This window comes from Streptomyces yamdrokensis, from assembly GCF_053890455.1.
In genome coordinates this window covers 4,493,246-4,605,838 of the sequence record NZ_CM132679.1, presented here as the reverse complement: position 1 = coordinate 4,605,838, position 112,593 = coordinate 4,493,246, and the positions used below count along the sequence as shown (strand labels likewise).

Below are 112,593 nucleotides of genomic sequence, written 5' to 3'. Positions count from 1 at the left end.
CGGTGCCGGTCTTGGGGTTCGGCATGAGACCACGGGGACCGAGCACGCGGCCGAGGCGGCCGACCTTGCCCATGAGGTCCGGGGTGGCGACGACGGCGTCGAAGTCCAGACGGCCCTTCGACACCTCGTCGATCAGTTCGTCGGCGCCGACGATGTCGGCGCCCGCGGCACGCGCGGCCTCGGCACGGTCGCCGGTCGCGAAGACCAGGACCCGGGCGGTCTTGCCGGTGCCGTGCGGGAGGTTCACGGTGCCACGGACCATCTGGTCGGCCTTGCGCGGGTCAACGCCCAGGCGGAAGGCGACCTCGACGGTGCCGTCGAACTTCGAGGTGGAGGTCTCCTTGGCGAGACGGACGGCCTCGAGCGGGGCGTACAGCTTCTCCCGGTCGATCTTGGCGTCCGCAGCGCGGAGAGACTTGCTGCGCTTGCTCACGTATAGCTCCTGTGGGTTCTTAGGAGTCGTGGTCCGGGCCGAGCGGGCCCTTCCACACTTCTGCTTGGCTTACGGGGGTGGAGGTCAGCCCTCGACCGTGATGCCCATGGAACGGGCGGTGCCGGCGATGATCTTCGACGCGGCGTCCAGGTCGTTGGCGTTGAGGTCGGGCATCTTGGTCGTGGCGATCTCACGGACCTGGTCGGCGGTGATCTTCGCGACCTTGGTCTTGTGCGGCTCGCCGGAGCCCTTCTCCACACCCGCGGCCTTGAGGATCATCTTCGCGGCCGGCGGGGTCTTGGTGATGAAGGTGAAGGAACGGTCCTCGTAGACCGTGATCTCCACCGGGATGACCCAGCCACGCTGCGACTCGGTCGCGGCGTTGTAGGCCTTGCAGAACTCCATGATGTTGACGCCGTGCTGACCCAGCGCGGGGCCGACCGGCGGGGCCGGGTTGGCGGCACCGGCCTGGATCTGGAGCTTGATGAGCCCCGTGACCTTCTTCTTCTTGGGAGGCATGGCTCTCCGGGTCCTTTCGATTCGGGTCCTGCCCGCACACCGGGAATCAACCCGGACGCAGGCATACCGCACAACGATAGCGGGTATGGATGTGCGGCCAAAAACCGAGCAGGTCAGGCAGACGCCTGAGCGTTCACCTGACCTGCCCGGAAGCTGCTGTCCAGAATGTTCGAACCGCCCGGAACCGGGTCAGTTCTTCTGGATCTGGTCGAAGGAGAGCTCGACCGGCGTTTCGCGGCCGAAGATCTCCACCAGGCCCTTGACCTTCTTGGAGTCGGGGTTGATCTCGTTGATGGTCGCCTGGAGGGTGGCGAACGGGCCGTCGGTGACGGTGACCGAGTCGCCGACCTCGAAGTCCAGCACCTGGACCTCGACCTTGCGCTGCGGAGCCGGCTTGCCCTCGGCCTCGGCGGCCTCGCGGGCGGCCTTCTCCTCGGCCTCCGGGGCGAGCATCTTGACGATCTCGTCCAGGGTCAGCGGGTACGGGTCGTAGGCGTTGCCCACGAAGCCGGTGACACCGGGGGTGTTGCGGACGACGCCCCAGGACTCGTTCGTCAGGTCCATGCGGACCAGGACGTAACCCGGGAGCTTGTTCTGCTTGATCGTCTTGCGGTCGCCGTTCTTGATCTGGACGACCTCTTCCTGCGGCACCTCGGCCTGGAAGATGAAGTCCTCGACGTTCAGCGAGACGGCACGCTGCTCCAGGTTGGTCTTCACCCGGTTCTCGTACCCCGCGTACGTGTGGATGACGTACCACTCGCCGGGCAGCGTCCGCAGTTCCTCGCGGAGCTTCTCGACCGGGTCGCGATCGTCCTGGGCCTCTTCGGCCTCGGTCTCTTCGGCCTCGGTCTCTTCGGCCTTTTCGGCCTCGGACTCGGCGGCGTCGGCCTCGGGTGCGTCGGCCTCCGCGGCCTCAGGGGTCGGATCGGCCACCGTTGCGGACTCGTCCGCGGCGGCGTCGGCAGCCTCGACCTCGGCGGAGGCCTTGGAGGCCTCGCTGTCCGCGCCCCCGACGGTGTCGAGCTCGTCCTCGACGGACTCGACCGGCTCGATGGCGTCGTTCACGTTCGGGTCAGACACGGTGGCTGCTTCTTCCTGGATACATAGGGGTGGAACACGCGAAAGGAGCGCCGGGTACCTCGGCGCTCTTCGCAGGCGGCTCAGCCGAAGACGTACTTGGCGACGTGGCCGAGCCCGTAGTCGATCAGAGTGATCAGGCCGATCATGACGACCACAAAGATGATCACTGCGGTTGTGTACGACGTCAGCTGGTTCCGGGTCGGCCAGACAACCTTACGAAGCTCCGCCACGATCTGGCGGTAGAAGAGCGCGAGACGCTTCAGGGGGCCCTTCTTGGCCCGCTTGCCGCCCTTGCGGTTCTTCTTGGAGTCCGGCGCCTCGTCCTCGGCATCAGGCATGTCGATGGAGCCCACGGCGTCCGTCACTCGTCCTCACCTGATTCCGGGTCATGGCCGTGCCGCGCCCGGTATGAGCCGCACGGCGGTGCATTGCTGTACGTACATGCGTACACATCCTGGCTAAGGTTGTGTATAGCAGGGCCGGAGGGACTTGAACCCCCAACCGCTGGTTTTGGAGACCAGTGCTCTACCAATTGAGCTACGACCCTTTGTGTGTCCCCCAACGTACCGCATCCGCCCGGATGCCTGGTGTGCACCCGGTGAGCGCGGTCGCAGAAGGCCAACGAGGTGTGAGTGTACGTGTTTCGGGGCCGGGCGTCGAACAGAAAGCGCCGGTGACCGGTCTCCCGGCCGAAGATCGTCCTGGCCGGGGCGGGCTGGCGGGGCGGATCCGGACTGGTGTTCAGAGGTTGGCCAGGACCTGTTCAGTCCGTGAAACCCCCGTGCCGGGCAGGTTTCCGGTCTGGAACGATGGACCCATGAGCTCTGCAACCCCTCCCACCGAGCGCCGGGTCTCCGCCCGGGTCGGTGCGATCTCCGAGTCCGCCACCCTCGCCGTGGACGCCAAGGCCAAGGCCCTCAAGGCCGCCGGGCGACCGGTGATCGGCTTCGGCGCCGGTGAGCCCGACTTCCCGACTCCGGACTACATCGTCGACGCCGCGATCGAGGCGTGCAGGAACCCGAAGTACCACCGCTACACGCCGGCCGGCGGGCTGCCCGAGCTGAAGGCCGCGATCGCCGCGAAGACACTGCGCGACTCCGGCTACGAGGTGGACCCCGCCCAGGTCCTCGTCACCAACGGCGGAAAGCAGGCCATCTACCAGGCCTTCGCCGCGATCCTCGACCCGGGCGACGAGGTCATCGTCCCGGCCCCGTACTGGACGACGTACCCGGAGTCGATCCGGCTGGCCGGCGGTGTCCCGGTCGAGGTCGTCGCCGACGAGACGACCGGCTACCGCGTCAGCGTGGAACAGCTGGAGGCCGCGCGGACGGAGAGGACCAAGGTCGTCCTGTTCGTCTCCCCCTCGAACCCGACCGGCGCGGTCTACAGCGCCGAGGACGCCGAGGCGATCGGCCGCTGGGCGGTCGAGCACGGTCTGTGGGTGCTGACCGACGAGATTTACGAGCACCTGGTCTACGGCGACGCCACCTTCACCTCACTGCCCGCCGTCCTGCCGGAGCTGCGGGACAGGTGCATCGTGGTCAACGGTGTCGCGAAGACGTACGCGATGACCGGCTGGCGGGTCGGGTGGATCATCGGCCCGAAGGACGTCGTGAAGGCCGCCACCAACCTGCAGTCGCACGCCACGTCGAACGTGTCGAACGTCGCCCAGGTGGCGGCGCTGGCCGCGGTCTCCGGCTCCCTGGACGCGGTCGCCACGATGCGTGAGGCCTTCGACCGCCGGCGCAGGACCATCGTGCGGATGCTCAACGAGATCGACGGCGTGGTCTGCCCCGAGCCCGAGGGGGCGTTCTACGCCTACCCGTCCGTGAAGGCCCTGATCGGCAAGGAGATCCGGGGCCGACGGCCGCAGAACTCCGTGGAACTGGCCGCTCTCGTCCTCGAGGAGGTCGAGGTCGCGGTCGTGCCCGGCGAGGCCTTCGGCACTCCGGGATACCTGCGGCTGTCCTACGCACTGGGCGACGAGGACCTGGTGGAGGGCGTGAGCCGGATCCAGAAGCTGCTGGCGGAGGCACAGGACTGAGTCCGGCCCACTCGTACGAGTGAGCCGGATCGGCTGAAACCCACTCGCCCGAGTGGTTTGCGGGCCGTTTCCCTTCGGGGGAAGCGGCCCGCTTCGTTTTCCTCGCCTTTCCTCACCTTTCCTCGTATTTCCTCATACTGACGTGCGAGCAAGGCCACGTTCAGGGAAAGTGCTACCGGGTCCGCCGGGAGGTGCGGCAGGATCCTGGAATGGAACGTGTACGTGACCTCTCCCTGCTGCCGAAGGCCCATCTGCATCTGCACTTCACCGGGTCGATGCGCCCCGCCACCGTGCTGGAACTGGCCGACAAGTACGGCGTACGCCTCCCCGAGGCGCTGACCGACGCGCTGACCAGCGGTGAACCGCCGAGCCTGCGGGCCACGGACGAGCGGGGCTGGTTCCGGTTCCAGCGGCTGTACGACGCGGCGCGCTCGTGCCTGAGGGAGCCGGAGGACATCCAGCGGCTGGTACGGGAGGCCGCGGAGGAGGACCTGAGGGACGGCTCGGGCTGGCTGGAGATCCAGGTCGATCCGACGTCGTACGCGCCGCGGCTGGGCGGGCTGATCCCGGCGCTGGAGGTCATCCTTGACGCGGTGGACTCGGCGCGCCGGGACACCGGGCTCGGAATCCGGGTGCTGGTCGCCGCGAACCGGATGAAGCACCACCTGGACGCGCGCACGCTGGCCCGGCTGGCGGTGCGGTACACGGACCGGGGCGTCATCGGATTCGGACTGTCCAACGACGAGCGGCGTGGCATGGCCCGGGACTTCGACCGGGCGTTCGCCATCGCGCGCGAGGGCGGGCTGCTGTCCGCGCCGCACGGCGGTGAGCTGAACGGGCCCGTGTCCGTGCGGGACTGTCTGGACGACCTGGAGGCCGACCGGATCGGGCACGGGGTGCGGGCGGCGGAGGACCCGCGGCTGGTGCAGCGGCTCGCGGACCGGCAGGTGACGTGCGAGGTGTGCCCGGCGTCGAACGTGGCGCTGGGCGTCTACGAGAAGCCGGGGGACGTACCGTTGCGGAAGCTGTTCGAGGCGGGTGTGCCGTTGGCGCTGGGGGCGGACGATCCGCTGCTGTTCGGCTCCCGGCTGGCGGCCCAGTACGAGATCGCGCGTGAGCATCACGGGTTCACGGACGCCGAGCTGGCGGAACTGGCGCGGCAGTCGGTGCGCGGGTCGGCGGCGCCGGAGGCGGTCAAGGCGGATCTGCTGGCGGGTGTCGACGCGTGGCTCACTGCGCCGATGGGATGAGGGGCGGGCGGGCCGCGGTCCGGTGGGGCGGGGCGGAGCACGGCCCGGTGGGGTGGGGCGGAGCACGGCCCGGTGGGGTGGGGCGGAGCACGGCCCGGTGGGGTGAGCCGGAACCGGTCAGAGGCCGACCCCGACCGTCACCGGCTCGTTGACCAGCGTGATACCGAAGGCTTCGCGCACCCCGGCGACCACCTCCCGGGCGAGTGCCAGCAGGTCCTCGGTGGTCGCCCCGCCGCGGTTGGTAAGGGCGAGGGTGTGCTTGGTGGAGATGCGGGCGGGGCCGGTGCCGTAGCCCTTGGTGAAGCCCGCCCTGTCGATCAGCCAGGCTGCGGAGGTCTTGGTACGCCCCTCCCCGGCGGGGTAGGCGGGAGGCTCGGTGTCGGTGCCGAGGTGTTGCCGTGCCCGGGCCCGGAAGGCCGCAAACTCCTCGTCCGTGAGGATCGGGTTGGTGAAGAAGGAGCCGGCTGACCAGGTGTCGTGGTCCTCGGGGTCCAGGACCATGCCCTTGCCGGCACGAAGCTTCAGGACCGTCTCGCGGGCCGTGGACAGGGGGACGCGCTCGCCCGGTGCGACGCCGAGGACGCGGGCCGTCTCGGCGTACCGGACGGGCCCGGAGAGGCCGTCGGCGTCCTCCAGCACGAAGCGGACGCGCAGGACGACGTACCGCTCGGGGTCGGCCTTGAAGCGGCTGTGACGGTAGGAGAAGGCGCATTCCTCGTTGGTGAGGGTGACCGTCTCGCGTGTCCGGCGGTCGTAGGCGACGACCTCGGTGATGGTGGAGGAGACCTCCTGGCCGTACGCACCGACGTTCTGGATGGGAGTGGCGCCCGCCGAGCCGGGGATGCCGGCCAGGCACTCGACGCCGGCCAGGCCGGCTTCCACGGTGTGGGCGACGGCGTCGGTCCACACCTCCCCGGCCGCGAGTTCGAGGCGGGTGCCGTCCAGGGTGAGGCCCTTGGTGGCGACGACGAGTGCTGTTCCGTCGAAGCCCTTGTCGCCGACGACCAGGTTGGAGCCGCCGCCGATGATCAGCAGGGGCGTACCGGCGGAGTCGGCCTCACGGACGACGGCGACCACTTCCTCGTCGGTCGTCGCGGTGACCAGCCGGGTCGCGGGTCCGCCCAGGCGGAACGTGGTCAGCGGGGCGAGGGGGGCGTCGTGGAGTTCCTGCACGGGCTCAAGACTAGAGCCTGTCCGGCGGATCAAGTCGGGGGCGATCGGCGGTATCCATCCGGAAGTTCTGGTTCCCGCAGCACTTCGGCCCGGCTGCACATCAGCGTTTGGTGTGGTCCAGGATCGCGGTAGCGAGCGGCGTGTGCACCTCACGTGGGAGTGCGTGCCCCATGCCGGGGATTTCGATGATACGTGCGCCTTGAATCGCCTGGGCAAGGTGGTGGGGATGGGGCGGCGGGAAGATTGGTTCGTCGGGAGCGGAGATGACCAGGGTGGGCACTGTGGTCTGGGCGAGTTGCTCGGTGCGATTCAGGTTGGACGCGTCGGCGCGGGCATGCGCGGTGCTGGTGGCGTAGTGCCCGGTGTGCTCGATGACCTTCAACTCCAGGGCGCGGGCGTATTCGGCGTCGAAGGGAAGCTGATTTCCGCCCAGGATCCGCCAGTGCTCGACCCGCCGTTCCAGCTCCGCTTCCAGACCGAGGTCCTCCACGGGACGGGACCACATCTCCAGCAGGCGGGGTGCGATACCGGGGAGTTCCTCGGGCGGGATCCGGGTTCCATCCGGCTGGACGTATGGGACAGCGCTCAGCGCGCTCGTGCCGATCAGCGTCGCGCTGAGCAACCGGTTGGGATGGTCCGCCATAAGGAGTTGGGTGAGCATCCCTCCCAGTGACATGCCCACTATGTGGGCGCGTTCGATGTCGAGGCCGTCCAGCACCGTGAGGGCGTCTTCCGCGAGTTGGCTGAGGGGATAGGGCCGCTGATTGAACGCCCAAGTGGAGCGGCCGGTGTCGCGGTGGTCGTAGCGGATCACACGATGGCGGGAGGTGAGCATGTCCACCAGCTCGTTCGGCCAGCCCAGGCCGGGTGCCTGTGCTCCCATGATCAATAGCAGCGGAGACGCGTCTGTGGCACCCCGGCCTTCCGTCCAGATGCGTACGCCGGGTGCTGCGTCGATGAAGCGTTCCACGGTGTTCCTCCAAGGCGAATCCGAGGCTAGACGAGACGTATCGTATCGCTTTCGAGCGGCCCAGTTACGGGTCCGGGCAGCCTGCTGCCCGGACCCGCACGTTTTCATGGTCGAGATTCAGACCGCCGACGTTGCACTGGGGCCGCGCACAGAACGGCTCGTATCACCATTGAAGGAGTCGGACACCTCTGCTCTGCCCATGGCGGGGCAGCGTCGGATGAGCTCATGCGGCCTACTCGGCAGGCCGGAGGGCTGCCAGACTGGACTTGCGGGTGCGGGCCCTCGGGGAACGCAGCCCGTGCCACCCGGGCCGTCTTCTCAGGAACCCCGTCGATCCTCTTGGCGCGCAACGACACCGACGCACCCTCCCCAAACGCAACGTCGGCCTTCACGACCACAACGGGTCATGAAGGCCGATGTCACGTTCAGCCCCAGGATCCGCCAACAGTGTCGACGGGCCGGCAGGGGGGCGGCGTGTGCGGCCGGACGCACGCGCGGGAATGTTCGTCAGGTGAGGTGGCGCTGCACTTCGGTCCAGTCGACGGGGAGTTCCTCGCTCCTCGCGGTCCAGTCGGCGAACTTGGCGTCGCGCATCTGCGAGGCGAGCCAGCGGGCGGTCGGCGCGTGCGGGCCGGTACGGGCGAAGGCGCCGAGAGCCTTCGGGGACTCCCAGACGGACACGGTCCAGAACGTCCGCCGCAGCGGCTGCGCCTTCAGGGAGGCCCCGTACGCGCCGGGAGCCCTGCTCACCTGTCGCCACACGCCGGGGGTCTTGAGGAGGAACCGCAGGGCTCCCCGGAGGGTGTGGGTCTCGAAGCGGGAGGCGAAGACGTGCACTTCGGTGTGGGGCGGCGGGGTGCTCGGGACGGTCCAGGGAAGCGTGGGCATGACCGGGTCCTTCCGTGGTCGGTGAAGGTGGCGTCAGACGTCTGCCGGGGGTGTGCGCGAGGGTGGTTCGACTCGGTCGTGTGGTGGTCGGTTTCCGTGCTTGCGGTGTCGTGGGCCGTCCGGGTGTACGGGGGCGTGTGATCCGGGGCGCCGGGTACGGCGCCGGTGAGCGGGGCCCCTGCTCCACCGGGGTGATGGTTCAGGGTCTCCCCGTCGCCTCCGGCCGTGCGCATGGGGCCGGGTCGCGCGGGGAACCGGCCTCCCGGGCCCGGACCAGGCACAGGAGGCGCGTCGCCGCCCCGGGGGCGAGTACGCCGGGGACCGGTACGCCCAAGACCGCTCGTGGCGTACACGGCTGGGCGGACTCACCCCTGCTCAGTCGAGAGGAACGGTCCTGTCGGATTCGGGGGCTCGGGATTCCGGCGGGCTCGGGATTCCGGCGGGCTCAGGATTCGGGTGGGCTCAGGAGATCGTTTCCAGTACCGGTTCGGGCGTCGGACCGGCCGGGGGCGTGGTGGGGGCGGTGGGCCGCCTGCGAGCCGGTATGAACAGGGTCGCGACGCCCGCGAGGGCGACCGCCACGGCGCCGGTCACCAGTGCCGGGCGCATACCGTCGACGAACGTCTGACCGGATTCGTAGCCGCCCCGGGACGCGAAGATCGACGCCATGATCGCGATGCCGAGGGCACCGCCCACCTCGCGCAGGGCGTTGTTGGCTCCGGAGGCGATGCCCTGTTCCTTCGGGCTGACACTGGACATCACCAGATTGGAGGCCGGGGCGAAGTACAGCGCCATGCCGATGCCGCTGATGATCAGGGCGGGCAGTTGGGCCGCGTAGGAGGCGTCGGCGGTCGCCACCACGGCCAGGTGACCGAGGCCGAGAGCCTGCAGGAACAGGCCGGTGGCGACGACCGGGCGGCCACCGACGCGGTCGGAGAGGATGCCGGCGATCGGGGCGACGAGCATCGGCATGCCGGTCCAGGGCAGCATCCGCAGGCCCGCCTCGGTGGGCGAGTGGCCGAGCACGCCCTGCATGTACTGGCTGAGCAGGAAGACCGAGCCGAACATACCGAGGAACATCAGCAGACTCGCCGCGTTGATACCGGCGAAGGCACGGGAGCGGAACAGCCGCATCGGCAGCATGGGGTTCTTGGCGCGGATGCTGTGGAGCACGAAGCCCACGAGCAGTGCCGTCCCGGCGGACAGGCCGGTCAGGACGACGGTGGCGGTCCAGCCGTCGACGGGCCCGCGGACCAGGCCGTACACGATGCCGAAGAGTCCGCCGCTGGCGAGCAGGGTGCCGGGCAGGTCGAGCGGGGCTCCGGTGCCGCGGGACTCGGCGAGGCGCAGGCGGGCGAGCGGGATGAGGATCAGACCGAGCGGGACGTTCAGCCAGAAGATCCACTGCCAGGAGATGTGTTCGGTGAGGCTGCCGCCGACCAACGGCCCGGAGGCCACGGCCAGGCCGTTCACGGCGCCCCAGATGCCGTACGCCGCGCCGCGCCGCGCCTCGGGCACGGCCGCGGTGAGCAGGGTCAGGGTGAGGGGCATCATGACCGCGGCGCCGGCGCCCTGCACCGCGCGGGCAGCGATCAGGGAGTCGATGCCGGGGGCCATGGCCGCGGCGGCTGAGGCCGCGGTGAAGACGGTGATGCCGACGATGAAGAGACGGCGGCGGCCGAAGCGGTCACCGAGGGCCGCGCCGAACATCAGCAGGACGGCGAAGGTGAGCGTGTAGGCGCTCACGGTCCATTCCAGGTCGTGCAGGGCTCCGCCCAGGTCCTCGCGGATGGAGGGCAGTGCGGTGGTGACGACGAGGTTGTCGAGGGCCGCCATGAAGCCGGCGACGCTGGTGATGACGAGTGCCCAGACGGCCGAGCCGCCGCGTGCGGTCTGCTGTGACATCGCTCCCCCAGGAGATGATGTTGTTAGTTATTGATGACTAACTTTCGCGCACAGAGAAGAGGGCGGTGTCCGATTCCCGGCTCGCCGGCTAATCGTCGAGCCGCGCCGACGGGTCCACCCCTTCCCAGATCCGGTGACCGGACGGGAACCCCATGGCGGACAGGCAGTTGATGAGCATGCCGTACGCCATGAAGGTCGTCGTCTCCTTGGTGTCGGCCCCCAGGGCGAGGTGGACGGTGTCCCACAGGCGCAGCCAGCCGGCGCGTACGGTCGCGCCGAACTCCTGATCCCCCTCCTCCTCGGCGGCCGCCACCGCGAGGTACATCTGCATCTGCATCATGAGCAGCTCGGGCCGCTCCGCGATGGCCTGCATGTAGGCGTTCGCCATGGCATGTACGGCCTCTTCGCCCTCCACCCCCTCGGACGCCTCCGCGAACATGCGGATGCTGTCCTCCACGCAGCGTTCCGCCGCCGCCAGGAAGATGGCCTTCTTGCCCGGGAAGAGCCGGAAGAGATACGGCTGTGAGACGCCGACCCGCTTGGCGATCACCTCGGTCGACGTGCCGTGATAGCCACCGCGCGCGAACTCGGCACTCGCCGCGCGGACGATGCTCTCGCGCCGCTCCTCTGCGCTCATCCTGACCATGCCCGCAAGTTAGTACTCAATCACTAATCACGTCAAGAGGTGGACCGCCCGCCGGCCTGACATGGCGTAAGGGGCGCTCTTCCTGGAGAACGCCCCTTACGCCGTACGTCGTGCCACACGACCCGGTCCCGGCCCCTCGGTCAGGCGAGTCGTACGACCGCCCGCGACATTCCCAGCACTTTCTGCCCGGCGCTGGTCGCCGTGAGGTCGACGCGGACCGTGTGGTCGTCGAGCTTGGCCGCGACCTTGCCACTGACCTCGATGGTGGCGCCCTGGTCGTCGTTGGGGACGACGACCGGCCTGGTGAAGCGGACGCCGTACTCGACGACCGCTCCCGGGTCGCCCACCCAGTCGGTGACCACGCGGATCGCCTCGGCCATGGTGAACATGCCGTGCGCGATGACGTCCGGCAGGCCGACCTCCTTGGCGAACTTCTCGTTCCAGTGAATGGGATTGAAGTCGCCGGAGGCACCCGCGTACTGGACGAGGGTGGCCCGGGTCACGGAAAACGTCTGCGCGGGCAGTTCGGTGCCGACCTCGACGTCCGCGTAGGAGATCTTCGCCGTCATGATGCCGCTCACGCCCCCTCGTTCTCGCCCGCGCGGGCCACCAGCTTGATCCAGGACGTCACGACGTGCTCGCCGGCCTCGTCGTGCACCTCGCCGCGAATGTCGAGGATGTCGTTGCCCGCCATCGACTTGATCGCCTCGATGGTCGAGGTGACCGTGAGCCGGTCACCGGCGCGCACCGGACGGCGGTAGGAGAACTTCTGGTCGCCGTGCACCACCCGGCTGTAGTCCAGGCCCAGCCGGGGGTCGGTGATGACGTCCCCGGCGGCCTTGAAGGTGACCGCGAACACAAAGGTCGGCGGGGCGATCACATCGGGGTGGCCGAGCGCCTTGGCGGCTTCCGCGTCCGTGTACGCCGGGTTGGCGTCACCCACCGCTTCGGCGAACTCGCGGATCTTCTCCCGGCCCACTTCATAGGGATCGGTGGGCGGGTAGCTCCGCCCTACGAAGGACTGGTCGAGCGCCATGCGCGCGGCACCTCCTGTGTCTCGTGCGGCCGTGGTCGGCCGGCGGGAAGAACGACGCGAGGCCGCCCCCGGCTACGGGGACGGCCTCGCGTACGAGCCTGATTTATCGCGTTTCGCGATGCGCGGTGTGCGCATTGCAACGCGGGCAGTGCTTCTTCATCTCCAGACGATCCGGGTTGTTACGCCGGTTCTTCTTGGTGATGTAGTTCCGCTCCTTGCACTCCACGCAGGCCAGCGTGATCTTCGGGCGGACGTCGGTGGCAGCCACGTGAGTGCTCCTTGACGAACGGGATAGTTGAGACTGAATGAACGCAGAAAGAGTAGCCGATCGAAGGACCGACCCCACAATCGGCTACTGTGTGTAGCGGTGACCGGACTTGAACCGGTGACACAGCGATTATGAGCCGCTTGCTCTACCGACTGAGCTACACCGCTGTGATGCGATCGATTCCCGTCTCGCGACGGGAACCTCACACACCAGAGCCCCAAAACGGAATCGAACCGTTGACCTTCTCCTTACCATGGAGACGCTCTGCCGACTGAGCTATTGGGGCGAGCGAGGAAGACATTACACGCTCCGCCGCCGTTCACCCAAATCCGTTTCGCGGCCCCTGTCCCATCCTGTCGGCCACTCCCTCCGAAGGGCCCCGGACGTCACACCCGACCCTCCACGACGCTCCCACCGCACCGCAGCCGCACTCCGCCCGGACCGCGGGAGAACCCGGCGGAGGACCGGCGGAGGACCCGGCGGTGGACCGCAACCGCACCCCGCCGACCCCCACCGGAGTGCCCTGGACCACACCGGTACGACTATTGCTGACTCCTGCTCTCCTCCCGGCGGGGGTCGAGACGCCACTCTAGGCTCGACTCACTCTGCGTGATCTTCTCTCTGTGTGATCCTGCGACAACCGTGCGCAGTCCGAGCCTCAGGAGCGCGATGCCCGACAGCCGGCCGCAGCCGCCGCCCCCCTCCTCGCCCTCGCCCTTGCCGGGCCCGGCCGACCCGGCGCCGCTCCTGCTGTGCGGCGCGCGGCTCACCGACGGCCGAACCGTGGACGTACGGCTGGGCGGCGAACGCATCGAGGCGGTCGGCACGGCCGGCAGCCTGAGCGCGGACGGCGCTCCCACGGGCAGCACCCGGGTCGACCTGGCCGGCCACCTGCTCCTCCCGGCCCCCGCCGAACCGCACGCCCACGCCGACACCGCCCTCTCCGCCGAGTCCGACGGCCCCGTCTCGTACGACCCCCACGACGTCCGGCGCCGGGCGACGGAGGCCGCGCTGCTCCAGCTCGGGCACGGGGCGACGGCGGTGCGGGCGCACGTGCGGGTGGATGACATGACCGGGCTCGGCGCGCTCACCGCCGTACTGCAGGCGAGGCGTTCGCTGCGCGGGCTGACCGAGCTGGCCACGGTGGCGATGCCGCGCGTACTGACCGGGGTGGCCGGAGCCGACGGGATCGCCATGCTGCGGGACGCGGTGAAGATGGGCGCGTCGGTGGTGGGCGGCTGCCCGGATGTCGACCCCGACCCCACGGGGTACGTGGAAGCGGTCCTGGAGGTCGCCGCCGAGCACGGCTGCCCCGTCGACCTGCACACGGACACCGCCGACCCCGCCCGCGTGGCCCGGCTCGCCGCGATGGCGGGCGGACTGCGGGCGGGAGTGACACTCAGCCCGTGCGGCGGTCTCGGCCGGCTGCCCGTCGAGGCGGCCTCACGGACCGCGGACCAGCTGGCGGCGGCCGGCGTGACCGTGGTGTGCCTGCCCCAGGGCGGCTGCGGGGGTGTCGACCACCGGGGCACGGGCACGACCCCGGTACGGCTGCTGCGCACGGCGGGCGTGCGGGTCTCGGCCGGGAGCGGCGCCCTGCGGGACGTGTCGAACCCGGTCGGCCGCGGCGACCCGCTGGAAGCGGCGTATCTGCTGGCCTCCCGCCACGGGCTGTCGCCCGAGGACGCCTACGAGGCGGTGAGCACATCGGCCCGGGCCGCCCTCGGACTGCCCGAGGTACGGGTGGAGGCGGGCTTCCCCGCCGAACTGCTCGCGGTCCGCGGCGACCGGCTGTCGGCGGCGCTGTCCCTGGCGTACAGCCGGATCGTGGTGCACCGGGGGCGCGTGGTCGCACGGACGAGCGCGGTACGGGAGTACTGCGGCTCCTCGGCCGCGACCACGGAACCGGCATCGGCCCTGCCCCGGCAGGGCCGGAGAGGAACCCTGTAGCCCTTCTGCCGCCCCCCGTTCCTCCTGCTGCCCCTCCTCCCTCTCCTGCCCTTCCTGCCCTTCTTCTCCCGGGCCGGGCCGTGCCGTGCGGCGGATGCGATCGTCGCGGCGTACGGTCGAAGGCATGCGCATTGTCATCGCTGGTGGTCATGGTCAGATCGCGCTGCGGCTCGAGCGGTTGCTCGCCGGGCGCGGGTACGAAGTGGCGGGCATCATCCGCAAACCCGAACAGGCCGATGAGTTGCGGCAATTGGGCACCGAGCCGGTCGTACTCGACCTGGAGTCCGCATCCGTGGAGGAGGTCGCGGAGCGACTCCGGGGTGCGGACGCCGCGGTGTTCGCCGCGGGCGCCGGGCCGGGGAGCGGCGTGGCGCGCAAGGAGACGGTGGACAAGGCCGCGGCGATCCTCTTCGCCGACGCGGCGGTCCGCGCGGGTGTGCGGCGGTTCGTGGTCGTCTCCTCGATGGGCGCGGACCCGGCCCACGAGGGGGACGAGATCTTCGACGTGTACCAACGCGCCAAGGGCGAGGCCGACGCCTACGTCCGCGGCTTGGACACCCTCGACTGGACGATCCTGCGCCCCGGCTCGCTCACCGACGAGGCCGGCACCGGTCTGGTCCGCCTGGAGGCCCGCACCGGCCGCGGCCCGATCCCCCGCGACGACGTGGCCGCCGTCCTGGCCGAGTTGGTGGAGGGCTCCTCGACGGCCGGTCTGACCCTGGAACTGATCAGCGGCCCCTCGCCGATCCCGGTGGCGGTGAAATCGGTGGCGGGCGAGTGAGCGGGGGAAGGAACCCGGGAGGGTCCGGAAGGCTGCGCGAGGGCGGCTAGAACAGCGGCATCTGCCCCGGGAACTCCGGGACGACGTATCCGTCCAGCGACGGCTGTTCGACACCGGCCCGGGCGTACCGGCGGGACCCCGGGCACGAGGTCAGCTCCCCGTGTTCCCGAGCGCCGGGCGGATCATGACGCGCGTACCGCCCGGCCACGACGGCGATCTCACGACGGCACTCGGGACAACGCCTACGACGCGACGACATCCCGCCAGTGTCCCCCGAGCGGCCCGTGCGCCCGACACACACCCCACCGCAAACGCGGAAGACCCCCTCCGGACCGCGTCTCGCGGTCCGGAGGGGGTCTTCCCCTTGTGGCGGCGCCAGGATTCGAACCTGGGAAGGCTGAGCCGGCAGATTTACAGTCTGCTCCCTTTGGCCGCTCGGGCACACCGCCAAGGTTGCTGCCCTCGCACCGCCTTGTGGCGGTGCTCCGTGGCAACGACGTAAACGATACCTGATGGGGAGGGGTGGTTCGCCACCCGATTGATCGCCACCCGGGGATCCCGGGGTGGCTACGCTTGTGCGGATGCGGCCGGGACCGATACCGGGCCCGACGGCCGCCCCGTATGCCGGTAGCCGGTACGCATCCGGCTCTCAGCCCGATACGCACCCCGATACAAGGAGCCACAGGACATGGCCGACTCCAGTTTCGACATCGTCTCGAAGGTCGAGCGGCAGGAGGTCGACAACGCCCTCAACCAGACCGCCAAGGAGATCTCGCAGCGCTACGACTTCAAGGGCGTGGGTGCCTCGATCTCGTGGTCCGGGGAGAAGATCCTTCTGGAGGCGAATTCCGAGGACCGGGTGAAGGCCGTCCTCGACGTCTTCCAGTCCAAGCTGATCAAGCGGGGCATCTCGCTGAAGTCCCTGGACGCCGGTGAGCCGCAGCTCTCCGGCAAGGAGTACAAGATCTTCGCGTCGATCCAGGAGGGCATCTCCCAGGAGAACGCGAAGAAGGTGGCGAAGCTCATCCGGGACGAGGGGCCCAAGGGCGTGAAGGCCCAGGTGCAGGGCGAGGAACTCCGGGTCTCCTCCAAGAGCCGTGACGACCTTCAGGCAGTCATCTCCCTGCTCAAGGGTCAGGACTTCGACTTCGCCCTGCAGTTCGTGAACTACCGCTAGGCCGGGTCGGAGAACGAAGCCGCGTGCGCCTCGGGCGTCGCGTGCACATCTGTCCGCGTGTGTGCGGGAGGGTGGGCACCGCTGGGTGCCCGCCCTTCTCGGCCGCCGACGGCGCCCGGGACAGTCCCGGGACCGGGGCTCAGTCGCGCGAGTGGCCGAAGAGGATGCGGTAGGCGATCAGGAGGACCAGGGAGCCGCCTATCGCTGCGGCCCAGGTGGCGCCGTCGTAGAAGTCCTTGGTGATCGGGTGGTCGAGCCAACGGGCCGATACCCAGCCGCCGATGAACGCTCCGGCGACGCCGATCAGGGTCGTGCCGATGAAGCCGCCCGGGTCGCGGCCCGGCAGCAGGAACTTCGCGATCGCTCCGGCCAGCAGCCCCAGAATGATCCAGCTGATGATCGTCATGCTCTGATCCCTGCCCTTTCGTGCCGCGCCCTCACCTGTCGCGACCTGTGATTCCGGTCCGGTCCCGGTGTTCATCCCGTCCTGGGGTGGAGGACGACGCGGGTACGCGTGACGGTTGCCGCGATCAGTAGGGTGCGGCCTCATGACATCCCCTTCCGGTTTTGGACTGCGCCGCACGCTCGGTGTGGGAGACGCCGTGGTCATCGGTCTCGGCTCCATGGTGGGGGCCGGGATCTTCGCCGCTCTGGCGCCCGCCGCGCACGCGGCCGGCTCCGGGCTGCTCCTCGGGCTCGCGGTCGCCGCCGTGGTCGCCTACTGCAACGCCACGTCGTCGGCGCGCCTCGCCGCGCTGTATCCCGCCTCGGGCGGCACCTACGTCTACGGACGGGCACGCCTCGGCGAGTTCTGGGGATACCTCGCGGGCTGGGCGTTCGTGGTCGGCAAGACCGCCTCCTGCGCGGCGATGGCCCTCACCGTCGGCGCGTACCTCTGGCCGGGGCAGGCCCACGCCGTGGCGGTCGCCGCTGTCGTGGCGCTGACCGCGGTGAACTACGGCGGTGTGCAGAAGTCCGCGTGGCTGACGCGGGTGATCGTGGCCGTGGTCCTCGCTGTCCTCGCTTCCGTGGTGGTCGTGTGCCTGACCTCGGGGCAGGTCGATGCCAGGCGCCTCTCCTTCGCGGCACCGGACGGCGCGGGCGGTGTGCTTCAGGCCGCCGGTCTGCTGTTCTTCGCCTTCGCCGGGTACGCGCGGATCGCGACACTCGGCGAGGAGGTGCGGGATCCCGCGCGCACCATCCCGCGTGCGATCCCGCTGGCTCTGGGCATCGCGCTGGTCGTGTACGTGGCTGTCGCGGTCGCCGTCCTTTCGGTGTTGGGGGCACAGGAACTGGGCGACTCGGGCGCGCCGCTCGCCGACGCGGTGCGGGCGGCCGGGGTTCCGGAACTGACGCCGCTGGTACGGGCGGGAGCGGCCGCGGCCGCGCTGGGATCGCTGCTCGCCCTGATCCTGGGTGTCTCGCGGACGACGCTCGCCATGGCCCGGGACCGGCACCTGCCGGGCTCCCTGGCTGCCGTCCACCCCCGGTTCCAGGTACCGCACCGGGCGGAGCTGGCCGTGGGAGCGGTGGTCGCCGTCCTGGCCGCCACGGTGGACGTACGGGGCGCGATCGGGTTCTCCTCCTTCGGGGTGCTGGCGTACTACGCGGTGGCCAACGCGTCGGCCTGGACGCTTCGTCCGGGGCCGGCGGCGCGGGCACTGCCGGCGGTCGGGCTCGCCGGGTGCCTGGTTCTGGCGTTCTCGCTGCCGGGGAGGTCCGTGGCCGTCGGCGCGGGGGTACTGGCGGTGGGTGCTGCCGCTTACGGGATACGGCGGTGGAGGGCCGCCGGGCAGTAGATCTCCCGGGTTCGGGCGGACGGGGTCCTGCGGGGCCCGGGGCGGCCCACGGGCGGGACGGGGACGAGGGCTTCGGGGTGGGCTCGGCCTTCCGGGCCGCCCGGAACACGGCCGCCACCCGAAGTCGGTGATCGCTCACGCTCGGTCATGGACTCATGATGCATGCCGCCTCCGACAGTCGGGGCGGCCTGTGGACAACCCTCGTCGGCACGCGCTTGCGAGCTGCGGAAAACCGGGTCGGGCTAGCGGGCTGCGAACGGCTGGTCGGTGCGTACGATCTCGCGGCCCATCGGGAGCAACGAGACCGGGATCAGCTTGAAGTTGGCGATGCCGAGCGGGATTCCGATGATCGTCACACACAGGGCGAGGCCGGTGACGATGTGGCCGATGGCCAGCCACCAGCCCGCGAGGACCAGCCACAGCACGTTGCCGACGCAGGAGGCGGCGCCCGCGTCCCCGCGCTCTACCGCGGTGTACCCGAACGGCCACAGGGCGTAGACACCGATCCGGAAGGCCGCGACGCCGAAAGGAATACCGATGATCGTGATGCACAACAGGACGCCGGCGAGCAGGTAGCCGAGGAACAGCCAGAAGCCGCTCAGAACGAGCCATATGACGTTCAGGATGGTCTTCACTGCGTTCGACCTGCCATCTTCTCGAGTCGGGCGATGCGCTCCGTCATGGGCGGGTGGGTCGAGAACATCTTCGCGAACCCCTGGCCCGGACGGAACGGGTTCGCGATCATCATGTGGCTGGCGGTCTCGATGCGGGGCTCGGGAGGCAGGGGAAGCTGCTTGGTGCCCGTTTCCAGCTTGCGCAGGGCGCTTGCCAGGGCCAGGGGGTCGCCGGTCAGCTGGGCGCCGGAGGCATCGGCCTCGTACTCCCGGGAGCGGGTGATGGCCAGCTTGATGAGGGAGGCGGCGAGCGGGCCCAGGATCATGATCAGCAGCATGCCGAGGATGCCGGGGCCGTCGTCGTCGTTGGAACGGCCGACCGGGATCAACCAGGCGAAATTGACCAGGAACATGATCACGGAGGCGAGGGCGCCGGCGACCGAGGAGATCAGGATGTCCCGGTTGTGGACATGGCTGAGCTCGTGGCCTATGACGCCGCGCAGTTCGCGCTCGTCGAGCAGGCGCAGGATTCCTTCGGTGCAGCACACGGCGGCGTTGCGCGGGTTGCGGCCGGTGGCGAAGGCGTTGGGTGCCTCGGTCGGGGAGATGTACAGGCGGGGCATGGGCTGACGGGCCTGCGTGGAGAGCTCACGGACCATGCGGTACAGGCCAGGGGCCTCGAACTCGCTCACGGGGCGGGCCCGCATCGCGCGCAGGGCGAACTTGTCGCTGTTCCAGTACGCGTACGCGTTGGTGCCCAGCGCGATCACGACAGCGACGACGAGGCCCGTGCGGCCGAAGAAGCTGCCGATGACGATGATGAGTGCGGACAGTCCCCCGAGGAGGACCGCGGTTCTGAGCCCGTTGTGCCGGCGGTGCACGGTACGCCCTCCAAATCGTGCGGCGGGGGGACCCTTGTCTGCCGATCTTCCTTCTGACCTGCGACGGCTCCGGGTGTCTTGGCCTCACGTCCAGTGGACCCTCCCGTATTCGTCAACGCCAGGCGAGCGGCACAGGTTCCCCGGGGCGCGCGGTGGCGCGTGTAAACCGTCCGGCGACGGCCGCTCCCGGTGCCGTGCCGCCGCGCCCGTCCGAGGACCGAAAAGCACGGCCGGTGGACGAGGGCAGGAGATGAGGGCAGGGGTGACGGAGGAGACCCGGTAAGCCCGGAGGGCCATGGGCGCCGGGTGCCGGCGGGGCGGCGTGGCCCCGGGAGGCCGGGTCAGAAGAGCCCGGTGTCGGTGAAGCTCAGGATCAGTTGTGGCGCGCCGGACAGGACGATGCCGAGGACGCCGGTCAGAGTGATCGCGGCGGTGAGCGGGACCGGGACGCGGTGCACGGCCGGTGCGCCCTCGGGGGTGTGGAACAGCAGGGCCGTCCAGCGGAGGTAGTAGACCAGCGCGATGACGACGTTGACGGCCATGACGAGGCTGAGCCAGCCGAGTCCGGCGTCGACTGCCGCGGAGAAGACGGTGACCTTGGCGAAGAGGCCGACGACGCCGGGCGGAAGTCCGGCGAGGCACAGCAGGAAGAAGGCCAGGAGCAGGGCGGTGAGCGGGTTGGATGCGTACAGGCCGCGGTAGTCGGAGACCCGGTTGAGGGAGTTCGTACGGCCTACCAGGGCGGCGACGGCGAAGGCGCCGAGGTTCACCGCGCCGTACATGAGGGCGTAGGCGAGGGTGGAGCCGATCGACTTCTCGGCGTCGCCGGAGTACGCGGCGGCGGCGATCGGCACCAGGAGGTAGCCGGCCTGGCCGACGGAGGACCAGGCCAGGAGCCGTACCGCGCTGTACGCGCGCGTGGCCTGCTGCGCGAGGGCGCCGACGTTGCCGACGGTCATGGTGAGGGCGGCGAGCGCGGCGAGGGCCGGGCCCCAGACCTCGGCGTACGACGGGAGTGCGACGACGGTGACGAGGATCAGGCCGGTGAAGCCGACCGCCTTGCCGATGACCGACAGGTAGGCGGCGATCGGCAGGGGGGCGCCGGCGTAGGTGTCGGGCACCCAGAAGTGGAAGGGGACTGCGGCCGTCTTGAAGGCGAAGCCGACGAGGGTGAGGACGACACCGGCCTGGGCGAGGGTGTGGAACTGTCCGTCGACGGTCTGGACGCGTTCGGCCACCAGGGTGAGGTGGAGGGTGCCGGTGGCCGCGTAGACGAAGCTGATGCCGAGGAGGCTGACCGCGGTGGCGGTGACCGAGGACAGGAAGAACTTCAGCGCCGCTTCGGACGACTTCCGGTCGCCGTGCCGGAGGCCGACCAGGGCGAAGGCGGGCAGGGAGGCGACTTCCAGGGCGACGACGAGGGTCGCGAAATCGCGGGAGGCGGGCAGGAGGGCGGCGCCCGCGACGGAGGACAGGAACAGGAACCAGTACTCGCCCTCGGGGAGTCGTTTGTCGGCGTCCTTGAGGGCGGTGACCGACAGAAGGGCGGTCAGGAGCGCGCCGCCGAGCACCAGCAACTGGATGACGAGGGTGAACCGGTCCACGGTGTAGCTGCACACTCCGGGGTCGCCGACCAGGCAGAACGTGCTGCGGTCGGCGTCGAGGAGGGGCAGCAGCATGAGTGTGGCGGCGGCGAGTCCGGTCACCGCGAGGCGGCCGAGGAGTGGTTTCCTGGACTCGTCGAGGAACAGGTCGGCGACGAGGACGGCGAGTCCGACGACGGCCGCGACGGCGGGCGGTGCGACGGCCAGCCAGTCGACGGACTGGACGAGGGAGCTCATCGGGTGCCTCCTGCGAGGAGCTGCTGCACGGCCGGGTCGGTCAGTCCGATCAGGGCTCCGGGCCACAGCCCGGCGACGACGGTGAGGACGACGAGCGGGGTCCAGGCCGCGAACTCGTAGCCGCGCACGTCGGTGAGCGCGGAGGCCTGTTCCTGCGGGGGGCCCATGCAGACCCTGCGGACCACGACGAGCAGGTATGCCGCGGTCAGCAGGGTGCCGAAGGCGCCGATCGACATGAAGACGAGGAAGGCGGGGCGGCTGAGCCCTTCGGCGGGGTCGAACGCGCCGAAGAGGGCCAGCATCTCGCCCCAGAACCCGGCGAGGCCCGGCAGGCCGAGGGAGGCGACGGCGGCGAAGGCGAGCAGTCCGCCGAGGCGCGGTGCCCTGCCGTAGAGGGCGGCGCCGGTCTGCTGGGCCAGGGTGTCGAGGTCGACGGTGCCGGTGCGGTCCTTGAGGGCGCCGACGAGGAAGAAGAGGAGGCCGGTGATGAGGCCGTGGGCGATGTTGGCGAAGAGGGCGCCGTTGACGCCGGTCGGGGTCATGGTGGCGATGCCGAGGAGGACGAAGCCCATGTGGCCGACGGAGGAGTAGGCGATGAGGCGCTTGAGATCGCCCTTGGCGCCCTGCCTCGCGAGGGCGAGGCAGGCGAGGGATCCGTAGATGATGCCGACGACGGCGAAGGCGGCGAGGTAGGGCGCGAAGGTGTGGAAGCCGTCCGGTGCGGCGGGGAGCAGGATCCGCACGAACCCGTACGTGCCCATCTTCAGCAGGACCCCGGCCAGCAGGACGGAACCGACGGTCGGGGCGGCGGTGTGGGCGTCGGGCAGCCAGCTGTGCATCGGCCACATCGGGGTCTTGACCGCGAGCCCGATCCCGATCGCCAGTACGGCGACGACCTGCACGGATACGCTCAGTGACCGGCCGTTGTCAGTGGCGAGTGCCACCATGTCGAATGTGCCCGCCTTGATTCCGATCAGGAGCAGGCCGAGCAGCATGACCACGGAGCCGAGCAGCGTGTAGAGGATGAACTTCCAGGCGGCCTCGGCCCGGCCCTCGCCGCCCCAGCGGGCGATGAGGAAGTACATCGGGATCAGGACCATCTCGAAGGCGAGGAAGAACAGGATCAGGTCGAGGACGGCGAAGGCCGCGAGGGTGCCGGACTCGAGGACGAGCAGCAGGGCGACGAAGGCCTTCGGGGACGGGCCCGCGGGCGGTTTGACGTACGTGTAGAGCGCGCTGAGGAAGGTCAGCAGGGCGGTCAGGACCAGAAGGGGGAGGGAGATGCCGTCGGTGCCGAGGTGGATCCGCACGTCGAGTGCGGGGATCCAGCTGATGTCGGTCGTGGCCTGCATCGTCGCCGGCTGGTCGTGGTCGAAGCCGAGTGCGAGGACGATCGCCGCGACGAGGACGGCGCCGGTGACGGTCACACCGTGTCGGAGCACGGCCTGGTCGGGTGATGTCCCCTTGAGTCCGGGCGGGGCCGGGAGGAGAGCGGCGGCGGCGCCCAGGAGCGGGCCGACGACGAGGAACGCCAGAAGGAACTGCATCACGGACTCGCTGATATCGATCACGTCTGGTCACGCTCCCGTGGCGGCGAGGACGACGGCGACCGCGAGAACGACGGTGCCGGCGAGCAGCGCGCTCACATAGGTCTGCAGATTGCCGGTCTGGGCGCGTCGTACGGCGATGCCGAGCCACCGGGGCAGCGTTCCCGCGCCGCGTACGTAGGTGTCGACGACCTCGCGGTCGAGGAAGCGGACGAGACCGGCCGCCGCCCGGACGGGCCGGACCAAGAAGGTCGTGTACACGGCGTCGAGGTGGAAGCCGGCGGCCGCGTGGCGGTGCAGCGGGCCGAGCAGCAGGCGGCCGGGGTCGGCCGGGTCGGGTGCGTACGCGACGTCTCCGTAGGCGGGCTCGTGGGTGGCGATGGCCTCGGCCTCGACCTGTCCGGCGCCGGCCTCCGGGTGGGCGGCGACGGCACCGAGCGGGGTGCGGGTGGCGTGGGCGGTGGTGTGCCGCCAGGCGGTGTAGGTGATGATGCCGCCGACCAGGGCCACGCCGGTGCCGAGCATCGAGGTCGTCAGGGTCGGGGCGAGGTCGTGGCCGTCGAACCAGTCGGGCAGCACGCGGAAGGCCAGGGCGCCCAGGGCGAGGGAGGGGATCGCGAGCACCCACAGCACGACGGTCATGGTGAGGGGCTGCCTGCCGTGGTCGGGGGCCTCGGTGCCGTGTCCTCGGAAGGCCAGCAGCCACAGGCGTACCGCATAGGCGGCGGTGAGCAGGGCGGTGGCCAGGCCGGCGAGGAGGACGGTCCAGCCCGCGGCGGCGGGGGCCTGCCCGGTGTGACCGGTGACGACGTGTTCGGCGGCTCCGAGAACGGCTTCCTTGGAGAAGAAGCCGCTGAACGGCGGGATCGCGGCGAGCGCGAGGAGTGCCACGGTCATCGTCCAGTAGGCGTCGGGCACGCGGGCGCGCAGGTGGCTCATGCGGGACATGGCGGCCAGCGAGTTGGTGCCGGCGGCGTGGATGAGCACGCCGGCGGCGAGGAACAGGAGCGCCTTGAAGGCGCCGTGGGACAGGAGGTGGAAGACGGCGGCTCCGCGCTCGCCGACGGCGAGGGCGCCTGTCATGTAGCCGAGCTGGCCGATCGTCGAGTAGGCGAGGACGCGTTTGATGTCGTCCTGGGCGAGAGCGGCGAGCGCCGAGCCGGTCATGGTGACGGCGGCCATGACGGCGAGGACGGTCATCGCGGCCTGTGAGGCCTGGAAGAGCGGGAGGAGACGGGCGACGAAGTAGACACCGGCGGCGACCATCGTCGCGGCGTGGATCAGCGCGGAGACGGGGGTCGGGCCCGCCATCGCGTCGGGGAGCCAGGTGTGCAGCGGGAACTGCGCCGACTTGCCCGCCACGCCCGCCAGGAGAAGCAGGGCGATCGGGGTGGGGTGCTCGATGCCGCCGTTCGCGACGGCGTCGAGGACATGCGTGATCCGGAAGGAGCCTGCCTCGCCGGCGAGGGCGAACAGGCCGATGAGGAAGGGGACGTCGCCGAGCTTGGTGACCAGGAAGGCCTTGAGGGAGGCGGCTCGGGCCTCGGGGGTCTCCCAGTAGTGGCCGACGAGGAAGTAGGAGCAGATGCCCATGACTTCCCAGCCGACCAGCAGCACCATCAGGTCGCCGGAGTAGACGACGAGGAACATCGCGGAGGTGAACAGGGAGACGAGGGCCGCGTAGGAGGAGTAGCGCGGGTCGTCGCGGAGGTAGCCCGTCGAGTAGATCTGCACACAGGTGGCGACGGTGCCGACCACCACGGCGGTGAGGGCGGCGAATCCGTCGATGTGCAGGGCGAGTTCGATGGGGACGGAACCGGTGGGGGTGAGCTCGGTTGCGGCGTCGAGGGCCCGGCCGCCGCCCTGGCGCGCGGCGACCACGGCGGCCAGGGCGAGTGCGGTGAGCGTGGGCAGGACGGCGAGCGGACGGATGTAACCGGGGGCAGTGCGCCCCAGGAGCAGTCCGGCGATCGCACCGAGGAACGGAAGGAGGGGGACGAGGACGGCGAGGGTGGTCGTGGTCACGCGGTGGCCTCAGTCTTCGTGACGGCCGCCCGGGTCGTGGGGGCGTCGGCGTCGCTGTCGGAGTCGGGACCGACCGGCCCGCCGGGGCTGCCCGTGCCGTCGGGGTCGTCGGGGTCGTGGCCCTCGGCGGTGTCGCGGAGCTTGTCGAGGTCCGCGGTGCCGCGGTTGCGGTGGACGGCGAGGACGATCGCCAGGCCGATGCCGATCTCGGCGGCGGCGATGGCGATGGTGAACAGGGCGAGGGCCTGACCGGAGTGCAGGGTCTCCTCGGCGGTCTTGCTGAGCCAGACGTCGAAGGCGACCAGGTTCAGATTGACGGCGTTGAGCATCAGCTCGACCGACATCAGCACCAGGATCGCGTTGCGGCGGGCGAGGACTCCGTACAGGCCGGTGCAGAAGAGGAGCGCGGACAGCACGACGGGATAGGCGAGGTGCATCAGCGGTTCCCCTCCGCATCACGGCGGGGGCGGGGGCGGGCGGTGGGCCCGTCGGTGGCTCCGCCGGCCGTTTCCCGCGCCTCGGTTTCCCGTGCCGCGGCGGCCGTCTTCGCTCTGCGGGAGAGGACGATCGCACCGACGAGGGCGGCCAGGAGGAGGACGGAGAGGGCCTCGAAGGGAAGGACCCAGTGCTGGAAGAGGCTGGCGCCGGTCACGTCGGTGGAGCCGGCGGGCACGCCGTCCAGGTCGATCCAGGTCGTACGGAAGGCGTCGACGACGACCCAGACCAGGGCGACGGCCGCGGCGACGGCCACGCCGAGGGCGACCCGGCGGTTGCCGGAGTCGGCGTCCGGGGAGCGGCCGATGGGCGCTCTGGTGAGCATCAGGCCGAACAGAAGGAGGACGACGACCGAACCCACGTAGATGAGGACCTGCACCCAGGCGATGAACTCGGCGGTGAGCAGGAGGTATTCGACGGCGAGTCCGCCGAGGGCCACCACCAGCCACAGGGCGGCGTGCACCAGCTGCCTGGTGGTGACGGTGACGACGGCGGCGCCGAAGGTGACCAGGCCGACGAGGAGGAAGGCGATCTCCACTCCGGTCGGGGAGAGGAAGCCCTGTGCCTCGGTGGCGGCGTCGACGGTGGTGGTCGTGGCGTGCGCGACCGTGCCGGCGGTTGCGGCGAGGGTCACGACTCCTCCCCCTTCGGGCCGGGCCGCGGGTCGGCCTGTGCGGTCGGCGGCGGGCCGGGCTGGGAGGCGGCCAGTTTGTCGGCGGTCTTGCGGGCGGCGGCGACTTCCTTCGGTTCCTCGGCGGCGGGGTCGAGGGCCGGCGGGGCCGGGACCGTCCACATCCACTCGCGGAGCTTGTCGCGTTCGTGGGTGAGTTCGCGGATGTCGGTCTCGGCGTACTCGAACTCGGGTGACCAGAACAGGGCGTCGAAAGGACAGACCTCGATGCAGATACCGCAGTACATGCACAGGGAGAAGTCGATGGCGAACCGGTCGAGGACGTTGCGGCTGCGGTCACGGCCTCCGGGCGTCGCCGCCGGGACGGTCTCCTTGTGGGAGTCGATGTAGATGCACCAGTCGGGGCACTCACGGGCGCACAGCATGCAGACCGTGCAGTTCTCCTCGAACAGGCCGATCACCCCGCGGGTGCGGGGCGGGAGGTCGGGCTGGGTGTCCGGGTACCGGGCGGTGACGGATTTCTTCGTCATCGTCCGCAGGGTGACGGCCAGGCCCTTGGCCAGACCGGAGCCGGGGAAGCCGGGAAGAGGAGCCATGACTAGGAGATCACCACCTTGACGACGCCGGTGAGGGCGATCTGGGCGAGGGCGAGGGGAACGAGGAGGGTCCAGGACAGCTTCTGCAGCTGGTCCTCACGCAGGCGGGGGTAACTGACGCGGAGCCAGATGACGACGAAGGCGAGGACCGCGGTCTTCAGCAGGGTCCAGACCCAGCCGAGGCCGTCGGCGCCCCACGGACCGTGCCAGCCGCCCAGGAAGAGAACGGTGGTCAGGCCGCACAGGACGACGATCCCGGCGTACTCGGCGAGGAGGAAGAACGCGAACCGCAGGCCGGTGTACTCCGTGTACGCACCGAAGATGATCTCCGAGTCGGCGACGGGCATGTCGAAGGGCGGCCGCTGGAGTTCGGCGAGTCCCGCGACGAAGAAGACGATCGCGCCGACGATCTGCCAGGGCAACCACCACCACTCGAAGGCGTCGAGGATGCCGAGGAGCGAGACGGTACCGGCCGCCATCGCCACCGAGGCGGCGGTGAGCAGCATCGGCAGTTCGTAGGCGAGGAGCTGAGCGGCGGTGCGCAGGCCGCCGAGGAGGGAGAACTTGTTGGCGGAGGCCCACCCGGCCATGAGCGAGCCGAGGACGCCTACGCCCATCACCGCGAGCACGAAGAACACGCCCGCGTCCAGTACCTGCCCGACGGCGCCCTCGCCCGGCCCGACCGGGATCGCGAGCAGGACGAGGAGGTACGGCAGGAGGGCGACAGCAGGGGCGAGCTGGAAGACACGGCGGTCGGCACCGGCCGGAACCACGTCCTCCTTCTGCACGAACTTGACGCCGTCGGCGACGAGCTGGGCCCAGCCGTGGAAACCGCCCGCGTACATCGGGCCCAGGCGGCCCTGCATGTGCGCCATCACTTTGTGCTCGGTCTGGCCGACGAGCAGGGGGAGGGTGAGGAAGACGACGAAGACGATCAGGAGTCGCAGGGCGACGTCGAGTACGTCGTTCACCGCGTGCCTCCTGAGGGGGTGTCGGGGGCAGAAGGTCCGGATGGGCTCGAGGGACCCGACTCCGGGTCCGGCTCCGGGTCCGGGTCCGGGTCCGGCTCCGGGTCCGGGTCCGGGTCCGGGTCCGGCTCCGGGTCCGGGTCGGACTCGGGACCCGGGCCAGGACCCGGGGCGGGGCCGGCCTTGCGGGCGGACTCGCGCTCAGTCCGTGCTTCGGACGCGGGTTCCACCTGTGTTTCGGGCTCGGGCTCGGGTTCGGTATAGGCCGGGCGGGCGTGGTGCCAGGGGGCGTCCGGGCTGCGCGACGGGAGGGAAGGCCCGGTGGCCGATGCTCCTGTCCGGTCCGGCGCCTCCTCCGTCTCTTCCGACGCGCCGGTGGTGCCCGGCGTCCCCGTCCCCTCCGGCGCGCTGCGTGACCGGCCGGGACCTCGTGCACCGGCGGGCCCCGTTTCGGCGGGCTTCGGCGGTGACGCCTGGGGACGTTGGCTCGCGGAGCCTCCAGAGGCGCTTCGGGTGCGGCGTCCCGCTGCCGGCGCTTCGGGCGCGTCGGGGCCGGGGCCGACAGCAGGGCCGACCGTGCCCTCCGCGGCTTCTGCAGCTTCCGCGGCTTCCCCGGTTTTCCCGGACGCGGCTGCCGTCGACGGCTCGCGCTGGGAAGCCGAACCCTCGCTCGCGCTCCGGGCACGGCGCGTCCGGGGCGCGGCCGGCGGGGGCGCGGCCGGCGGGGGCGTCCCGGGCTGTGCCGCGGTGCCGGCAGCAGGTGACCCGACCGGTGACGCGGCAGTCGGTGCCTCGGGGGCGGGCGCGGCCTGTTGGCTCGCGGAGCCCTCGGCCGCCGTGCGGTTCCGGCGCGGCGGACGTGCGGGGCGGTCCTCGCCCTCGGTCCCCGCGGGGGCGGCCTGGCTCGCGGAGCCCTCCGCCGCCGTACGGGTTCGGCGTACCGGGCGGTCACCGGGTGCTCGTCCTGCGGCGGGTCCGTCTCCGGCACCGGCGGCCGCCCTGCCCGCGCCCCGGGCCGGACGGGACGGGGCCGGGGGAAGCCGGCCCTTCAGGGGGCCCCACTCATTGGGGTCGGGGACCCCTGGGGGAAGCATCTGGCGACGCTTGGGCCCGCCGTGCTCGGACTCGCCGGGTTCCTTGGCGCCGGGCCAGGCCTTGGCGACGCGGGCGGCGAGGACGAAGTCCTTGCGCAGGGGGTGCCCCTCGAAGGTGTCCGGCAGGAGCAGGTGGTCGAGTGCGGGATGGCCGGTGAAGTCGACGCCGAACATCTCGTACGTCTCGCGCTCGTGCCAGGCGGCCCCCGCGTAGACGCCCACGGCGGAGGGCAGCACCGGCGCCTCGTGCGGGACGGTCGTACGCAGCAGCAGGCGCCGTACCGGGGAGAGGGCCACGACGTGGGCGGTGACGCGGAAGCCCGTGCCGGGCTCGTCGACCGCGCTCAGCCAGTCGAAATACGTGCAGCCGAGCCGGTCGCGCGCACTCTCCAGGGCCGGGAGCCAGGAAGCGGGCGGGACGTCGACGGTGAGGACGTCGTACGACTCCTCGGCCGTGGCGTCCGCACCGAACAGCTCTTCGGCATCGGCGGGGAGCCAGCCGGCCGCGGTCATCGGTCCTCCCCCTGGCCGGACTCCCCCGGCGCCGGCGGCTTCACCAACCCGCTCTGCAGGGCGGCCGCGGAGGCGCCCCGCCCGCCGGACCCGTACCGCTCCCCCAGCGACTCCCTCGCGATCTTCTCCTGGAGTTTCAGGATCCCCTGGAGCAGCGCCTCGGGGCGCGGCGGGCAGCCGGGGACGTAGACGTCGACCGGAATGATCTGGTCGACGCCCTTGGTGACGGAGTAGGAGTCCCAGTACGGGCCGCCGCAGTTGCTGCACGCGCCGAACGAGATGACGTACTTCGGCTCGGGCATCTGCTCGTACAGGCGCTTCACCGCGGGTGCCATCTTGTCCGTGACCGTCCCGGAGACGACCATCAGGTCGGCCTGGCGCGGTCCCGGCGCGAAGGGGATGACACCGAGACGGATGAAGTCGTGGCGGGCCATCGACGCGGCGATGAACTCGATCGCGCAGCAGGCGAGGCCGAAGTTGAAGACCCAGAGCGAGTAGCGGCGACCCCAGTTGAGGATCACCTTCATCGGCTCGGGGGCGAGCCGGGCGAGCGCGCCGAGCTTTCCGCTCCCTTCGGCGGGGAGCACGGCGGGCTCGGGAAGCAGTACCGGCCCCGAAGCCGCGCCGGAGCCCGAGTGCGCGCCCGACGGGGTGGCGGCGCCCGGTGGGTTGGTGGGGGTCACGTCCATGTCAGGACGCCCTTCCTGTATGCGTACAGCAGGCCGACGGCGAGGAAGCCGAGGAAGATGAACATCTCCACGAGTGTGGCCGCGCCGTAGCCGTCGGCGGCGAAGACGGTCGCCCAGGGGAAGAGGAAGATCGAGTCGACAGCGAAGATCACGTAGAGGAAGGCGTAGACGTAGTAGCGGACCTGCGTGTGGGCCCAGCCCTCGCCGACGGGGTCGACTCCGCACTCGTACGTCATGAGCTTCTCGGGCGTGGGCACCACCGGCCGCAGCAGGCGTCCCGCGCCGAAGGCGAAGGCGACGAACAGCACGCCGACGACGGCGAGCAGTCCGACGACCGAGTACGCCTGGAAGTAGTCGGCCGCCGCGACCTGGTTCGAGGCGATCGCGGCAGCAGGATCGCTGCCGGTCGCGCCGATGGAGGTCGGGTCGAAGCCGGTCGTACCGAAGCCGGCCATGTCGCTGGAGGTCGGGTCGAAGCCGGTCGGATCGACGCCGGTCGGTTGCCGCACGTCCGCCCCTCGTTGCTCGACGATCTGTACGCACGGGAGTCTAGGCCCTGTTAAGTGCCCCGTAAGCAGCCCGGCACCCCTGGTATCGGGGGTGGGGATTTCCCCCGTGGATATCAGGGGGCCACCTCATGGCGCGGACCCCCGTGGCCGGGCACGCTATGACACATGACCGAACCCTCCCCTTCTCCCGACGACCGCCCGCCACCGGCGCGTTTCGCCTACGACCGGCACACCTGGAAGGAGATCGCCCACCTCCTGGCGAACCTTCCGGTGTCGCTGGTGGGCTTCACCTACGTCGTGACCGTGCTGCTCCTGGGCCTCGGGCTGACCGTCACCGTGGTCGGGTTCCCGCTGCTCGCGGCCGCTCTGATGGGGACGCGCCTGCTGGGCAGGGGCGAGCGTGCGCGGGCCAGGGCGCTGCTCGGGGTGCGGGTGGAGGAGCCGAGCCGGCTGCCGCTGCACGGTGCCGGAGGGTTCCTGCCGCGGCTGTGGATGGCGCTGAAGGACCCGGTGGGCTGGCGCACGGCGCTGTACGAGGTGATACGCCTGCCGTGGGGCATCGTCACCTTCACCGTCACGCTGGTCTCGCTGTTCGTGCTGTGGCCGGTGCTGCCGTTCATCGCGCGCGGGTTGGCCAACGCGGACCGGGCGATGGTGCGCGGTCTGCTGTCGCCTTCCGACGAACTGGAGCGGCGTATAGCCGAGTTGGAGTCCGACCGGGGTGTCGTGGTCGACACGGCCGCGGCGGATCTGCGACGGATCGAGCGCGATCTGCATGACGGGGCGCAGGCCCGGCTGGTGAACCTGGCCATGGGACTGGGTCTGGCCAAGGAGAAGCTGCTGGAGGATCCCGACGCGGCGGCGTCGATGGTCGAGGAGGCTCACGGCGAGGTGAAGCTGGCGTTGCAGGAGCTGCGGGACCTGGCCCGCGGCATCCACCCCGCGGTCCTGACCGACCGCGGTCTCGACGCGGCCCTGTCGTCGGTCGCCTCACGCTGCACGGTGCCGGTGAGGGTGACGGTGGATCTCACCGGGCGGCCGGCCGCGGCCATCGAGGGCATCGCCTACTTCACCGTCTCGGAGCTGCTGCAGAACGTCAGCAAGCACAGCGCCGCGCGTACGGCCTCGGTCGAGGTGTGGCGTTCGGCCGGCCGTCTGCTCATCCAGGTGGAGGACGACGGTCGTGGCGGTGCGAGCCTGGACGGCGGTACGGGGATGCGGGGGCTCGCCGACCGGCTGGGGGCGGTCGACGGTCTGTTCGTCGTGGAGTCGCCGGAGGGGGGCCCGACGACGGTGACGGCGGAGCTGCCGTGGCGGGACCGCTCCGGCGTCCTCGCCGAGGACACGCGTACACGTACACCCACGCAGAACTCCGTACGGCCGGCCACGTAACCGCGCGCCCCGTGTAACCGCGCCCCGCGTGGCTGTGCGCGCCCCGGTCCGCGCCCGCACAGCCGGCCGCCCGGTCGGAGGTAGGGAAAACCCCCCGTCCAAGACTGCGACGTACTCCATGGTCCGCCGGCCTGCCGCAAAGGAGTCTGGAGATACGACAGCACAGCCGCCGGACGAGGAGAAGGACGACGCCGATGGCCACCGAGTACGGACAGGGCTACGGGCTCTACAACACGCCCACCGGTACCCCCGGGCGCCCCGGGGACACCGGTGGCGCAGGGAGGGCCGGTGAGCGGCGGCACCGGGTGCCGGCGGTACTGCGGGCACCGGTCGAGGGACGGACCTGGCGCGAACTGGTGTACATCCTGCTGAGTCTTCCGGTCAGCGTGCTGCTCTTCACCTACGCGGTCACGATGGTGTCGCTGGGTGCCGGTCTGCTGGTGACGTTCCTCGGCGTGCCGGTGCTGGCCGCCGGGCTCGCCGGATGCCGTGGGTTCGGGGCGCTGGAGCGGATGCGGGCACGGGGGCTGCTGGACCTGGACGTGGCCGAGCCGGAGCCGCTGCGGATGAAGCGCCGGGGGTTCATGGCCTGGGTGGGGGCGGTGCTGAAGAGCGGCGCCTCGTGGCGGTCGCTGCTGTACGCGGTGCTCCATCTGCCGTGGGCGGTGTTCGCCTTCGCCGTCGCGGTGACCGTCTGGTCGATCGGCTGGTCGCTGCTGACGTACCCCCTGTGGTTCTGGGTCTTCCCGATGTACGCCGGTCAGGACGGGATACAGCTGTACGGCGACGGGCGGCACCAGATCTATCTGGACAACCCGTTCGAGATCACGGTGACCGCGCTGATCGGACTGCTGTTCACCGTCGCCGCGCCGTGGATCGTGCGGGCGCTGACCATGGTGGACCGGCTGCTGGTGCACGGGCTGCTCGGGCCGTCCCGGCTGGCGACGCGCGTGGTGGAGCTGGAGTCGGGCCGGGGCACCGTGGTGGACACGGCGGCGGCGGACCTGCGGCGCATCGAGCGCGATCTGCACGACGGGGCACAGGCCCGGTTGGTGGCGCTGGCCATGGATCTGGGGCTGGCGAAGGAGAAGCTGCGGGAGGACCCGCGGGCCGCGGCGCACATGGTGGACGAGGCGCACGGCGAGGTGAAGACGGCTCTGCAGGAGCTGCGGGACCTGGCGCGCGGAATCCACCCGGCCGTGCTGACCGACCGGGGCCTTGACGCGGCTCTCTCGTCGGTGGCCTCCCGGTGCACGGTCCCGGTACGGGTCGACGTGGACCTGACGGAGCGTCCGGCGCCGGCGATCGAGGGCATCGCCTACTTCACCGTCTCGGAACTGCTGCAGAACATCAGCAAGCACGCGCGGGCGACCCGGGCGGGCGTGGAGGTCTGGCGGACGGAGAACCGGCTGATGGTGCAGGTCGAGGACAACGGCGTGGGCGGTGCCGACGTGTCGGAGGGTTCCGGACTGGCCGGTCTTGCGGAGCGGCTGGACGCGGTGGACGGAATCCTGGTGGTCGACTCCCCGTCCGGCGGCCCGACCCGGGTGACGGCGGAGCTGCCCTGGCGGGCGGGTCGGACACGGTGAGCAGGCCGGCGCGTGAGCGCGTGAGCGGCGGCTGAGGACGCGGAAGCGGCCGGCAGGTGTGCGGGTACGGGCGGCGGGCCCGTACCCGCACACACCCCTGCGCCAGGAAGTCGCCCCTGCCCCGTACCAGGACATGCCCCTGCCACCGGTGCGGGCCCCTGCCCGCGAAGACTTCTCTCGCGTCATCCCTCCGCATCACCCACCGGATGCTGGGATGCTGGTCCCGTCAACCGGGCCCGCCGTACGGGCGGGCCCGGATGAGGGCGTGGGGGCCGAGGATTCGTGGAGGACAGAGTGCGTGTGGTCATCGCCGAGGATTCAGTGCTGCTGCGGGAGGGCCTGACCCGGCTGCTGACCGACCGGGGGCACGATGTCGTGGCCGGGGTCGGCGACGGCGACGCGCTGATCAAGACGATCACCGAGCTGAACGACCAGGGGGAGCTGCCGGACGTCGTGGTGGCCGACGTACGGATGCCGCCGACGCACACCGACGAGGGCGTGCGGGCCGCCGTCCAGCTGCGCAGGACGCATCCGGATGTCGGGGTGCTGGTGCTGTCGCAGTACGTGGAGGAGCGCTATGCCACGGAGTTGCTCGCCCATTCCAGCCGGGGCGTCGGCTATCTGCTCAAGGACCGGGTGGCCGAGGTACGGGAGTTCGTGGACGCGGTGGTGCGCGTGGCCGAGGGTGGTACGGCCCTGGACCCCGAGGTCGTCGCGCAGCTGCTCGGCCGCAGCCGCAAGCAGGACGTTCTCGCGGGACTCACCCCGCGTGAGCGGGAGGTTCTGGGGCTGATGGCGGAAGGGCGGACGAACTCGGCGATCGCCCGGCAGCTGGTGGTGAGCGACGGAGCCGTGGAGAAGCACGTCAGCAACATCTTCCTGAAGCTGGGGCTGTCCCCGAGCGACGGCGATCATCGCCGGGTGCTCGCGGTCCTGACCCACCTCAAGTCCTGAACCGGACCCACCCGACCCACTTACGGGTGACGTCGGCGGGCGAGAGCCGACGTCGGTGGCCGACGGCTGAACCGCCGGCGGGTGGGCGGCGTCCTGGAAGGCGGGAGCCGGTGGGTCGGCGACCAGGGGGAATCCGGGCAGGGGACGCGAGACGTCGGCGCTCCGCGCGTCGTGGCGACGCTTCGCGGGGAGGCCGCGGGGGATTTCGAAGTCGTGTCCAAGATGCGAATGACCCCAGGAAGGCGACCCTTACGGACGTAGGGTTGATCCAGGGACGGCCTGCGGGAGGGCCTGTCCCGGACAGCCGCCCTCGAGGAGGTCCAGTTCAGTGACCAGCCAGGTCAGCAGCCCAGCGGAGCAGGCCGACGGAACAGCCCCAGGAGAGCAGCGCAAAGCGGCGGGCGTGAAGGACGTCCGCCGTCTGGACCGGGTGATCATCAGGTTCGCGGGGGACTCGGGTGACGGTATGCAGCTCACCGGTGACCGCTTCACCTCGGAGACGGCTTCCTTCGGCAACGACCTGTCGACCCTGCCGAACTTCCCCGCCGAGATCCGTGCCCCGGCCGGCACCCTGCCGGGTGTCTCGTCCTTCCAGCTCCACTTCGCCGACCACGACATCCTCACCCCCGGTGACGCGCCGAACGTGCTGGTGGCGATGAACCCGGCCGCGCTGAAGGCGAACATCGGGGACCTGCCACGCGGTGCGGAGGTCATCGTCAACACGGACGAGTTCACCAAGCGGGCGATGCAGAAGGTCGGCTACGCGAGCAATCCGCTGGAGGACGGCTCGCTCGACGGCTACAGCCTCCATCCGGTGCCGCTGACGACGCTGACGGTCGAAGCGCTGAAGCAGTTCGACCTCACCCGCAAGGAGGCCGAGCGCAGCAAGAACATGTTCGCGCTCGGCCTGCTGAGCTGGATGTACCACCGGCCCACCGAGGGCACGGAGAGGTTCCTGAACTCGAAGTTCGCCAAGAAGCCGGACATCGCCGCGGCCAACATCGCCGCGTACCGGGCGGGCTGGAACTTCGGGGAGACGACGGAGGACTTCGCCGTCTCCTACGAGGTGGCACCGGCCGCCACGGCGTTTCCACCGGGCGTGTACCGGAACATCTCCGGCAACCTGGCCCTGGCGTACGGCCTGATCGCGGCGTCCCGGCAGGCGGATCTGCCGCTGTTCCTGGGGTCGTACCCGATCACGCCGGCCTCGGACATCCTGCACGAGCTGAGCCGGCACAAGAACTTCGGCGTGCGGACCTTCCAGGCCGAGGACGAGATCGCCGGCATCGGTGCCGCGCTGGGGGCGGCTTTCGGCGGTTCGCTGGCGGTGACGACGACCAGTGGCCCCGGGGTGGCGCTGAAGTCCGAGACGATCGGTCTCGCGGTGTCGCTGGAGCTGCCGCTGCTGATCGTGGACATCCAGCGCGGCGGCCCGTCCACGGGCCTGCCCACCAAGACCGAGCAGGCGGACCTGCTCCAGGCGATGTACGGCCGCAACGGCGAGGCACCGGTCCCGGTGGTCGCGCCGCGTACGCCGGCCGACTGCTTCGACGCGGCGCTCGAGGCGGCCCGGATCGCGCTGACCTACCGGACGCCGGTGTTCCTGCTCTCCGACGGCTATCTGGCCAACGGCAGCGAGCCGTGGCGCGTTCCGGACCCGGAGGAGCTGCCGGACCTGCGAGTGCGGTTCGCGCAGGGCCCCAACCACACGATGGACGACGGCACCGAGGTGTTCTGGCCGTACCAGCGGGACCCGCACACGCTGGCCCGGCCGTGGGCGGTTCCGGGCACACCGGGTCTGGAGCACCGGATCGGCGGCATCGAGAAGCAGGACGGCACGGGCAACATCTCGTACGACCCGGCCAACCACGACTTCATGGTGCGCATCCGGCAGGCGAAGATCGACGGCGTCGACGTCCCCGACCTGGAGGTCGACGACGCGGACGGCGACGCCAGGGTCCTGGTGCTCGGCTGGGGGTCCACCTACGGGCCGATCACCGCGGCCGTACGGCGCATCAGGGGCGCGGGGGGCGCGGTCGCGCAGGCCCATCTGCGCCACGTCAACCCCTTCCCTCGGAATCTGGGGGAGGTCCTGAAGCGTTACGAGAAGGTGGTCGTACCCGAGATGAACCTCGGCCAGCTCGCGACCCTGATCCGGGCGAAGTACCTGGTCGACGCCCACTCCTACAACCAGGTCAACGGCATGCCGTTCAAGGCGGAGCAGCTTGCCGAGGCACTGAAGGAGGCCATCGATGACTGAGACGATGACAGGCGGCCCGTCCCCCCTCGGCGACTCCCCGTTCGGTGAGGCTCTCGCCCTCGTGCCCAAGGCCGAGGGCGAGCAGTCGATGAAGGACTTCAAGTCCGACCAGGAGGTGCGCTGGTGCCCCGGCTGCGGCGACTACGCCGTCCTGGCCGCAGTGCAGGGTTTCATGCCCCAGCTCGGGCTGGCGAAGGAGAACATCGTCTTCGTCTCCGGCATCGGCTGTTCGTCCCGGTTCCCGTACTACATGAACACCTACGGGATGCATTCCATCCACGGCCGCGCCCCCGCGATCGCGACGGGCCTGGCGGCGTCCCGGCGCGACCTGAGCGTGTGGGTCGTCACCGGTGACGGGGACGCGCTGTCCATCGGCGGCAACCATCTGATCCACGCGCTGCGCCGTAACGTCAATCTGAAGATCCTGCTGTTCAACAACCGGATCTACGGCCTGACCAAGGGCCAGTACTCACCGACGTCCGAGATCGGCAAGATCACCAAGTCGACGCCGGTGGGTTCGCTGGACGCGCCCTTCAACCCGGTGTCGCTGGCGATCGGCGCGGAGGCGTCCTTCGTGGCCCGTACGGTCGACTCGGACCGCAAACATCTGACCGAGGTGCTGCGGCAGGCCGCGGCCCATCCGGGCACCGCCCTCGTCGAGATCTACCAGAACTGCAACATCTTCAACGACGGCGCCTTCGAGGTCCTCAAGGACCGGCGGCAGGCCGAGGAGGCGGTGATCCGGCTGGAGCACGGCAGCCCGATCCGCTTCGGCGCGGAAGGCGCGAAGGGCGTCGTCCGCGACCGGACCACCGGTGACCTGAAGGTGGTCGCGGTGACACCGGAGAACGAGGCGGAGATCGTGGTCCACGACGCGCACTCGGCGTCCCCGACCACCGCGTTCGCGCTGTCCCGGCTCGCCGATCCGGACACCCTGCACCACACCCCGATCGGTGTCTTCCGCTCCGTGGACCGCCCGGTCTACGACACGCTGATGGCCGAGCAGCTGGACACCTCCGTCGAGCAGCACGGCAAGGGCGACCTCGGCGCGCTGCTGGCGGGCAACGACACGTGGACGGTCGTCGGCTGAGCGGCGACCCGCTGAAAGCCGAAGCCCCGCACGAGGCCCGGACGCTTCAGGGCGTCCGGGCCTCGTCGTGCGTCCGCCGGGCCTCGTCGTACGCCTGGCGCGCCTCGTCGTACGCCTGGCGGGCGGCCAGTACGTCGTCCATGCGCCGCTCGGTCCACAGGGCCAGCGCACGCACCTGTTCGGCGGCCTCGCGCCCCAGACCGGTGAGGGAGTAGTCGACGCGCGGCGGGATCACCGGTTTGGCGTCACGATGGACGAGGCCGTCGCGCTCCAGCGTCTGGAGGGTCTGGGTGAGCATCTTCTCGCTGACCCTGCCGATCGTCCGGCGCAGCTCGCTGAAGCGGTAGGGCCGCTCCTGGAGCCGGATCAGCACGAGCACCCCCCAGCGGCTCGTCACGTGCTCCAGGACCAGGCGCTGCGGACACATCGCCTCCTGCGCGCTCCACAGCGGCCCGGGAAAAGGCGCCGGCGCGGGCGCCGGGGGCACGGACACACCTTCACTTACCGTCATACCAGTACCTTACTTCAAAGTGGGTACTTACAAAAAGTTAGCGTAGCTCCTAGTGTTGACGGCACCGCACCCCACAAGGAGTTCTGATCATGAGCATCGTCGTCACCGGAGCCACCGGACACCTCGGCCGCCACGTCGTGGAGCAGCTGCTGGAGAAGGTCCCGGCCGAACAGGTCACCGCCGTCGTGCGCAGCCCGGAGAAGGCCGCCGGCCTGGCGGAGCGCGGCGTGCGGCTCGCGGTCGCCGACTACAACGCCCCCGAGACCTTCGACGGCGTGTTCACGGCGGGCGACAAGGTGCTGCTGATCTCGGGCAACGAGTTCGACAAGGGCCGGGTGCGGCAGCACCGGGTGGTCATCGAGGCCGCCGAGGCGGCCGGTGTCGCCCTGCTCGCCTACACCAGCGCCCCCAAAACGCTGACCGCCGCGCTCGCCGACGACCACCGCGGCACCGAGGAGGCCCTGCTGGCCTCCGGCGTGCCGTACGTCCTGCTGCGCAACGGCTGGTACCACGAGGTCTACACCGAGAACCTCGCCCCGGTGCTGGAGCACGACGCGGTGGTCGCCGCCGCCGGTGAGGGCCGCGTCTCCTCCGCCGCGCGCGCCGACTACGCCGCGGCAGCGGTCGCCGTACTGACCGGCGGGGGCCACGAGAACAAGACGTACGAGCTGGGCGGCGACGAGGCGTGGAGCCTCGCCGAGTACGCGGCCGAGCTGAGCCGGCAGACCGGCAGGGAGATCGCCTACAAGCCGGTCACGGTCGAGGAGCTCACCGGCATCCTGACCGGTGCCGGACTGCCCGGGCCGATGGCCGCCGTTTTCGCCGGTGTGGACGCCTCCATCGAGAAGGGTGAGCTGGTCGTCACCAGTGGCGACCTGGCCCGTCTGACCGGCCGCCCGGCCACGCCGCTCGCGGACGCCGTCGCCGCCGCGCTGAAGGGCTGACCTCCACGCGGGCCCGGGGCCCGCACACCCCTGCCTGTCATGACCGTATTCCGATACGGGCATGACAGGCAGGGGTGTGCGGCGTTACCGTCGTCCGGGCGGCCGTCGGCCGCCCGGACGACACGCGTCGGACGCCCCGGACGCGGCAGGTGAGAAGGAGGACCCGTGACCGAGAAGTCGGCCAACGAGCGGCGCAAGGGACTGCTGAACGGCTTCGCGGCATACGGCATGTGGGGACTCGTCCCCCTCTTCTGGCCCCTCCTCAAGCCCGCGGGGGCCGTGGAGATCCTGGCCCACCGGATGGTCTGGTCGCTGTTCTTCGTGGGCGCCGCCCTGCTCGTCATACGCCGCTGGGCCTGGCTCGGAGAGCTGCTGCGGCAGCCTCGCCGGCTGGCCCTGATCACGGTCGCCGCGGCGGTCATCACCGTGAACTGGGGCGTCTACATCTGGTCGGTGAACTCCGGGCACGTCGTCGAGGCCTCCCTCGGCTACTTCATCAACCCGCTGGTCACCATCGCCATCGGCGTACTGCTGCTGAAGGAACGGCTGCGGCCCGTGCAGTGGACAGCGGTCGGGGTCGGCTTCGCCGCGGTGCTCGTCCTCACCATCGGCTACGGCCGTCCGCCGTGGATCTCGCTCTGCCTCGCCTTCTCCTTCGCCGTCTACGGGCTGGTGAAGAAGAAGGTCAACCTCGGCGGCATCGAGTCGCTGGCCGCCGAGACGGCCATCCAGTTCCTGCCCGCGCTCGGCTATCTGCTGTGGCTGGGCAGCCGGGGCGATTCCGCGTTCGGCACCGAGGGTGCGGGACACGCGGCGCTGCTCGCAGCCACCGGGATCGTCACCGCGCTCCCCCTGGTCTGCTTCGGCGCCGCCGCGATCCGTGTGCCGCTGTCCACGATGGGACTGCTCCAGTATCTGGCCCCGGTGTTCCAGTTCCTGCTCGGCATCCTCTACTTCAAGGAGGCCATGCCGCCCGAGCGCTGGGCCGGGTTCGCACTGGTGTGGCTGGCGCTCATGCTGCTGACCTGGGACGCGCTGCGCACCGCCCACCGCTCCGCCCGCGCGCTCACCAGGGAGCGGGCGAGGGTGGCGGCGGCAGCGGCGGCCGCCACGGCCGGTGCGGTCACGACGGCCACGACGGCCGCCGCCGTGACGACGCACCCCGTGGAGCCGGCAGGGGACGCGGCTGATGCGCTGGACACGGTGGATGCGCCGCCAGCCAGGCCTTAGGGGTCCTTGCACCATGAGCGCCCGATGAGGTCGCGTGGTCCGGTGCCGGGGGTACCGCCCACGCCTTTCAGGCAGTGGGGGAGCATCGCAAGGCGCCACAGAGCCCTCGTAGCGGGGCTACCAGGGATTTTCGGCAACGCGGCGTGGTCCGGTGCCGGGCCGCGCGACCCGGGCGGGCACAGTGCAAGGACCCTTAGGACGGCTCGGAGCGCTTGAATGGCTCCATGACGCAGCCACCGGCACCACCCGCTCCCGAGGGCCCCACCGATCCCGCCACTCCCGCCACTCCCGCCACTCCCGCCACTCCCGTCGCTCCTGTGACTCCCGTGCACTGGAAGCTCGTCATCGACACGGCCGACCCGCACGCACAGGCCGACTTCTGGGCCGCCGCCCTCGGGTACACGGTCGAGGACCACAGCGCACTCGTCGAGAAGCTGCTCGGTCTGGGCGCCGTACCGGCCGAGCTGACCACCGAGCAGCACGGCCGCGCCGCCTGGCGTGACCTGGCCGCGGTACGGCACCCCGACGACCCTCACCAGAGGGAGAGCGGCACCGGGCTGGGGCGGCGGCTGCTGTTCCAGCGGGTGCCGGAGCCGAAGACGGCCAAGAACCGGCTCCACCTCGACCTGCACCCCGGCGAGGGGCGCCGCGAGGCGGAGGTGGCACGGCTGGAGCGGCTTGGGGCGGGGGTGCTGCGTCGCGTGGAGGAGCCGTCCGGTTCCTGGACGGTGATGACGGATCCGGAAGGCAACGAGTACTGCGTGCACTGAGGCCTTCGCCGCCCGGACGCGCCCCGCTCGTTCACCCGTGCTGGGCGCGGGCTCGGGCGGTCAGGCGGGCCATGCGGGCGCGGGCGGAATCCAGCTCCTCGACCTCGTCGGCGGCCGGACCGCCCTCGCCGGCGAGTTCGGTCCACCGCTCGATCAGGTCGCGCCCCAGTTCCAGCCCGCGCAGCGGGTCGCGCACCGCTCGCCAGGCGGTGGCCGCGCTGCGGACGTTGCCGTAGGCGGCCTCCGCGTCGCCCGCCCGACGGTGGATACCGGCGAGGTCGAGGGAGAGCCGGAAGGCGTGCAGCGGCTCGTCGCCGAGGTAGGCGACGTACGCGGTCAGCTCGCGCAGCCGGAGTACCTCGGGGTGCTCGGGCCCCAGTGTCCGCGAGGCCTCGGCCACCGTCTCCCGGGCCAGTCGCGCCGCGGTGTCGATCCGGCCCGCCCGGACCGCGTCGTTGATCAGGCCCATGGGCTCGGCCAGATGGGTCTCGCCCGGCACGGCCGGCGGCTCGTCCCCGAGCATCGCCTCCGCCACGGCGTCGAAGCCGCGGGGCGGGGTCGGTTTGGGATCGGGGTCGCTGCCGGTGCCGCTGCCGCTGCCGCACACGTCTTCCGGAAGCGGTTCGGGCATCCGGGAACGGCCGGTCCGCGACGCCGGGCCGGCCGGTGAAGGCAGGGGGCTCGGTATCCGGTCGGCCGGAGGGAGCGGGTATGCCGGGGGCCTCGGGTATGCCGCCGGGGTCCCGGGAGGGCTGTCCGCTTCGGGAGCGGGGTGCGGCCGCGCGTCCATGGGCGGGGGCGGACCGAACTCACCGGTCGGCGGCGCGACCGTTCCCGGGGGTGTCGCTCCCGCCGCCGCCCCGGGCACCGGCCGCAGCCGGAAGGTGGGGGCGGAGTCCCGTACGGGGTCGGGTGCCGGGTCCCGGTCCGGGGCTGATGCCCGTGCCGGGGGCGCGTCCGGTACCGGTACCGGTACCGGACGCAGGATGTGGGTGGGCCGGTCGTGCCCGGGACGCGAGGGCGGAACGGCGACCGGGCCCGGGGCCGCGGAGAAGGGGGCGCCGGCATGCGGCGCGGCCGCTGATCCCTCCTGGGCCACGTCCCGGCCCGGCGCGTGGACCGGCCCCGGCTCCGGCCCGGACCCCGACGCGGACTCCGGCCCCGGCTCCGGTTTCATCGGCGCCGGGGCCCCCGTGAAGCGGCTGGCGCCGTCCGGGTCGACCTGGAGGGGGACCACGTAGCCGATGCGCTCGTCGTGGACGGTGGCCAGGACGGCACACCCCGAGGCGAGGGCGATGCGGTGGAGCCGGTTCAGCACGGCGTGCTGAACCTCCTCACCGGGGCCGGCGACCACCAGTGCCCCGTCGACGGACGCGCTCCGCGTGCCCGCGCCGCCCCCCGCGGCGACGGGTATACGGACGTCGATCGGCACTGCCGCAAGGTGCGCCGCGTGTGCGGCCTGCTGCTGTTCCCGCTTCTTCTCGCGGCTGAGTCGCGCCATCGTCCCCTCATTCGGGTTGTTGACCTGCCGACGAGTCTGTCCGCTGAGCCCCGTTTCTCACGTCACCGCGTTGTCACAGGCTCGTCCCAACGGCCGGCATGAGGACCGGGGTGGCGAGGCAGGAGAACGGGCATGCGTACAGGCATGCGACAGGGACCGGAGATCTGGATCCGAGGACCGGTGGGAGTGCCGGAACCGGACCCGCCGGAGTTCGCCCACACCCGGGCGGTGACCCGGCGCTTCTCCTGGGTCGGTCTTCATGGCGGCGCCGGGGCCTCCACCCTCGCCGCGGTGCACGGTGGCCACGACAGCGGCCGCGCCTGGCCCGGACCGGCCGAGCCGCAGTCGGTGCTGCTCGTCGCCCGGACGCACGCGTCCGGTCTGGAGACCGTCGTCCCGGCCGTGGAGATGTTCCGGCGCGGGGAGGTCCCGTACGGGCTCGCTCTCGATGCCGTCGTCCTGGTGGCGGACGCGCCGGGTCGCCTGCCGCGCTCCCTCGCCCGGCGGATCCGGCACCTCGAGGCGGTGACCGACGTCTACCGCGTGCCATGGGTGCCCGCGTGGCGCTTGGGCGACCTGAGCGGCCGGCTGCCGCGTGAGGCCGAACCACTGGCCCGCCTGACGGGATCGGCGCGCTGAGCGGCGGCCAGGACGCCACTTCGGCTTCGGCTTCGGTGGCGGAGATCGCCTCCGCGGTACGCGCGGGGGCGGTGCGGGCCGTCGATGTGGTCGCGGAGTCGCTGGAGCGGATCGAACGGGCCGATCCGGTGCTGTGCGCGTTCACCGAGGTGTGGGCCGAGGAGGCACTGCGGCGGGCCGGTGAGGTGGACGCCCTGGTCGAGGCGGGCCCTCAGCATCCACCGCGTCCACCGCGTCCGTCCGGCTTGAGCGTGGGTGGGGGCCCCGGGGCTCGCGCGTGGCTGCCGCTGGCCGGGGTGCCCGTCGCCGTCAAGAAGGGGCGGCACGGGCTGCGGGCGGTGGGCCCGCTGCTCGCAGCCGGTGGTGTCGCGGTGGGTGCCACCGCGGTACCCGGGCCCGGCACCTCCTGGCAGACCTGGGGCCTCGGGGCCCGCGGACGGACCCTCAACCCGTGGCGGGCCGACCGTACGCCGGGCGGTTCCTCGGCCGGGGCCGCGGTCGCGGTGGCGGCGGGCCTGGTGCCGCTGGCGACGGGCAGCGACGGCGCGGGGTCGGTACGCATCCCGGCGGCTTGGTGCTCAGTCGTCGGCCTCAAGGTCACCAACGGCCTGCTCCCCTCACCCGACCGCACGGGGCTCGCGGCGCCCGGAGTCCTCGCCCGTACGGCGGCCGACGCGGCGGCCTGGTGGCGGGCGGTGTCACCGACGCCCACCGGCGTCGACGCGCGGCCGCCCCTCCCGTGCACCGCCGTCTGGTCCCCCGGCCTCGGCTTCGCCGGTCCCGATCCGGAGCCCCTCGCGCTGGCACGGGCGGCGGTCGGCCGGCTCGTGGACGCCGGAGTCGTACGGCTCGTACGGCCGTCGGCACCGCCGGTGCTCATGGACCCCGCCCCGGCCTGGCTCGCTCTGCGCAACCCCGGCACGGCCCCCTCCGGCCTCGCCGAAGCCCACCGCGTCCGGGCGGAGAACGACCGGCGCCTGGCCCGCCTCTTCACCGGCGCCGAGCTGCTGCTGACACCCACCGCGCCCACCGCGCCGCACGGCCACGAAGGGCCGGGGGACGTCTACTCCACCGCGCTCACCTGGGCGTTCAACCTGAGCGGGCACCCTGCGCTGAGCCTGCCCGCCGGATTCGGCACCGACAGCTGCCCGGCAGGACTCCAACTGGTGGCACCGCCCGGACGGGAGGCACTGCTGCTCGCTGTGGCAGGGGCCGCGGAGAAGCCGAGCAGCGAAGGAGCTGGGCGGCTGAGGAGCTGAGCGGCTGAGGAGCCGAGGGCCGCCGTCCGAATCCCCTTGGACATTTACTTGCGCATGCATATGATGCACATGCCTGTAATTGACGCACGCCGACCATCCAGGGGATGACCATGACACGCCGTTTCCTCTTCGTCCTGGGGAGCGCCCGACGCGACGGCAACTCCGCGCTGCTGGCCCGCCGGGCCGCCGAACAGCTGCCCGCGGGTACGGAGCAGCGCTGGGTCGACCTCACCGACCGTCCGCTGCCCGAATTCGAGGACCTCCGCCACGACAGCGACCACGTCCGCCCCACGGAGGGCGATGTCGCCCTGCTGCTCGACGCCACCGTCGCGGCGACGGACGTGGTGATCATCTCGCCGCTGTACTGGTACTCGGTGTCCGCGCAGACCAAGCGCTACCTGGACCACTGGTCGGGCTGGCTGCGCACCCCCGGCCTGGACTTCAAGGCGACGATGGCGGGGCGCACGCTCTGGGGCGTCACGGCGCTCTCGGACGACGAGCCGGTGGTCGCCGATCCGCTGATCGGTACGCTCCACCACTCCGCCGCCTACCTGGGCATGCGCTTCGGCGGGGTGCTGCTCGGCAACGGCAGCAAGCCGGGTGACGTACTGAAGGACGACGAGGCGCTGACCCGCGCCAAGACGTTCTTCGCACAGGACGCGCCCCTCGCCCGCTTCCCGTACGAGGCCGGCTGACCCGGCCGCGGCAGCGGTCTCACCAGCCGGGCTGCACCTCTCCCAGGACGTCGCCGCCGATGTGCGCGGCGAGCTTTTGGGCGCGGGAAAGGTCACCGTGCTTGGTCACGTGGACGAAGACGGTGTGCTCCTCGGTCCAGCCGCCGTACTGGGCCTCATCGCCGTGGAACACGACCTGGACCCCGTCGTGGTTCCAGTGCCCGTACGAGTCCGCCTCCGGGTCGTCCGGCCACCGGCCGTTCCATTCGACGGCCGCCGTGCCCTCGCCCAGAGCGGCCAGGAACCGCTCCTCGACCTCCCCGCCTTCGACGTCCTCACGGAAGGACAACGGCAGGTGCGTCCGGAGTTCGGCGTCGTCCAGCGTCGCCACGTCGAGGTCGAAGAGGAGGTAGTGACCCGTCGTCGGGTCCTTGCGGGTCTCCTCGTAGTCGAAGGGCACCCCGGGAACGAGCTCGGCCATGCGCCGCACCTCCCGGGGCGTCCGCATCTCGGCGAAGAGCCGGATCCGGTCGTCGATGTGTTCCAGCAGTGCGCACAGCCGCTTGGCCTGCCGGTACGCCTCAGCCGCGTCGCTGGTCCAAAGGACGGGATACGCTTTCGAGTTGCCCACGGGCCGAACCGTCGCACGCCGGATCCCGACCGCGCCACCGCGTTTTCCCACGCGGTGACGCCCTTCGTCGTGAACCTCGCCCGGGCCGCCGAGCCGGACACCAGCGCGTACAAGGACTGGAGACCGAGGTTCTTCACCGGGTCGTCCCAGTGGACGGGCTCGCGCGCTGCCGGGGAGGAGGCCGTACGGGAAGGGCCCTTCGACGAGGGTCCCGACCCGCGGGAGCACGGCGCGCGTGGAGTGCGACATGGGCCGTCCGAGGACGTGCGCCGTGCCCGAGGTGGGCTCGGTCGGGCCCATCAGCGTGCGGATGGTGGTGGTCTTGCCGGAACCGTTGGGACCGAGGAACCGGAGCCGTTGGGACCGAGGAAGCCGAAGACGCCGCCCGCCGGGACGGTCGGATCGAGGCCGTCGACGGCGAACTGTCCACCGCGGTGGCGCCCGGTGAGGGTACGGGTGACGATGACGCCGTCACCCGTACCCCGTACCCCGTGTGACGGATGCCTCGCCCGTCGGCTCCCCCGTTCCCCGTCGTGCCGCTGCCCGGGTTACTTCGCCTCGTCGGCCGCCTTCACCAGGGCGTCCTTGGTGACGGCGCCCACGTAGACCTTGCCGTCCTCGGTGAACAGGGCGTTGACCAGGCGGGTGCTGAACACGGTGCCCGTGCCGAACTCGCCCTTCACCTGGTCGCCGAGCGAGCCGAGGAAACCGTCGAGGTCCCCGCCTGCGGAGCCGGTCGGCAGACCGCCCCCGGCGCCGGTGTCGAAGGCGGCGACGGAGTTCCAGCCCTCGCCGAGCACCTTCAGTCCGTCGAGGCCCTTGGCCAGGTCCTCCTCGGGCTTCGCGCCCTCCGGCTTCCCGTGCTCCCTTGCCTTCTCGTCACCGCCCTTCTCACCGCCGTGCAGCTCGCCCTCCTCGGTCACCTTGGCGCCCTTGGGCGGGGTGAAGTCGAAGGTCGACGCGGCCGGCCGGTCGAAGCCGACCTTGGTGAAGCCGACGTCCACGACGGCGGCACCGCCGCTCGCCGGGGTCAGCGTGAACTTCAGCGGCGTACCGGTCCTGTGGTCCACCGCAATGCTGATGGCGCCGACCGTGGAGCCGGACTGCCTGGGCTTGACGACCAGCTTGTACGCGTCCCGGCCGGCCACCTGCGCGGTGCCGTCGACGGTGACGGACGTGGTGTCGTCGACCGACTTCAGCACTTCCTCGGCGAAGTCCTTCGGCGTTGCCGGGGGCCGGTGCTCCCGGCCCTCGCCCCCGGCGGACTCGTCGGTGGTGCCGTGGAAGACCTCGTTGGACTCGCTGTCGTAGCCCCAGACGTCCTCGCCGTTGTGGATCAGGCTGTACTCGGACGCGTCCCCGAGCAGCGACACCTTCTGCCGGTCGGGGCCGTCGGCCGCGATGCGCAGGGTGTGCGTGCCGGACGCCAGCTCGGTGAGCTTGGCCGTCGGGTCGGCGGAGGAACCGCCGTCCCCGCCCTGCCCCATGGCGCCGGAGGTCAGGCCGCTCTCCAGGCCGCCGAGGTCCGGCAGCCCGAGGTCGGTGGTGATCTTCACGGTGCCGGACAGCTGCTCGACGTCCGACTGGGCGATCTTCTCGATGAGCTGTGCGGCGGTGATCTTCGGCAGGTCCGGGTCGCCGGAGTCGGCGATCGCGGGGACGAGCCCGATGGTCGCGGCCGCCACTCCCATCACCGTGACCGGGACGACGTACCGCGCGGCCCTGCGCCGGCCCGCGCCCCGCTCGTCGGCCTCGCCGGCCTGCCGAGCGGTCGTCGTGTCGTCGGATTCGTACGGTGCCATGTGTGCCCTACCTCCGTGGTCGGCGGCGGCCTGCGTCTCGTGTCGCTCGCACCAGTCACACCCTGAGCCGCCATTCTCACCCGAATCGGTGAGAAGTGGTGATGTCCGTCGTGTTCCATCTGACCAAACCCGGTGGGCGGATGCGTCAGACCCCGGACTCAACTCCGTGTACTGCTGCGGTATGACACCGGGCGTCGTTTCGGCCCCCGACCAGTAGGGGTCGGGGGCCGGGGTGGCGGACGGGACGGCGGCGGGTCAGCCGGCCCGGTGCACCACCGCGTCGCACAGCTCGACCAGGGCCGTCTTCGACTCGCACTCCGGCAGCGGGGCCAGCGCCGAGCGCGCCTCCTCCGCGTAGCGCACGGTGTCCTGGCGGGCCTGCTCCAGCGCGGGGTGGGCACGCAGCAGCCGCAGCGCCTCGGCGTGCCGGGCGTCGTCGCCGAGGTCGGAGTCGAGCAGCTCGCACAGGGCGACGTCCTCGGCCCGCCCCAGCCGGGCCGCCCGCTCGCGCAGCCGCAGCACGGGCAGCGTCGGGATGCCCTCGCGCAGGTCGGTGCCCGGGGTCTTGCCGGACTCGTGGGAGTCGGAGGCGATGTCCAGTACGTCGTCGGCGAGCTGGAAGGCGACCCCGAGCCGTTCGCCGTACTGGGTCAGCACGTCCACGACCGTGTCGTCCGCGCCGGACATCATGGCGCCGAACCGGCAGGCGACGGCGACCAGCGAGCCGGTCTTGCCACCGAGGACGTCCAGGTAGTGGTCGACCGGGTCGCGGCCCTCCTGCGGTCCCGCGGTCTCCAGGATCTGACCGGTGACCAGCCGCTCGAACGCCTCGGCCTGTACCCGTACGGCCTCCGGGCCGAGGTCGGCCAGGATGTGCGACGCGCGAGCGAAGAGGAAGTCACCGGTGAGGACCGCGACGGAGTTGCCCCAGCGGGTGTTGGCGCTGGGCACCCCGCGCCGTACGGTGGCGTCGTCCATCACGTCGTCGTGGTACAGCGTGGCCAGGTGGGTCAGCTCCACGACCACGGCGGACGGTACGACACCGGGCGCGTAGGGGTCGCCGAACTGGGCGGCGAGCGTCACGAGCAGCGGCCGGAACCGCTTGCCACCGGCCCGCACCAGGTGCTGGGCGGCCTCGGTGATGAAGGGGACCTCACTCTTCGTGGCCTCGAGCAGCCCTTCCTCGACAGCCCTCATTCCGGCCTGGACATCGGCCTCCAGAGCCTGGTCCCGCACGCTCAGCCCGAACGGCCCGACGACGGTCACGAGGGGTCTCCTGTCTGCTGGTGTCCACTGGCGCTTAGACGTCTTGCACAGTTTGTCGATAGGTCGCTGACATCACTCGAGTCAGCGTATCCGGTCATGTTTCGATCACCGTCAGCACCCACATTCCCCGGCCTCACCCGCACACGCGCGGACCGAGGCTCACGGCGCCCTCCGGTATCGGATCACCATCGGATCGTTTCTGACCAGTTGGTAACAAAGGATATTCGCCACCTTTCGGATGCAGCGACCCACTCTCGAGGCGCAACCCCGCACCCGGCCCGGCATGCGACCCGACACCCGGCACGACACGCGGCCCGGCGTACGGCCCGACGTACGGTCCCGCACGCGGGTCGCCCCGCCCACCCCGGAGTCCGATTTGCCGTAATTGCCAAGCGGATTCCCCTTGGTGGCAAATGCGTCCACGCGGTGCGGCCAGTGAAGTGAGTCACGCGCGTCCCGGCACGTCCGCCCCTCGCGCCGACCGGCGCTTCCCCTTGCCACGAACGCGAGTTGACCCTTGGCGCCCGCAAAGGATCAAGTACCCCAAAACCCCCGCAACAAGATCAAGCGGTGCGATCCGTGATGGTCGCACTTGTTTCCGACAAGTGCACTCGCATACGTTCCCGGCTTGTCGGGCGGACGCCGAATCCTGCCGCCGCCCGCGCCACCCATCGACGAACTCACTCACGCACGGCAGGAGCGGGGGACCCAGGCAAGCCGCCGGACCGGTTCGCAGCCGGAACGGCTCGGGGTGAAGCCATGCCCGCACGGGCACGGCCGGGCACTCTCCCGCCCGAACCCGACAGCTCACCTCGCAGGCGTAGGAGAGGAACACAGACATGACCGCATCCGGTCCGCCCCGCCGCTTCGGCCGCTCCCGCCTCGTCCGCTCCTTCGCCGTCGCCGGTGTCGCGGCGGTCGCCCTCCCGCTGTTCGGTGCCACCACCGCCTCAGCCGCGCCCGCCGCTGCCGCGACGTCCACCCCTGCCACCGCCGGCACCGTGACCGCGTACCCGGACAACCTCGACGGCTGGATCCGCGAGTCCCTGTCCGTCATGGCGCAGCACGGCATCCCCGGCAGCTACGACTCCATCCACCGCAACATCCTGCGCGAGTCGTCCGGCAACCCGCAGGCCATCAACCTGTGGGACTCCAACGCCATGGCCGGCACCCCGTCGAAGGGCCTGCTCCAGGTCATCGACCCGACCTTCCAGGCGTACCACGTGCCCGGCACGGCCTTCGACCCGTTCGACCCGGTCGCGAACATCACGGCGGCCTGCAACTACGCGGCGGACCGCTACGGCTCCATCGACAACGTCTTCGGCGCCTACTGAGACACCTGAGACATCCGATACGTCCGGGCCCATCGGAACGCCGGAACACCGGAACGCGGCGGCACCGGCCACACCGGCGGACACCGAGGCCTACCGGGACACGCTCCCGGACCTGGGGCGGGGCAGCACGTGTTGGGGCACGCGCGGCTCCGCTCCGCCGAACAACCGCTCGAGGACGACGGCCACGCCGTCGTCCTCGTTCGACGTGGTGACCTCGTCGGCCACCGCCTTGAGCTCGGGGTGCGCGTTGGCCATGGCGACTCCGTGGGCCGCCCAGTCGAACATCGGGATGTCGTTGGGCATGTCACCGAAGGCGACGGCCCGCTCCGGATCCAGCCCCAGGTGCTCGGCGGCCAGCGCGAGACCCGTCGCCTTGGTGACACCGCACGGCTGGAGTTCCACGGTGCCCGGACCCGACATCGTGACCGTGGCCAGCGAGCCGACCGCCGCACGGGCCGTCGCCGCCAGCTCGTCGTCGGTCAGGTCGGGATGGCGCAGCAGCACCTTGCTGATCGGCCGGGCCCACAGATCGTCCCGCCGTTCGACCCGCACGGCGGGCAGCGTCGGGTGCGGCATCAGATAGCCCGACTCGATCAGGGTGAGCCCGTCCACCCCGTTCTGGTCGACCGCGGCGTACAGCTCCCCGACCTCGGCCTCGATCTTGCCGAGCGCGGTCTCCGCCAGTTCCCGGTCCAGGGTGACCGACCACAGCAGCCGGTCCGTGCCGGCGTCGTACACCTGCGCGCCCTGTGCGCACACCGCGAGCCCCGTGGACCCCAGGTCGTCCAGGAGCGGCCGCACTCCGGGCGCCGGGCGCCCCGTCACCACGAGGTGCCGGACACCGGCCCGCGCCACCATCGCCAGCGCGGCGAGGGAGCGGTCGGAGAGGGTGTCGTCGCCGCGCAGCAGCGTCCCGTCCAGGTCGGTGGCGATGAGCGAGCAATCGGTGGGTGCGGCCATGATCAGAGAATACGGACACCGCGCGCCCCCGACTCACCACGCCCCGGGCACCCGCCCCGCGCACCGATCGCGGCCTCTGCACCACTTGGCGGCAACATGCTCCGCTACCTACCGTTCTCGTGGTCCTGGGCGGTACCTTCCAAGTGTCCAGGGGGGACTTGATCGGGGGGTCAGGTGAGCAGCGGACGCACACGTGTGCTGAGGCTCGACGAGCTCGGCGAGGGGGAGCGGGAGCGATGGCGTGAGCTGCGCGCCGCCTCAAAGGCACCGCGCAGCCCTTTCATGGAACCGGAGTTCGCCGCCGCCGTGTCCGGGGTGCGGCCGCAGGCCCGGGTCGCGGTGCTGTACGAGGGGGCGTCCGCCGAGCCGGCCGGCTTCCTGCCGTACGAGCGGGGCGCGTGGGGGCAGGGCCGGGCGATCGGGCTCGGGGTCTCGGACTGCCAGGGCGCCGTCCTGCGGCCGGGTCTCGCGCTGGAGACCGGTGAACTGCTGCGTGCCTGCTCGGTGTCGAGCTTCGTCTTCGACAACCTGGAGGCGGACCAGGCCCTCTTCGTCCCGCAGGCGGCCCGGGAGCACGCCACCTTCGTCATCGACGTGGAGAAGGGCTACGAGACCTACGAGTCCGTCCTGCGCACCCAGTCGCCGAAGTTCCTGAAGACCACCCTGGCCAAGGAGCGCAGGCTCGGCCGCCAGGCCGGATCCGTGCGGTTCGTGTTCGACGAACGCGACCCGGCCGCGCTGCGCGCCCTCATCGTGTGGAAGTCGGCGCAGTACCGCAGGACCGGGCGCCGCGACCGGTTCGCGCAGGAGTGGATCGCCCGGCTCGTGGGCCGTCTGGCCGAAACCCGGGCTCCGGAGTGCGCGGGCACGCTGTCCGTCCTGTACGCCGGGGGCCGCCCCGTCGCCGCCCACTTCGGCCTGCGCTCGGCCTCGGTGCTGGCCTGCTGGTTCCCGGCCTACGACCCGGAGTTCGCGAAGTTCTCGCCGGGGCTCGTGCTGCATCTGCGGATGGCCGGGGCGGCGGCCGGCGAGGGCATCGGCCTGCTCGACATGGGGCGCGGCCCGGCCGAGTACAAGGACTCGCTGAAGACGGGCGAACGTGCCGTCTACGAAGGCGAGGCGACGCGTCCGGGCCTGGGCGCCGCGCTTCATCTGCTGCGTCGCGAACCCGCGCGCCGTGCGCACGGCTTCGTCGTCGCCCGCCCGCGTCTCGCCTCGCTGGCGTCGCGCACCTTGAAGGGGGTGGCGCGGCTGCGCCGGCCCTGAGTCCGTCGGTTCGTCGGTCCACCAGACCGTCGGTCCGTCAGGGGGTTCCGGTCGTGAGAACGAGAACCGCTCGGGACGGTCACGGCCGCTTGTGACAACCGTTCGTGAGGAGGGGAGGACTCATGTCCCGCACGGCACGTACGCAGAGGGAGATACGGCGGTTCCTGGACATCGGCGCGGTTCAGGTCGCCGAACTGGACCTGATCGGCGAGGAGGGGAAAGCCGTCCTGAGACCCGGTCCGGGCAGCCCGCCGGTGACGCACGGCGAGGTGTTCCTGCTGGTCAGGAGGGACGGGCTGCCGGTGGGCACGCTGCTGGGAAGGGTCCCGGAGGGGGCCGATCCGACGACGGTCCTGGCGGCGCTCGCACGGCAGGCGCACGGGCGGGAGCAGGAGCAGGGACAGGAGCAGGAGCAGGGAAACGACACGGTGGGGGTGGCCGTGGAGGCGGCCGGGCCGCCACCGACACCGTTCGCCTCGGTCGCCGTGGCCACCCGGGAGCGGGCCGGACAGCTCGCCCGCGCCCTCGACTCGCTCCTCGCGCAGGACCATCCGCGCTTCGAGATCGTCGTCGTCGACAACGCGCCCGTGACGGACGAGACGCGTGACCTGGTGCAGCGGAAGTACGGGGAGCGCGTGCGGTACGTGCGCGAGCCGGTCCCCGGACTCGCCACCGCGCACAACACCGGGCTCGCCCACGCCCTGGGCGAGGTGATCGCGTTCACCGACGACGACGTCGTCGCCGACGCCCGCTGGCTCACCGAGCTGACCGCCCCCTTCGCCGCCGACCCGGAACTCGGCTGTGCCACCGGCCTGATCCTGCCCGCCCGGCTGCGCACCCCGGCCCAGGTCCTGCTGGAGAGCCACGGCGGCTTCGCGAAGGGGTTCACGCCGATGACGTACGACCCGCGGGACCCGCCCCGCGACGAACCGCTGTTCCCCTTCACCGCGGGCCGGTTCGGCTCAGGGGCGAACATGGCGTTCCGTGCGGAAGCGCTGCGCGCGGTCGGTGGTTTCGACCCGGCCACCGGCGCCGGGACGCCCGCCCGGGGCGGCGACGACCTGTACGGGTTCGTCCGGGTCCTCGCCCAGGGGCACAGGCTGCGCTACACGCCCCGGGCGCTGGTGTGGCACCACCACCGGGAGACGTGGGCCGATCTGGAGACCCAGGCGTTCGGCTACGGCGCCGGCCTCACCGCCTATCTCACGGCGATCCTGGTCAACCGGCCCGCGCTGCTGCCGGCGTTCCTCGCCCGGCTGCCCCGCGGCCTGTCCCACGCCCGCGGTCTCACCGCCGTACGGGACACCGGCAACGCCGGTGCCGGACCGGCTGCTCCGGGCGATCACGGCACCCGTACGCATCCCTGGCCACGCCGCCTCTCACGGCTGCAGCGCATGGGGATGCTGTACGGTCCGGTCGGCTATCTGCGGGCCCGGCGGGCGACGGGCGGCACGACGGGGAAGGCCTCCGGCGGCCGGGCGGCCGGGGGTGCGCGATGACCGCGTCGTCCTCGCGGGAACCGGAGCCTGTGGCCATACCGGTGTTCCTCTATCACGCCGTGATGGACGAGCCGCCCGACTGGATCGCCGAGTTCACCGTCACGCCGAGGGAGTTCGCGGCGCATCTCGACGCGCTCGAGGACAGCGGCCGCACCCCCGTCACCATCAGCACCCTCGCGGGCCATCTCACCGGGCGGGCGCCCCTGCCGCCCCGGCCGGTGCTCCTCACCTTCGACGACGGCTTCGCGGACCTGCCCGGCCCCACCGCCGGCCTCCTGGCCCGGCGCTCCCTGCCGGCCACCGCGTACCTCACCACCGGCGCCATCACCCCGGGCGGCCGCAGCCTGCTGCCGCCGGCGCCGATGATGACCCTGGACCGGGTGACGGAGCTGGAGGCTTTTGGAATGGAGATCGGCAGCCACACGGTCAGCCACGCCCAGCTGGACACGCTGACCGGGAAGCAGCTGCGCGCCGAACTGGCCGACTCCAAGGCCGTACTGGAGGACGCCCTCGGCCATCCGGTCCCCCACCTCGCCTATCCGCACGGCTACAGCAGTCCCCGGGTGAGGGCCATGGCGTCCCGCGCCGGGTACGAGACGGCGACCGCGGTGCGGCACGCGCTCAGCTCGGACCGGGACGAGCGTTACCGCATCGCCCGGCTCATCGTCCGCCGCAGCCACACCGTCGCCGACGTCCGGGCCTGGCTGGCGGGCGAGGGCGCCCGCCTCGCCCCCTACCGCGACGGCCCGAAGACGATCGCCTGGCGCTGGTACCGGCACACCCGCGCGACACTCCGCGGACCGGAGTTCGCGGGCTGAGCCACGGGACGAGCGGGGGAGACGGCCGGGCGGACACGGCCGTCTCCCCCGTGTTCACTCACTCGGTGGGCTGGTTCAGATGCGGGTCGGCCGCCACCTTCCGCAGGGCCCCCCACGCCGCCTCGTCGGCCACCGCCAGGTCGCAGTGGGGTCCGGGGTCGCGGTAGTTCCACTGGAGCGCGGCCTTGACACCCTCCAGCCCCTTCAGCACGGGCGGCACCTGCGCGTACCACTCCGCCTGCCGGTCCGGCCGGGCGGAGTCGACCGCGCTGCCGAACTCGGAGAGCATCAGCGGCTTGTCGGCGGAGATGTTCTCGCGTATCCACTCGTGCGTGGCCGTCTGGGTCTGCTCGAAGGTCAGCCACTCGGTCTCGTGGCAGCGGTAGTAGTTGTACTGGTTGTATCCGATCCAGTCGACGTACTCGTCCCCCGGATACATCCTCTTGAACAGGTCGCCGTGGTTCAGGTAGCCCGTGACGATCCAGGTCCACACCACGTTGTCCACGCCGAGTTCCCGGAACCGGTCGTGGATGTGCCGGTACGCCTGCACGTACTGGGCCGGTGTGCCGTTGGCCGGGGTGCGCGTGTCCATCTCGAGGTCGAAGGAGAGGAAGACCTTCTTCCCCGTGCGCTGCCCGTACTCCTTGATGCGCTGCGCCTGGACGTCGATCACGGTCGCGTCCAGGTCGCCGGCGGCTATCTCCTCCCACCTCGGCTGCTGCCCCCTCGTACCGCCCCACCACTTGCTCTCCCAGGACAGCAGCAGCATGTGGTCCTCGCCGATCCGTTGCTCCTCCGGGCTCAGCAACTGACCTTCCCTGCGGGTGCCTTCGGGCAGGGACATGTCGTGGTACGTGTAGACGATGTCGAGCTTGCGGCCCACCCGTTCCTCGTAGGCCTCCACCTTCTCCTCCAGGTTGGCCCGTTCGTGCGGCACGAAGGCCCCGAACCAGGCGCCGCACGGCGGTTCGAGCAGTTCCGTGGGCCGGCACTCCTCGTCCGCCCCGGAGGGCTCCGAGGCGTTCCGCAGGGCGAGGACGGCGACCAGCACCGCGGAGACGACCGCGGCCGAGGTGATCACTACCCGACGGCGGCCCGCGGCCGGCCGGCCGGCCTTCTGCTTACGGCGCCGGCCGGTTCCCTCGGGGAACCCGGGGCCGGCAGGAGGATCGGTGGCCGGGCCCGTGGCCGGACGGCCGGTGGCCGGGCCGGCTTCTGGTCGGACACCGCGCAGGGCGGAGGTGATACGGCGGAGCGGGCGAGCGAACCTCACGGGGCGGAACCCTTCCGTGTCCTCGACGGCGGGGAGGCACGCAGCCGCGGGCAGAACGCGGCGAGCGTGGTCAGCAGCGTCAGTGCCAGCAGCACCCGTCGGGCGCTGAAGGTGTGCGTGGCGATCAGTGCCGTCGCGACGATCATCACCGCGGCGACGCTGACGAAGACGGCCAGCATCAGCCGTTCCAGCAGGTCGGAGTGGCGGACGAAGTCGGGGTCGCGCCGTTCGACGGGTGCCCGTGCCGACCGTACGCGCAGCGCGGGACCGCAGAGGCCGACCAGGGCCGCGCCCGGCCCCGCCGACAGGAAGACGACGACGGCCGCGCCGCGCAGCGGCGAACCGCCGGGCAGGGCGAGCGCGGCGAGCGCCAGCCAGCCGGCGAACGGCGGAAGCATCCTGATCACGAGATCCTGTGGTGTCATCGCTCCGCTCCCCCGGCGCCCTCGGTTCCCTCTGCCGCCTTTGCCTGCCTCAGTTCGTAGACCGCCCCCGCGCTGTTCTCCGCCACCAGCCGGAACCGCGGCGACGCGGCGACGGACTCCAGAACGCTGTTCAACCGGGTACCGGTGAGCTGACCGTTCATTTCGGAGTTGGCCAACTGTCCCTGGGTGAAGAGGAAGTAGGCCCGGCTCGGACGGTCCACCCCCGCCATGTCGGTGGCGAGGGTGCCGGCCGGGTCCCGCACGATCTCGTCGACGTGGCTCCGGTCGTCCTCGAGGAACCAGTAGTGGTCGATGCTTCCGTACGAGGCGTGGGCGAGCGGGTAGTTGCGGTTGGCGGCGACGACCAGCGAGCCCTCGGGCGCCTCGTCGAAGAGCTGCCCCACCAGGGCCACCTCCTGCGGCGGGAAGTAGTTGACCCGGTCCTTGCCCGAGTAGCTCGGGACGAACGCCAGGGTCCCGGCGAGCAGCACGAGCAGCGGGCCCCGGACGCGGACACCGGAGCCGGTACGGAACCGGAACCGGTCACCGATGCCGCGGCGGGCGGAAACCCGGGCGTCACCGCGGGTCCTCGCCTCAGCCTCCGCCTCCGTGGCGGCGAGGGTGCGCACCTTGGGCAGCAGGCCGGCTGCGGCGAAGAAGGCGACGCCGGGCAGCATGAACATCAGGACTCGGAAGATCATCTCGCTGCCGTAGCTGCTCGCGACGAACATCGGCAGCGGTGCCGCCGTGACCACCAGCAGCGGCATCGCGCGGTACCGCAGTACCGGCTGGAGCCAGACCCCGGCCGCCGCCAGCAGCAGGACGGAGCCCGAGAGCAGCCGGGCCGCCCACGAGGTCGCGATCGCCCCGGCACCGGTCGGGGTGGCGCCGTAGCCCGTCTCGACGTTGCCGCCGACGTCGCCCACGGCGCGGATCAGGTCCGGCATCGCGGCGGACAGGAAGGGCAGCGCGGCCGTCAGGCACCAGGCCAGGAAGATGACGACCGTCGTGGCCACCGGCACCCAGTCCCGGTGGCGGCGGAGCAGCACCAGCGCGAGCAGCGACACGACCAGCATGGCGGGGGTGAGCTGGTGCGAGACGACGATCGCCGTCACCAGCACGGTGAGCACGACGGTCCAGATCGCCTGCCCCCGCCGTCCACCGCCCCCGCCCCCGCCGGAACGGCCGTACCGGCGCAGCACCACGGCCAGCACGCCGAGGTGCAGCGCGAAGGCGACGGACTGCGGGGAGAAGTAGTCCTGGCCCACCCAGTTGGCGACGTAGAAGAGCCAGACGGCGGTCCAGATCAGCCGTCGGTCCTCGGTGAAGGTGCGGTAGACCAGCAGCAGCGGGAACAGCAGCATCAGGCTGGACGCCAGCGGCCACCACGCCATGTACATCGCCGCCGAGTCCACGCCCAGCAGCCGTACCAGCGCCGCCTGCGCGGCGAAGAAGCCCGGCCACTGGTCGTAGACCGCCATGTCACCGATCCGGTCGGCGGTCTGGAGTCCGCCGGCGGTCAGCAGGTGGTCGACGACACCGTCGTGCTTCCACGCCCAGGCGTACAACGGGGTCGGGTAGAGCACGGCCTGGGTGGCCCGCTCCATCACCAGCAGGCCGAGCACGTACGCCGCCGGCCAGCCGCCGGACCGGTGGCGGTCGCGGACCGTGAACCAGAAGCCGGTGGTGAGGACGACGAGGCCGGCCCAGAAGCCCGGGTGGAGCGCGGTGAGCAGACCGTAGTCGTCGAGCCGCGACACATCGGTGTGCCGTACCGCGTACAGCCACAGGGCGAGCGCCGCGAGCAGCGGCAGGGCGGGCCGGAGCGCGGGGGTGCGGCGCACGGACCAGAAGGGCGGCAGGTCGGAGAGGTCCGTCACGGGCTCATGGGCAGGGGCCGACGACTCCGAGGAGGGGCGGGTCCGCGACTCGGTCCGCGAAGGCGGTTCCGCAGAGGTGTCCGCAGAGGTGTCCGCAGACGTGACGGGCGCCGACGTGCTCTCTGGTGCGGGATCGGGCGCGGATCTCTCGCGTGGAGTGGCTGGCGGACGCACGGTGGTTCCCCCCCTGGCGGTTCGGCTCCAAAAGCTTGGTTCGATCGCTGGTTCAGCCGTTCGGTCGTCTGTGGCCGCCCCGCCGCCCCGCCGTCACGGCACGGCGGGGCGGCAAAAGCCGGAGAAGGAGCAGCAGCAGAAGCAGTGCGGCGAGCAGCGGCGGTGACACGGGCGCGAGCGCGTCCCGCCACACCCAGCCGGCCACGGCGACGAGATACAACGCCCCCCAGCGTCCCGGCCAGGACAGCCGGCCGGCGCCCACCCGCTCGAGCAGCAGCCACAGCGCGACGAGGCACAGCAACTGGCACACCTGCGGCGTCCAGCGCAGCAGCGGCTCCGGCCCGTCGATCCCCACCGCGTCCGCGAGGAATCCGGCTGTCCGGACATGCGGCGCCCCGCCCACCGGCGAGGGTTCCCGGCCGAGCGCGACCGGTGCGGCGTACAGGGCCAGCAGGGCCGAGCCCAGCGCGGTGCCGGGGAGCCAGGGGCCGGGCGCCGTGCACAGCGTCACCGCCGCGACGAAGAGCAGGAGCAGCACTCCGCCCGCCGTGAGCGCCACGAGCGGCAGTCCTTCCAGCAACTGCCGTCCCGTCGGTTCGCCCTGTTGGTCCGGCGACGGCCCGCCGAGCCGGTGCAGGGGGCGCGCCGACGCCCAGAAGGCGACGGTGGCGACTCCGAGCAGCCCCCAGAGGATGTCCCGCAGCCGCCGCTCTGACCGCTCGGACCGCTCGGACCGCTCGGACCGGTCGGATCCGTCACCCCCGGCGGCCTCGAGGTGTTCGTCGTGTCGGGGCGGGGTCTCGTCCCGACGTGGTGCGCGTGTGTTCCGTGGAGTGGGCTCCGCGTGATCGCCGGCCACCCGGCCGCCCGCCACCCCGCGCTCGTGCGCCCCACCCTCGTGCGCCTCGGCGCCCGGGTGCTCCCCCGGCTCGGCGCCCGGACCCGCGCCGGCGTCCGCGTCCCGTTCCGGGTTCCCGTCCGGGTCCGTCTCCGGGGCCACGTCCGGCCCGGGGGCCGCGTCCGGCTGCGGGTCCCCGTCCGTGGGGCGGGGCCGGACGATGAACGCCATCGTGTCCGCCTGGAGGGCCTCCCGTTCGTAACCGGGGGTGCCGATGAACAGCGTGACGGTGTCCGCGTCGCCCTGCTCGCGGTCCTTGTCCTCGTACGCGGCCCGGCGGGCCCAGCCCGTGCCGTACCCGGCGGTGGCGTTCAGCTTCGCCCAGCGCGTGCCGTGGACGGGGCCGGCGGAGGCCTCTCCCGCCCTGCCCGGCCCGCTCGTCGTACCGCCCCTGCCGCCGGCCCCGCCCGGCCTGTCGACGGGCCCGCCGCGCGTATCACGCAGCGCCGAGCGCAGGCCGAACACCGAGACGGCGGCGACCACCGTCATGCCGGTCAGCACCGCCCACCCGGCGCCCGCGATGCCCGCCGGGGTGAACAGCACGGCCGCGCTGCCCAGGACCAGCACGCACATGGCTCCCTGGAGCACGGCGAGCACACCGGTACGCCCCTGTACCCGCAGCACCCCGATGTACAGCTCCACGACCACCCGGGGCAGCGCCCCGAGCGCCAGCAGTCGCAGCACCATCGAACCGTGCTCGGCGTAGTCCGCGCTGAACGGCGTGAGGATCAGCGGCGCGAAGACCACCAGCACCAGCACGACCGGCACCAGGAGCAGCGCCATCCGGCGCAGCGCCCCCCGCACCCCGTCCGCGAGCCGGCGCGGGTCGTGCGAGGCGTGGGCGGTGAGCGACGCGGCCATGTTGATGGCCATGAACTCCATGGTTCCGCCGACGGTGTACGCCACGTAGAAGTAGCCGTTCTCGGCGGCGCTGAAGCGGACCGCGACCATCACCGGCAGGAGATTGATCATCGCCAGGCTGAACAGCGCGCCGAGCGAGTCACCGGCGAGGAAGCGGCCCATGTGGCGGATCCCGGGCGGTTCCCGGTCGCGGTCGGCGGCGGCCTGACGCGGGATGAGCCGGCGGAAGATCAGCCAGCCGAGCGGCAGTGTGGAGAACGCGATCGCGACGGCCCAGGACACGAAGATGCCCAGCACCGGCAGCGCGCTCGCGAAGACGGCCAGCAGGACCAGCTTGCCGGTGGAGAAGACGGCGTTGCCGACGGGCACCCACTCGGTCCTGCGCAGGCCCGTGAGCACCCCGTCCTGCAGGGTGAGCAGCGCCCAGGCCACGCACGCCGCGACGAACAGCGCGCCCGCCAGGGGGGCGCCCAGGGGTTCGTACGAGGCGCCCCACAGGTCGAGCGTGAGCAGGAAGACGCCCGCGGCCAGTGCGACGACCAGCGAACTCGCCCCGTACACGCCCCACACCAGGCGCCCGGTCTCGCGCCCGGCGCGCGGCACGAAGCGGACCACGGCGCCGATCATCGTGGTCGCGGTGATGCTCGCGAGCAGCCGCATCGCGGCGATGGCGGCGGAGCCCTGGCCGACCGCGTCCTCGGAGTAGTAGCGCGCTGCCACGAGCCAGAAGCCCAGCCCGAGGACGGCGGACACGCCGGTGCTGAGCATCAGGAAGTAGGCGTTCTTGAACAGCGAGTCGGAGCCGTCGGCGCCGGGGTTGTCGTCGGCGGGCCCGGGTCCGCCGCCGCCGCCGGTGCGCACCGCGGCGGGCTCGTGCACCTGGATCTCAGCCACGAGACGGCTCCGGCCCTCTCGTCGTGGTCCCCTCCGGGGGCTCCGGCGCGTCCCGCGCGGCCGATGCGTCCCGCGCGTCCGGCTCCTTCGGCGGCTCGGCCGGCCGGGCCCCGGACCGCTCCAGGACCTCTACCGCCTCGCGCGCCCGCAGCGGGTCCACGGGCAGCGCGTGCCGCGCGAACCAGCGGGCGTTGCCGGGGTCGGGTGACGGGTCCGTGAAGGCCGCGCCCGCGTAGTCGTCCAGGGGCGGGTCGTAGAGGTAGCCGACGACGACGCCGTGCCGGGCCAGTGCCGCCGTCGCCGCGTCCCGGTCCGCGACCAGCAGCGGCACCCGGAACAGCGGTTGCACCACGCCGTCCGCCGGCGGCCGGGCCCACGGTGTCGACAGCAGCAGCCGCGTGCCCACCCGCGAGGCCCGCAGGACGTCGTCCAGCCGCTCGAGACCGCGGTGGACGCGGCGCAGGCGCACGGGGCCGGGCTCCAGCCGGTAGTCGTGCATGTCGACCCGCACCCAGGGGTCGTGCGCGGCCAGGTCCGGCGCCGAGCGCACGGCACCGGCCAGCGCGTCCGGACGCAGCGGCATCCGGATCCCCTCGCGCTCCGTCAGCCCCAGCAGGCCCATCGCGGCCCAGGCGGCCCGGCGCAGCCCCAGCCGCCGCACGGCGGCCTCGGCGTAGGGCCGTACCGCGTAGGTGAGTTCGGACGTCATGCGCCGCGGGGCGAGCAGTTCGGCACAGGCCTCGCGCACGGCCGCGCTCCGGTCCGGGTCGGCCAGCGCGAGGATGCCTCCCGTCTGGGCGCCGGCGTGCTTGGAAAGGCTGAAAACGGAGGCGTCACCCCAGGCCCCGACCGGCCGTCCGCCGACCTCGCTGCCGATGGCATGCGCCCCGTCCTCGAACAACGGGATGCCCAACGCGTCGCAGCGGGCCCGCAGTCCGGGTGCCGGATCCGGGTTGCCGTACAGGTTCGTGGTCAGTACGGCGGACAGCGAGCCCCACGTCCCCTCCGGCACGGCGTCGATGTCGATGGACGCGTCGAACGGGTCGAGCGGCGCCTGCACCGGGCGCAGGCCCGCCGCGAGCACCACGAAGAAGATGACGTCGTCGTTGACCGGCGACATCAGCACCCTGCCGCCCGGCGGGCACCAGTGGCGCAGCGCCACGAACAGCCCGAACCTGCACGACGGCACGTACACACACTCCCGGCCGAGCCGGCCGCGCATGACATCTTCCAGCCTCTTCGGCTGCGTGCCGGAGCGCGCCGATCCCGGACCGGCCTCCCCAATGGCCATCCGTCCCCCTGGTGTGCCATCGGAACGCCCCCTCCCCGAGGCCTTCCGGCACCCGTCCAGAGTCACCCCGTTCGCACCGCTCCGTCAAGATTGCGTCGCGCTCTGTGGACACCCGTGGACACCTTCCGGTACGCAAGTGGAAGCGGCGCACGCGTCCTGCCGTCCCGGACGCGTCACACGTCCCACGCCCCGGACCCGCCCTCCGCCTCTGCCTCCGCCTCTGCCCAAGACCACCGCGGCCCCCGTAACGTGTGGCCTGGCCACGGACACGTGGAGCACCTGCGCACACGAGAGCGAGGCAGCACCCGATGCCCCCCTTCGACGTCCCCGAGGGCGATCCCTTCGGCCCGCACAATCTGCCGTACGGCGTGTTCTCGCCCCCCGGTTCCTCGGAGCAGAGGGTGGGCGTCCGGCTCGGCGACCACGTCCTCGACGCCGGCGCGGCCGCACACGCCCTGGGTTCCCCGTACGCCTCCCTGCTCGCCCGCCCGACCCTCAACCCGCTGCTGGCGGCGGGCCGTACGGCCTGGTCGGACGTCCGGCGCGCCCTCACCGCCTGGGTGACCGTCCCGGCGCACCGGGAGACCGTCGAGCCGCTGTTCCACCCGCTGTCGTCGGTGACCCTGCGCCTCCCCTTCGAGGTCGCGGACTACGTCGACTTCTACGCCTCCGAGAACCACGCCCGGAACGTCGGCCGGATCTTCCGCCCGGACGCCGCCGACTCCCTCACCCCGAACTGGAAGCACCTGCCGATCGGTTACCACGGCCGCTCCGGCACGGTGCTGGTGTCCGGCACCGACGTCGTACGTCCCTCGGGGCAGCGCAAGGCTCCCACCGATCCGGCCCCGGTCTTCGGCCCGTCGGTGCGGCTGGACATCGAGGCCGAGGTCGGCTTCGTGGTCGGGGCGCCGTCCGAGCCGGGCCGGCCGGTGCCGCTCGGCGACTTCCGCGACCACGTCTTCGGCCTCTGCCTCCTCAACGACTGGTCCGCACGCGACGTCCAGGCCTGGGAGTACGTCCCCCTCGGCCCGTTCCTCGGAAAGTCCTTCGCCACCTCGGTGTCGGCCTGGATCACCCCCCTGGACGCCCTGGAGGAGGCCCGGGTGGCGCCGCCGGAGCGCACCCACGCGCTGCTGCCGTACCTGGACGACACGGACGAGGAACCCGGCGGTTACGACCTGCGGATCTCCGTGGCCGTCAACGGGCACGTCGTCTCCGAACCTCCCTTCTCCACCATGTACTGGACGGCCGCCCAGCAGCTCGCCCACATGACCGTGAACGGCGCCTCCCTGCGCACCGGCGACCTCTACGGCTCCGGCACCGTGAGCGGGCCCGCCGAGGGACAGCGCGGGTCCCTGCTGGAACTGACCTGGAACGGCCGCGACGCCCTCGAACTACCCGACGGCAAGCGGACGTTCCTCGAGGACGGCGACGTCGTGACCCTGTCGGCCTGGGCCCCGGGGCCGGGCGGGGTCCGCGTCGGCCTCGGCGAGGTCACAGGGCGGGTGACGCCCGCGGTCTGACACGCACCGCGGTCCGGCTCTCACCGCGGTCCGACCCCACCGGCGCCGCGACGGAAGCCCTCCGCGTCCGCCGATCGACGTCGCACCCCTGCCTCACGCCGCCCTTCGCCGTCATACTTGTCGGTGTCGGGCGGTGTGCGGCTCCCGCACGCTCCGTGCCGCACACCCACGCACGGACCCGCGCGTCACCCGCCGGACACCCTCCGCACGTCACGCACGGCCGCACCTCCCCGCACGACCCGAAGCCGCCCCTTTCCGACAGGATCCGGAGTCCGTGGCATGACTGGCACGACCTTCTGCCTGCTCCTGCTGGGCGTCGTCGCCGTGACGGCCGCCTGGCCCGCCCCCCGTGCGCTGACCCGGGCGAACTGGCCGGAGCGGGAACCTGTGGTGGCCCTGTGGGTCTGGCAGTGTCTGGTCGCCACGGTCCTGTTGTGCTGCCTGACCGCCCTGGCCCTGGGCACCGCCGCCGTCTTCGGCACGGTCCGCGCCCAGCTCTTCGCCCCGGCCCCGCCCGCCGTGACCGCGGCGTACGACCTGTCCGCCGCCCCGCCCTGGGCGGCCGCCCTCACCCTGCTGCTGGCCTGCGGCGCGGCCTGGACCACGGCCATGCTCGGGCGTGAACTGGCCGACGCCCGCCGGCGCCGTGCCCGGGCCCGCGCGCATCTGCTCGAGCGCGCCCCCGACCTGCCCGCCGGCCTCCCCGCCGCCCGCGGCCCCCTGCTGGTGCTCGAGGACGAGTACCCCGACGCCTGGTGGATGCCGGGCAGCCCGCCCCAGCTGATCGTCACCACCGGCGCCCTGCGACGCCTCACCGACCACCAGATCGACGCCGTCCTCACCCACGAACGCGGCCACGCGCGCGCCCACCACGACTGGCTGCTGCACCTCTCCACCGCCCTCGCCACCGGCTTCCCCCGCGTCCCGCTCTTCGCCCACTTCTGCGACCAGACCCACCGCCTGGTCGAACTCGCCGCCGACGACACCGCCTCACGCCGCTGCGGCCACCTGACCACGGCACTGGCGCTGATCGAGCTCAACCAGCACCGCGGCGTCCTGTCCTGCGCCTCCAGCCACCGCCTGCTCGGCGAGCGCGTCGACCGCCTTCTGAAGCCGCCGCCCCGCCTCGGCCCCCGCGACCGCGCCCTGACGACGACGGCGGCGGCCCTGGTCCCCCTCCTCCCCCTCCTGATCACCTTCGCTCCGGGCCTCACCGCCCTGTCGTAGGGCCTGGCCGGCTGATCGTGCCGAAGGCGCGGGAGCCGGCACGCCCCAGCCGGACGGACACCGCCGGCCACCTCCGACTTGGCCCGCAGGACCGGACGGCAGCCGGGTCAGATCCAGTCGTCGGGCTCCGGCTCGGCGTCCATCTCCGGCCAGTCGTCGTCGGACGCGGCCCCGGCGTGGTCCCGGCCCAAGTCACCGGCCTCGGCGCGACCGGAGCCGCCCCCGGCGGCCTCGGCCGGGCCCTGCGCACCGGCCGGTGATCCGTCCTGCGGCCCGCCCAGCGCCGCGAGCGCCCCCACCACGCCCTCCCCGTACGTCGCGAGCTTCTTCTCGCCCACCCCGCTGATCCCGCCGAGCTCGGCGACCGAGCCGGGCCAGACCGTGACGATCTCGCGGAGCGTGGCGTCGTGGAAGATGACGTACGCGGGGACGCCCTGCTCGCGGGCCTGTTCGGCACGCCAGGCGCGCAGCGCCTCGAAGGCCGGCAGGAGGTGCTCGGGCAGCTCGGCCGCCGCGGCCTTGGCCTTGCCCTTCCCAAAACCCGACGCCCCCGGGCTTCCCTGCCGGGAGGTCACCGGCTTCTTCGGCTCCTTGCGCAGCGGCACCTCCCGCTCGCCCCGCAGTACGGTCCCACTGGCCTCGGTCAGCACCAGCGTGCCGTAGTCCCCCTCGACCGCGAGCAGCCCCTGGGCCAGCAGCTGCCGGACGACGCCCCGCCATTCGGCCTCGCCGAGATCCTCACCGATCCCGAACACGGAGAGCTGGTCGTGGTCGAACTGGATGACCTTGGCCGTGCGCTTGCCCAGCAGGATGTCCACGATCTGCACCGCGCCGAACTTCTGCCCGCGCTCCCGCTGCAGCCGGACCACCGTCGACAGCACCTTCTGGGCCGCGACGGTGCCGTCCCACGTCTGTGGCGGGGTGAGACAGCAGTCGCAGTTGCCGCAGCCCGCCGGGTCGGGGTCGTCCTGGCCGAAATAGGCCAGGAGCTGCCCGCGCCGGCACCGGACCGTCTCGCACAGGGCGAGCATCGCGTCCAGGTGCTGGCCCGCCCGCCGCCGGAAGGCCTCGTCCCCCTCGCCGGACTGGATCAGCTTGCGCTGCTGTATGACGTCGTTGAGCCCGTACGCCATCCACGCGGTGGACGGCAGTCCGTCGCGGCCCGCGCGGCCGGTCTCCTGGTAGTAGCCCTCGACGGACTTGGGCAGGTCGAGGTGGGCGACGAACCGGACGTCCGGCTTGTCGATGCCCATGCCGAAGGCGATGGTCGCCACCACCACCAGGCCGTCCTCCCGCAGGAAGCGGGACTGGTGCGCGGCACGCGTCCCCGCGTCCAGTCCCGCGTGGTACGGCACCGCCTCGACGCCGCCTCGGCCGAGGAACTCGGCGGTCTTCTCCACGGAGTTGCGGGAGAGGCAGTAGACGATGCCCGCGTCGCCCGCGTGCTCCTCCCGCAGGAAGTTCAGCAGCTGCTTCTTGGGGTCGGCCTTGGGCACGATCCGGTACTGGATGTTGGGCCGGTCGAAGCTCGCCACGAAGTGCCGGGCGTCCGGCATGGCCAGCCGCTCGGTGATCTCCCGGTGCGTGGCGTGCGTGGCCGTCGCGGTGAGCGCGATCCGGGGCACGTCCGGCCAGCGCTCACCGAGCAGTGACAGGGAGAGGTAGTCCGGCCGGAAGTCGTGCCCCCACTGGGACACGCAGTGCGCCTCGTCGATCGCGAAGACGGAGATCTTCCCCCGCGAGAGCAGGTCCAGGGAGCTGTCCAACCGCAGCCGCTCCGGCGCGAGGTACAGCAGATCCAGCTCGCCGGCGAGGAACTCGGCCTCCACGACGCGCCGCTCCTCGAAGTCCTGCGTGGAGTTCATGAACCCGGCGCGCACGCCGAGCGCCCGCAGCGCGTCCACCTGGTCCTGCATCAGCGCGATCAGCGGGGAGACGACGACTCCCGTACCCGGTCTGACCAGGGCCGGAATCTGGTAGCACAGCGACTTGCCGCCACCGGTCGGCATGAGCACCACGGCGTCCCCGCCCGCGATCACATGCTCGATCACCGCCTCCTGCTCACCACGGAAGGCGTCGAATCCGAACACCCGCTGCAGCGTCGCCAGCGCCTCGTTCTCGGTCACTGCCATGCCACCACTACCGCCCGTCCCACCCATCGCCCTGCCCCCGTACGACCACTCACGGCCACCGCGTCCACTGCGGCCGTTCTCGACCACTGCGTCCACGATAGGCGCCCGGGCCGACATCCCCGGAGTTGTCCACAGACCGACGCCCCGGACGTGTCCACAGGCCTTTGAACCAGTCACATCCGCGTACCACTGCGGGGGGGCGCGTTCCGCCGGGCGCGACAACGGCCCGGCACCCCCCGAGCGGGTGCCGGGCCGCCCTGTCGTCGGCGGGCGCCGGGTCAGCGCACGAACACCCCCGCGTCCCCCGCCAGCTCCAGGAAGTACTGCGGCGCGACGCCCAGCACCACCGTGACCGCCACGCCCAGCCCGATCGCCATCATCGTCAGCGGTGACGGCACCGCGACGGTCGGACCCTCGGGCCGCGGCTCGCTGAAGAACATCAGGACGATCACCCGGATGTAGAAGAACGCCGCGATCGCCGACGCGATCACACCGACCACGACCAGCGGGACCGCGCCGCCCTGGGCCGCCGCCTTGAACACGGCGAACTTCCCGGCGAAGCCCGACGTCAGCGGAATGCCCGCGAAGGCGAGCAGGAACACCGCGAACACGGCCGCCACCAGGGGCGAACGGCGGCCGAGGCCCGCCCACTTGGACAGGTGCGTCGCCTCGCCGCCCGCGTCCCGCACCAGCGTCACCACCGCGAACGCGCCGATCGTCACGAACGAGTACGCCGCCAGGTAGAAGAGGACGGACGAGATGCCCTCCGGCGTGGTCGCGATGACGCCCGCGAGGATGAAGCCCGCGTGCGAGATCGCCGAGTACGCCAGCAGCCGCTTGATGTCGGTCTGGGTGATCGCGATGATCGCGCCGCCCAGCATGGTGACGATCGCGACCGCCCACATGACCGGCCGCCAGTCCCAGCGCAGGCCGGGGAGCAGGACGTACAGCACCCGCAGCAGGGCACCGAACGCGGCCACCTTGGTCGCCGCCGCCATCAGGCCCGTCACCGGCGTCGGCGCGCCCTGGTAGACGTCCGGCGTCCACATGTGGAAGGGGACGGCACCGACCTTGAACAGCAGGCCCATGATCAGCAGGCCCGCGCCCACCAGGAGCAGCACGTCGTTGCCCATGGTGTTGACGAGCGCCGGATCCACCTCCGCGATCGTGCCGTCGACGACCTGCGCGATCGTCGCGTACGACATCGAGCCCGCGTAGCCGTACAGCAGCGCGATGCCGAAGAGGAGGAACGCGGAGGCGAACGAGCCGAGCAGGAAGTACTTGACCGCGGCCTCCTGCGAGATGAGCCGCTTGCGGCGGGCCAGTGCGCAGAGCAGGTACAGCGGCAGGGAGAGGACCTCCAGGGCCACGAACAGCGTCAGCAGGTCGTTGGCCGCGGGGAAGACCAGCATGCCGGCGACCGCGAAGAGCAGCAGCGGGAACACCTCGGTGGTGGCGAACCCGGCCCTGACGGCCTTCTTCTCACCGTCGCTGCCCGGCACCGACGCGGCCTGGGCGGCGAAGGAGTCGACCCGGTTGCCGTGCGCCTGTGGGTCGAGCCTGCGCTCGGCGAAGGTGAACAGGCCGACCAGGGCGGTCAGCAGGATCGTGCCCTGCAGGAACAGGGCGGGGCCGTCGACGGCGATCGCGCCCATGGCCACGATGCCCGCCTTGGTGGTGCCGTATCCGTCGGCGGCGAGCGCCACGACCGCGGCGAACGCGGCGACGAGCGCGGCCGACGCGACGAACATCTGTGCGTAGTAGCGGGATCTGCGCGGTACGAAGCCCTCGATCAGGATTCCCAGGACCGCCGCACCGACGACGATCAGAGTGGGCGCGAGCTGTGCGTACTCGATCTTCGGCGCGTCGATCTTCGCGATCGGGTCGGCCGCGGTTGTCCACAGACTGTGGACGGCTGACGTGCTCACTTGGCCGCCTCCGCCTCGGGCTGGGGGTCCTTCTGCTGGACGTCGGACATGGTCTGCTTCACCGCCGGGTTCACGATGTCCGTCACGGGCTTCGGGTAGACGCCCAGGAAGACCAGCAGCACGATCAGCGGCGCGGCCACGGCGATCTCACGAACCCGCAGGTCGGGCATCCTGGCGAGCTCGGGCCTGAGGGGGCCCGTCATCGTCCGCTGGTAGAGGACGAGGGTGTAGAGCGCGGCGAGCACGATGCCGAAGGTGGCGATGACGCCGATCACCGGGTAGCGCGTGAACGTGCCGACCAGCACCAGGAACTCGCTGACGAACGGCGCGAGTCCCGGCAGCGACAGCGTCGCCAGACCGCCGATCAGGAACGTGCCGGCGAGCACCGGCGCGACCTTCTGCACCCCGCCGTAGTCGGCGATGAGCCGGGAGCCGCGCCGCGAGATGAGGAACCCGGCCACCAGGAGCAGGACGGCGGTCGAGATCCCGTGGTTGACCATGTAGAGCGTCGCCCCGGACTGGCCCTGGCTGGTCATCGCGAAGATGCCCATGACGATGAAGCCGAAGTGCGAGATCGACGCGTACGCGATCAGCCGCTTGATGTCGCGCTGGCCGACCGCGAGCAGGGCCCCGTAGATGATGCTGATGACCGCCAGCACCATGATCGCCGGTGTCGCCCACTTGCTGGCCTCCGGGAACAGCTGGAGGCAGAAGCGCAGCATCGCGAAGGTGCCCACCTTGTCCACGACGGCCGTGATGAGCACGGCGACCGGGGCGGTGGACTCCTGCATGGCGTTGGGCAGCCAGGTGTGCAGCGGCCACATCGGCGCCTTCACCGCGAAGGCGAGGAAGAAGCCGAGGAACAGCCAGCGTTCGGTGCTCGTCGACATCTCGAGCGAGCCGTCTGCCCGCGCCTCGGCGATCTCGGTGAGCGAGAAGTTCCCGGCGACCACGTAGAGCCCGATCACCGCGGCCAGCATGACCAGACCGCCGGCCAGGTTGTAGAGCAGGAACTTGACCGCCGCGTAGGACCGTTGGGTCGCCGCGGCCTTCTCGCCGTGCTGGTGGGCCCGGTCCCCGAAGCCGCCGATGAGGAAGTACATCGGGATCAGCATGGCTTCGAAGAAGATGTAGAAGAGGAAGACGTCGGTGGCCTCGAAGGAGATGATCACCATCGCCTCGACGGCCAGGATCAGGGCGAAGAAGCCCTGCGTGGGCCGCCACCTCTTGCTGCCCGTCTCCAGGGGGTCGGCGTCGTGCCAGCCCGCGAGGATGATGAACGGGATCAGCAGGGCGGTCAGCGCGATCAGCGCGACCCCGATGCCGTCCACCCCCAGCTCGTAACGGACTCCGAAGTCCGCGATCCAGGCGTGCGACTCGGTGAGCTGGTAGCGGTCGCCGTCCGGGTCGAAGCGCACCAGGACGACGATCGCCAGCACCAGGGTGGCGACCGAGACCAGCAGGGCCAGCCACTTGGCGGCGGTGCGTTTCGTGGCCGGTACGGCGGCCGTGGCGATCGCCCCGATGGCCGGGAGCGCCGCCGTCGCTGTCAGCAGAGGAAAGGACATCGGTATCAGACCGCCCTCATCAGCAGGGTCGCGGCGACCAGGACGGCCGCGCCCCCGAACATCGAGACCGCGTAGGAGCGCGCGAAGCCGTTCTGCAGCCTGCGCATCCGCCCGGACAGGCCGCCGAACGAGGCCGCCGTTCCGTTGACGACGCCGTCGACCAGGGTGTGGTCGACGTACACCAGGGAGCGTGTGAGGTGTTCGCCGCCGCGCACCAGGACCACGTGGTTGAAGTCGTCCTGGAGCAGGTCGCGCCGGGCCGCCCGGGTGAGCAGCGACCCGCGCGGGGCGAGCGCCGGGACCGGGCGGCGCCCGTACTGGCCCCAGGCGATCGCCACGCCGATGACCATGACCGCCACCGTGGACAGCGTGACCGTCAGGGCGCTGATCGGCGCGTGGCCGTGGTCGTGCCCGGTGATGGGCTCCAGCCAGTGCACGAACCGGTCGCCGATGCCGAAGAACGCGCCGGCGAACACGGAACCGAAGGCGAGCACGATCATCGGGATCGTCATGCTCTTCGGCGACTCGTGCGGGTGGGGTGGCGTGTACTCGCCCCGGGTCTCCGCGGCCGGCTCCGCTCCGGGCCCGGCCGGGGACGGTGTCGGAGCCTCCCGCCAGCGCTCCTCGCCGAAGAACGTCATGAGCATCACGCGCGTCATGTAGTACGCGGTGATCGCGGCGCCCAGCAGGGCCACGCCGCCGAGGATCCAGCCCTCGGTGCCGCCCTTGGCGAACGCCGACTCGATGATCATGTCCTTGGAGAAGAAGCCGGACAGACCCGGGAAGCCGATGATGGCGAGGTAGCCGAGTCCGAAGGTGACGAAGGTGACCGGCATGTGCTTGCGCAGTCCGCCGTAGCGGCGCATGTCGACCTCGTCGTTCATGCCGTGCATGACCGAACCGGCGCCGAGGAACAGCCCGGCCTTGAAGAAGCCGTGCGTCACCAGGTGCATGATCGCGAAGACGTAGCCGATGGGGCCGAGGCCCGCCGCGAGCACCATGTAGCCGATCTGCGACATCGTCGAACCGGCCAGCGCCTTCTTGATGTCGTCCTTCGCACAACCGACGATCGCACCGAACAGCAGCGTGACCGCGCCGACGATGGTGACGACCAGTTGCGCGTCCGGGGCGCCGTTGAAGACCGCGCCCGAGCGGACGATCAGGTAGACGCCCGCCGTCACCATGGTCGCGGCGTGGATCAGGGCCGAGACCGGGGTCGGGCCCTCCATCGCGTCCCCGAGCCAGGACTGCAGCGGTACCTGGGCGGACTTGCCGCAGGCGGCGAGCAGCAGCATGAGGGCGATCACGGTGAGCTTGCCCTCGTCGGCGGCGCCGGCCAGCCCGGCCTCGCCGTGGCTGCCGAGCACCGGCCCGAAGGCGAAGGTGCCGAACCACAGGAACATCAGCATGATCGCGATCGACAGGCCCATGTCGCCGACCCGGTTGACCAGGAAGGCCTTCTTCGCCGCGGTCGCGGCGCTGGGCTTGTGCTGCCAGAAGCCGATCAGCAGGTAGGAGGCGAGACCGACGCCCTCCCAGCCGACGTACAGCAGCAGGTAGTTGTCGGCGAGGACGAGGATCAGCATCGCCGCGAGGAACAGGTTCAGGTAGCCGAAGAAGCGGCGGCGCCGCTCGTCGTGCTCCATGTACCCGATCGAGTACAGGTGGATGAGCGAGCCGACGCCGGTGATCAGCAGGACGAACGTCATCGACAGCTGGTCGAGCCGGAAGGCGACGTCGGCCTGGAATCCCTCCACCGGGATCCAGCTGAACAGATGCTGCGTCAGGGTGCGGTCGGCGGCGGCGCTGCCCAGCATGTCGGCGAAGAGGACGACGCCGATCAGGAAGGACGCGGCGGCGAGCACCGTGCCGATCCAGTGACCGACGGCGTCCAGCCGGCGGCCGCCGCAGAGCAGGACCACCGCTCCGAGCAGGGGCGCCGCCACCAGCAGCGCGATCAGATTCTCTGCATTAGTCACGGTTCTAGCGACCCCTCACAGCTTCATCAGGCTGGCGTCGTCGACCGAGGCCGAGTGGCGGGAACGGAACAGGGAGACGATGATCGCCAGCCCGACCACGACCTCCGCCGCGGCGACGACCATCGTGAAGAAGGCGATGATCTGGCCGTCGAGGTTGCCGTGCATACGGGAGAAGGCGACGAACGCGAGGTTGCAGGCGTTGAGCATCAGCTCGATGCACATGAAGACGACGATCGCGTTGCGCCGGATGAGGACACCGGTGGCGCCGATCGTGAACAGCAGTGCCGCGAGATAGAGGTAGTTGACCGGGTTCACTTCGATGCCTCCTCGGCCCGCTCCGACGACGTCGGCTCGAGCGCCGTACGCTCGAGCCGCTCCTCGGAGCGCCGCTCCAGCGACCGCAGGTCGCTGAGCGCCTCCTGGGACACGTCCCGGATCTGGCCGCGCTCGCGCAGCGTGCTGCTGACGGTGAGGTCGGACGTGGTGCCGTCGGGCAGCAGGCCCGGGATGTCCACCGCGTTGTGCCGGGCGTACACGCCCGGGGCCGGCAGCGGCGGGAGCTGCTTGCCCTCGCGGACGCGCTCCCCGGCCAGCTCCCGCTGGGTCTTGGCCCGCTCGGTGCGCTCGCGGTGGGTGAGCACCATGGCGCCGACGACGGCCGTGATGAGCAGGGCGCCGGTGATCTCGAAGGCGAAGACGTACTTGGTGAAGATGAGGGCGGCGAGGCCCTCCACGTTGCCGTTCGCGTTCGCCTGCCCGATGCCGTTGAACTCGGTGAGCGCCGCGTTGCCGATGCCGCCGACGAGCAGGATGCCGAAGCCGAGCCCGCACAGCAGGGCGAGCCAGCGCTGGCCCTTGATGGTCTCCTTCAGGGAGTCCGCCGCGGTGACACCGACCAGCATCACCACGAACAGGAACAGCATCATGATCGCGCCGGTGTAGACGATGATCTGGACGACGCCGAGGAAGTAGGCGCCGTTGGCGAGGTAGAACACCGCCAGGATGATCATGGTCCCGGCGAGGCAGAGCGCGCTGTGCACGGCCCGCCGCATCAGGATCGTGCACAGGGCGCCGATCACGGCGACCGTGCCGAGGATCCAGAACTGGACGGCCTCTCCGGTGGAGGTGGAGTAGGCGGCGAGGTGCTCGGTCATCCCCGGATCACCTTCCCCGACGCCGGTTCGTCCTCGCCGAAGGTCGAGTCGGCCTCCTGCACGGCCTCGCCCTCAAAGTGCGCCGCCTGCCGCTCCGTCCCGGGGGCGGCCCCGGTCACCAGACCCCGGTAGTAGTCCTGCTCGTCGGTGCCCGGGTACATGGCGTGCGGGCTGTCGACCATGCCCTCCTCCAGACCGGCGAGCAGCTGCTCCTTGGTGTAGATGAGGTTGGCGCGGCTGGAGTCGGCCAGCTCGAACTCGTTGGTCATCGTCAGCGCGCGCGTGGGGCACGCCTCGATGCACAGGCCGCACAGGATGCAGCGGGCGTAGTTGATCTGGTAGACGCGGCCGTACCGCTCGCCGGGCGAGTAGCGCTCCTCCTCGGTGTTGTCCGCGCCCTCGACGTAGATCGCGTCGGCGGGACAGGCCCAGGCGCACAGCTCGCAGCCGACGCACTTCTCCAGGCCGTCCGGATGGCGGTTGAGCTGGTGCCGTCCGTGGAAGCGCGGGGCCGTGGTCTTCTGCTGCTCCGGGTACTGCTCGGTCAGCCGCTTCTTGAACATGGCCTTGAAGGTCACACCGAAGCCGGCCACGGGGTTCTGGAAACCGGGCTTCGTCTGCCCGGCCTCCTTGGGCTCCTCAGTCATCGGACGCCTCCTTTCCATCCAGAGATCCGTCACTGTGGGTATCGGGCCCGCCACTGGCGACGAGCTCCCGCTCCCGGCGCGAGCGGCGTCGCGGCACCGGCGGGAGCTCCTGTCCGGGCAGCGGCGGTACGGGGAACCCGCCCGCCATCGGGTCGAAGGCGGGCGGTTCGCCGCCCGCGCCCTCGGCCCCCTCGCCGTCCTCGGCCTTCCTGCCCTTCGCCCGGAACATGTCGGCGACGAAGGACAGCAGCAACAGGACGAGGACTCCGGCGGCGATGTAGAGGGCGATGTCCGCGAAGCCGTAGTTCTCGTTCCTCAGGACCCGCACCGTGGCGACGGCCATCAGCCACACCAGGGAGACCGGGATGAGGACCTTCCAGCCGAGCTTCATCAGCTGGTCGTACCGCACGCGCGGGAGCGTGCCGCGCAGCCAGACGAACATGAACAGCAGCAGCTGGACCTTGACGACGAACCAGAGCATCGGCCACCAGCCGTGGTTCGCGCCCTCCCAGAAGGTGCTGACCGGCCACGGAGCGCGCCAGCCGCCCAGGAAGAGGGTGACGGCTACGGCCGAGACGGTGACCATGTTGATGTACTCGGCGAGCATGAACATCGCGAACTTGATCGACGAGTACTCCGTGTTGAAGCCGCCGACCAGGTCGCCCTCGGACTCCGGCATGTCGAAGGGGGCGCGGTTGACCTCGCCGACCATCGTCACGATGTAGATGAGGAAGGAGACCGGCAGCAGCAGGATGTACCAGCGGTCGGCCTGCTGCTCGACGATCGTCGACGTCGACATCGACCCCGAGTAGAGGAACACGGAGGCGAAGGCGGCCCCCATGGCGATCTCGTAGGAGATCATCTGCGCGCACGAGCGCAGCCCGCCCAGCAGCGGGTACGTGGATCCGGAGCTCCAGCCGGCGAGAACGAGGCCGTAGATGCCGATCGAGGCGACCGCGAGGATGTAGAGCAGCGCCACCGGCAGGTCGGTGAGCTGCATCGTGGTCCGCTGGCCGAAGATCGAGATCTCGTTGCCGGACGGTCCGAAGGGGATCACCGCGATCGCCATGAAGGCCGGGACGGCCGCGACGATCGGCGCCAGGATGTACACCGCCTTGTCGGCGCGTTTGACGACGACGTCTTCCTTGAGCATCAGTTTCACGCCGTCGGCGAGCGACTGGAGCATGCCCCAGGGCCCGTTCCGGTTCGGACCGATGCGCCGCTGCATCCAGGCGACGACCTTGCGTTCCATCACGATGGCGATCAGCACCGTCACCATGACGAAGGCGAAGCAGAAGACCGCCTTGATCACGACCAGCCACCAGGGGTCGCGGCCGAACATCGAGAGGTCTTCAGCGGCGAAGTACGGGCTCATGCCTCCACCTCCTTGGGGGCCTCGCCGGCGAGTGACGCCGGGCCGATACGGACGAGGGCGCCGGGCAGTGCCCCGGTGTCGGAGGCGACGCCGTCGCCGGCGGAGTTCAGCGGGAGCCACACCACGCGGTCGGGCATCTCGGTGACGCTCAGGGTCAGTTCGACCGTCCCCGCGGGACCGGTCACGGCCAGCGGGTCGCCGTCCTTGACGCCGACCTCGGCGGCCGTGGCGGCCGACACGCGCGCGTACGCGGCGTGCCGGGTGCCGGCGAGCGCCTCGTCGCCCTGTTGCAGGAGTCCCTGGTCCAGCAGCAGCCGGTGCCCGGCGAGCACCGCCTCCCCGGCGGCCGGCCGGGGCAGCGCGCCCGCCCTCTCCAGGGGCCCGGTGGCCCGCGGGCCCTCCCAGGCGCCGAGCCGGTCGAGCTCCGCGCGGACGGTGCGCAGGTCCGGCAGACCCAGGTGCACGTCCATGGCGTCGGCCAGCATGTGCAGCACGCGCGCGTCGGTCGGCGGCAGGGTGCGGGTCATCTGCTCGGGCTTGAGCGCCGACGCGAAGGACCGGACCCTGCCCTCCCAGTTGAGGAAGGCGCCGGCCTTCTCGACGACGGCGGCCACCGGCAGCACCACGTCGGCGAGTTCGGTGACCTCGCTGGGGCGCAGTTCCAGCGAGACCACGAAACCGGCCTCGGCCAGTGCCGCACGCGCGCGCGGCGGGTCGGGCAGGTCGGCGACCTCCACGCCCGCGACCAGCAGCGCCTGCAGCTCGCCGCTCACCGCGGCCCCGACGATCTCACCGGTGTCGCGGCCGTAGCGGTGCGGCAGGGCGGCGACGCCCCAGACGGCGGCGACCTCCTCCCGCGCGCGCGGGTCGGTCGCCGGGCGCCCGCCCGGCAGCAGCGACGGCAGCGCGCCCGCCTCGATGGCGCCCCGCTCCCCGGCGCGCCGCGGGATCCACACCAGCCGGGCGCCGGTCGCGGTGGCGATGCGTACGGCGGCGGTCGGGCCGCCCTCGACGGCGGCGATCCGCTCGCCGACGACGATCACCGCGCCCTCGGCCCGCAGCGCTTCGGCGGCCCTGGCCCCGTCGCCCTCCAGGCCGACCCCGCTCGCGAGCGCGTCCAGCCATTCGGTCTCGGTGCCGGGAGCCGCCGGCAGCAGCGTGCCGCCGGCCTTCTCCAGGCCTCGGGTGGCGTGCGTGGCCAGCGAGAAGGTCCGCTGTCCGTGCGTACGCCATGCCTTGCGCAGCCGCAGGAAGACACCGGGCGCCTCCTCCTCGGCCTCGAACCCGACCAGCAGGACGGCGGGCGCCTTCTCCAGCGAGGAGTACGTGACGCCGTCGGTCGCGTCCTGGCCGGACGCGCCGGACGCGCCCCCGAGGTCACGTCCGCGGCCCGCGACCCGCGCGGCGAGGAAGTCCGCCTCCTCGGCGCTGTGCACCCGTGCGCGGAAGTCGATGTCGTTGGTGTCGAGGGCCACGCGCGCGAACTTGCTGTACGCGTAGGCGTCCTCGACGGTGAGCCGGCCGCCGGTCAGGACGCCGGTGCGGCCGCGGGAGGCCAGCAGGCCCTGGGCCGCGATCTGCAGCGCGTCGGGCCAGGAGGCCGGCTCCAGTTCACCCTCGGCGTTGCGGACGAGCGGGGTCTGCAGCCGGTCCCGCTGCTGCGCGTACCGGAACCCGAAGCGGCCCTTGTCGCACATCCACTCCTCGTTGACCTCGGGGTCCTCGGCGGCGAGCCGCCGCATGACCTTGCCGCGCCGGTGGTCGGTGCGGGTGGCGCAGCCGCCGGCGCAGTGCTCGCACACCGACGGCGAGGAGACCAGGTCGAAGGGACGGGAACGGAACCGGTAGGCCGCCGAGGTGAGCGCGCCGACCGGGCAGATCTGGATGGTGTTGCCGGAGAAGTACGACTCGAAGGGGTCGCCCTCGCCGGTGCCGATCTGCTGGAGCGCGCCCCGCTCGACCATCTCGATCATCGGGTCGCCCGCGATCTGGTTCGAGAACCGGGTGCAGCGGGCGCACAGCACGCACCGCTCCCGGTCGAGCAGCACCTGGGTGGAGATCGGCACGGGCTTCTCGTAGGTCCGCTTCTTGCCGTCGAAGCGGGACTCCGGGTTGCCGTGCGACATCGCCTGGTTCTGCAGCGGGCACTCGCCGCCCTTGTCGCAGACCGGGCAGTCCAGCGGGTGGTTGATGAGCAGCAGCTCCATCACGCCGTGCTGGGCCTTCTCGGCCACGGGCGAGGTGAGGTGGGTCTTCACCACCATCCCGTCGGTGCAGGTGATGGTGCAGGAGGCCATGGGCTTGCGCTGGCCCTCGACCTCGACGATGCACTGGCGGCAGGCGCCGGCCGGGTCGAGGAGGGGGTGGTCGCAGAACCGGGGGATCTCGATGCCGAGCTGTTCGGCGGCCCGGATGACCAGGGTGCCCTTGGGCACGCTGATCCCGACGCCGTCGATCGTCAGCGTGACGAGGTCCTCCGGCGGGACCGCCGCCTCTCCCCCGCCGGAGGGAGAGCTGGTGGTCACAGTCATGCGTGCACCTCCGTGCGGTCGGCCCAGGCCGTCGACCTCGCGGGATCGAAGGGGCAGCCCCGGCCCGTGATGTGCTGCTCGTACTCCTCACGGAAGTACTTGAGCGAGGAGAAGATCGGCGAGGCGGCGCCGTCGCCGAGGGCGCAGAACGCCTTGCCGTTGATGTTGTCGGCGATGTCGTTCAGCTTGTCGAGGTCGGACATCCGGCCCTTGCCGGCCTCGATGTCGCGCATCAGCTGCACGAGCCAGTAGGTGCCTTCGCGGCAGGGCGTGCACTTGCCGCAGGACTCGTGGGCGTAGAACTCGGTCCAGCGGGTGACGGCCCGTACGACGCAGGTCGTCTCGTCGAAGCACTGGAGGGCCTTCGTGCCGAGCATGGAACCGGCGGCGCCCACTCCCTCGTAGTCGAGGGGCACGTCGAGGTGCTCGTCGGTGAACATCGGCGTCGAGGAGCCGCCCGGCGTCCAGAACTTCAGGCGGTGCCCCGGCCGCATGCCGCCGCTCATGTCGAGCAGCTGGCGCAGTGTGATGCCCATCGGGGCCTCGTACTGTCCGGGGCGTGCGACGTGGCCGCTGAGGGAGTAGAGGGTGAAGCCGGGCGACTTCTCGCTCCCCATCGAGCGGAACCATTCCCTGCCCCGGTTCATGATGGCGGGAACCGAGGCGATCGACTCGACGTTGTTCACCACGGTCGGGCACGCGTAGAGGCCCGCGACGGCGGGGAAGGGGGGGCGGAGCCGCGGTTGGCCACGGCGCCCTTCGAGCGAGTCGAGCAGTGCGGTCTCCTCACCGCAGATGTACGCGCCGGCGCCGGCGTGCACGGTGAGGTCGAGGCCGAGCCCGCTGCCCAGCGCGTTCTCGCCGAGGATGCCCGCCGCGTAGGCCTCGCGCACGGCCTCGTGCAGCCGCCGCAGTACGGGGACGACTTCACCCCGCAGATAGATGAAGGCGTGGGACGACCTGATGGCGTGACAGGCGATGGCGATGCCTTCGATGAGGCTGTGCGGGTTCGCGAAGAGGAGCGGGATGTCCTTGCACGTTCCGGGCTCCGACTCGTCGGCGTTGACCACCAGATAGTGCGGTTTTCCGTCGCCCTGGGGAATGAACTGCCATTTCATTCCCGTCGGGAAGCCGGCGCCTCCGCGCCCCCGCAGACCGGACTCCTTGACGTACGCGATGACGTCGTCCGGTGACATGGCGAGCGCCTTGCGGAGCCCCTCGTATCCCTCGTGCCTCTTGTAGACGTCCAGGGTCCAGGACCTGTCCTCGTCCCAGAAGGCCGACAGCACGGGTGCGAGCAGCTTCTCCGGGCCGGTGTCCTTGAGTTCGGGTGCCAAGGTCATCACTCCCCCTCCTCGGCGGTGGGTCCGGCCGGATGCGCCGGATCGGAGGCCGACGTGTCCTGCGGCGCGTCGTGCGAGCTGAGGTGCTCCGCCGGTGAGGGGTCGTGCGGCGGGCTGTCCTGGGACGCCTCACCGCGCGGGTGCACCACGCGCGCGGGGGCGGCCTCCCCCTTGGCCAGCTTCAGGCCGGCCAGGGAGGCGGGGCCCGCGCTTCCCGTGGCGTCGACGGCGCCGTCCCGCTCGTCGGGGAAACCGGCCAGGATCCGGGCGGTCTCCTTGAACGTGCACAGGGGCGCCCCGCGGGTGGGCGAGACGGGGCGGCCGGCCCGCAGGTCGTCGACGAGGCGCTTGGCGCTCTGCGGGTCCTGGTTGTCGAAGAACTCCCAGTTGACCATCACGACGGGCGCGAAATCGCAGGCCGCGTTGCACTCGATGTGCTCGAGGGTGACCTTGCCGTCGTCGGTGGTCCCGCCGTTGCCGACGCCCAGGTGCTCCTGGAGCTCCTCGAAGATGGCGTCGCCGCCCATGACGGCGCACAGGGTGTTGGTGCACACCCCGACCTGGTAGTCACCGCTCGGCCGGCGCCGGTACATGGAGTAGAAGGTGGCGACGGCGGTGACCTCGGCCGTGGTCAGGCCGAGCACGTCCGCGCAGAACTGCATCCCGGTGCGCGTGACATGGCCCTCCTCGGCCTGCATGAGGTGCAGCAGCGGCAGGAGGGCCGACCGGGAGTCCGGGTAGCGGGCGATGACCTCGCGCGCGTCGGTCTCCAGCCGGGCCCGGACGTCGTCCGGGTAGGCGGGCGGGGGCAGTTGGGGCATGCCCAGACTGACGCCCCGCTCCGAGGATGAGGTGGTCACCGGTCGACGCCTCCCATCACGGGGTCGATGGATGCGACGGCGACGATGACGTCGGCGACCTGGCCGCCCTCGCACATCGCCGCCATGGCCTGCAGGTTGGTGAAGGACGGGTCGCGGAAGTGGACCCGGAAGGGGCGGGTGCCGCCGTCGGAGACGACATGCGCCCCGAGCTCGCCCTTGGGCGACTCGACGGCCGCGTACGCCTGTCCCGGCGGTACGCGGAAACCCTCGGTGACCAGCTTGAAGTGGTGGATCAGGGCCTCCATGGAGGTACCCATGATCTTCTTGATGTGGTCGAGGGAGTTGCCCAGTCCGTCCGGGCCCATGGCGAGCTGGGCGGGCCAGGCGATCTTCTTGTCGGCGACCATGACCGGTCCGGGCTGGAGCCGGTCCAGGCACTGCTCGACGATGCGCAGCGACTGGCGCATCTCCTCCAGCCGGATCAGGAAGCGGCCGTAGGAGTCGCAGGTGTCCGCGGTGGGGACCTCGAAGTCGTACGTCTCGTACCCGCAGTACGGCTGCGCCTTGCGCAGGTCGTTCGGCAGGCCGGTGGAGCGCAGGACCGGGCCGGTCACCCCGAGGGCCATGCAGCCGGCCAGGTCCAGATGGCCGACGTCCTGCATACGGGCCTTGAAGATGGGGTTCCCGGTGGCGAGCGCGTCGTACTCCGGGAGGTTCTTGCGCAGCTTCTTCACCAGCTCGCGGATCTGGTCCACCGCGCCGGGCGGCAGGTCCTGGGCGAGTCCGCCGGGGCGGACGTACGCGTGGTTCATCCGCAGGCCGGTGATGAGCTCGAAGACGTCGAGAATGAGTTCACGATCACGGAATCCGTAGATCATGATCGTGGTGGCGCCGAGCTCCATGCCTCCGGTGGCGATGCACACCAGGTGGGAGGAGAGCCGGTTCAGCTCCATCAGGAGCACGCGGACGACCGAGGCGCGGTCGGGGATCTGCTCCTCGATGCCGAGGAGCTTCTCCACTCCCAGGCAGTACGCCGTCTCGTTGAAGAACGGCGTCAGGTAGTCCATGCGCGTCACGAACGTGGTGCCCTGGGTCCAGGTCCGGTACTCGAGGTTCTTCTCGATGCCAGTGTGGAGGTAGCCGATGCCGCAGCGGGCCTCGGAGACCGTCTCGCCGTCGATCTCCAGGATCAGCCGGAGCACACCGTGCGTGGACGGGTGCTGCGGGCCCATGTTGACGATGATGCGCTCGTCGTCACTGCGCTGCGCCGTCTCGACGACCTCGTCCCAGTCTCCGCCGGTGACGGTGTAGACGGTGCCTTCCGTGGTCTCGCGCGCAAAGGCGGCGGAGGCCGCGGAAGTGTTCGACGTGCTCATGAGTACGACCTCCGCTGGTCCGGAGCCGGGATCTGGGCGCCCTTGTACTCGACGGGGATGCCGCCGAGGGGATAGTCCTTGCGCTGTGGATGCCCCTGCCAGTCGTCCGGCATCAGGATCCGCGTGAGGGCCGGGTGACCGTCGAAGACGATGCCGAAGAAGTCGTACGTCTCGCGCTCGTGCCAGTCGTTCGTCGGATAGACGGAGCACAGTGACGGGATGTGCGGGTCGCTGTCGGGAGCGCCGACTTCCAGGCGGATCAGCCGGTTGTGGGTGATCGAGCGCAGGTGGTAGACGGCGTGCAGCTCGCGGCCCTTGTCGCCGGGATAGTGCACGCCGCTGACGCCGGTGCACAGTTCGAAGCGGAGCGCGGGGTCGTCGCGCAGGGTCGTCGCGACCCGGAGCAGGTGCTCGCGCTCGATGTGGAAGGTGAGTTCGCCGCGGTCGACGACCGTCTTCCCGATGGCGTTCTCCGGCAGGAGACCCTGCTCCTCCAGCGCGCCCTCCAGTTCGTCGGCCACCTCGTCGAACCACCCGCCGTAGGGGCGGTTCGAGGCTCCCGGGAACCGGATCGAGCGGACCAGACCGCCGTAACCGGAGGTGTCGCCGCCGTTGTCGGCTCCGAACATTCCCCGCTGTACGCGGATCTCCTCACCGCCCTCGCCCCGCTGGCCGGGGAGGTTCTCGGCGGAGAGGTCCTTCTCGGGGTTCACGCCGTCGCCCGCGGTGTCGTTCGCGTCGCTCATCGCAGCAGCCCCTTCATCTCGATGGTGGGCAGGGCCTTGAGCGCCGCCTCCTCCGCCTCGCGGGCCGCCTCCTCGGCGTTCACACCGAGCTTGGAGCCCTGGATCTTCTGATGGAGCTTGAGAATGGCGTCCATCAGCATCTCGGGCCGTGGCGGACAGCCGGGCAGGTAGATGTCGACCGGGACGACGTGGTCGACGCCCTGGACGATCGCGTAGTTGTTGAACATGCCGCCCGACGAGGCGCAGACCCCCATGGAGATCACCCACTTGGGGTTCGGCATCTGGTCGTAGACCTGCCGCAGCACCGGCGCCATCTTCTGGCTGACCCGGCCGGCCACGATCATCAGGTCCGCCTGCCGCGGCGAGCCGCGGAAGACCTCCATGCCGAAGCGCGCCAGGTCGTAGCGGCCGGCACCGGTGGTCATCATCTCGATGGCACAGCAGGCGAGCCCGAACGTGGCGGGGAACATGGACGACTTGCGCACCCAGCCCGCGGCCTGCTCGACGGTGGTCAGCAGGAATCCGCTCGGCAGCTTTTCTTCGAGTCCCATGGTCAAAGGCCCCTCAGTCCCATTCCAGGCCGCCGCGCCGCCACACGTACGCGTAGGCCACGAAGACGGTGAGCACGAAGAGCAGCATCTCCACGAGCCCGAAGATCCCCAGGGCGTCGAAGCTGACGGCCCAGGGATAAAGGAAGACGATCTCGATGTCGAAGACGATGAAGAGCATCGCCGTCAGGTAGTACTTGATGGGGAAGCGCCCGCCGCCGGCCGGCGTGGGGGTCGGTTCGATACCGCACTCGTAGGCTTCGAGCCTGGCGCGGTTGTACCGCTTCGGCCCGATCAGCGTGGCCATGACCACGGAGAAGATCGCAAAGCCTGCCCCGAGGGCTCCCAGTACGAGGATGGGCGCATACGCGTTCACCGCTCCTCGCTCCTCTCAGTCGGCACTGACTGCTGGCGAGCCGGGCTCACTTGCGCCCCACACGTCCCACGAACCACGCCCGTCCCGGCGAAGATCGAGAACATGTGAAGCAGGTCACAAGCCCAACCGCTCCGCATCCTATGCCCGCCGGTCTGTGATCTGCGACACGGGGTATTGCACAAGCTTTGTGATCTCCACCACCTGACGAACGATCATGAAGCCGGAGGAGCGGTGATCTTCACACGCGAAGCGTCCGCACGGTCGCCATAAGTGACATTCTACCGCGTCGTCGCAGGCCAGAAGAGTGACCCCACTATCAAGAGTGTTCCTCTGCATGCAAATTGGCGCTGAACGCGAACGCTTGCTAGAGGAGGCGTTCACACATCGGAGGGGATACGGGGCGCGATGTGGACGTGTGCACGCGTTCACGAAGTCCCCGGGCCCGCGGCCCGCCGCGGGCCCGGGGCGCCGACCGCGAGCCGCGACCCCGTCCCGACCGACCGCCCCCGCCACACCCCGGCCCTCCGCACCCGGCCCCGCCCCGGATGCGGCCGCCCCCCCTCCGGGCCGATCCGGAGCGCGCCCGGAACTCCCCCCGGGGACCCGTACGGGGCTCGCTCCGGAACCCCTCTCCCGTCCGGCCCCCGAGCTCCGCCCCGGACCCGGTCCGGCCCGGTCCGAACGCACCTCCCGTCGCGATCCGACCGCGATCCCGACGCGGGCCGCCCGCAATCCATCCGCAACCCGTCCGGAGCGCGCACACCGGACGCGATGACAGGGGCGACCGTTCCGTGACCTCCGCCACATTCACGGAGAGGGCACAGAAAGAGGGCTTGGCCAATCGTTTCAACCGATGGTAGGTGAGGGGCAATTCGGACGTAAAGATGAAAGACCGTGATCACGGGCCCATTACGCCGCGCCCGCAATGTCCGTTACGGCGTCAATAAGGAGCGACACACCCGGGCTTCGGCGTCACGATTGAACAACTGTGGCGCAGCACACGTTTCTTGTGGATATGAAGGAGCCCCTGGTACCGGTTGTTCCCATGTCCCACACCGCTCACATACGAAGCCACCGGAAACCCCGCCGCAGCGCCCAGACCACGATGGCGATGCGGGCCGGAGTTGCCGGTGGCGTCCTCGGCACTCTGGCAGTGGCCGGGGCGTCGGCCTCGGCGGTCGCCGCCGAGCCGGTGACGCAGACCCTCGAACTGCCCGCCCTCACGGCCGACCTGTCCACTCAGGTCGCCCAGTCCGCGGAGGCCACCCAGCAGGCCGCCGCGAACTACCAGCTGCAGGCCGAGCGTGACGCCGCCGCGGCCAAGGCCGCCAAGGAGGCCAAGGCCGACCTCGCCGAGGCCAAGGAGAAGGCCGAGGCGAAGAAGAAGGCCGCCGAGGAGGCCCGCAAGGCCGCCGCCGAGCGGGCCACGCGCGATGCCGAGCGCGTCACCCTCACCGCAGACCCGGGCACCACGACCGCGGCGGCCACCACGACCACCGCCTCCGCGCCGGCCAGTGGCAGCGTCGGAACGGTGATCTCCTTCCTCAAGGCGCAGGTGGGCGACGCCTACGTCATGGGCGCCACGGGCCCCAACGCCTGGGACTGCTCCAGCCTGGTGCAGGCCGCGTTCCGCCAGGTCGGCGTCGACCTCCCGCGCGTCTCGCAGGACCAGTCGACGGTCGGCACCGACGTCTCGCTGTCCAACCTCCAGGTCGGCGACATCCTGTACTGGGGCGGCAAGGGCTCCGCCTACCACACGGGTGTCTACATCGGTGACGGCCAGTACCTGGACGCCGCCAACCCGTCCAAGGGCGTCGTCATCCAGGACCTTTCCGGCTACCCCGCGTCGGGCGCGGTGCGCGTGCTCTGATCCGGGCCGCCCACACGGACCGGAGGGCCGCTGCCGCTCGGGGGCAGCGGCTCTCCGTCGTTCACGTCCGGGCGTTTCGGGGGCACTTCGGGCATACCGGCCGCTCCGCTCGAGGGCTTGCCCTCGCCGCACCGAAATCGCCCGGTCGCCCGAATTGCTCCCCGCGCGGGACGCACTGGCGGGCCGCCATGCCCGCGCGAAGCGCCGTCCGGCCTCGTGACGCCCCCCTGCGGCACCCCGCACACACGCCGGACGGCCGGGGACCGCCCTTCGGGCCCCGGCCGTCCACGGCGCCGCTCAGGGCCGCGCGCCTCAGGCGGCGGCACCGCCGGTCTGCCCCGCGCCGCGACGCAGGAACACGACCAGGCCCGCGCCGAGGCCGATCGCCAGCAGCGCCGCCCCGCCGATCAGCGCCACCCCGCCGGCGCCGGTGAGCGCAAGACCGCCCTGGGGTTCGACTCCGTCGGCGTCACCGGACGCGCCGTTCGTACCGTCCGCGCCGTTCGTGCCGGTTCCGGTGGAGCCGGAGGCGGAGTCGGAGCCGGAACCGCCCTCCTGACCGGACCCGGAGGAGGGGCCGTCCGAGGCGCCGCCGGTCTGGCCCGTGCCGCCGCCCGCCTCCTCGCCCGGCTCGTCGGAGCCGTTGAGCACGATCCAGGCGGAGTCGTTCGCGGGGTCGGAGTCCCAGGGGTTGTCCCACTCGGGCAGCGCGACCTTGGCCTTGGCACCCTCGACGACCCGGTCGACGCGCAGCTCGAACGGGAAGCCGAGCTCGGCGTCCTCCAGCAGCGGGGTGCTCACCCAGCAGATGTAGCCCCTCTCGCCCTCGGCGAGGGTGCTCTCCCGGCACCGCTCCGGAGCCTTGGTGACGGTCGCCCCTTCGGGGATCTCCACCGTGAAGCCGATCGGCTCACCGCCGGAACGCTGGGCGCTGATCCAGGCCGGGCCGTTGTTGCGGAAGCCGATCTCCGCCGTGACGGTGTCCCCGGCCGCACCGTCCGCCGAGGCGCCGGTCAGTTCCAGGTCGTAGGTGTTCGTCGTGGGCAGGTCCATGTCCGCGTACCGGGTGTAGTCCGCGGGGTCGGCACCGGGAACCTCCTTCAGCTCCAGGTCCGCTCCGGAACCCGGCCGGTAGTCCCCGGCCGCGCGCAGACGGTCCGCCTCGTCCGGTGCGAGGGCCGTGAACGAGTACGTGAAGACGTCGTTCAGAGCGAAGTCCGCGGTGCGTACCTTCAGCGGATCGGTCAGCGCGTACGCCGTCCCGGCCTCGATGGTGTCCGGGAAGGTGCAGATCGCGTCGGTGCCCCGGCGCAGCAGCGGACCGGTGGTGACCTCGGCGTACGCGCAGTTGCCGAACGAGTCGGGGAAGGACACTCCGCGGGAGCCGTGGAACCGCAGCACCGCGCCCTCGGCGGCCAGGCCGCCCGCGTTGCGCAGGCCCACGGGCGCCTCGTAGGTGTCACCCGCCTTGAGGTCCTCGGGCAGCGAGAGGCTGCGGTTGAGGAACTCGGGGCCGCCGACGAGCACGTCGATGCTGAGCGGTGTGAAGGCCAGGCCCTCGCCCTCACCGGTGACGGTGATGCTGCCGAAGTCCCCGGCCTCACTGTCGTCGCCGATGTCGAGCCGGATGCCGCCGAGCCGGTTGTACTGCCGGCCCGCGTACAGTTCGCTGCCCGTGCAGACGGCGACGAGGCCGTCGGCGTCGCAGGGGAGCTTCACCGAGGCGACGCCCGCCAGTTCGGTGGCATCGATGCGGATCGTGTAGTCGCCGGTGAACACGGGCGGGATGACGCCGTCGCCCTCGAACTCCTCCCCGGGAGCGTTCAGCCGCAGGTCGACCTGTGGTTCCGAGGGGTCTCCGTTGTCGGACTGCAGCGACAGACCGACCCGGTCCTCGCCGGTGATCGTCACGGGGAGGGGCGCGTCGGCCGCCTGGGCGGTACCTGTGACACCGACGCCGATCAGACTCGTGGCGGCCATCAGCCCCAGGGCTCTGAGCGGTCCGGGCCGCCGGCTTGCCTGCTGTCTCATGGAAGGCTCTTTCGTCGAACGGAACGTTCCTCGGTGAGTACGTTCCGTTCGACACCTGCTTCCGTCGATCAGTTGTCCACGAACGCATTACGCAATGATCACGGTCGCGCGCGGTCACGGACACCGCGTCGATCACGCCGGCTCCGGGGCCCGACCGGCGAGGGTCACGCCTTCGGCGCCACCTTGCTCAGGCCGTTGATGATGCGGTCCATCGCGTCGCCGCCCGTGGGGTCCGTCAGGTTGGCGAGCAGCTTCAGGGTGAACTTCATCAGCATCGGGTGCGTCAGGCCGCGCTGGGCGGCGATCTGCATGACCTTCGGGTTGCCGATGAGCTTCACGAACGCGCGGCCGAGCGTGTAGTAGCCGCCGTAGGTGTCCTTCAGGACGCGCGGGTAGCGCTGGAGGGCGATCTCCCGCTGGGCCGGCGTCGCCCGCGCGTGGGCCTGGACGATGACCTCCGCGGCGATCTGCCCGGACTCCATGGCGTACGCGATGCCCTCGCCGTTGAACGGGTTCACCAGGCCGCCCGCGTCACCGACGAGCAGCAGCCCGCGCGTGTAGTGCGGCTGGCGGTTGAAGGCCATGGGGAGCGCGGCACCGCGGATCGGGCCGGTCATGTTGTCCGGGGTGTAGCCCCAGTCCTCGGGCATCGACGCGCACCAGGCCTTCAGGACCTCGCGCCAGTCCAGTTCCTTGAAGGAGTCCGAGGTGTTGAGCACGCCGAGGCCGACGTTGCTCGTCCCGTCGCCCATGCCGAAGATCCAGCCGTAGCCGGGAAGCAGCCGGTCCTGCGGGCCGCGGCGGTCCCACAGTTCGAGCCAGGACTCCAGGTAGTCGTCGTCGTGGCGCGGCGAGGTGAAGTACGTACGGACCGCGACGCCCATCGGGCGGTCCTCACGGCGGTGCAGGCCCATGGCCAGGGACAGCCGCGTGGAGTTGCCGTCGGCGGCCACCACCAGCGGGGCGTGGAAGGTGACTTCCCGCTTCTCCTCGCCGAGCCTGGCCTTCACGCCGGTGATGCGGCCGGTGCGGTCGTCGATGACCGGCGCGCCCACGTTGCAGCGCTCGTACAGGCGCGCGCCGGCCTTCTGGGCCGCCCGGGCCAGCTGTTCGTCGAAGTCGTCACGCTTGCGGACCAGGCCGTAGTCGGGGAAGGAGGCGAGCTCCGGCCAGTCGAGCTGGAGGCGGACGCCGCCGCCGATGATGCGCAGGCCCTTGTTGCGCAGCCAGCCCGCCTCCTCGGAGATGTCGATGCCCATCGACACCAGCTGCTTGGTGGCGCGCGGGGTGAGCCCGTCGCCGCAGACCTTCTCCCTCGGGAAAGCGGTCTTCTCCAGCAGGAGCACGTCGAGACCGGACCTGGCCAGGTGGTACGCGGTGGCGGAGCCGGCCGGCCCCGCGCCCACGACGATCACATCGGCGGTGTTGTCGGAGAGCGGCTCGGTCACGGCGGGTTCTCCCCAGGTTCGAAATCTGCGTGCCGACGGGCACTGGACACGGGCAGTCTATGCAGGAGAATTGATCACCCGGCTGAAGGGCTGCCTCGATGCACCCAGCCCTGCCCGCTGTACGGCTCCGCGTACCCACGCACGAGGACGCCTTCACCTGGCACCGGATCCTCGCCGACCCGGACGTCATGGAGTTCCACGGCGGCAGGGCCGCGGAGTTGTCGGTCTACGAGGAGCTCACCGCCCGCCGGCGACGGCACGACGCCGAACTCGGCTTCTGCCTGTGGACCGTGGTCGACGGGGCGGACCGCGTCATCGGCTTCACGGGCGCCCAGCCCTGGGAGCGGGACCGGGGTCCGACCGGCGGGATCGAGATCGGCCGGCGCCTCGGCCGGGAGCACTGGGGCAAGGGGTACGTCACCGCCGCGGCGCACCAGACGCTGGAACGGGTGCGCGCCACCGGCGTGCGGGACGTGGTCGCGATGGTCGACGCCCGCAACACCCGCTCGGCGGCGGTCACCCGTCGGCTCGGGATGCGCCTCGCCGAGACGTTCACGATCCCGCTCTCGCTCTCGCTCTCGCTCTCGCTCTCGCACCGGGAGGGTCACTGCTACCGGCTGACCCCCTGAAAGCGGAAGCAGCAACCTTCAGTTCATTCACCCGGTGTGACTGAATGTCACGGATAGCCACGGAATACTTCCTTCCGGCGCGTGGCCGTGCCTACGCTGCCGGTACCGCTGGGGGTGACATCCGTGCGTATGCGAACCGGAACAACCGAGGTGCGCGTTCCTCGCCTGGTCGGCCTGATGGCCGTGGACGCGCGTGAGTCGGCTCGTGCGCGTGGCCTGTCCCTCGAGGCGCCGGACCGGCCGGACTTCCACCTGACCGTCGTCGAGTACGTCGTGCGCCAGTATCCGCAGCCCGGCACCGAGGTGCCGCGTGACTCCGCGGTGCACGTGTGGTTCGACTTCGGGGAGGGGGACGGCGGAGGAGGGGTGCGTGAACCGCGCGGGCCGGTGCCTCCCGGCGGCGGCCTCCGGCGGGAGCTGGACGAGCCGGGAGCCCCGCACCCGGCCGCGCCCCGCACGGCGACGGCACTCCTCGGCCCGCCCTGACTCCGCCCGCGCGCCCCGCGTGGCTCGCCTCAGCCCGCCTTGTGACCCCGGTGCAGTGCGACCACGCCACCCGTGAGGTTGCGCCAGGCCACCTTCGTCCAGCCGGCACCCTGCAGCCGCCCGGCCAGGGCGGACTGGCCGGGCCACTCCCGGATGGATTCGGCGAGGTAGACGTACGCGTCGGGGTTCGACGACACCGACCGGGCGACCGGCGGCAGCGCGCGCATCAGGTACTCGGTGTACACGGTGCGGAACGGCGCCCAGGTGGGCTGCGAGAACTCGCAGATGACGAGGCGCCCGCCGGGCCGGGTCACCCGGTGCATCTCACGCAGCGCGGCGTCCGTGTCCTGGACGTTGCGCAGTCCGAAGGAGATGGTGACGGCGTCGAAGACGTCGTCCTTGAAGGGCAGCCGGGTCGCGTCGCCGGCGGTGCAGGGCAGCCAGTCCCGGCGCTGCTTGCCGACCCGGAGCATACCGAGGGAGAAGTCGCAGGGGACGACGTAGGCACCGGCCTGTGCGAAGGGCAGCGAGGACGTCGCCGTACCGGCCGCCAGGTCCAGGACCTTCTCCGCGGGGCGCGCGCCGACCGCCTTGGCCACCTCCTTGCGCCAGATCCGGTCCTGGCCGAGCGACAGCACGTCGTTGGTCAGGTCGTACCGTTCCGCGACGTGGTCGAACATCGAGGCGACTTCGTGCGGCTGCTTGTTCAGGGATGCGCGGGTCACGGGCCCATTCTTGCAGTCCGCTCCCCGGGCAGGAGCCCCGGCTTCCCGCCCGCGCCCAGCGGCACCCCTGCTCCGTGCGCCCGCCGGCCCTCCCCCTCAGCGGACCCCCGCCGGCCCGTCCCCGCCGACCTCGCCCGTGCGCTTCAGTTTCTGCCAGCGCAGCCGGCCGCCGGTCAGGGCGGTGACACAGGAGTGGATGAGGACGAGGTACATCATCTGCCGGTAGGCCAGTTGCTGCAGCGGCATCATCAGCAGATACCGGTACTTCTCGCGGTCGAGGCGGAAGGCGTACGCGGCACACACCAGCTGGACCCCCAGCACCGCCAGCCATGCCACCAGCGCCGCCGTGAAGTCGACGAAGACCATCGAGTACACGGTGAACACGTCGATGAGCGGCGCGAACACCGGCGTGACGATCTGGAAGAGCACCACGAGCGGCATCCCGACCCGCCCGAACCGGCCCGAAGGCCCCTTGTCCGTCAGGGACCCGCGGTGCTTCCACAGCGCCTGCATGGTGCCGTACGACCAGCGGTACCGCTGGGACCACAGCTGCTTGAGCGAACCCGGCGCCTCGGTCCAGGCCCGGGCGTGCTCCTGGTAGACGACCCGCCATCCGGCGCGGTGCAGGGCGATGGTGATGTCGGTGTCCTCGGCGAGCGTGTCCTCGCTCATGCCGCCGGCCCGGAGGACCGCCTCGCGGCGGAACGCGCCGATCGCGCCGGGGATGGTCGGCATGCAGCGCAGCAGGTCGTACATGCGCCGGTCGAGGTTGAAGCCCATCACGTACTCGATGTGCTGCCAGGCGCCGATGAGGGTACGCCGGTTGCCGACCTTGGCGTTGCCCGCGACGGCTCCGACGCCGGGGTCGGCGAAGGGCTGCACCAGGTGCCGTACGGTGTCCGGCTCGAAGACGGTGTCGCCGTCCATCATCACGACGATGTCGTGACCGGCATGCCGGACGCCGTTGTTCAGCGCCGCCGGTTTGCCCGCGTTCGCCTGCCGCACGACGCGGACGTTCGGCAGACCGAGCGACTCGGCGATGTCCGCCGTCCCGTCCGTGGAACCGTCGTCCACCACGACGATCTCGATCGGGTGCGTGCTCCCCGCCAGCGACCGGAGGGTGTTGGCGATGCACTCCTTCTCGTTGTACGCCGGGACGATCACGCTCACCGGGCGGGTGACGGGCGGCCCCCAGCTGAAGCGGCGTCTGTTGCGCTGCCGGTGGTGGCGCCGGGCGAGGACCAGCATCAGCCCGAACCGGCCGAGGACCGCCACGCCGACCACCACCAGGCCGGCCGACAGCACCGGCACCGTCCACTCCGCGACGGCGACGGCGGCGATGAGCGCCCTGCCCTCGTACAGCGTCGCGCCGGACGCCTCACGGTGCGCGGCCTGGAGGGGGTTCCCGCCACCGGGGACGCCTGCGGTCGGCTGCGGCCCGGGCACGGTGGCGCCGTCCGCCCGCTCCTCGGTCCCGGCGCCGGCGCCGTTCTCGGGCTGCTGCCCGGATGCACCGGCGTCCTCGGTCCGCTGCTCGGACATGGCGCCGCTGACGGTGGTGAAGGTGTATCCCTTCGCCTTCATCTTCTCGATGTACGTCGCCAGCGCCTCGACGGTCTGCGAGCGCTCGCCGCCGGAGTCGTGGAAGAGCACCGACGCGCCCTCGCCGTCCTCGGGCGTCGCCCCCTTCACGATCTCCGCCACCCCGGGCTGCTTCCAGTCCTGGCTGTCGGTGTCGATGAAGACGCTGGTGTAACCGTCCTCGCCGAGCTGCTGGTAGACCTGCCAGCTGTAGTCGTCGATGGCGTCCGTCTTCGAGGAGTACGGCGCGCGGAACAGCGTGGTGGTGATCCCGGCCGCCCCCGCGAGGGCGAGCTGGGTCTGCTCCATCTCGCGGGTGAGCCGGGAGGAACTCTGGTACGACAGGTCCACGTGCGTGAACGTGTGGACACCCACCTCGTTGCCCTGCTCGACCAGGTCCCGCACGATGCCCGGGTGGCGCGAGATCATGGAGCCGACCAGGAAGAACGTGCCGGGAACGTCGTACTCCTCCAGGACCTGGAGCACCTTCGGCGTCCAGGTGGGGTCGGGGCCGTCGTCGAAGGTGAGCACGATCGTCCTGTCCGGTACGGACACGGTCGTGGCCCGGCCACCCGGGAAGCTGAGGATCGGTCCTCCGTCGAGGACCTCCTCGGGTACGTCGCCGGCGTCCGCCCCGGCGCGCACCCGCTGGTCGCCGCCGACCTCGGCGCGCAGATAGCCGTCGAGCAGCAGGACGCAGCTCAGGGCGAGCAGGAGCAGCAGGGCGAGGAGGACCCTGGGCCGCTGGAGCGCGGCGGCCCGGCCTGCGGCGCGTTCGATACGGGTGGGGGCGCGGCGTCGGCCGCGCGAGGACGTGTCGAGAGTCATGAGGCGGCGCTGCCGGTGGGAGAGGCGCTGCCCGTGGGAGAGGCGCTGCCGGTGGGCGGGGCACCGGTGGGCGGGGCACCCGTCGGCGCCGTACCGCCGCCCGGTGGGCCCCCGTCCTGTCCGGGCGCGCCACCCCGGCCGTCACCGAAGGGCAGCAGCGAGGCCGGGGTCACGGAGGTGCCGATGCCCAGGAAGGTCAGGCCCAGCACGAACGCGTAGCCGACGCAGACGGTGCCGGCCAGGAGGCCGATCCGGCGCAGCAGTCTGGCCCGGCGTCCGGAGCTGTCGACGAACACGGGCCCTTCACCGGACCTCTTGCCGCGGCGGCGGCGGCGCCCGCGCACGTCGTCGGCGCGGCTCTCGATGGCAGGATCGGAATGCATTCCCCGGACGGTAGACAGCCCTGCCTGCCGAAAACCCGGTCCCCGCTGTGAGGTGCCCAAGAAAACGCGCCCAGCCTTTTCTTTCGCTGAGGATTCACGGCCTTTGGCCCACCGGGGTCCTGTTTTCCCAGGTGGGGCACAGGACGCCGTGCGAGGTTTCCGGTTCCGAACCCGAACCGTCGTACGTGTGAAGGAGAGCGAACACCGTGAGCGGTCCACTGAAATCCGTCGCCGGTCTCGTCTGTCTGTTCGTCCTGGCCACGGCGGGCTGCTCGGCCCCGGCCGACCCGGACGACCAAGGCGACGGGGAAGACCGGGCGTCGTCCGCGCCGGTCACCGCGTACGCCCCCTACGTCAGCGCCACCACGGCCGCCGGCCAGGACGCGGCCGGCTCCCCCACCGCCTACAACCTGGCCTTCGTGCTCTCCTCCGGTGAGGACTGCACCCCTGCCTGGAACGGCACGCGTTCCATCGACGACACGGCCGTGACGTCCCGCGTCTCGGAACTCACCGCGTCCGGCGCCGATGTCCGCGTCTCCTTCGGCGGAGCGTCCGGTACGGAACTCGCCGCGGCCTGTGACAGCGCGGAGGAACTGGCGGAGGCGTACGGCGCGGCGCTGGACGCGGCGGGTGCCACCCGGGCCGACTTCGACATCGAGGGCGACGACCTCACCGACCCCGACTCCGCGGCCCTGCGCTCGGAGGCGATCGCGCTGCTGCAGGAGGAGCGTACGGAGCTGGAGGTCTCCTTCACCGTCCCGGTGATGCCCTCGGGCCTCGACGAGGACGTCCTGGACCTGCTGGCCTCCGCCAACGACCACGGCGTGCGGGTCCGCACCGTCAACCTCATGACGATGAATTACGGGGAGTCGTACGACGGCGACATGGGCGACTACGCCGTCACCTCGGCCAAGGCCGCGAACGCCCAGCTCATGGAGGTCTTCGGCTTGTCGGGGACCGCTGCCTGGCGGGGCATGGCGCTCACGTCGATGATCGGCGTCAACGACGTCGGGGGCGAGACGTTCACCCTGGCGGACGCGGCACAGGTGCGCGCCTTCGCGGAGGAGAAGGGCATCGCCTGGGTGTCGATGTGGTCGTCCTTCCGGGACCGGCAGTGCGCGGAGGGCTCCGGCGCGGAGGATGCCGCGACCGACTGCAGCGGGGTGGAGCAGGAGGCGGGCGCCTTCGGGAAGGCCTTCGCGGGCTGACCGGCAACGGGCCGGTCTGCGCCGGTCGGACAGCACCGGACCTGCCGGCACCGGACCCGTCGACGTGACCCGTCAGCACCGGGCCGGTCAACGCCGGCGGTGCACCAGGCGTCCCGCACACACGGTCGCGACGCAGGCACCGGTGCCGTCGAAGACCGCCAGGTCCGCGCGGCCACCCACGACGAGCGCCTCGGGGCACAAGGACGGCAGGACGACGACGCCGTTGCGTCCGGCCGCGGCGCGCAGTCCGGGTGCGTCGGCGTGCTCCGCCAGTACCGCCACCGCGCCGCGCTTGAGCACCTCGTGGACGCGTTCACGCGGGCTCGGCGCGTCCGGAAGCGGTCCCCGGTGGATCCGCCCGGGCCCGAGCGTCCCGGGCCAGCGCCGGATCCGGGCACCCGGAAACCGGCCCTCCACCTCCGCCGGCGGCCCGACGGCGACGATCCGGCCGCCGTCGACGGCGACGGCCCCGCCCGTCGACGGCTCGGCAGCGTCCGCGGCGGCGTCCCAGGTGAGGCGCACCACCTCCGCCGTGTGAATCGTCAGCACGGGCGGATCAGTTGGTGGTGAGGAGCTTCAGCTCCGGGTGGGCCGTGCCGCCCTCGATCGCCGTGGAGGAGATGTGGGAGGCCACGCGGTCGTCGACGGGGTCGTTCGCCGGGTCGTCGTGCACGACGAGGTGTTCGTACGTGGTCGACCGCTGGGCGGGCACCCGTCCGGCCCGGCGGATGAGGTCGATGATCTCCACGCGGTTGGAGCGGTGCTTGGCGCCGGCGGAGGAGACGACGTTCTCCTCGAGCATGATCGAGCCGAGGTCGTCCGCGCCGTAGTGCATGGAGAGCTGGCCGATCTCCTTGCCGGTGGTCAGCCAGGAGCCCTGGATGTGGGCGACGTTGTCGAAGAACAGCCGGGCTACGGCGATCATCCGCAGGTACTCGAAGACCGTGGCCTGGGTGCGGCCCTTCAGATGGTTGTTCTCGGGCTGGTAGGTGTACGGGATGAAGGCGCGGAAGCCGCCCGTACGGTCCTGCACGTCCCGGATCATGCGCAGGTGCTCGATGCGCTCGGCGTTGGTCTCGCCGGTGCCCATCAGCATGGTGGACGTGGACTCGACGCCCAGCCCGTGCGCGATCTCCATGATCTCCAGCCAGCGCTCGCCGGACTCCTTCAGCGGCGCGATGGCCTTGCGCGGCCGCTCGGGCAGCAGCTCGGCACCGGCCCCGGCGAAGGAGTCGAGCCCGGCCGCGTGGATCCGGGTGATGGCCTCCTCGACCGGCACCTTCGAGATCCGGGCCATGTGCTCGACCTCGCTCGCCCCCAGGCTGTGGATGACGAGCTGCGGGAACTCCTTCTTGATGGCGGCGAAGTGCTTCTCGTAGTACTCGACGCCGTAGTCCGGGTGGTGGCCGCCCTGGAACATGATCTGCGTACCGCCGAGCTCGACGGTCTCGGCGCAGCGCCGCAGGATGTCGTCGAGGTCGCGGGTCCAGCCCTTGGCGGTGTCCTTCGGCGCGGCGTAGAAGGCGCAGAAGCGGCACGCGGTGACGCAGACGTTCGTGTAGTTGATGTTGCGCTCGATGATGTACGTCGCGATGTGCTCGGTCCCCGCGTACCGGCGGCGGCGTACGGCGTCGGCGGCGGCGCCCAGCGCGTGCAGCGGGGCGTCACGGTAGAGGTCGAGCGCCTCTTCGGGGGTGATCCGCCCGCCGGCGGCAGCACGGTCGAGGATGGGCTGGAGGTCGGCCTTCTCGGTCACCGGGCGTCCCTTTCGTAAGGTTCGTAAGGGTTGTGGACGGGCTGAGCCAGCCTACGTCAGCGGCCCGGGGCACCTGACGTCAGGCGTACCGGCACCCGTCGGCCCCGTACGCCCCTGCGATCGTCGGTCCCATCGGCCGCATCGGCTCCGTGCGCCTGCCCGGGCGTCACGCCGTGTACGCCCCGATCAGCAGCCCGGCGAACGCGCCGGCGATCAGGAACGGTCCGAAGGGGATCGCCGTCCTGCGCCCAGCCCGCCGCGCGACGACGAGGGCACCGCCGTACAGCGCCCCGAACAGGAACCCGGCGAAGGTGCCGAGCATCACGGTCGGCCAGCCGTACCAGCCGAGGACGGCCCCCGCGCCGAGGGCGAGTTTCACGTCGCCGAAGCCCATGCCGGCCGGGTTGACCAGGAACAGGACGAAGTAGCCGGCGCCGAGCGCGAGGGCGCCCAGCAGGGCGGTCGTCCAGGTGCCCGCGTGCTCGGGGAGCAGGGCGACGACACCGAGCAGGGCGAGGGCGGCCGCGGCGAACGGGAGGGTGAGCGGGTCGGGCAGCCGCTGCACCCGGAAGTCGACGACCGCCAGCAGCACGCCGACGGGCGCGAGCAGCAGCCAGACGGCCAGCTCGGGCCGGGTCCCGGTGGCGGCGGCGAGGGCGGCGCACACGAGCGCGGTGGCCGCTGCGGGGGCGGCGGGTCCGGGACCGTACGACGCCCCGGCGGTCCCTTCTCCCGCCCCGCCCGCGCGCGGGGCGCACTGTCCGCACCGGGCCCGGCCGAGCCACCCGCGCAGCGGATGCCCCTCGGGGCACCGGGCGCGCCACTCCTCCCCCGCCGGGACGGCGAACCGGTGCACCGCGCGGGGCAGCAGCGCGCCCGCCACCGCCCCCCACAGCGCGGCGACCAGGACGATGGCCGCGACCGACGGGACCGGCAGGTCGCTCATGCGTCGCTCACCCCGCCGCCGCTGCCGCGACCTCGTCGCGCCAGGCCGGCAGCAGTTCGTCGAGCAGCGCCTCGGTGCGCGGCGGCAGGCCGCGGGCGCCGCTGCGGCCGACGAGGTCGGTGGCGAGGGCGGTGAGCCGGGAGGGGTCGTCGAGGGCGTGGGTGGCGCGCAGCAACTCGTTCCACAGCCGCTCGTCGGCCGGGGCGGTGCGCAGGGCCGCGTCGAGCGCCTCGATGGCCTTCTCCGCGCGGCCCTTCTCCATGTGGAACTCGGAGAGGGCGAGCCCGGTGTCGGCGACGAGCAGCGGGAGCTGGGCGTCGACGATCTCGTGGGTGAGCCAGCGGTAGCGGCCCTCGGGCCGGTCGGCGAGCAGCGGGCCGCGCACCAGCACCAGCGCGTCGGTGAGCAGCCGCCCGCGGACGGCGCGGCTGTCGACGCCCTTGCCCTGGGTCGCCTCGTGGTACAGCGACCGCAGCACGTCCAGGTCGGAGACGACGGACTTGGCGAGGGTGAGCCGCCCGGTGCGGTCGGTGCCGAGGCGTGGTGTGCCGTCGGCGTCGGTGCCGAGCCAGGCGCGCAGCCGGTCGAGGAGCGCCTCGCGCACGTCGTCGGTGACACCGCGCGGCCACAGCGCGGAGGACAGCACGCGCGGGTGCACACCCTCGCGGTGCAGGAGCAGCAGGGCGAGCGCCTCGTGGAGCAGGGCGCTGCGCTCGCCGTCCGGGGTGTCGAGTCCGATGATCTCGTACGACCCGACGAGGCGCGCGTACACGGCCGGCCGGCCCTGTTCGCTGATGTCGACGAGGAACGGCGGGGTGTTGACCGGTCCGTCGGGACCGCGGTCCGGGTCGGCCTCGACGAACAGTTCGACGACCGCGCGCTGTTGGGCGGCGGGCAGGAGCTGGGCGTCGAGTTCGAGGCCGAGCAGGGGCGCGAGCAGCTTGCCCTCGCCGGTGATCTCCATCTCCCAGGCGGCGCCCGGCAGATCGCCGCTCCCGGTGCCGACGAGGTAGCCGATGCCGAGGCGACCGGCGTCGGCGGCGAGTTCGGCGAGTCTGACGGCGTCCTCGGCGGTCGGCTCGGCCGCGAGCAGGACGAGCTGCGGGGCCCAACGGGTGTGCCGGGCCGGGCCGGTGCGTCCGGTGAGGACGGAGTCGTGCCCGGCGGCGCCCAGCGCGCCGCGCCGCTGCCGGGTCTCCGCCTCCATGGTCTCGACGAGTGCCTCGACGTCGTCGAGGTGGCGGAGCCGGTTGGGGGCGAGCGGGGTCAGGTCCTCACCGAACCCGACGAGGGTGATGGTCATACGGTCCGACCATCCGTTGGTCGCCAGCTCGGCGGCGACGGAGGCGAACACCGCGGCCCGGTCGGCCTCGCTGCCGCTCAGCGAGACGATCCCGGGGACGGACTCCAGGTTGAGCAGCAGGCGCGAGTCGTCCATGGTGCCGAGGCTGACCAGTCCGGGGTAGGGAGCGGCGGTGTCGACGTCCTCGTACTGCCCGGCGTCGTCCTTGGCCAGCGTCCAGAACGTCTGGTCCTGCCCGAGCCGCCACGGCGCCGGCGGCTTGCCGGCCGGCTGGGCGAGCTGGAGGTGCAGGTCGCCGTCGCTGAGCCAGGCGGCGTAGACGGTCGGCAGGGCACGCGACTCGGCGGCGAGGGAGGCGGCGAGCCCGCGCAGGGACCGGTCGAGCAGCCGTACGCCCTCGGGGTCGGCGCCGACGAGCAGCGCGTCCTGGACGTCCTGGGCGTCACCTTCCGGTGTGGGCGGCTCCATCCCGCGCCGCCCGCCGATCCCCCCGAACGCCGACTGCCACAGCGCCTGCCGACGCCGGTGCCCGAGGGCACCGAGGAGGCCGGCGGCGAGGAGGGGCGCGGTGAGGAGGGCTTCGGACAGACCGAAGGAGGAGGTCTCCTGGGCGGGGGCGGCGTGCTGCGGGGCGGGCACGGGCTGCCGGTGACCGGCGTGGTCGGCGGCGGGCGCGGGTTGCCGCTCGGGGGCGGGCCGCTGTTCGGGAACGGAGACGTGGGCGGCGCCCCCGCCGCTGCCCCGGGCGTGGTCCCCGGTCCTGGCGTAGTCGTGGATCTGCTGCCGCACGTCCGGCGAGACCTCGGGCGTCTCGTCCGGCACCTCGACGAGGTCGCCGCCGCGCGCGTCGCCGGGCATCTCCATGATCCAGCCGGGCCGGATGAGACTGGCCTCGGAGAGCTTGGAACCGTCGGGCTGGGTGCGGTCCTTGTTGAGCGCGAAGATCTCCTTGTACCGGCGTCCGTCCCCGAGGTGCCGCTCGGCTATCTCCCAGAGGGAGTCGTGGTGACGCCCCTCGGGCGGCTGGATCCGGTAGAACTTCGTGTCGTCCCGCTGGGCGGTGCCGCCCCCGGCGTCGGCGCGAGCGGCGGCGTCAAAGGCCTGCTCGGCGAGAGCGGCCGCGGCCCCGGCGGCCTGCTCCTGTTGCTGGGCGAAGAGCCCCGGCGTCTGCTGGGCGGTGGCGGCCGTGGCCTGCCGGCTGTCTTCGACTCCCTGCCCCAGCTGCGAGAGCCCCGGCGTGAAACTGGCCGCGGCGGCGCCGACGAGCAGCAGTGCGGCGACGAGTTGACGCGCGAGCAGCTGACTGGGTCCGGCCCCGGGCACCCGCCCCGGCACCCCGACGCCGGAGAGCGCGGCCCTCATCTCGACGAGCACACAGGCGGTGAACTGGGCCCAGGCGACCCAGACGAAGAAGACCAGGATGTTCTGGAAGGTCTCGACGGAGACCTCCGTCCTCAGCCACTCCATGGGCTCGAACGTGCTCGGCAACGGCCAGCCCGCGACCATGGCGAGCGCGGCCGGCACCCCCGCCACCAGCACGAGCAACGCCACGAAGGCGAAGAACGCCTTGACGAGGTCCCCGAAGGTCCGCCGCCGTATCCGCACGGGCCGAGGCGTCCGGTTCCGCGGAGCGGCGGCGCCCCCGGCTGGGTCTCCCGTCGCGCTGGACGAGCTTGGACTACGGCGTCGTGGCATGGCGGGTGTCCTGGTCGTGTGGTGTGGGAGGAGTCGAGGTGACGGCGTGGAGTGGGACGAGATCAGGTGATGAAGGGCGTACTGAGCCTACAGAGATCCTATGGACTCGCACCGGCCCCGCAGAAGCCCGCCTCCGCACCCCCACGTTCCCGTCACACCGCCGCAGGGCCGCACCACACGTACTCGCCCCGGGAATCACCCCCACCGGTCATGCACGACCAGGGCACTTCGACAAGGCTGTGTTGCGGGACCGTAGGTCGTGTTGCGCGCCAATCGGCTTTCGGTCGGCGCACACTGAAGTTCCTCAACGCGGTCCGCAGAGGAAAGGGAGCCCAAATGGCAAGCCTGCCCATTCTGTTGTTTGACGGAGACTGCGGCTTTTGCAGCAGAACAATCGAGATCGCTCGGCGAACCGTTCAGCCGCGCGTGCGATTCGTCCCCTGGCAGTACGCCGACCTCGCCGCCCTGGATGTCACCGAAGAAAGGGCCGACCGCGAGATCCTCTGGATCAGCCCGGTCGGCGGCAAGGTCCACGGCGGACCACGCGCCCTGTCCGCCGTGCTGATGTGCGGACGAAGGCGCTGGTGGTGGCTCGGACTCGTTCTTCGGCTGCCGCCCGTCAACTGGATGGCACGTGGCGTGTACCGGGTTGTCGCGAAGAACCGCCATCGCCTGCCGGGCGGCACGGTCACCTGCTCCCTCCCGGCCCATATGCGAGCGGCCCATATGCGAGGGAAACAGGGCTACTGACCCCTACTTCAGTGAAAGCTGCGGCGGTACCGCAGCGGGTGCCGTCCCGGCCGGGGCTTCCGTTCCCATGCCGCCTGTGCGCTGGAAGGTGCGCCGCCACAGCCGTCCCAGGGCGCGGTAGAAGCGGTCCGGCAGGAATGCGGCATCGGCGACGATCATCGCGCCGGAGAAGAGCGGCAGCCCCATGAGCACCGCGATATTCACGTGCATGCCCAACAACAGGATCAGAACAGGGTATTTGAGCCTGCCGAACAGGACGAACGGAAAGGCGACCTGTACCAGCACCGTCAGGTAACCGACGACGGCGATCAGCACGTGCTGGCCGGCGATCATCTGGGACAGCTCGGGCCAGGGCCGGAACAGGTCGATGTTCAGGACGTAGTGAAGGGCGGTGCCGTCGCCCCACTTCGGGCCCTGCACCTTGTACAGGCCCGCGCATCCGTAGAGGAAGCAGACCTGTGCGGCGATGACGAACATGCCGCAGTTGTGCAGCACGGTGGTCAAGATGGCGCGGGCGTCGCCGAGGTGGTGCCGGAGATCGCCGCCCCGCGGGCCTGCCGTCCTGCCCGCCGACGCCCGGAGCCGGGTCCTGCGGGCGTCGAGGGACCAGCGCCGGCCGCACGCGGTGAAGACGAGGTAGACAGCCATGAGGACCATGAGATTGTCCCCGCCGTCCGCCATGTAGATCGCCCTGGCGTGGAACGACACCACCACGACCGCGAACAGTACGGACACCGCCCGCGTCCGCCAGCCCAGCAGGAACAGCGCACACGTCACCAGAGCCACGGCGTAGCAGATCTCGAAGTACACCCGGCTGTCGGACAGGGTGAGGACGCTGGCCCACCCGCTCTGGTCGAACATCTGCCTGGCCAGTGTGGGCGTCCACGGTGCACCGGGGCCCCACATCTCGTCGCGGTGCGGAAACTCGCGGAGCAGGAAGACGAGATAGAGCAGCCCGTACCCGATGCGCAGCACCGCCGCCGCGTACAGGGAGACCGGCCGCTCGGTCAGGAGGACGAGGAACGCGTGGGCCCGGTCGAGTACGCGCTGCGGCATGCGAACGGCTGTCCGCCCGGTGGTGCGTTCGGGCGCTGTGGGCGCCGCGACCGGTTCCTGCTCAGTCCGTTGCATGCGAGGCCACCTTCCACCAGGGCAGATACCGGGTTTCGGCCCGCGTCGATGCCGTGGCGGCCGGGGGTGATCCACCCGCTGCGCCGGGCGCGGCGATGGACCGCGAAATCACCCGCAGCTGGATGGAGTCGAAGGTGCCGTCGCGTTGGGCGGCAACGCGATCCACTGCGATGTTGCGTAGATACTTCTCGATCATCAGAGCCCGCTCCGAGCGCGGCTGGTTGTCGCCGCCGTGCGTTTTCAGGTACGCGTTCCAAGCCTGACGCAGCATGTTCTGTGCCGTATGGCTCGGAAAGACGTTGTGCTTGACGGCGGCATCGTCCCGGGCGGTCAGATCGACCCAGCCGCTCACCTGTGCGGTGCCGTCCGGTGCCGTCTGCCTGGTCCTCGCTGAGATCTGCCGGTTGACGGACTGCGGATTCGGGGCGAAGAGCCGCCAGTTCTGCTCGAACACGGGCCGGACCCACGCGTTGACCTGCCGGCTGTACGCCTTGGTGATGGCGTTCGGAGGCGCCACGTACAGAAACACCAGGAGTACGTGGACCATGGTCACTGCCAGACACAGGGCCACCGCGGTTCCCGTCGCAGCGCTCAGCGGGCGGGGTGGCCCTGAAATCACGCGGGTGCCACCCGGCCCCCCGCCACCGTCCTGCGCTGCCGGCTCAGCTCCGGTCCGCTGCGGATACTTCAGGTTCGTCGACTCAGCGCCGCTCAGCACGGCCCCACCCGGTCCTTCCCATCCTGACTGCTCGCACCTGCTGCTCCTGCTTCCGCGGGCGGCACGCGGCGGATTGATGACGATCCGCCGCGCGCCACCCGTCTTACCTTCAGTGCACCTCGTGCTTGGCAGGCTTGCCCGGCCTCTTGTCATGGCCGGGCTTCTGCGGCTTGTCGTGGTGGCCGGGCTTCCCCGGCTTGCCGGGCTTCCCCGGCTTCATGTGGCAGTCGCAGTCGTGTCCGCCCACGGCGTCACCCGTCGCGGCGTCACCGGTCGCAGCGTCACCGGTCGCAGCGTCACCCGTCGCAGCGTCACCCGTCGCAGCGTCACCCGTCGCGGCATCGCCCGTCGCAGCGTCACCCGTCGCGGCATCACCGGTCGCGGCATCGCCCGTCGCGGCATCGCCCGTCGCAGCATCGCCCGTCGCAGCGTCACCGGTCGCGGCATCGCCCGTCGCAGCGTCACCGGTCGCGGCATCGCCCGTCGCGGCATCACCCGTCGCAGCGTCACCCGTCGCGGCATCACCCGTCGCAGCATCACCGGTCGCGGCATCACCGGTCGCGGCATCACCCGTCGCAGCGTCACCCGTCGCAGCGTCACCCGTCGCAGCGTCACCCGTCGCAGCGTCACCCGTCGCGGCATCACCCGTGGTCGTGGTGGTGGTTTCGCACTCCGGCCTGGTGATCACGTTGTTGTTCAGCGTCACGGCCCCGTTGCGGGCCAGCACCCGGCCCTCGATGGTCGCCCCACTGTTGACAGTGATCGAGGTGAGCGCCATGAGGGTGCCCACGAAGGTGGAGCCGGATCCGAGCGTGGCCGATTCGTCGGTCACCCAGAACACGTTGCACGCCTGGGCGCCGTTCTGAAGGACAATGCTGCTCCCGGATGCCGTTGTCAGGCCCGCGGGAACCTTGAACACCCAGACGGCGTCGGGGTTGCCCTGGGCATCCAGGGTCCAGGTACCGGTGACCAGGAGACCGGACTCGACCGCGTAGGTACCCGGAAGCAGTGTGGGAGTCACGGGCGCCGCGGAAAGGTTGAATTCCGTGGGCTGACCGAAGGCGTCGTCGTACGCCGTACCGAGGTCGGCCTTGGCTCCTGCTGCCGCCGCGCCCGCGTAGATCGACCCGCCCACCACCGTACCCGGCGGGAATCCGGTAACGGCCGTTCCCGGAGATACACCGATGTCTCCGGTGACCACGGAATTGCCTTCGTTGGTGACCGTCGAACCGGCCAGTACCGCGAAGCTTTCCGCGGTACCCAGGTCCACAGCTGTTGCCGCGTTTGCTCGCGTGGGCGTCACCACCACAACGGCAACGGCGACCAGCAGGGTGAGTACGCCCGCGATCCAGGCCGCCATTGTGCGCCGTTGTGGCACATCGGGAATGTTCAGTGTCATCGAGTGTTCAACTCCTGTGGGGGGTTCGGCGTTCCTCGTCGAACAGAATCGCCTCTTCTGTCGGCGGCATATTACGCAGGCGTCCGACCCCGACGACGATTCACTCGGGCAGTGTCGTCGGAATCAATCAATACGCATCAAGCGATGTACGAAAAATGTTGAGCCGAATAGCTGTCCCCCATCCGTGCGGTGGTGTCACCGACCAGCCGGCAGATCAAAGGAAAGAAATGGCGGCGCCGGTCGATCAGCCCAGGGACCGGACCCGTCGGTGACACCAACACCGATCACCACCGCCCGCCCGGCAGCGCACGTCGACATCCCCGACGTGGGCCCGGCCGCGCGGACCTACGGCGTCGAGGACGTGCCCGTCGCGCGGGGCGACAGTCGTACCCTCCGTATGGTGCTGACGCAGACGTACATTCCCGTGCCGGGAACCACCGACCAGGTCGTCCTCGTCTCCGGGGCCAGCCCGGTACTGGACCTGGCCGAGGCGTTCCACGACGTCTTCGACGCGGTGACCAGCACCTTCCGCTTCGTCTGAGCGGATCCGCAGAAGATCCGCAGAAGAGAGGATCCGGGCCATGGGCAAGAGCGACCTCGCGCTCCCGCTGAGCGAAATGGAGGACTACGGGCGCCGGCTGCGGTCGCTCAGGACACGGCTGAACCACACCAGAAAGCTCTTCGACTCCTACAAGGACGACATCGGCGACGGCAGCGTCAACGACGCGCTCTTTGACTTCGAGTCCAACTGGGAGGACGGCCGCGAGGACATCTCCCAACAGGTCAAGGACAAGACGCAGGTCAAGGACGAGCGGGGCGGCAAGGCCGACGCGTAGCGGGCCGGCGGTCTCGTCGTGACGTTCCACATGCCCGGAAACCGGCTCCGCATCGACTGCCGACAAGTGATTGACCGGCATCACCAGCTTCTTCCGGATCCGCTTCGCCTGGGATCCCGGTCGACGTGATCAACGCGTCACACCGCCGCAAGGTCACACCACACGTACTTGCCCCGGTTGCCGTCCCCGGCCAGCGGCTGCCGGCCCCAGAGGTCCGCGCAGGCCCTCACCAGGGCGAGTCCTCGCCCTTCCTCCGCCTCGGCAAGCGAAGCCGGCTCCCCCGGCGGCTTCGGAGGTTTTGGGTCCGTGTCCCACGCTCCGATCCGCAGCACGCCGGCCGACCAGCGCACCCGCAGTGCGGCAGGGCCCTTGGTGCGGCGTACGGCGTCGGAGACCAGTTCGGTCGCGAGCAGTTCGGCGGTGTCCACGAGGCGGATCAACCCGTGCATGGTGAGGATCAACCGGAGGGTGCGGCGGGAGACGGTGACGGCGCGCAGGTCGTTCGGGATGTAGAGGGTGTACTCCCATGGGGCGCCGAACTCGTCGGCACCGGTTTCGGGCATGGCGGAACTCCTGTCGGTTCACTGGAAAGTCGATGACCCTGGACTCGAACGGGCGGTGGCTCCGCCTCAGCCGTCACGGCATGACGGAGCGGTGCACTTCCGGAACCCCGGTGTCACAGTGCTTTCTTCTCGTCACCGAACGTAGGACCATAATTTGGGACTGCGCAGGCCATCGCCCTACTCTTCACCCCGAACGTGTCAATGTGCCGAAGCAGTCGAGGGCAGGGGGACAAGCCGTGCCACGCAGGCAGCAGGCCACCGCACGCCAGGAACGACTGGGGAGCGAACTGCGGAAGCTACGTGGGGCCGCCGGGCTCAAAGGCCGTGACGCAGCGGCTCTGCTCGGGACGGATTCCGCGCAGGTCAGTCAAATCGAGGCCGGCGTGGCAGGCGTCAGCGAAGCACGCGTTCGGCAACTCGCCGCTCACTACTCCTGTACGGACGAGGCGTTGGTAGAGGCACTCGTTGCCATGGCGACCGACCGGACGCGCGGCTGGTGAGAGACCTACCGGGGACTGCCGCCCACCTCTTTCCTGGACCTCGCCGAGCTGGAGCATCACTCCACCTACCGCAGGGACGTGGAGTTCCTGCACGTCCCCGGGCTGTTCCAGACGGCGGACTACGCCCGGGCGGTCTTCTCCTTCCGAGTCCCCGAGCTGCCCGCGGACGACCTCGAGTTGCGAGTGAACCACCGGATGGGGCGCAGGACCATCATCGAGGGCCCCGATGCCGTCCCATACACGGCAGTGATCCATGAGGCCGCCCTGCGCATCCGCGTGGGCGACCGAGCCGCCTCCCGCACCCAGCTCGGCAGCATCCTGGAGTTCGCCGAGGCGGACCACATCACCGTGCGCGTCGTCCCCTTCGACATGGACGGGTTCGCGGGAGCCACCAACGCGATGATGTACGTGGGCGGCGCCGTACCCGAGCTGGACACCGCTCTACGGGACGCACCTCAGGGAGCGGGCTGCATCGACGCCGCACCCCAGCTCCGCGCCTTCCGAAAGCTTTTCCACATGGTGGAAAATGCATCACTCGAACCTGCTCGATCCCGTGACTTCGTCCACCGACTGACGAGGGAGCTGTGAAGCAACCATGATCCGACCGGGCACATGGCAGAGGTCGTCCTTCTCCGGGAGCGGCGACGGCAACAACTGCGTGGAGATAGCACCCCTCCCCACCCGCATCGCCATACGCGACTCCAAGCGTCCCGCCCACGGTGGCCTCTCCTTCCCTTCCGCCGCTTTCATCGATTTCGTCGCGGCCCTCAAGGCCACCGACGTACCGACCCTCCGATGACCGGCGACCCGAACAGCCAAGGTGGCCCTCCTTCGAGCTCTTCGAGGACGATTCGCTCCGCCGGATTCTTTGCCGAGCTCTCACCCGGATGGGGGCTGGCCGAAGCCGGGTCGATCAAGGACGCCGTCAGGCCTTTCCCGAAGCCGGATGAACAGAGCATCCTGACCTACTTGAGGAACGGGACCGAAATCTGGAGCGAGATGAGCGCCGGGCCGGACGTCCTGGACCCCGAGGGGCCGACCCTGACGGGCATCGGATCGCTGAGCACCGACGGCACATGGCTCTGGCGGGAGGACCTCCTCTACTACCTCGCCACGTACCATGTGGCCCTTCCCGACGAGTTCCTTGACCACATCAGGTCCCTGGGCCACACCGCACCGGTGGTACCGGAAAGCCGGCTGATGAGCATCCTGACCGAGGATCTCGGAATCGACCTGGGCCAGACGTCCGGACCGCTTCACAAAGAACCCAGCGAGGTGGCCCGTGGTCAGGACGCCCGCGCCTCACCGCATCGGCGGTCAGCCATGTGAAGTTGACGCCTTTCCCGGCACACTCCCGGACGAACTGTCCGACCGGCTCTCCAGATTCCTGAAGGAGGCCGAGCCCTTGCTGCTCCCCCCGGGAACCGTGTCGGACCCCTTTTCCGATTTTCCGACTCTCCGTCCGCACGCGTGCGCATCGGTATCATGACCGGCGGAGCATGGATGTGGCAGCTCGTCTGGTCGGACTATGTCCGCTACCACCGCGCGTCTCCACCGAGGGAGTTCATCGACCATGCGGCCATGCCGGGCTACCAAGCCCCGGAGCTCGGCGTCGAGCGGGCCATGGAAATCATCGCGGCTGAGGGGGTCCCCCTACCTGCAATGAGCGGGAAGCAACGACCGCATGCCCTCCGAACCCCATCTGAACCGCACCGACGGAAGAAGCTGTGAGTCGGACCATGACTGAACTCCTGCCACTGGCGGAAGTCATCGTTCTCCGGCGGCGGCGACGGCAACACCCGCGTGGAGACAGCAGCCCGGCCCGCCCACATCGCCGTACGCGATTCCCACCACCCGGCCCACGGCACACTCTCCTTCACGGCCGCCGCCTTCGCCAACTTCGCCGCATCACCCAGGTCCCGGGCACACCCACCACCCCGATCGACGCCTGGTAGGTTCAAACGCGCTTTTCAGCAAGCGCGTTGCAGGCGTTACGGGGGTACACGCGTGTCCATCAGGCCTACCGACTGGCACATACTCGACCTGGAAAGAGACCCGACTCCAGGCGATCCGCAACGCATCCGCAAACTCGCCGGCGCTCTGCACGACTTCGCCGACGACGTGGGCGAGGCCCTGCGCGACCTCAAGGGCATCGCCAAGGAGGACGAGATCCTCTCCTGGGCGGGCAGGACGGCGGACGTGTTCGCCGAGGAGTTCGCGGACGCGCCCAAGAGGCTGCGGAAGCTGAGGAAGTCGTACGACCTGGCGGGCGACGCCCTCGCCACCTTCTGGCCGGATCTGGAGAACGCCCAGGAGAAGGCCGACAAGGCGCTGCGCGACGGCCGCAAGGCCCGCGACGAACTCACCACCGCGCAGACGGCGTTGTCGGGTGCCGACGACTGGGTCCGCACCGCGACCGGGAAGGTGGACTCGTACGACCCCGCGAAGAGCGGAGGCAGGGACGTCCCCAAGCCCGACGAGGCCGACGTCCGCCGCGCCACCCGCGACGCCCAGCACGCGAAGGCCCGCCAGGCCACGGCCGAGCGGAACGTCGAGAGCGCGCAGAGCGCCCTCGACGCGGCGAAGAAGCTCGCCGGCCAGGCGAAGGGCCTGCGTGAAGAGGCCGCCCGCCGGACGGTCACCAAGCTGAGGGAGGCCTCCGACGCCGGAATCCCCAACCGCCGCTGGTGGGAGGAGATCGGCGACTGGGTCACCGACAACTGGGACGAGATCGTCCTCGTCTGCAAGTGGGTCGTGGCCATCCTCGGCATCATCGTGATGATCGTCGGTGGCCCACTGGGCTGGCTGGTCTTCGCGGCGGCCCTCGTCGTGATGGCCGACACGTTACGAAAAGTCGTCAAGGGCGAGGCCGGGTGGGGCGACCTCCTCTGGGCAGCCCTGGACTGCATACCCGCGACCAAAGGCATCACAAGCCTCGCCAAACTCGGCAAACTGTGGAAGGCCGGAGGCCTGAAAGCTCTCGGCGCCGGAGCCATGGGGGGCATCGGCGGCGGACTGAAGAATGTGACACAAACGCTTCGAGGAATGCGTGACGGCGTCACAGGACTCAGACGGGTCGACCGGCTTCTGCAAACCGGCGGATCCCTGCGTCGCGCACGCAGCGACGTAGATTTCGTCACCGAATGGGCAGATGAAGCATACGACGTCATCCGTTCGTCCGACGACATCGACAACGTCGCCAAAACGGCAGCAAAACACGGCTTCTCTCGATCTGAAATCGAACAGATCAAGAATCACCTTTTCCACGAGGAGCATCTCCTCGACAGTTACGGAAATGCATACATGGCGCGATTTGACGCGAATCCGCGCATCGCTGAAGCCTGGCAGAGACTCGGCAAGGGGAACCCGCACCCGTCTGACATCGACTTGCTGCGGCATGAACTACACGAATCCAACCACATGAGAGAAACCGGAGATCAGAGCTATAGCGCAGCTCATGGGGCTACGATCGACGCAGGATACACATGGGACCAAGCTGCTGCAGCTCGCGACGGGTACGGACGTCCAATCAGCGTGGAGGAATGAAAATGGCTCACTCTTTTCTATTGAAACTGACATCTGACGGCGAATCTCCACACCTCTATCGCGCTCTCATCGACGGAAAAAAGGAGGCGTTTCTCATCCTGAATGAAAGGTCAGCTTCCATCCACCTCGCAGACAGCAAAGGAAACCCTTCCGGCGGCCTACGATTGTCACTCCCCAACGGGGACCTCGAAGTGAAAGATGTCGAACAAACCGAGGGTCCTTCACTCGGGGCGGAAGAGTTCAAATTGCTGGCGGCCCACCTTGGTAACCAGTGGAAAAAGCAGGGGAAAGCCCCGAGCGAAGTTCGCAAGTTCTTCGCCTGACCCACCTGGAAGGAGTGACAGGGTGGGAGTTCGACATCCGTCCGGAAGGACGCGAGGCCACGATCCGGGCGCTCGTCGAGGAGCGGATCCGTGAACTCCCGGAACTCGCCCCGTACCGCGCCGACCTGACCGCCATGCTCCGCAGGATGGCGAAGGACGCCCACGACTCCGGTGCGCTCTACCTGGGCTGCATGGCCGAGAACTTCGACGGCGTCCCGCTCTCCGCGACCGTCACGGTCTCCGTCCTCGGTGCCGGGAACGAGCAGGGTGTGGCCCTGTCCACCGACCCGCGGGCCATCGCCGGGAGCCTGGGCACGATCACCGCCCGCCGCGAGGGCGACGCCTGGCGCAAGGTCACGACCGTCGACATCCCCGACGTGGGCCCGGCCGCGCGGACCTACGGCGTCGAGGACGTGCCCGTCGCGCGGGGCGACAGCCGTACCCTGCGTATGGTGCTGACGCAGACGTACATTCCCGTGCCGGGAACCACCGACCAGGTCGTCCTCGTCTCCGGGGCCAGCCCGGTACTGGACCTGGCCGAGGCGTTCCACGACGTCTTCGACGCGGTGACCAGCACCTTCCGCTTCGTCTGAGCGGATCCGCAGAAGATCCGCAGAAGAGAGGACTCCGGGCCATGGGCAAGAGCGACCTCGCGCTCCCGCTGAGCGAGATGGAGGACTACGGACGCCGACTGCGGTCGCTCAGGACACGGCTGAACCACACCAATCCGCACATCCGCGTTTCCGTCACACCAGCCCAGCCGCCGCCCAGGTAAGCACGTGTCGCCCCTGACGGCTTCCAGCTGACGGCCCCAGCACTCAGTCCTGCTCCCCCATGCCCCCACGCAACAAGCAACGCGTGCGATAAGTTCATACGCACGTTCCAACGGTAGGCATTGCGTGTGTACGGGGGAGAACACGGTGTCGCACAGGCCGACGGACTGGCACGTACTCGACCTGGAAAGAGACCCGACACCGGGCGATCCGCAACGCATCCGCAAACTCGCCGGCGCTCTGCACGACTTCGCCGACGACGTGGGCGAGGCCCTGCGCGACCTCAAGGGCATCGCCAAGGAGGACGAGATCCTCTCCTGGGCGGGCAGGACGGCGGACGTGTTCGCCGAGGAGTTCGCGGACGCGCCCAAGAGGCTGCGGAAGCTGAGGAAGTCGTACGACCTGGCGGGCGACGCCCTCGCCACCTTCTGGCCGGATCTGGAGAACGCCCAGGAGAAGGCCGACAAGGCGCTGCGCGACGGCCGCAAGGCCCGCGACGAACTCACCACCGCGCAAACGGCGTTGTCGGGTGCCGACGACTGGGTCCGCACCGCGACCGGGAAGGTGGACTCGTACGACCCCGCGAAGAGCGGAGGCAGGGACGTCCCCAAGCCCGACGAGGCCGACGTCCGCCGCGCCACCCGCGACGCCCAGCACGCGAAGGCCCGCCAGGCCACGGCCGAGCGGAACGTCGAGAGCGCGCAGAGCGCCCTCGACGCGGCGAAGAAGCTCGCCGGCCAGGCGAAGGGCCTGCGTGAAGAGGCCGCCCGCCGGACGGTCACCAAGCTGAGGGAGGCCTCCGACGCCGGAATCCCCAACCGCCGCTGGTGGGAGGAGATCGGCGACTGGGTCACCGACAACTGGGACGAGATCGTCCTCGTCTGCAAGTGGGTCGTGGCCATCCTCGGCATCATCGTGATGATCGTCGGTGGCCCACTGGGCTGGCTGGTCTTCGCGGCGGCCCTCGTCGTGATGGCCGACACGTTACGAAAAGTCGTCAAGGGCGAGGCCGGGTGGGGCGACCTCCTCTGGGCAGCCCTGGACTGCATACCCGCGACCAAAGGCATCACAAGCCTCGCCAAACTCGGCAAACTGTGGAAGGCCGGAGGCCTGAAAGCTCTCGGCGCCGGAGCCATGGGGGGCATCGGCGGCGGACTGAAGAACCTCGCAGACAGTGTTCGCGGCTTCGGTGCAGCGACCCGGAACGTCTTCCGAGGTTTCGACGGGTCATGGCTGAGCATGGCCGCGTCCCGAGGGTCCGGGGGCTCCCTTCCCTCGATCGACCAGATCAAGCAAGCCCTCATCCAGCTGAACCCGCAGCTCTCGAAAAAGACATACACGTCAGAGCAAGGGCATTATTACGCGACTCGGGTGTTCCAGGGAGGGAGAACCGATGAGACCGTATTGGCCGGCCATGGATACCTGGAAGAGGGAGCAGGCACCATAAGGATGCCGGAAGGCACGTCCATGTCGTTCTACGTGGA

The 112,593-nt window shown here is 71.0% G+C and carries 101 protein-coding genes, 4 tRNA genes, 5 pseudogenes and 1 riboswitch (2 of these 111 only partly in view); of the genes and pseudogenes, 39 read left to right on the top strand and 71 right to left on the bottom strand.

Features of this window, described 5'->3' with window-relative positions:
- The 5 genes from rplA to ACWZEH_RS20625 form a co-directional block, all read right to left on the bottom strand.
- A protein-coding gene (gene rplA / locus ACWZEH_RS20645) for a 50S ribosomal protein L1 (protein ID WP_456192618.1) crosses the window boundary here: on the bottom strand, positions 1-433 show its 5' portion. It extends 293 nt beyond the left edge of the window; the window shows 433 of its 726 coding nt (coding positions 1-433); the start codon lies at positions 431-433; its stop codon lies beyond the left edge, outside the window.
- 84 nt (positions 434-517) lie between these two features.
- The gene (rplK, locus tag ACWZEH_RS20640; RefSeq protein ID WP_024883170.1) at positions 518-952 is read right to left on the bottom strand and encodes a 50S ribosomal protein L11; all 435 of its coding nucleotides are present in this window, start codon (positions 950-952) and stop codon (positions 518-520) included.
- Between the two features lie 189 nt (positions 953-1,141).
- Positions 1,142-2,032, bottom strand: a complete 891-nt coding sequence (gene nusG / locus ACWZEH_RS20635; protein ID WP_456192617.1) for a transcription termination/antitermination protein NusG — start codon at positions 2,030-2,032, stop codon at positions 1,142-1,144.
- Between the two features lie 80 nt (positions 2,033-2,112).
- Positions 2,113-2,397, bottom strand: coding sequence for a preprotein translocase subunit SecE (secE, locus tag ACWZEH_RS20630; RefSeq protein WP_257851081.1), 285 nt, complete (start codon positions 2,395-2,397; stop codon positions 2,113-2,115).
- A gap of 109 nt (positions 2,398-2,506) precedes the next feature.
- A tRNA-Trp gene (locus ACWZEH_RS20625) sits at positions 2,507-2,579 on the bottom strand.
- A 270-nt stretch (positions 2,580-2,849) separates the two neighbouring features.
- Here ACWZEH_RS20625 and ACWZEH_RS20620 point away from each other — a divergent pair.
- Entirely contained in the window at positions 2,850-4,076 is a 1,227-nt protein-coding gene (locus tag ACWZEH_RS20620) for a pyridoxal phosphate-dependent aminotransferase (RefSeq protein WP_456192616.1), read from the top strand.
- 209 nt (positions 4,077-4,285) lie between these two features.
- On the top strand, positions 4,286-5,326 hold the full coding sequence (locus tag ACWZEH_RS20615; protein ID WP_456192615.1) for an adenosine deaminase: 1,041 nt from the start codon (positions 4,286-4,288) through the stop codon (positions 5,324-5,326).
- A 117-nt stretch (positions 5,327-5,443) separates the two neighbouring features.
- Here ACWZEH_RS20615 and ACWZEH_RS20610 read toward each other — a convergent pair whose 3' ends face one another.
- From ACWZEH_RS20610 to ACWZEH_RS20565, 10 genes are all read right to left on the bottom strand, one after another.
- A complete protein-coding gene (locus ACWZEH_RS20610; RefSeq protein WP_456199738.1) occupies positions 5,444-6,529 on the bottom strand; it encodes a UDP-N-acetylmuramate dehydrogenase in 1,086 nt (361 codons plus the stop codon).
- A 70-nt stretch (positions 6,530-6,599) separates the two neighbouring features.
- On the bottom strand, positions 6,600-7,469 hold the full coding sequence (locus ACWZEH_RS20605; RefSeq protein WP_456192614.1) for an alpha/beta fold hydrolase: 870 nt from the start codon (positions 7,467-7,469) through the stop codon (positions 6,600-6,602).
- A gap of 507 nt (positions 7,470-7,976) precedes the next feature.
- Positions 7,977-8,357 (bottom strand): DUF3291 domain-containing protein, encoded by a 381-nt coding sequence (locus ACWZEH_RS20600; protein WP_456192613.1) that lies wholly within the window; start codon positions 8,355-8,357, stop codon positions 7,977-7,979.
- A 462-nt stretch (positions 8,358-8,819) separates the two neighbouring features.
- Positions 8,820-10,262, bottom strand: coding sequence for a DHA2 family efflux MFS transporter permease subunit (locus ACWZEH_RS20595; RefSeq protein WP_456192612.1), 1,443 nt, complete (start codon positions 10,260-10,262; stop codon positions 8,820-8,822).
- Between the two features lie 88 nt (positions 10,263-10,350).
- Positions 10,351-10,908: a TetR/AcrR family transcriptional regulator gene (locus tag ACWZEH_RS20590; RefSeq protein WP_456192611.1), complete on the bottom strand. Its 558-nt coding sequence runs from the start codon at positions 10,906-10,908 to the stop codon at positions 10,351-10,353.
- 140 nt (positions 10,909-11,048) lie between these two features.
- Positions 11,049-11,477, bottom strand: a complete 429-nt coding sequence (locus tag ACWZEH_RS20585; RefSeq protein ID WP_456199736.1) for a MaoC family dehydratase — start codon at positions 11,475-11,477, stop codon at positions 11,049-11,051.
- Between the two features lie 8 nt (positions 11,478-11,485).
- Positions 11,486-11,944 (bottom strand): FAS1-like dehydratase domain-containing protein, encoded by a 459-nt coding sequence (locus ACWZEH_RS20580; protein WP_456192610.1) that lies wholly within the window; start codon positions 11,942-11,944, stop codon positions 11,486-11,488.
- Between the two features lie 103 nt (positions 11,945-12,047).
- A complete protein-coding gene (gene rpmG / locus ACWZEH_RS20575) occupies positions 12,048-12,212 on the bottom strand; it encodes a 50S ribosomal protein L33 (RefSeq protein ID WP_003948671.1) in 165 nt (54 codons plus the stop codon).
- A 94-nt stretch (positions 12,213-12,306) separates the two neighbouring features.
- Positions 12,307-12,379 (bottom strand) — tRNA-Met (locus tag ACWZEH_RS20570).
- A 46-nt stretch (positions 12,380-12,425) separates the two neighbouring features.
- Positions 12,426-12,498 (bottom strand) — tRNA-Thr (locus tag ACWZEH_RS20565).
- 383 nt (positions 12,499-12,881) lie between these two features.
- Here ACWZEH_RS20565 and ACWZEH_RS20560 point away from each other — a divergent pair.
- The gene (locus ACWZEH_RS20560; RefSeq protein ID WP_456192609.1) at positions 12,882-14,162 is read left to right on the top strand and encodes an amidohydrolase family protein; all 1,281 of its coding nucleotides are present in this window, start codon (positions 12,882-12,884) and stop codon (positions 14,160-14,162) included.
- Positions 14,163-14,286: 124 nt separating this feature from the next.
- Positions 14,287-14,943: an NAD(P)H-binding protein gene (locus ACWZEH_RS20555; RefSeq protein ID WP_456192608.1), complete on the top strand. Its 657-nt coding sequence runs from the start codon at positions 14,287-14,289 to the stop codon at positions 14,941-14,943.
- Positions 14,944-14,989: 46 nt separating this feature from the next.
- Here ACWZEH_RS20555 and ACWZEH_RS20550 read toward each other — a convergent pair whose 3' ends face one another.
- Positions 14,990-15,202, bottom strand: a complete 213-nt coding sequence (locus ACWZEH_RS20550) for a hypothetical protein (RefSeq protein WP_456192607.1) — start codon at positions 15,200-15,202, stop codon at positions 14,990-14,992.
- A 108-nt stretch (positions 15,203-15,310) separates the two neighbouring features.
- A tRNA-Tyr gene (locus ACWZEH_RS20545) sits at positions 15,311-15,392 on the bottom strand.
- 239 nt (positions 15,393-15,631) lie between these two features.
- On the opposite strand from ACWZEH_RS20545, the gene ACWZEH_RS20540 reads away from it, so the two are divergent.
- Positions 15,632-16,120, top strand: a complete 489-nt coding sequence (locus tag ACWZEH_RS20540; protein ID WP_257851070.1) for a YajQ family cyclic di-GMP-binding protein — start codon at positions 15,632-15,634, stop codon at positions 16,118-16,120.
- A 139-nt stretch (positions 16,121-16,259) separates the two neighbouring features.
- Here ACWZEH_RS20540 and ACWZEH_RS20535 read toward each other — a convergent pair whose 3' ends face one another.
- Positions 16,260-16,526, bottom strand: a complete 267-nt coding sequence (locus tag ACWZEH_RS20535; protein WP_456192606.1) for a GlsB/YeaQ/YmgE family stress response membrane protein — start codon at positions 16,524-16,526, stop codon at positions 16,260-16,262.
- 142 nt (positions 16,527-16,668) lie between these two features.
- Between ACWZEH_RS20535 and ACWZEH_RS20530 the strand changes: the two genes are divergently transcribed.
- Complete coding sequence (locus tag ACWZEH_RS20530) at positions 16,669-17,919, top strand: APC family permease (protein WP_456192605.1); 1,251 nt, start codon at positions 16,669-16,671, stop codon at positions 17,917-17,919.
- 242 nt (positions 17,920-18,161) lie between these two features.
- On the opposite strand, the gene ACWZEH_RS20525 is transcribed toward ACWZEH_RS20530, so the two are convergent.
- The 12 genes from ACWZEH_RS20525 to ACWZEH_RS20470 form a co-directional block, all read right to left on the bottom strand.
- Positions 18,162-18,554, bottom strand: coding sequence for a YccF domain-containing protein (locus tag ACWZEH_RS20525; RefSeq protein WP_456192604.1), 393 nt, complete (start codon positions 18,552-18,554; stop codon positions 18,162-18,164).
- On the bottom strand, positions 18,551-19,414 hold the full coding sequence (gene htpX, locus ACWZEH_RS20520; RefSeq protein ID WP_456192603.1) for a zinc metalloprotease HtpX: 864 nt from the start codon (positions 19,412-19,414) through the stop codon (positions 18,551-18,553). Before htpX ends, ACWZEH_RS20525 begins: the two co-directional genes overlap by 4 nt.
- Before the next feature lie 341 nt (positions 19,415-19,755).
- The gene (locus ACWZEH_RS20515) at positions 19,756-21,255 is read right to left on the bottom strand and encodes an NADH-quinone oxidoreductase subunit N (RefSeq protein WP_456192602.1); all 1,500 of its coding nucleotides are present in this window, start codon (positions 21,253-21,255) and stop codon (positions 19,756-19,758) included.
- A complete protein-coding gene (locus ACWZEH_RS20510) occupies positions 21,252-22,826 on the bottom strand; it encodes a complex I subunit 4 family protein (protein ID WP_456192601.1) in 1,575 nt (524 codons plus the stop codon). The genes ACWZEH_RS20515 and ACWZEH_RS20510 overlap by 4 nt, the downstream gene beginning before the upstream one ends.
- 6 nt (positions 22,827-22,832) lie before the next feature.
- The gene (locus ACWZEH_RS20505) at positions 22,833-24,827 is read right to left on the bottom strand and encodes an NADH-quinone oxidoreductase subunit 5 family protein (RefSeq protein WP_456192600.1); all 1,995 of its coding nucleotides are present in this window, start codon (positions 24,825-24,827) and stop codon (positions 22,833-22,835) included.
- On the bottom strand, positions 24,824-25,264 hold the full coding sequence (gene nuoK, locus ACWZEH_RS20500) for an NADH-quinone oxidoreductase subunit NuoK (RefSeq protein ID WP_456192599.1): 441 nt from the start codon (positions 25,262-25,264) through the stop codon (positions 24,824-24,826). Before nuoK (ACWZEH_RS20500) ends, ACWZEH_RS20505 begins: the two co-directional genes overlap by 4 nt.
- Entirely contained in the window at positions 25,264-25,956 is a 693-nt protein-coding gene (locus ACWZEH_RS20495; RefSeq protein WP_456192598.1) for an NADH-quinone oxidoreductase subunit J family protein, read from the bottom strand. The genes nuoK (ACWZEH_RS20500) and ACWZEH_RS20495 overlap by 1 nt, the downstream gene beginning before the upstream one ends.
- Complete coding sequence (locus ACWZEH_RS20490) at positions 25,953-26,549, bottom strand: NuoI/complex I 23 kDa subunit family protein (RefSeq protein WP_456192597.1); 597 nt, start codon at positions 26,547-26,549, stop codon at positions 25,953-25,955. Before ACWZEH_RS20490 ends, ACWZEH_RS20495 begins: the two co-directional genes overlap by 4 nt.
- A 2-nt stretch (positions 26,550-26,551) precedes the next feature.
- The gene (locus ACWZEH_RS20485) at positions 26,552-27,520 is read right to left on the bottom strand and encodes a complex I subunit 1/NuoH family protein (protein WP_456192596.1); all 969 of its coding nucleotides are present in this window, start codon (positions 27,518-27,520) and stop codon (positions 26,552-26,554) included.
- Complete coding sequence (locus tag ACWZEH_RS20480) at positions 27,517-29,124, bottom strand: NADH-quinone oxidoreductase subunit C (RefSeq protein WP_456192595.1); 1,608 nt, start codon at positions 29,122-29,124, stop codon at positions 27,517-27,519. Before ACWZEH_RS20480 ends, ACWZEH_RS20485 begins: the two co-directional genes overlap by 4 nt.
- Positions 29,121-29,813 carry an NADH-quinone oxidoreductase subunit B gene (locus ACWZEH_RS20475; protein ID WP_456192594.1) on the bottom strand — a complete coding sequence of 231 codons (693 nt, stop codon included), beginning with the start codon at positions 29,811-29,813 and terminating at the stop codon, positions 29,121-29,123. Before ACWZEH_RS20475 ends, ACWZEH_RS20480 begins: the two co-directional genes overlap by 4 nt.
- Entirely contained in the window at positions 29,804-30,268 is a 465-nt protein-coding gene (locus ACWZEH_RS20470; protein WP_456199734.1) for an NADH-quinone oxidoreductase subunit A, read from the bottom strand. Before ACWZEH_RS20470 ends, ACWZEH_RS20475 begins: the two co-directional genes overlap by 10 nt.
- 219 nt (positions 30,269-30,487) lie before the next feature.
- Between ACWZEH_RS20470 and ACWZEH_RS20465 the strand changes: the two genes are divergently transcribed.
- The 5 genes from ACWZEH_RS20465 (at position 30,488) to ACWZEH_RS20445 (ending at position 37,607) form a co-directional block, all read left to right on the top strand.
- Positions 30,488-31,714, top strand: coding sequence for a sensor histidine kinase (locus tag ACWZEH_RS20465; protein ID WP_456192593.1), 1,227 nt, complete (start codon positions 30,488-30,490; stop codon positions 31,712-31,714).
- A gap of 194 nt (positions 31,715-31,908) precedes the next feature.
- Positions 31,909-33,303, top strand: a complete 1,395-nt coding sequence (locus ACWZEH_RS20460; protein ID WP_456192592.1) for a sensor histidine kinase — start codon at positions 31,909-31,911, stop codon at positions 33,301-33,303.
- A 294-nt stretch (positions 33,304-33,597) separates the two neighbouring features.
- The gene (locus ACWZEH_RS20455; RefSeq protein WP_456199732.1) at positions 33,598-34,257 is read left to right on the top strand and encodes a response regulator; all 660 of its coding nucleotides are present in this window, start codon (positions 33,598-33,600) and stop codon (positions 34,255-34,257) included.
- 328 nt (positions 34,258-34,585) lie between these two features.
- Positions 34,586-36,517 carry a 2-oxoacid:acceptor oxidoreductase subunit alpha gene (locus ACWZEH_RS20450; protein ID WP_456192591.1) on the top strand — a complete coding sequence of 644 codons (1,932 nt, stop codon included), beginning with the start codon at positions 34,586-34,588 and terminating at the stop codon, positions 36,515-36,517.
- Positions 36,510-37,607: a 2-oxoacid:ferredoxin oxidoreductase subunit beta gene (locus ACWZEH_RS20445; RefSeq protein WP_456192590.1), complete on the top strand. Its 1,098-nt coding sequence runs from the start codon at positions 36,510-36,512 to the stop codon at positions 37,605-37,607. The genes ACWZEH_RS20450 and ACWZEH_RS20445 overlap by 8 nt, the downstream gene beginning before the upstream one ends.
- A 46-nt stretch (positions 37,608-37,653) precedes the next feature.
- On the opposite strand, the gene ACWZEH_RS20440 is transcribed toward ACWZEH_RS20445, so the two are convergent.
- Positions 37,654-38,034, bottom strand: coding sequence for a winged helix-turn-helix transcriptional regulator (locus ACWZEH_RS20440; protein WP_456199730.1), 381 nt, complete (start codon positions 38,032-38,034; stop codon positions 37,654-37,656).
- A 173-nt stretch (positions 38,035-38,207) separates the two neighbouring features.
- Here ACWZEH_RS20440 and ACWZEH_RS20435 point away from each other — a divergent pair, with 173 nt between their 5' ends.
- The 3 genes from ACWZEH_RS20435 to ACWZEH_RS20425 all read left to right on the top strand — a co-directional run bounded on the left by ACWZEH_RS20435 (position 38,208) and on the right by ACWZEH_RS20425 (position 41,062).
- The gene (locus tag ACWZEH_RS20435; RefSeq protein ID WP_456192589.1) at positions 38,208-39,062 is read left to right on the top strand and encodes an SDR family oxidoreductase; all 855 of its coding nucleotides are present in this window, start codon (positions 38,208-38,210) and stop codon (positions 39,060-39,062) included.
- A gap of 165 nt (positions 39,063-39,227) precedes the next feature.
- A complete protein-coding gene (rarD, locus tag ACWZEH_RS20430) occupies positions 39,228-40,292 on the top strand; it encodes an EamA family transporter RarD (RefSeq protein WP_456192588.1) in 1,065 nt (354 codons plus the stop codon).
- 326 nt (positions 40,293-40,618) lie between these two features.
- Positions 40,619-41,062, top strand: coding sequence for a VOC family protein (locus tag ACWZEH_RS20425; protein WP_456199728.1), 444 nt, complete (start codon positions 40,619-40,621; stop codon positions 41,060-41,062).
- Positions 41,063-41,093: 31 nt separating this feature from the next.
- Here ACWZEH_RS20425 and ACWZEH_RS20420 read toward each other — a convergent pair whose 3' ends face one another.
- Positions 41,094-42,563 (bottom strand): tetratricopeptide repeat protein, encoded by a 1,470-nt coding sequence (locus tag ACWZEH_RS20420; protein WP_456192587.1) that lies wholly within the window; start codon positions 42,561-42,563, stop codon positions 41,094-41,096.
- A 132-nt stretch (positions 42,564-42,695) separates the two neighbouring features.
- On the opposite strand from ACWZEH_RS20420, the gene ACWZEH_RS20415 reads away from it, so the two are divergent.
- From ACWZEH_RS20415 to ACWZEH_RS20405, 3 genes are all read left to right on the top strand, one after another.
- The gene (locus ACWZEH_RS20415) at positions 42,696-43,202 is read left to right on the top strand and encodes a DUF6668 family protein (RefSeq protein ID WP_456192586.1); all 507 of its coding nucleotides are present in this window, start codon (positions 42,696-42,698) and stop codon (positions 43,200-43,202) included.
- 35 nt (positions 43,203-43,237) lie between these two features.
- Positions 43,238-44,461: an amidase family protein gene (locus ACWZEH_RS20410; RefSeq protein ID WP_456192585.1), complete on the top strand. Its 1,224-nt coding sequence runs from the start codon at positions 43,238-43,240 to the stop codon at positions 44,459-44,461.
- 110 nt (positions 44,462-44,571) lie between these two features.
- Positions 44,572-45,156 (top strand): flavodoxin family protein, encoded by a 585-nt coding sequence (locus ACWZEH_RS20405; protein WP_456199726.1) that lies wholly within the window; start codon positions 44,572-44,574, stop codon positions 45,154-45,156.
- Between the two features lie 19 nt (positions 45,157-45,175).
- Here ACWZEH_RS20405 and ACWZEH_RS20400 read toward each other — a convergent pair whose 3' ends face one another.
- The 5 genes and pseudogenes from ACWZEH_RS20400 to ACWZEH_RS20380 all read right to left on the bottom strand — a co-directional run bounded on the left by ACWZEH_RS20400 (position 45,176) and on the right by ACWZEH_RS20380 (position 48,834).
- Entirely contained in the window at positions 45,176-45,766 is a 591-nt protein-coding gene (locus tag ACWZEH_RS20400; RefSeq protein ID WP_456192584.1) for a hypothetical protein, read from the bottom strand.
- Positions 45,767-45,816: 50 nt separating this feature from the next.
- Positions 45,817-45,930 (bottom strand): annotated as a pseudogene (locus ACWZEH_RS20395) (ABC transporter permease); the annotation flags it as partial.
- Positions 45,931-45,934: 4 nt separating this feature from the next.
- Positions 45,935-46,230 (bottom strand): annotated as a pseudogene (locus ACWZEH_RS20390) (ATP-binding cassette domain-containing protein); the annotation flags it as partial.
- 84 nt (positions 46,231-46,314) lie between these two features.
- Positions 46,315-47,568, bottom strand: coding sequence for a LolA family protein (locus ACWZEH_RS20385; protein ID WP_456192583.1), 1,254 nt, complete (start codon positions 47,566-47,568; stop codon positions 46,315-46,317).
- 255 nt (positions 47,569-47,823) lie between these two features.
- A complete protein-coding gene (locus tag ACWZEH_RS20380; RefSeq protein WP_456192582.1) occupies positions 47,824-48,834 on the bottom strand; it encodes a polyprenyl synthetase family protein in 1,011 nt (336 codons plus the stop codon).
- 671 nt (positions 48,835-49,505) lie between these two features.
- Positions 49,506-49,670, top strand: a riboswitch (cyclic di-AMP (ydaO/yuaA leader).
- A gap of 3 nt (positions 49,671-49,673) precedes the next feature.
- On the opposite strand from ACWZEH_RS20380, the gene ACWZEH_RS20375 reads away from it, so the two are divergent.
- Complete coding sequence (locus tag ACWZEH_RS20375; protein WP_456192581.1) at positions 49,674-50,168, top strand: transglycosylase SLT domain-containing protein; 495 nt, start codon at positions 49,674-49,676, stop codon at positions 50,166-50,168.
- A 90-nt stretch (positions 50,169-50,258) separates the two neighbouring features.
- Here ACWZEH_RS20375 and ACWZEH_RS20370 read toward each other — a convergent pair whose 3' ends face one another.
- Positions 50,259-51,128, bottom strand: a complete 870-nt coding sequence (locus ACWZEH_RS20370; RefSeq protein ID WP_456192580.1) for an HAD family hydrolase — start codon at positions 51,126-51,128, stop codon at positions 50,259-50,261.
- Between the two features lie 174 nt (positions 51,129-51,302).
- Here ACWZEH_RS20370 and ACWZEH_RS20365 point away from each other — a divergent pair, with 174 nt between their 5' ends.
- The 3 genes from ACWZEH_RS20365 (at position 51,303) to ACWZEH_RS20355 (ending at position 54,711) form a co-directional block, all read left to right on the top strand.
- On the top strand, positions 51,303-52,394 hold the full coding sequence (locus tag ACWZEH_RS20365; RefSeq protein WP_456192579.1) for a GNAT family N-acetyltransferase: 1,092 nt from the start codon (positions 51,303-51,305) through the stop codon (positions 52,392-52,394).
- Positions 52,395-52,516: 122 nt separating this feature from the next.
- Positions 52,517-53,893, top strand: coding sequence for a glycosyltransferase family 2 protein (locus ACWZEH_RS20360; protein WP_456192578.1), 1,377 nt, complete (start codon positions 52,517-52,519; stop codon positions 53,891-53,893).
- A 62-nt stretch (positions 53,894-53,955) separates the two neighbouring features.
- Positions 53,956-54,711, top strand: a complete 756-nt coding sequence (locus ACWZEH_RS20355; protein WP_456199725.1) for a polysaccharide deacetylase family protein — start codon at positions 53,956-53,958, stop codon at positions 54,709-54,711.
- 58 nt (positions 54,712-54,769) lie between these two features.
- Here the strand turns inward: ACWZEH_RS20355 and ACWZEH_RS20350 are convergent, their stop codons facing one another.
- The 5 genes from ACWZEH_RS20350 to ACWZEH_RS20330 all read right to left on the bottom strand — a co-directional run bounded on the left by ACWZEH_RS20350 (position 54,770) and on the right by ACWZEH_RS20330 (position 62,338).
- Entirely contained in the window at positions 54,770-55,984 is a 1,215-nt protein-coding gene (locus tag ACWZEH_RS20350) for a glycoside hydrolase family 26 protein (protein ID WP_456192577.1), read from the bottom strand.
- A complete protein-coding gene (locus ACWZEH_RS20345; protein WP_456192576.1) occupies positions 55,981-56,409 on the bottom strand; it encodes a hypothetical protein in 429 nt (142 codons plus the stop codon). Before ACWZEH_RS20345 ends, ACWZEH_RS20350 begins: the two co-directional genes overlap by 4 nt.
- Positions 56,406-58,289 (bottom strand): glycosyltransferase, encoded by a 1,884-nt coding sequence (locus ACWZEH_RS20340; protein ID WP_456192575.1) that lies wholly within the window; start codon positions 58,287-58,289, stop codon positions 56,406-56,408. Before ACWZEH_RS20340 ends, ACWZEH_RS20345 begins: the two co-directional genes overlap by 4 nt.
- A gap of 226 nt (positions 58,290-58,515) precedes the next feature.
- Positions 58,516-61,116, bottom strand: coding sequence for a lipopolysaccharide biosynthesis protein (locus ACWZEH_RS20335; protein WP_456192574.1), 2,601 nt, complete (start codon positions 61,114-61,116; stop codon positions 58,516-58,518).
- On the bottom strand, positions 61,109-62,338 hold the full coding sequence (locus tag ACWZEH_RS20330) for a DegT/DnrJ/EryC1/StrS family aminotransferase (protein ID WP_456199723.1): 1,230 nt from the start codon (positions 62,336-62,338) through the stop codon (positions 61,109-61,111). The genes ACWZEH_RS20335 and ACWZEH_RS20330 overlap by 8 nt, the downstream gene beginning before the upstream one ends.
- A gap of 377 nt (positions 62,339-62,715) precedes the next feature.
- Between ACWZEH_RS20330 and fahA the strand changes: the two genes are divergently transcribed.
- Entirely contained in the window at positions 62,716-63,930 is a 1,215-nt protein-coding gene (gene fahA, locus ACWZEH_RS20325) for a fumarylacetoacetase (RefSeq protein WP_456192573.1), read from the top strand.
- 279 nt (positions 63,931-64,209) lie between these two features.
- Positions 64,210-65,157 carry a M56 family metallopeptidase gene (locus tag ACWZEH_RS20320; protein WP_456192572.1) on the top strand — a complete coding sequence of 316 codons (948 nt, stop codon included), beginning with the start codon at positions 64,210-64,212 and terminating at the stop codon, positions 65,155-65,157.
- A gap of 107 nt (positions 65,158-65,264) precedes the next feature.
- Here the strand turns inward: ACWZEH_RS20320 and recQ are convergent, their stop codons facing one another.
- From recQ to ACWZEH_RS20245, 15 genes are all read right to left on the bottom strand, one after another.
- Entirely contained in the window at positions 65,265-67,316 is a 2,052-nt protein-coding gene (recQ, locus tag ACWZEH_RS20315) for a DNA helicase RecQ (RefSeq protein WP_456199721.1), read from the bottom strand.
- Between the two features lie 251 nt (positions 67,317-67,567).
- On the bottom strand, positions 67,568-69,217 hold the full coding sequence (gene nuoN / locus ACWZEH_RS20310; RefSeq protein WP_456192571.1) for an NADH-quinone oxidoreductase subunit NuoN: 1,650 nt from the start codon (positions 69,215-69,217) through the stop codon (positions 67,568-67,570).
- A complete protein-coding gene (locus tag ACWZEH_RS20305; protein WP_456192570.1) occupies positions 69,214-70,785 on the bottom strand; it encodes an NADH-quinone oxidoreductase subunit M in 1,572 nt (523 codons plus the stop codon). Before ACWZEH_RS20305 ends, nuoN begins: the two co-directional genes overlap by 4 nt.
- Before the next feature lie 5 nt (positions 70,786-70,790).
- On the bottom strand, positions 70,791-72,764 hold the full coding sequence (nuoL, locus tag ACWZEH_RS20300; RefSeq protein WP_456192569.1) for an NADH-quinone oxidoreductase subunit L: 1,974 nt from the start codon (positions 72,762-72,764) through the stop codon (positions 70,791-70,793).
- A gap of 15 nt (positions 72,765-72,779) precedes the next feature.
- On the bottom strand, positions 72,780-73,079 hold the full coding sequence (nuoK, locus tag ACWZEH_RS20295) for an NADH-quinone oxidoreductase subunit NuoK (protein WP_003974374.1): 300 nt from the start codon (positions 73,077-73,079) through the stop codon (positions 72,780-72,782).
- Positions 73,076-73,918 (bottom strand): NADH-quinone oxidoreductase subunit J, encoded by an 843-nt coding sequence (locus ACWZEH_RS20290; protein ID WP_456192568.1) that lies wholly within the window; start codon positions 73,916-73,918, stop codon positions 73,076-73,078. The genes nuoK (ACWZEH_RS20295) and ACWZEH_RS20290 overlap by 4 nt, the downstream gene beginning before the upstream one ends.
- On the bottom strand, positions 73,915-74,565 hold the full coding sequence (gene nuoI / locus ACWZEH_RS20285; protein WP_456192567.1) for an NADH-quinone oxidoreductase subunit NuoI: 651 nt from the start codon (positions 74,563-74,565) through the stop codon (positions 73,915-73,917). Before nuoI ends, ACWZEH_RS20290 begins: the two co-directional genes overlap by 4 nt.
- The gene (gene nuoH / locus ACWZEH_RS20280; protein WP_456192566.1) at positions 74,558-75,940 is read right to left on the bottom strand and encodes an NADH-quinone oxidoreductase subunit NuoH; all 1,383 of its coding nucleotides are present in this window, start codon (positions 75,938-75,940) and stop codon (positions 74,558-74,560) included. Before nuoH ends, nuoI begins: the two co-directional genes overlap by 8 nt.
- Positions 75,937-78,471, bottom strand: coding sequence for an NADH-quinone oxidoreductase subunit G (locus ACWZEH_RS20275; RefSeq protein WP_456192565.1), 2,535 nt, complete (start codon positions 78,469-78,471; stop codon positions 75,937-75,939). Before ACWZEH_RS20275 ends, nuoH begins: the two co-directional genes overlap by 4 nt.
- Complete coding sequence (gene nuoF, locus ACWZEH_RS20270) at positions 78,468-79,814, bottom strand: NADH-quinone oxidoreductase subunit NuoF (protein ID WP_456192564.1); 1,347 nt, start codon at positions 79,812-79,814, stop codon at positions 78,468-78,470. The genes ACWZEH_RS20275 and nuoF overlap by 4 nt, the downstream gene beginning before the upstream one ends.
- Positions 79,814-80,674, bottom strand: a complete 861-nt coding sequence (nuoE, locus tag ACWZEH_RS20265) for an NADH-quinone oxidoreductase subunit NuoE (protein ID WP_456192563.1) — start codon at positions 80,672-80,674, stop codon at positions 79,814-79,816. Before nuoE ends, nuoF begins: the two co-directional genes overlap by 1 nt.
- On the bottom strand, positions 80,671-82,011 hold the full coding sequence (locus ACWZEH_RS20260; protein ID WP_456192562.1) for an NADH-quinone oxidoreductase subunit D: 1,341 nt from the start codon (positions 82,009-82,011) through the stop codon (positions 80,671-80,673). The genes nuoE and ACWZEH_RS20260 overlap by 4 nt, the downstream gene beginning before the upstream one ends.
- Positions 82,008-82,757, bottom strand: a complete 750-nt coding sequence (locus ACWZEH_RS20255; protein WP_456192561.1) for an NADH-quinone oxidoreductase subunit C — start codon at positions 82,755-82,757, stop codon at positions 82,008-82,010. The genes ACWZEH_RS20260 and ACWZEH_RS20255 overlap by 4 nt, the downstream gene beginning before the upstream one ends.
- Complete coding sequence (locus tag ACWZEH_RS20250) at positions 82,754-83,308, bottom strand: NuoB/complex I 20 kDa subunit family protein (RefSeq protein WP_042164915.1); 555 nt, start codon at positions 83,306-83,308, stop codon at positions 82,754-82,756. The genes ACWZEH_RS20255 and ACWZEH_RS20250 overlap by 4 nt, the downstream gene beginning before the upstream one ends.
- A 13-nt stretch (positions 83,309-83,321) precedes the next feature.
- Positions 83,322-83,681, bottom strand: coding sequence for an NADH-quinone oxidoreductase subunit A (locus tag ACWZEH_RS20245; protein ID WP_055570452.1), 360 nt, complete (start codon positions 83,679-83,681; stop codon positions 83,322-83,324).
- 1,015 nt (positions 83,682-84,696) lie between these two features.
- Here ACWZEH_RS20245 and ACWZEH_RS20240 point away from each other — a divergent pair.
- Complete coding sequence (locus ACWZEH_RS20240) at positions 84,697-85,551, top strand: C40 family peptidase (protein ID WP_456192560.1); 855 nt, start codon at positions 84,697-84,699, stop codon at positions 85,549-85,551.
- A 312-nt stretch (positions 85,552-85,863) separates the two neighbouring features.
- Here ACWZEH_RS20240 and ACWZEH_RS20235 read toward each other — a convergent pair whose 3' ends face one another.
- A complete protein-coding gene (locus tag ACWZEH_RS20235; RefSeq protein ID WP_456192559.1) occupies positions 85,864-87,582 on the bottom strand; it encodes a hypothetical protein in 1,719 nt (572 codons plus the stop codon).
- A gap of 164 nt (positions 87,583-87,746) precedes the next feature.
- On the bottom strand, positions 87,747-89,030 hold the full coding sequence (locus tag ACWZEH_RS20230) for a geranylgeranyl reductase family protein (protein WP_456192558.1): 1,284 nt from the start codon (positions 89,028-89,030) through the stop codon (positions 87,747-87,749).
- A gap of 98 nt (positions 89,031-89,128) precedes the next feature.
- On the opposite strand from ACWZEH_RS20230, the gene ACWZEH_RS20225 reads away from it, so the two are divergent.
- Together ACWZEH_RS20225 and ACWZEH_RS20220 are read left to right on the top strand one after the other, a co-directional pair.
- The gene (locus ACWZEH_RS20225; protein ID WP_456192557.1) at positions 89,129-89,659 is read left to right on the top strand and encodes a GNAT family N-acetyltransferase; all 531 of its coding nucleotides are present in this window, start codon (positions 89,129-89,131) and stop codon (positions 89,657-89,659) included.
- 129 nt (positions 89,660-89,788) lie between these two features.
- Positions 89,789-90,145 carry a PASTA domain-containing protein gene (locus tag ACWZEH_RS20220; protein ID WP_456192556.1) on the top strand — a complete coding sequence of 119 codons (357 nt, stop codon included), beginning with the start codon at positions 89,789-89,791 and terminating at the stop codon, positions 90,143-90,145.
- A 29-nt stretch (positions 90,146-90,174) separates the two neighbouring features.
- Here the strand turns inward: ACWZEH_RS20220 and ACWZEH_RS20215 are convergent, their stop codons facing one another.
- The 3 genes from ACWZEH_RS20215 to ACWZEH_RS20205 form a co-directional block, all read right to left on the bottom strand.
- The gene (locus ACWZEH_RS20215; protein ID WP_456192555.1) at positions 90,175-90,870 is read right to left on the bottom strand and encodes a demethylmenaquinone methyltransferase; all 696 of its coding nucleotides are present in this window, start codon (positions 90,868-90,870) and stop codon (positions 90,175-90,177) included.
- A 96-nt stretch (positions 90,871-90,966) separates the two neighbouring features.
- Complete coding sequence (locus tag ACWZEH_RS20210) at positions 90,967-93,279, bottom strand: bifunctional polysaccharide deacetylase/glycosyltransferase family 2 protein (RefSeq protein ID WP_456192554.1); 2,313 nt, start codon at positions 93,277-93,279, stop codon at positions 90,967-90,969.
- Positions 93,276-93,662, bottom strand: a complete 387-nt coding sequence (locus ACWZEH_RS20205) for a hypothetical protein (protein ID WP_456192553.1) — start codon at positions 93,660-93,662, stop codon at positions 93,276-93,278. Before ACWZEH_RS20205 ends, ACWZEH_RS20210 begins: the two co-directional genes overlap by 4 nt.
- A gap of 206 nt (positions 93,663-93,868) precedes the next feature.
- Between ACWZEH_RS20205 and ACWZEH_RS20200 the strand changes: the two genes are divergently transcribed.
- Positions 93,869-94,870: a chitinase gene (locus tag ACWZEH_RS20200; RefSeq protein ID WP_456192552.1), complete on the top strand. Its 1,002-nt coding sequence runs from the start codon at positions 93,869-93,871 to the stop codon at positions 94,868-94,870.
- A gap of 87 nt (positions 94,871-94,957) precedes the next feature.
- On the opposite strand, the gene ACWZEH_RS20195 is transcribed toward ACWZEH_RS20200, so the two are convergent.
- The 4 genes from ACWZEH_RS20195 to ACWZEH_RS20180 all read right to left on the bottom strand — a co-directional run bounded on the left by ACWZEH_RS20195 (position 94,958) and on the right by ACWZEH_RS20180 (position 100,480).
- Positions 94,958-95,419, bottom strand: a complete 462-nt coding sequence (locus tag ACWZEH_RS20195) for an imidazolonepropionase-like domain-containing protein (RefSeq protein WP_456192551.1) — start codon at positions 95,417-95,419, stop codon at positions 94,958-94,960.
- Between the two features lie 7 nt (positions 95,420-95,426).
- A complete protein-coding gene (gene mqnC / locus ACWZEH_RS20190; RefSeq protein WP_456192550.1) occupies positions 95,427-96,626 on the bottom strand; it encodes a cyclic dehypoxanthinyl futalosine synthase in 1,200 nt (399 codons plus the stop codon).
- Positions 96,627-96,792: 166 nt separating this feature from the next.
- The gene (locus ACWZEH_RS20185) at positions 96,793-97,572 is read right to left on the bottom strand and encodes a prepilin peptidase (protein ID WP_456192549.1); all 780 of its coding nucleotides are present in this window, start codon (positions 97,570-97,572) and stop codon (positions 96,793-96,795) included.
- Between the two features lie 7 nt (positions 97,573-97,579).
- On the bottom strand, positions 97,580-100,480 hold the full coding sequence (locus ACWZEH_RS20180; RefSeq protein ID WP_456192548.1) for a BTAD domain-containing putative transcriptional regulator: 2,901 nt from the start codon (positions 100,478-100,480) through the stop codon (positions 97,580-97,582).
- Between the two features lie 426 nt (positions 100,481-100,906).
- Between ACWZEH_RS20180 and ACWZEH_RS20175 the strand changes: the two genes are divergently transcribed.
- Positions 100,907-101,320 carry a thiol-disulfide oxidoreductase DCC family protein gene (locus ACWZEH_RS20175; RefSeq protein ID WP_456192547.1) on the top strand — a complete coding sequence of 138 codons (414 nt, stop codon included), beginning with the start codon at positions 100,907-100,909 and terminating at the stop codon, positions 101,318-101,320.
- 3 nt (positions 101,321-101,323) lie between these two features.
- Here the strand turns inward: ACWZEH_RS20175 and ACWZEH_RS20170 are convergent, their stop codons facing one another.
- From ACWZEH_RS20170 to ACWZEH_RS20160, 3 genes are all read right to left on the bottom strand, one after another.
- Entirely contained in the window at positions 101,324-102,376 is a 1,053-nt protein-coding gene (locus tag ACWZEH_RS20170) for an HTTM domain-containing protein (protein ID WP_456199719.1), read from the bottom strand.
- A gap of 61 nt (positions 102,377-102,437) precedes the next feature.
- On the bottom strand, positions 102,438-103,169 hold the full coding sequence (locus ACWZEH_RS20165; RefSeq protein ID WP_456192546.1) for a DUF5819 family protein: 732 nt from the start codon (positions 103,167-103,169) through the stop codon (positions 102,438-102,440).
- Between the two features lie 109 nt (positions 103,170-103,278).
- Positions 103,279-104,568, bottom strand: a complete 1,290-nt coding sequence (locus ACWZEH_RS20160; protein ID WP_456192545.1) for an ice-binding family protein — start codon at positions 104,566-104,568, stop codon at positions 103,279-103,281.
- A gap of 295 nt (positions 104,569-104,863) precedes the next feature.
- On the opposite strand from ACWZEH_RS20160, the pseudogene ACWZEH_RS20155 reads away from it, so the two are divergent.
- Positions 104,864-105,109: pseudogene (locus ACWZEH_RS20155) on the top strand (hypothetical protein); the annotation flags it as partial.
- Between the two features lie 40 nt (positions 105,110-105,149).
- Positions 105,150-105,404 (top strand): hypothetical protein, encoded by a 255-nt coding sequence (locus tag ACWZEH_RS20150; RefSeq protein WP_456192544.1) that lies wholly within the window; start codon positions 105,150-105,152, stop codon positions 105,402-105,404.
- Between the two features lie 137 nt (positions 105,405-105,541).
- On the opposite strand, the gene ACWZEH_RS20145 is transcribed toward ACWZEH_RS20150, so the two are convergent.
- Positions 105,542-105,967, bottom strand: a complete 426-nt coding sequence (locus ACWZEH_RS20145) for an ATP-binding protein (protein ID WP_456192543.1) — start codon at positions 105,965-105,967, stop codon at positions 105,542-105,544.
- Between the two features lie 236 nt (positions 105,968-106,203).
- Here ACWZEH_RS20145 and ACWZEH_RS20140 point away from each other — a divergent pair.
- From ACWZEH_RS20140 to ACWZEH_RS20100, 9 genes and pseudogenes are all read left to right on the top strand, one after another.
- Positions 106,204-107,055: pseudogene (locus ACWZEH_RS20140) on the top strand (helix-turn-helix domain-containing protein).
- 7 nt (positions 107,056-107,062) lie between these two features.
- A complete protein-coding gene (locus ACWZEH_RS20135) occupies positions 107,063-107,266 on the top strand; it encodes a DUF397 domain-containing protein (protein WP_456192542.1) in 204 nt (67 codons plus the stop codon).
- The gene (locus ACWZEH_RS20130) at positions 107,263-107,796 is read left to right on the top strand and encodes a hypothetical protein (protein ID WP_456192541.1); all 534 of its coding nucleotides are present in this window, start codon (positions 107,263-107,265) and stop codon (positions 107,794-107,796) included. The genes ACWZEH_RS20135 and ACWZEH_RS20130 overlap by 4 nt, the downstream gene beginning before the upstream one ends.
- A gap of 474 nt (positions 107,797-108,270) precedes the next feature.
- Positions 108,271-108,315, top strand: a pseudogene (locus ACWZEH_RS20125) (hypothetical protein); the annotation flags it as partial.
- A 159-nt stretch (positions 108,316-108,474) separates the two neighbouring features.
- Positions 108,475-110,013, top strand: a complete 1,539-nt coding sequence (locus tag ACWZEH_RS20120) for a putative T7SS-secreted protein (protein WP_456199717.1) — start codon at positions 108,475-108,477, stop codon at positions 110,011-110,013.
- A gap of 2 nt (positions 110,014-110,015) precedes the next feature.
- Entirely contained in the window at positions 110,016-110,336 is a 321-nt protein-coding gene (locus ACWZEH_RS20115; protein WP_266083142.1) for a hypothetical protein, read from the top strand.
- A 14-nt stretch (positions 110,337-110,350) separates the two neighbouring features.
- A complete protein-coding gene (locus ACWZEH_RS20110) occupies positions 110,351-110,929 on the top strand; it encodes a hypothetical protein (RefSeq protein ID WP_456192540.1) in 579 nt (192 codons plus the stop codon).
- Between the two features lie 41 nt (positions 110,930-110,970).
- Positions 110,971-111,111, top strand: coding sequence for a hypothetical protein (locus ACWZEH_RS20105; RefSeq protein WP_456200032.1), 141 nt, complete (start codon positions 110,971-110,973; stop codon positions 111,109-111,111).
- A gap of 145 nt (positions 111,112-111,256) precedes the next feature.
- Positions 111,257-112,593, top strand: the 5' portion of a protein-coding gene (locus ACWZEH_RS20100; RefSeq protein WP_456192539.1) for a putative adhesin. It continues 253 nt past the right edge of the window; only the first 1,337 of its 1,590 coding nucleotides appear in the window; its start codon is at positions 111,257-111,259; the stop codon falls past the right edge of the window.

Coding starts and splice junctions, on each gene's coding strand:
- rplK (WP_024883170.1), bottom strand. CDS start 952: ATGCCTCCCAAGAAGAAGAAGGTCACGGGGCTCATCAAGCTCCAGATC.
- ACWZEH_RS20620 (WP_456192616.1), top strand. CDS start 2,850: ATGAGCTCTGCAACCCCTCCCACCGAGCGCCGGGTCTCCGCCCGGGTC.
- ACWZEH_RS20615 (WP_456192615.1), top strand. CDS start 4,286: ATGGAACGTGTACGTGACCTCTCCCTGCTGCCGAAGGCCCATCTGCAT.
- ACWZEH_RS20600 (WP_456192613.1), bottom strand. CDS start 8,357: ATGCCCACGCTTCCCTGGACCGTCCCGAGCACCCCGCCGCCCCACACC.
- ACWZEH_RS20595 (WP_456192612.1), bottom strand. CDS start 10,262: ATGTCACAGCAGACCGCACGCGGCGGCTCGGCCGTCTGGGCACTCGTC.
- ACWZEH_RS20590 (WP_456192611.1), bottom strand. CDS start 10,908: ATGGTCAGGATGAGCGCAGAGGAGCGGCGCGAGAGCATCGTCCGCGCG.
- ACWZEH_RS20585 (WP_456199736.1), bottom strand. CDS start 11,477: ATGACGGCGAAGATCTCCTACGCGGACGTCGAGGTCGGCACCGAACTG.
- ACWZEH_RS20580 (WP_456192610.1), bottom strand. CDS start 11,944: ATGGCGCTCGACCAGTCCTTCGTAGGGCGGAGCTACCCGCCCACCGAT.
- ACWZEH_RS20560 (WP_456192609.1), top strand. CDS start 12,882: ATGCCCGACAGCCGGCCGCAGCCGCCGCCCCCCTCCTCGCCCTCGCCC.
- ACWZEH_RS20555 (WP_456192608.1), top strand. CDS start 14,287: ATGCGCATTGTCATCGCTGGTGGTCATGGTCAGATCGCGCTGCGGCTC.
- ACWZEH_RS20550 (WP_456192607.1), bottom strand. CDS start 15,202: ATGTCGTCGCGTCGTAGGCGTTGTCCCGAGTGCCGTCGTGAGATCGCC.
- ACWZEH_RS20540 (WP_257851070.1), top strand. CDS start 15,632: ATGGCCGACTCCAGTTTCGACATCGTCTCGAAGGTCGAGCGGCAGGAG.
- ACWZEH_RS20535 (WP_456192606.1), bottom strand. CDS start 16,526: ATGACGATCATCAGCTGGATCATTCTGGGGCTGCTGGCCGGAGCGATC.
- ACWZEH_RS20530 (WP_456192605.1), top strand. CDS start 16,669: ATGACATCCCCTTCCGGTTTTGGACTGCGCCGCACGCTCGGTGTGGGA.
- ACWZEH_RS20515 (WP_456192602.1), bottom strand. CDS start 21,255: ATGAGCTCCCTCGTCCAGTCCGTCGACTGGCTGGCCGTCGCACCGCCC.
- nuoK (WP_456192599.1), bottom strand. CDS start 25,264: ATGCACCTCGCCTATCCCGTCGTGCTGTCCGCGCTCCTCTTCTGCACC.
- ACWZEH_RS20490 (WP_456192597.1), bottom strand. CDS start 26,549: ATGGCTCCTCTTCCCGGCTTCCCCGGCTCCGGTCTGGCCAAGGGCCTG.
- ACWZEH_RS20480 (WP_456192595.1), bottom strand. CDS start 29,124: ATGACCGCGGCCGGCTGGCTCCCCGCCGATGCCGAAGAGCTGTTCGGT.
- ACWZEH_RS20475 (WP_456192594.1), bottom strand. CDS start 29,813: ATGGACGTGACCCCCACCAACCCACCGGGCGCCGCCACCCCGTCGGGC.
- ACWZEH_RS20470 (WP_456199734.1), bottom strand. CDS start 30,268: ATGGCCGGCTTCGGTACGACCGGCTTCGACCCGACCTCCATCGGCGCG.
- ACWZEH_RS20465 (WP_456192593.1), top strand. CDS start 30,488: ATGACCGAACCCTCCCCTTCTCCCGACGACCGCCCGCCACCGGCGCGT.
- ACWZEH_RS20460 (WP_456192592.1), top strand. CDS start 31,909: ATGGCCACCGAGTACGGACAGGGCTACGGGCTCTACAACACGCCCACC.
- ACWZEH_RS20445 (WP_456192590.1), top strand. CDS start 36,510: ATGACTGAGACGATGACAGGCGGCCCGTCCCCCCTCGGCGACTCCCCG.
- ACWZEH_RS20440 (WP_456199730.1), bottom strand. CDS start 38,034: ATGTGTCCGCAGCGCCTGGTCCTGGAGCACGTGACGAGCCGCTGGGGG.
- ACWZEH_RS20435 (WP_456192589.1), top strand. CDS start 38,208: ATGAGCATCGTCGTCACCGGAGCCACCGGACACCTCGGCCGCCACGTC.
- ACWZEH_RS20420 (WP_456192587.1), bottom strand. CDS start 42,563: ATGGCGCGACTCAGCCGCGAGAAGAAGCGGGAACAGCAGCAGGCCGCA.
- ACWZEH_RS20415 (WP_456192586.1), top strand. CDS start 42,696: ATGCGTACAGGCATGCGACAGGGACCGGAGATCTGGATCCGAGGACCG.
- ACWZEH_RS20405 (WP_456199726.1), top strand. CDS start 44,572: ATGACACGCCGTTTCCTCTTCGTCCTGGGGAGCGCCCGACGCGACGGC.
- ACWZEH_RS20385 (WP_456192583.1), bottom strand. CDS start 47,568: ATGGCACCGTACGAATCCGACGACACGACGACCGCTCGGCAGGCCGGC.
- ACWZEH_RS20375 (WP_456192581.1), top strand. CDS start 49,674: ATGACCGCATCCGGTCCGCCCCGCCGCTTCGGCCGCTCCCGCCTCGTC.
- ACWZEH_RS20370 (WP_456192580.1), bottom strand. CDS start 51,128: ATGGCCGCACCCACCGATTGCTCGCTCATCGCCACCGACCTGGACGGG.
- ACWZEH_RS20360 (WP_456192578.1), top strand. CDS start 52,517: ATGTCCCGCACGGCACGTACGCAGAGGGAGATACGGCGGTTCCTGGAC.
- ACWZEH_RS20355 (WP_456199725.1), top strand. CDS start 53,956: ATGGACGAGCCGCCCGACTGGATCGCCGAGTTCACCGTCACGCCGAGG.
- ACWZEH_RS20345 (WP_456192576.1), bottom strand. CDS start 56,409: ATGACACCACAGGATCTCGTGATCAGGATGCTTCCGCCGTTCGCCGGC.
- ACWZEH_RS20330 (WP_456199723.1), bottom strand. CDS start 62,338: ATGCGCGGCCGGCTCGGCCGGGAGTGTGTGTACGTGCCGTCGTGCAGG.
- fahA (WP_456192573.1), top strand. CDS start 62,716: ATGCCCCCCTTCGACGTCCCCGAGGGCGATCCCTTCGGCCCGCACAAT.
- ACWZEH_RS20320 (WP_456192572.1), top strand. CDS start 64,210: ATGACTGGCACGACCTTCTGCCTGCTCCTGCTGGGCGTCGTCGCCGTG.
- recQ (WP_456199721.1), bottom strand. CDS start 67,316: ATGGGTGGGACGGGCGGTAGTGGTGGCATGGCAGTGACCGAGAACGAG.
- ACWZEH_RS20305 (WP_456192570.1), bottom strand. CDS start 70,785: ATGTCCTTTCCTCTGCTGACAGCGACGGCGGCGCTCCCGGCCATCGGG.
- ACWZEH_RS20290 (WP_456192568.1), bottom strand. CDS start 73,918: ATGACCGAGCACCTCGCCGCCTACTCCACCTCCACCGGAGAGGCCGTC.
- nuoI (WP_456192567.1), bottom strand. CDS start 74,565: ATGACTGAGGAGCCCAAGGAGGCCGGGCAGACGAAGCCCGGTTTCCAG.
- nuoH (WP_456192566.1), bottom strand. CDS start 75,940: ATGAGCCCGTACTTCGCCGCTGAAGACCTCTCGATGTTCGGCCGCGAC.
- ACWZEH_RS20275 (WP_456192565.1), bottom strand. CDS start 78,471: ATGACTGTGACCACCAGCTCTCCCTCCGGCGGGGGAGAGGCGGCGGTC.
- nuoF (WP_456192564.1), bottom strand. CDS start 79,814: ATGACCTTGGCACCCGAACTCAAGGACACCGGCCCGGAGAAGCTGCTC.
- ACWZEH_RS20260 (WP_456192562.1), bottom strand. CDS start 82,011: ATGAGCACGTCGAACACTTCCGCGGCCTCCGCCGCCTTTGCGCGCGAG.
- ACWZEH_RS20255 (WP_456192561.1), bottom strand. CDS start 82,757: ATGAGCGACGCGAACGACACCGCGGGCGACGGCGTGAACCCCGAGAAG.
- ACWZEH_RS20250 (WP_042164915.1), bottom strand. CDS start 83,308: ATGGGACTCGAAGAAAAGCTGCCGAGCGGATTCCTGCTGACCACCGTC.
- ACWZEH_RS20240 (WP_456192560.1), top strand. CDS start 84,697: ATGAAGGAGCCCCTGGTACCGGTTGTTCCCATGTCCCACACCGCTCAC.
- ACWZEH_RS20235 (WP_456192559.1), bottom strand. CDS start 87,582: ATGAGACAGCAGGCAAGCCGGCGGCCCGGACCGCTCAGAGCCCTGGGG.
- ACWZEH_RS20225 (WP_456192557.1), top strand. CDS start 89,129: ATGCACCCAGCCCTGCCCGCTGTACGGCTCCGCGTACCCACGCACGAG.
- ACWZEH_RS20220 (WP_456192556.1), top strand. CDS start 89,789: ATGCGAACCGGAACAACCGAGGTGCGCGTTCCTCGCCTGGTCGGCCTG.
- ACWZEH_RS20210 (WP_456192554.1), bottom strand. CDS start 93,279: ATGACTCTCGACACGTCCTCGCGCGGCCGACGCCGCGCCCCCACCCGT.
- ACWZEH_RS20205 (WP_456192553.1), bottom strand. CDS start 93,662: ATGCATTCCGATCCTGCCATCGAGAGCCGCGCCGACGACGTGCGCGGG.
- ACWZEH_RS20185 (WP_456192549.1), bottom strand. CDS start 97,572: ATGAGCGACCTGCCGGTCCCGTCGGTCGCGGCCATCGTCCTGGTCGCC.
- ACWZEH_RS20175 (WP_456192547.1), top strand. CDS start 100,907: ATGGCAAGCCTGCCCATTCTGTTGTTTGACGGAGACTGCGGCTTTTGC.
- ACWZEH_RS20170 (WP_456199719.1), bottom strand. CDS start 102,376: ATGCCGCAGCGCGTACTCGACCGGGCCCACGCGTTCCTCGTCCTCCTG.
- ACWZEH_RS20160 (WP_456192545.1), bottom strand. CDS start 104,568: ATGACACTGAACATTCCCGATGTGCCACAACGGCGCACAATGGCGGCC.
- ACWZEH_RS20150 (WP_456192544.1), top strand. CDS start 105,150: ATGGGCAAGAGCGACCTCGCGCTCCCGCTGAGCGAAATGGAGGACTAC.
- ACWZEH_RS20145 (WP_456192543.1), bottom strand. CDS start 105,967: ATGCCCGAAACCGGTGCCGACGAGTTCGGCGCCCCATGGGAGTACACC.
- ACWZEH_RS20135 (WP_456192542.1), top strand. CDS start 107,063: ATGATCCGACCGGGCACATGGCAGAGGTCGTCCTTCTCCGGGAGCGGC.
- ACWZEH_RS20130 (WP_456192541.1), top strand. CDS start 107,263: ATGACCGGCGACCCGAACAGCCAAGGTGGCCCTCCTTCGAGCTCTTCG.
- ACWZEH_RS20115 (WP_266083142.1), top strand. CDS start 110,016: ATGGCTCACTCTTTTCTATTGAAACTGACATCTGACGGCGAATCTCCA.
- ACWZEH_RS20105 (WP_456200032.1), top strand. CDS start 110,971: ATGGGCAAGAGCGACCTCGCGCTCCCGCTGAGCGAGATGGAGGACTAC.